The following is a 113,080-nucleotide window of genomic DNA, read 5'->3' as shown; positions in this document are numbered from 1 at the left end:
GCACCAAGCCGGCCCAGCGCTGGCTGCTGTTGGGCGTGGCGGTCGACCTGTGCATCCTCGGCTACTTCAAGTACGCCAATTTCGGCGTCGACAGCATCAACCTGATGATGAAGTCGGCGGGCCTTGAGCCTTTCATCCTGACCCATGTGCTGTTGCCGATCGGTATCTCGTTCTACATCTTCGAGTCCATCAGCTACATCATCGACGTGTACCGCGGCGACACCCCGGCCACCCGCAACCTGATCGACTTTGCGGCGTTCGTGGCGATCTTCCCGCACCTGATTGCCGGCCCCGTGTTGCGCTTTCGCGACCTGGCCGACCAGTTCAACAACCGCACCCACACCCTCGATAAATTCTCCGAGGGCTGCACGCGGTTCATGCAGGGTTTCATCAAGAAGGTGTTCATCGCCGACACCCTGGCGGTGGTCGCCGACCATTGCTTCGCCCTGCAAAACCCTACGACGGGTGACGCCTGGCTCGGCGCGCTGGCATACACCGCGCAGCTGTACTTCGACTTCTCCGGCTACAGCGACATGGCCATCGGCCTGGGCTTGATGATGGGTTTCCGCTTCATGGAAAACTTCAAGCAGCCGTACATCAGCCAGTCGATCACCGAGTTCTGGCGGCGCTGGCACATCAGCCTGTCCACCTGGCTGCGCGACTACCTCTACATCACCTTGGGCGGCAACCGTAAAGGCACGCTGACCACTTACCGCAACCTGTTCCTGACCATGCTCCTCGGTGGCCTGTGGCACGGTGCGAACATCACCTACATCGTGTGGGGTGCCTGGCACGGCATGTGGCTGGCGATTGAAAAAGCCATCGGCCTCAACACCGCACCGCGCAGTTTCAACGTCGTGCGCTGGGCCTTCACCTTCCTGCTGGTGGTGATGGGCTGGGTGATCTTCCGCTCGGAAAACCTGCACGTCGCCGGCCGCATGTACGGCGCAATGTTCAGCTTCGGCGAGTGGTCGCTGTCGGAACTCAACCGCGCCAGCCTCACCGGCCTGCAAGTGGCAACCCTGGTGGTGGCATACGCAACCCTGGCGTTTTTCGGCCTGCGGGACTTCTACAACAACCGCCCACCGGAAAAAACCAAGCCTGCGGTCAACACCCAGGCCGACGGCCCGGCCACTGCCCAACCCGGCTTGATCAAGGCCGTACCGGGCGATAACCCAGGCAGCATCCACGAGCCCGGCTACACCGTGGGCACTGAGGCCACCGTGCAACCGGCCTACTGGAGCGCCACCTGGCCACGCTACGCCATGCGCGCCGCCGTGCTGCTGTTGTTCGTGGCGTCGATTCTCAAACTTTCGGCGCAGAGCTTCTCGCCGTTCCTTTACTTCCAGTTCTGAGGGAGCCGACCATGACCCGTTCATTACGCGTCCTCTACATCGCCTTGTTCCTCGCCGTGCTGCTGGCGCTGGGCGCCTGGTCGATGCGCAGTTTCCTGGGCTTCAGCACCAACGCCGACGCTACCGTGCTCAACGGTCGCTGGACCAAGGCCGTCGAGACCCATTACGACGACCAGTTCCCGATCAAGCGCCTGGGCACCAACCTCTGGGCCGCCCTGGACTACAAGCTGTTCAATGAAGGCCGCCCTGGTGTGGTGATTGGCCGCGATCACTGGTTGTACAGCGACGAGGAATTCAACCCCATCGTCAACGAGGACCAGAACCTGCAAGGCAACTACGCCCTGGTGGAAGGCGTGCGCCAGAAGCTCAAGGCCCAAGGCATCCAATTGGTAATGGCGATCGTGCCGGCCAAAGTGCGCCTGTACCCGGAACACCTGGGTGAAGTGCAGCCGGCGAGTATCCACGCCGGTCTGTACCAGGACTTCCATGCCCGCATGGCCGCCGACAAGATCATCGCTCCCGACCTGATGGGCCCGCTGCAACAGGCCAAGCTGCATGGCCAGCAAGTGTTCCTGCGCACCGACACCCACTGGACCCCGGACGGCGCTGAAGTCGCGGCCAAAGAATTGGCCAAGACAATTGCCAACAAGACGCCCCTGAGCGGCGAGCCTCAACGCTTTGTCACCGAAGCCGAGAAGACCGAGCCACACAAGGGCGACCTGCGCCTGTTCCTGCCCCTGGACCCGCTGTTCGAAAACCTGATGCCGCCGAAGGAGCCGTTGCAAAAACGCGTGACTCACGTGGCTGAAACCAAAGGCGACGACGCCCTGTTCGCCGACAGCGAAACCCCGGTGGCCCTGGTAGGCACCAGCTACAGCGCCAACCCGAACTGGAACTTTGTCGGCGCGCTGAAGCAAGCCCTGGGCAGCGACGTCATCAACTATTCCGAAGACGGCCACGGCCCGATCCTGCCGATGCTCAGCTACCTGAAAAGCGACGACTTCAAGAACAGCCCGCCACAGGTGCTGATCTGGGAGTTTCCTGAACGTTATCTGCCTGTGAACAACGAAATCGGCGATGCCGACCCGCAGTGGGTTGCGCAGCTCAAACAAGCCGGTATGCGCCAACAGAACATGGCTATCAACACCCCCGCCGTTAAAAACATGAACTCCGAGACGCCCAACCGGGCGCAAAACTGAAAGAGAGGTAACTCACATGACTTTCACTACTACTCCGCGTCGTCTCGCAAAAACCTTTGCCCTCGTTGCAGGCATGAGCGTTATTTCGATGTCCGCCTTCGCCGGTGGCGACGCCGCCCTCTACGGTCCCGTCGCGCCAAAAGGTTCGAGCTTTGTGCGGGTGTACAACGCCAGCAACCAGGAAGTCAGTGCCACCGTCGGCAGCACCAACCTCAACGAGGTTGCCCCGCTGGCCAGCAGTGACTTCAGCTTCATGCCGGGCGGTGACTACAGCGCCAAGGTCGGCAGCCAGACCCTGCCGGTCAAGCTCGCCGCCGACCACTACTACACCCTGGTCAGCAGCGGCAGCGGCCAGCCGCAACTGATCGAAGAACCGCCGTTCAAGAACAAGCAGAAATCCCTGGTGCGCGTGCAGAACCTCAGTGACAAGTCGCTGACCCTGAAAACCGCCGACGGCAAGACCGACGTGGTCCAGGCCGTGGCTGCCAAGGGCCGTGGCGAGCGCGAAATCAACCCGGTGAAGGTCAGCCTGGCGCTGTATGAAGGCGACAAGAAAGTCGGCGACGTGAAGCCGGTAGCCCTGGAGCGTGGTGAGGCCGCAGTGCTGTACGTCACCGGCACCGGCGCCAACCTGTCGCCAGTGTGGGTCAAGCGCCCAGTGTCGACTCGCTAACTATTTACCGGACTGACCGCAACCCCTGTAGGAGCGAGCTTGCTCGCGAAGAACGCTAACGATGACGCAGCGCCCTGGTTTACTCCGGCGCTCTCTGGTTTTTCGCGAGCAAGCTCGCTCCTACAGGATTAAGCGGCCAGCCCGGACCGAGACAAAAACAAGAGTGAAACGACAGAACGCAGTAGCTCTAACCCATATTGATTCAAGGAGAAACACATGATCCCAGTAATCCTTTCCGGTGGTAGCGGCTCACGTCTTTGGCCGCTTTCGCGTAAACAGTTTCCCAAGCAGTTCCTGGCCCTGACCGGCGAGCACACCTTGTTCCAGCAAACCCTGGAGCGCCTGGTGTTCGACGGCATGGACGCGCCCATCGTGGTCTGCAACAAGGACCATCGCTTTATCGTCAACGAGCAACTGGCCGCCCGCAAACTGGAAACCCAGCGCATCCTGATGGAACCGTTCGGCCGCAACACCGCGCCGGCTGTGGCCCTGACGGCGATGATGCTGGTCAACGAAGGCCGTGACGAGCTGATGCTGGTGCTGCCGGCCGACCACGTGCTGGACGACCAGAAAGCCCTGCAACGCGCCCTGGCCCTGGCCACTGTGGCAGCCGAGCGTGGCGAGATGGTGCTGTTCGGCGTACCGGCCACCCGTCCGGAAACCGGCTATGGCTACATCAAGTCGACCAACGATTCGCTGCTGCCCGAAGGCGTCAGCCGCGTGCAACAGTTCGTTGAAAAACCTGATGAAAAACGCGCCACCGAATTCGTCAAAAGCGGTGGTTATTTCTGGAACAGCGGCATGTTCCTGTTCCGCGCCAGCCGCTTCCTCGAAGAGCTGAAAAAGCACGACCCGGACATCTACGACACCTGCCTGCTGACCCTGGAACGCAGCAACCACACCGCCGACACCATCGACATCGACGAAGCCACTTTCGCCTGCTGTCCGGACAATTCCATCGACTACGCCGTGATGGAAAAAACCCAACTGGCCTGCGTGGTGCCATTGACCGCGGGTTGGAGCGACGTGGGTTGCTGGGCATCGTTGTGGGACGTGAATGAAAAAGACGCCAACGGCAACGTCAGCAAGGGCGACGTGGTGATCCAGGACAGCAAGAACTGCATGATCCACGGCAACGGCAAGCTGGTGTCGGTGATCGGCCTGGAAAACATCGTGGTGGTGGAGACCAAGGACGCGATGATGATTGCCCACAAGGACAAGGTCCAGGGCGTCAAGCAGATGGTCAACACCCTCAATGAACAGGGCCGCAGCGAAACCCAGAACCATTGCGAGGTCTACCGTCCGTGGGGTTCGTATGACTCGGTGGACATGGGCGGCCGCTTCCAGGTCAAGCACATCTCGGTCAAGCCGGGCGCATGCCTGTCGTTGCAGATGCACCACCACCGCGCCGAGCACTGGATCGTGGTCAGCGGCACCGCCGAAGTCACCTGCGACGAGAACGTGTTCCTGCTCACCGAGAACCAGTCCACCTACATCCCGATTGCCTCGGTGCACCGCTTGCGTAACCCGGGCAAGATCCCATTGGAGATCATTGAGGTGCAGTCCGGCAGCTACCTGGGTGAAGACGATATCGAGCGTTTTGAAGATATCTACGGCCGGTCTACGCCAATCGAGCGTGGCGTGTCGGTGAAAACCATCGCGCAGTAAAAGAGCCGCACAAGAAGCCCCCTTCACACCGACTGCGTCCCCTATCCGCAGCCGGTGGGTCGGGGGCTTTTTTAGATCATTGCCCCAGCGCTTTCAAACGCGCTCAACCGAAATAGTCGGGAAACTGATTCGGCCCCAAGTACAGAAAGTTCGACTCAGTCAGCTTGATTTCCTTGTTCATCTTCAGCTCAACGAACGGGCTGCCCGCCGTAATGGACCCTAGGTCCTGCGGGACCTGGTCGCTGCTGAATATCACCATATAGTCGCCCCTGCCCACATAACGTTCGTTCCCCAGAAACAAAAGATTTTCGACGTTTTCGCCATTAAATTGCTGACCGGGGGGGTTAACGTACACGCCGCCCTTTGAACCCGCGCGCGTTTCCCCGCGCGAAAGGTCATTGATATTTTGCCCCCGAGCGATGGCTTCGGCGCCTTCCTTACTGGTGTAGTGGATATAAACGGGTTGCCCGTTGTGCGTGCCCGAATCCACTGCCGACTGCCAGTCCGGATGATTGACCAATGGCTTATTCGTTGCAGCGAGTTGGGCCGAGCTGCCTGGCCGGCCAAGGGCCTTTTGTGCCTGGGGCTGGGCCTTCTTTGAACCTGGAGTTCCTGACTTGATGCCACCCGGCAAGCGATTCAATCGCCATTCGCCCTCGCCCGCCGGCTGCAGGAATGCCACGGTTTTTTTGGTTTGCGGGTCAATGACCCGTACAGGTCCCCCCTCGACCTTGTACACCGGGCTGATTTCATAGGGTTTGCTGACGCCGGTACCGTCGGTGTAACGCACATAGAACTGCTCGCCGACTTGATAGGTGCCATCGCCCCTCATCGTGCGGTCACTGAGCAGGCTGTCAGGCACGGAATGGGCGCTGATGTCTGGCAGTGCGCGGACCGAGGCGCCCCCTGCCGGTACCGGGTGTGTCGTCAGTGCGGTCGTCAGCGGCACGACGACTCTACTCGTCGGCGCCGGGTTCAGCACCGGGCGCAGAATCGGGCTGGCCTTGCTACCCGCGGCCATGCCGCTGCCGTCGCCATACCGGGCGTAGATCATGGCAAGACGGCTGGGTTTGTTGAGTACGTTGACGATGGATTGTCCCGGTGCCCGGATGACACGCAGCCCCGCCTTGGTCAGCCTGGTTGCGGTCGAGACGCCCTTTCCGACAATGGGCAGCAGGTCCATGAACATCGTGGCGACCTCGATGCCGAACAGGGTCTTGTTGTATCTCGATTCTTTAGCCACCTCATCTGAGCTGACAGATCCGACGTCCGCCTTATCGATCAGTATTTCCGTCAATTGTTTGTACAACGCGTCCTGAACATTGCCCTGGATAGGTGTGAGGTAGGCGTTGCTGCCCAACTCATTTATCCGTCCCAGCCGCTCCACGTTTTCAACCATGCTCCCCTCGATGATTGCCCTTACACCATCCGGATTGAGCGGCGAGGTTTTGCGATGTGCGTAGGTTCGCCATCCCGGTTCTTTGAAAAGCGCACTAAGAGCCGCCTGATCGGCGACTTCCCGAAAGGAGATCCCGTCAGGCGCATCAGGGCTATACAGCACGAGCGGCCCGTCCTGCCCGTTGCCGATGGCGATCACCCCCTGAAGCGCCTGACCAAAGTGGCTGACGGTGTTGGCGACAACGGTTTTTCCATCCACTTGGGGCCGCGTGGAGGCGTCCGGAAAATCGAGCACGGCCCGGACCCATTCAGGACCCGAGGAACCCTGTGGATAAGCCTGCGGGTTCAACTGCCCCAGAAACGCCTGCTTTTGCATGACATCCGACAGGTTGGCTTTCCACGCCGCGCGCAGTTTTCCCGGCTTGCCCGTCTGGGTGTCCGGTGCCATCCGCTCCTTGAGTAGCGCGATGTAGTGGCCGCCCACATCCAGCTCATTCACCAGCGCCTTGAGTTCCTCGGTTCCCAGCACCACGGGTTTTCCATCCGCCCCGAGTACCGGCGTGCCTGAAACATCGGTCAGCTTCGCGGCGAACTTCACCTCACTATGCTGGTGGCTTTCTGCTGGGGGCCATGCCGTAGGGTTTTTCAGCGCCAGGTCGGTCAATGAGCTGTGCTGTCTGTCGACATCGCGCGGAACGTAAGCGCCTGGCCGACCGGTATGAATTCTGGATTGCGTGGTGGTGGTCACCACGATCTTGTCCGGGTCGAGATTCACCGTGGGGTATTTTTTCCTGAGTGCCGCCTTTAATTGCTGACTGGCAAAGCCCTGCAGTGAAGGGATCTCCTCCAGGAACGGCACCAGCGTCTGGAGGGATTGCTGCTCGCGTACATCCAGGTCTTTGTATTGCCCCTCGTTCATGCGCGACAGGTTTTTCAGCCACGGCGGCTGTTGTTTTTCTTCAAGCCTTTCTCCCCGGGCGAGCATTGCGTTGCTGCCGTCCAGTTGAGAAGACCAATTGGCGGCGTTGTTCATGGCCTGGGAGATTTGTGGGCCGTTCATGTCGCTGGTGTCTGAGTGCGTCAGGGCATTCAGTTCGGCTTTTTGTCGCTCCAGAAGCTGAGGAATCGCTTCAGCCATCACGTCCCCTGAGGTCGGGGCGAAACTCAGCGTCAGGTCCTCCCCGCGTAAAGGTTTGCGCAGGTTTTCCGCCGACAAGGGCAAGCTCTGTGATAGCAGTTCTGCGGGAACACCCCCTTTGTCAATTCGTTGCATCAGTGCCGCCTGCAATTGTGCAGGGGTCGCGAACTCTTCAAAGCCCTCACCGGGGGTGTAGAGCACCACAGGTCCATTGTCCTGGTTGGCAGGCATGTTTTTGTTGCCGTTGGGCCAGTGCGGTTGCGTTTGCCCGGAGCCATCGGTGGTGGTGATCATGAAGGCCCCGGCCAGGCGCGCGCCGTTCGGCGTATTGTCATCAACCGTGATCGGGTACACACCGGGCCGCGCACCGTTGGGGAAAGCGCTTTCCCGGGCCGCCAGGGTCGGATAGCGGAACGCCTTGTCGATCAGGGCTTTGCTTGCCGGGCCCAGGGTGCCGTCCTCCACCCGCAGCGCCGCCTGGGTGGAGAGCATTTGCCGGTGCAGGTTGATCAGTTGGTCTTGAGGCGGGCTCGAGTCGGTTTCGGTGGGGCGGGCAGACGTCCAGAACCGAGTGACGGCGTTGGCAAACAGATCCCCGATTTCCCCCACGGCGCCAGGCGTCGTGGCAACGTACTCCTGATATTCCTGCACAAACTGTTCGTAGGTGGGCTGCTGGCTGACCAACCGGTTGATTTTAATGTTGAGTGCATCGTGCTGAGTGAGAAACCCTTGTTGGGCAGAAGCGGGTCTGCCAAAAACATACTCGGCGACAGCGGCCGGACGAATGCCCCGAACAACCGGCAGAACGGGCGTACCGGTGACGGCGTGGCCAGAAAATATGGCCTGGCCCCCGAGTGGAGGCGCTGCCCTTTCTGAAGGTTGAGGGCGGGTTGAGTCTGAGGAGGGGGGAAGATCAGGCTGATAGTGGGTATGAGGTTGAACAATCATTAAATGGACCCTGTGATTAAGGGGGCCAGTCCATTGTTACCCTTGTAAAAGAGATATCACTCCAGTGATAAATCAGTCAGTGGTGTAAGAGGGTCAGCGGGTTCCGGTGGGGAAATTTCAGTGCATTTCGGCAAGTGAATAGGCTTAGCCCCCGGGCTCAGCTACGATGAATGCTCATGGCAAGCGAGGGTTTTATCGTGTTTATCGGCGTTCTACTGATCATCACCTGGTTGATCCTCCTCCTGCGCTATCCGGCCAAGGCGTTGCCGGTTTCCCTTGCGGCCGCCATCAGCCTGGGTTTGGTGGCGATAGGCGTAGTGTGGCTGGACAAGCGTGAGGCCCAACAATTGGCACGCCTGGAATTGCGCACCGTCTACGCGCCTCAAGAATGCCCGGCAGACCGCCCACTCAAACTCACCCTGAACAACGGCAACAACGTGCCCCTGACCGAACTGCGCTGGCGCGTCGCTGCCTACGCACCAGGCGACACCGTCAACCTGGCCGACAACGTCTACGCTGCCCCACGCTATCGCGGCCCCGGCGAACTGCAAGCCGGCGCCACCTGGGAAGACTGCCTGCCGGTACCACCACTGCGCCCCGGCTATCGCCCGCAAACCCTGGAATTTCGTGCCGAGCATTTGCAAGGCAGCTTCTCTGACTAATAACCACAAAGGACTGATCCATGCCCAACGTGCTCATCACCGGCTGTTCCAGTGGTATCGGCCGTGCCCTGGCGGACGCCTTCAAGCAAGCCGGTTTTGACGTGTGGGCCAGCGCCCGGCGCAGCGAGGATGTGGCGGCACTTCGCGCCGCCGGCTTTAACGCGGTGCAACTCGACGTCAACGACAGCGCCGCGCTCGCACAACTGGCGGGGCAGATCGGCGAGCTGGATGTGCTGATCAACAACGCCGGCTACGGCGCCATGGGCCCGCTGCTCGACGGCGGCACCCAGGCGATGCAGCAGCAATTCGAGACCAACGTATTTTCCCTGGTCGGAGTGACCCAGGCGCTGTTCCCTGCCCTGCGTCGCCGTAAAGGGTTGGTGGTGAATATCGGCAGCGTGTCCGGCGTGTTGGTCACACCGTTCGCCGGTGCGTATTGCGCCTCGAAAGCGGCGGTGCACGCCTTGAGTGATGCGTTGCGCATGGAACTCGCGCCCTTTGGCGTGCGGGTAATGGAAGTGCAGCCAGGCGCCATCGATACAAGTTTTGCAAAAAACGCCGGCACCCAGGCCGAGCTGTTGATCAATGAAAAGTCGCCCTGGTGGCCACTGCGCGAAAGCATCCGCGCCCGGGCCAAGGCCTCCCAGGATCGGCCTACCCCCGCTCGCGATTTTGCCGCGGACGTGCTCAAGGCCGTGCAACAGGGCACTCCGCCACGCCTGCTACGCTCGGGTAATGGCTGCCGGGCATTGCCATTGATGGCGGCGTTGCTGCCCAAGGGTTTGCTGGAGACCGTCTTGAAAAAACGCTTTGGCCTAAGCGGCCAGCTCTAGTGACTCCCCCGTAGCAGCTGTCGAGCCTCAGCGAGGCTGCGTCGGGCGCGCCTCGGTTCATCGCCTGGCTCGTTAATCGAGGTGCTGCCGACGCAGCCTCGCTGGGGCTCGACAGCTGCTACGGGTGAGTAAGGCGGGGCTGTTTCATGAAATCAATGAAAGCCCGCACTTTCAGCGGCAAATGCCGAGTATCCGGGTACAGCGCATACACCCCCTGTGGCGCAAATCGATGACCCGGCAGCAGGCGCACCAAACGCCCCGCCTCCAGGTCTTCCTGCACCAGCCACTGGGGCAGGATCGCCACGCCATGCCCGCGTACCGCAAACGCCTGGAGAATAGCGGCGCTGTCCGCAACCAATGAGGCCTTGCCGGGCCCCGGGCGATACAGGTGCTCGTGGCCAGCCGGATCAACCACCGCCAACTCCGTCAGCCGCCCATGACCCAGCTTGGGCAATTGCTCCAACCCATCCAGCGTGGCGACCCCGGCAAATTCCGGCGCGGCCACGGCAAAAATCTCGTAGCTCGACAGCTGCACCGCCCGGTGATTGGAGTCGAGCATCCGTCCCAATCGAATGGCCACATCGAACCGCTCGGAGATCAGGTCAGCGTGGCTGGAGGATGTGGATAACTGGACGTTCAATTCCGGGTGCAGGCCGCGAAAGGTTTCCAGTGCCGGCACCACCACCGCCAATCCGTATTCGACGGTGGTGGTGATACGCAACGTGCCTTTGAGCTGGCTGTGTTCCGAACGGGCTTCCTCGACCGCCAGGCGCGCCTCTTCCAGCATCCGCGTGCAGCGCAGGTAAAAGCGTTCACCGGCATCGGTCAGTGCCAGTTGGCGAGTACTGCGGGTCAGCAGGGTGACACCCAGTTCGGCCTCCAGGCGCTTGAGGTTGAAGCTCACCACTGCTCGCGTCTGCCCGAGAAAATCAGCGGCGGCGGTCAACGAACCGGCCTCAACCACGGCCTTGAAGGTGTCGAATCGATCCAGGCTGACCATTAAGCGCGCACTCCTTTGTCAAAATATTTTTGACAAACTAACAGTCAAACCGCTGTTTCCCAAGTGCCCGCACCCGCCTACCCTGCCGCCACCCACTGCAGGAAGCGCGCAATGACCTACCGCTCGAAAGTCACTTGGATCTTTCTATTGGGCTTTGCCCTCGACCTGGTGAACATGTTTGTCGCCACCATCGCCTACCCGGACATCGCCCGCGACTTGCACGCCTCGATCACGCAACTGGCGTGGATCGGCAACGCCTATATGCTCGGTCTGACCGTGTCATTCCCCTGAGCGTGTGGCTGGCGGCGCTGTTGGGCGAACGTCGGTTGATTGCCCTCAGCCTGTTGCTATTCGGCGTGGCCTCGGTGTTGGTGGGCCAGGCCGCATCGATTGAAGCGCTGATCGGCTGGCGGCTGCTGCAAGGCTTGGGTGGCGGCTTGTTGATCCCGGTGGGCCAAGCCTTGGCCTATCGGCATTTTGCGCCGGCAGAACGTAGCCAACTGACGGCCAAAGTCATGCTGGTGGCGCTGCTGATACCGGCGCTGTCGCCGGCGTTGGGTGGCTTGCTGGTGGACAGTGTGTCGTGGCGCTGGATCTTTTTCGCCAACCTGCCGCTGGCGCTGATCACCCTGGTGTTGACCTTGTGCTGGCTGGAGGCGGACACGCCCGCGTCGACGCGCCCGGCGCTGGAACTCGGCAAAATAGTGCGCCAGGTTCGGCGCCCGATGCTGCGGGTCGCGATGCTGGTGTATCTGTTCATTCCGGGCGTGTTTATCGGCACCAGCCTGGTGGCGATTCTTTATCTGCACGGCCTCGGGTTTAGCACCAGTCACATCGGCGCGCTGATGCTGCCTTGGGCGCTGGCGTCAGGAGCGGCCATTGCCTTGAGCAAAAAACTGTTCAATCGCTGCGGGCCTCGGCCGTTGCTGTTGACGGGCATGCTGCTGCAATCCATCGGCATCCTGTTGCTGATTGAGCCACACCCGACAGTCATCGTGCTCGCCTACCTCCTGATGGGTCTGGGCGGCAGCCTGTGCAGCAGCACTGCGCAAACCCTGGCCTTTCTCGACATTCCGGCCGAGCGCATGGGGCACGCCAGCGCCTTGTGGAATATCAATCGGCAACTGAGTTTTTGCCTCGGCGCCGCCGTGCTCAGTGCGGTGCTGGCTGCGCTGGGCTCCTTCACCGCGACCTTCGCGATTGCCGCAGCGTTGACCCTGTTTCCATTATTTGCCGTACTGTGCCTGGATGCGTCCAAGGTACGGACACTGCTTCACCCTGCCAGCGAGCCCACACGATGATTGATTACCGCGACTTTTTTGATGAAGTAATCCAGGCCCATGTCGAGATCGAGCAATGGTTTGCCGGGACAGCACCGGAGGGAACACTGCAGATTTTGCTCGGCCGTTTCTCGCCGGACTTTTCCATGATCACCCCGGCGGGCAAACAACTGGATTTTGCGCTGCTCAACCAACTGTTCAGCCAGGCCGGCGGCAAGCGGCCCGGGTTCAAGATCAGCCTCAGCGAGTTTGCCGGAATTGATCGACATGCCCGTGGCGCGACGGTGAGTTATCGCGAGCAGCAGTTGGACGACAGCGGCACCCGAACCGATCGGCGATCGACCGTGGTGTTTGAAAAGCAGGCCAGCGGCGCCCTGCTGTGGCGCCACTTGCATGAGACTTTTCTAGAGGCCTGACACGGTCAAAATGTGGGAGCGGGCTTGCTCGCGAATACGGAGTGTCAGCCACTGAATAGAGTGCCTGATCCACCGCTTTCGCGAGCAAGCCCGCTCCCCCATTCAGTTCTGTGTTTGGTTGACGATCACGGTGCAGGTGATCCCCGCCGCCAACAGCACACCCTCCGGCACTTCATCAATGTGGATCCGCACCGGCACCCGCTGGGCCAGGCGCACCCAGTTGAAGGTCGGGTTCACATCAGCGATCAACTCACGGCTCTCCGGATTGTCCCGGTCGTAGATCCCGCGCGAAATGCTTTCCACGTGGCCCTTAAGGGTTTCGCCGCTCATCAACTGCATGTCGGCCTTGTCCCCGACTTTGACGTGGGGCAGCTTGGTTTCTTCGAAGAAGCCGTACACCCAGAACGAGTTCATATCCACCACCGCCATCTTCGCCTCGCCAATACGCGCGTAGTCGCCACGGTGCACGTTGAGGTTGGTGACATAGCCGTCTACCGCCGCCACAACCTGGGTGCGCTTGAGGTTCAGCTCGGCCGCTTCCAGTTGCGCCAGCGCGTGCTGGTAATCCGCCAGGGCCGAGTCGGCGATGTTGCTGGCGTCGTCGCGGTTTTCCTTGGAGATCACCAGGGCGTCAAGGTCGGCGCGGCGGTGGGCGTTGACCTTGCGCATCTCCCAGGTGGCCTTGCGGGACGCCACCAGGGATTGCGCCTGCTTGACCGCAATCTGGTAATGCTCGGGGTCGATCTGCATCAGCAGGTCGCCCTTTTTCACCAACTGGTTGTCACGCACCGGAACGTTGACCACTTCGCCGGTAACGTCGGCAGCGACGTTGATGATGTCGGCGCGCACGCGCCCATCGCGAGTCCACGGGGTTTCCATGTACTGCACCCACAGCGTGCGGCCAATCCAGATCGCCAGGGCCAGTACCAGCAAGGTCGCGAGCAGGCTGAAAAACTTTTTCATCGGGGTATTCTCAACGGTAGACGGTCAGCGCCAGGGCGCCGAACAAGCAAGCGAACAGGCTCAGGCGCAGCAGCGCCGGGTGCCAGAAAAAACGGTACAGGTCAAAGCCGGCCAGGAACCGGTCGAGGGCCCAGGCCAGGCCCGCCGCGATCAAAAACATCAGGGTCATGGTGGGCATGTAGACGCCGTGGAAGGCGATTTCACGAGGCATGGGCGGGTCCTTCGGACTTGAGGGCAGCCAGGGGTGATTGCGGGTCCAGCAATGAGGTGCGGATAAAGTGCAGGTAGCTTTTCACCCGGCGCAGGGCCGAGGTGTCGAAGTGCGGGGCGAAGGGTTCGTCGGTGGCCTGCACTCGGCTGATGGCATGGTCCACGGCGATCAGGCTGCGTTCCAGATTACTGGCGCTGGGTTGCAGGAACAGCCGCACCAACGAGCGGCCCATCACCCGGATCGCCTGGCGCCACGGCTGGGATTCGGCATACGCCGGGTGCACCGGCAGGATTGCCTGTTCCTTGCGCAATTCGATAATCGCGTGGCCGACTTCCAGCACCACGAACATCCAGCGCAGCAGGTTGCGTTGCACCTGAGGCTGCCCGGCGGCGAAACCGTAGGCCTGGTGCAGCAGGTCGCGGGTGCGGCTTTCGAAACCTGACGCCAGGCCCTTGAGCTTGCCGCTGATGGCGAACACCACTTGCTCGCGCAAGTCCTGCTCCAGCCGGCGCCACAACCAGCGGCTGTTGGGCGGCAGGATGATCGCGCCTGCCGCCGCACACACCAGCATGCCGATGACCATCGCGATGTAGTCGTTGATGAAGGTGTAGGGGTTATAGACCGTGAGGTTGTCCGGCACCGAGCCGGTGCTGAAGAAGATCAGCAACCCGACGCCAACGCCGGCGTACTGCGGGCGCGAAGCCAGGAACGAACCGAAGATGATCACCGGGGCGAGCATCACGCACAGCAACGGGAAACCGTCGATCCAGGGAAACACGAAGAACATTTCGACAAAGCCCACCAGCGCCCCGATCAAGGTGCCGCAAGCCATTTGAAACGCCATGCGCTTGGGGTTGGGCGTGGCGGCCGACAAACCCACCGTCGCGGCGGCGATCAGGGTCATGGTGGCGCCGCTGGGCCAGGCCGTGGCCACCCAGTAGCTGCCGAGGACGATCAGGATAAACGAGGCGCGAATCCCGGAGGCCGCGCAGGCCAGCCAGTTGGTTTTCGGGGTGTAGGGCTCGTCCCAGTGTTCGCGTTCGTGGCTGTGGTCGGCCAGGGACGCGTGGGTCTGAGCGTAGTTGTGCAGGTCGTCGACGAAGCGGTACAGCAGCTCGTAGGCGGTGTGAAAATCCAGCTGCTCGGCGTCGCTGGGCGCGCTTTCCTGGAAGCTCGTGCGCAGGCTGCGCACTTTGGCGGGCAGGCCTTCCTTATAGGTATTCAACTGATTGGCCAGGCGCGCCGCATCGGGGCTGGTGAGGGCACGACCGGAAAAACCGTCGAGCAATTCCGCGAGGTCGTGCAGGCCGGGTTTGATGGCGGCCACCACGTGATCGGCCTCTTGGCTGCGCAGGCGTTCCAGCAACTGGTGCAAGGCGTTGAAGCGCGTGGTGATGCTCATGAACTCGCTGTTCAACCGCGTTAGCCGACCATTGCGCCGACGCATGTGCGGGTCTTCGAACACGGTGATGCTGCGCAGCCCTTCCAGGCCCACGGCTTCGGCGATAAAGCGCACGTTGCTGCGTTCAAACCCTTCACGCTCACTGCGACCGCGCAGGCCGTCGGTGACGAACAGCGCAAACACCCCGAAGCGCTGGTACAAGGCGTTGCGCATCGCAGCGCTGGCGGTTTGCGGCAGGATCGCGGCGCTGACCAACGTGGAGCAGACAATCCCCAACGAGATCTCCAAAACCCGCCACACCGCCGCCATGAACGCGCCGTCAGGGTGGGCCAGGGCCGGCAGACCAACCATCGCGGCGGTGTAGCCGGCCAGCACAAAACCGTAGGCGCGAAAGTTGCGATTGCGGGTAGCGCCAGCAGTACAGATGCCGACCCAGATCGCCAGCGAGCCGAGGAACAGTTCCGTGTTCTGGGCGAACAAGGCGATCAGAAACACCATCACCGCCGAGCCCGCCAGGGTGCCCAGGAAGCGGTAAAAACTCTTGGCGAACACCTGGCCACTTTGCGGCTGCATCACGATAAATACCGTGATCATTGCGGTGCGCGGTTGCGGCAATTCCAGGCGCATGGCCAACCACAGCGTCAGGAACGCCGCGATCAGCACCTTGAAGATATAGACCCAGGTCACGCCGTCACTGCGTGCCCAATCGAAGAAGCCACGGCGCCACTCAAGGGAGTGCAACCAGCGCAGCGGTGCAGGCAAGGGAGTCATTGCATCCTACTCAGTGATCAAACACGGCGAGGGCCGCCGGGGTCTTGCTCGGTAAGGTCTGGCTGTCCTGAGGCACGTCGCTGCCGGCGCCGAGGCCACCGCCCAATGCGGTCACCAGTTCGGCGTGGGCACTCAGGCGTGCGGCCTGCACCTGTTGCTGCACCTGCTGCTGGCGGAACAACAGGCTTTGGGCATTCAGCACGTTGAGGTAGTCGGTGAGGCCGCGCTGGTAGGCGATCATCGCGATGTCATAGGTCTTCTGCGCCGAAGCCACGGATTCGGCGGCGAAGGCCTGCTGCTTGTCCATGGACTCGCGGCGGATCAACTGGTCGCTGATGCTCTTGAGCGCATTCACCAGCGTCTGGTTGTAGTGCGCCACAGCAATGTCGTAGCCGGCGCTGGCCTCCCCCAACTGCGAGCGCAGGCGGCCGCCGTCGAAGATCGGCAGGCTGATGGCCGGGCCGGCGGTGTAGTTGAGCTTTTTACCCGTGAGGAAACTGAGCATCCCGCCGCCGGTGGCGACGTAGCCGAGGCTGCCCACCAGGTCGACGTTGGGGTAGAAACCGGCGTGGGCCACGTCAATGCCACGGGCCTGGGCCGCCACTTGCCAGCGGCTGGCAACCACGTCCGGGCGCTGGCCGAGCAGTTCGGCGGGCAAGGTCGACGGCAATTTCAGCGGTGCTGCGAGAGACAGGGTGGGCCGCTGCAACTGCGCGCCCTCCCCCGGCCCCTTGCCCGCCAACGCAGCCAGCTGATTGCGGCTCAGGGCAATTTCTTCATCCAGAGCATCCAGTTGCCGATGGGTTTCCGGCAGCGGCGTCTCGGCCTGGCTGACTTCGAAGTGGGTGCCGATCCCGCCATTCAGACGCTTTTGCGCCAGGTCGAGGATCTGTTGTTGCTGGGCCAGGGTGGCGGCCACGATATCGCGCTGGGCAAAGTGCAACGACAGCTGGATATAGGCACGCACCACGTTGTTCTGTAATTCGAGCTGGGCCTGACGCGCTTCGGCGGCACTCATGTGGGCCATGTCCACGGCACGCTCGGTGGCATTGCTTTCGCGGCCCCAGAGATCGAGGGCATAGCTCAAGCCCAGGGACGCGTTGTTGTCCCAGGTGGTGGCGTTGTCCAGCGCGCCCGGGCCGTAGAATTGGTCGCTGGGCCAGTTATGACGCTTGAGCGTGGCGTCGCCATTGACCTGCAACGACTCGGCCGACTCGGCGATCCCGGCCATGGCCCGGGCTTCACGCACACGTGCAGCGGCCATGGCCATGCTCGGGCTGCCTTGCACGGCGAGGTCGATCCAGTGGTTGAGTTGCGGGTCGCCGTAGGCTTGCCACCATTGCGCGGTGGGCCAGTGGGCGTCCTGGGCGGCGCTTTTGATCGCTTCGTCGGTGGCCAATGTATTGGCGACGAGTGACTGGCCTTGAGGGGCAACTCCTCCGGTTCCGATGCAGCCGCTGATTGCTAACGATAAGGCCCAAACACTGAGAGTCTTCAGCTCTCTGCTGATGCGACGCGGCACTGCTGCGAATTCCTGAGAGGGTGTTGCGGGGAAGGTGGCGCAATTCTAAGGGGCGGGCCGGATGGCGATAAGGTGGGATTCTTGTGAATCTTTGTTACCGTTCAGGCGATAATCTTTTGGTAGGTTCATTATTCGCTCTGCAAAAAAAAGAAACTTCGTGTCACAATTTGCCATCTCCCAGAGAGCACCTTAATGGACACCTTGCAAAACATGCGCGCCTTCAGTTGTGTGGCCGAAGCCGGCAGCTTCACCGCCGCCGCTGTGCAACTGGACACCACCACGGCCAACGTCTCGCGCGCGGTCTCCAACCTTGAGGCCCATCTGCAAACCCGTTTGCTCAACCGCACCACCCGCCGCATCGCCTTGACCGAGGCCGGCAAGCGCTATTTGCTGCGTTGCGAGCAGATCCTGGCGTACGTCGAGGAAGCCGAGGCCGAAGCCAGCGACGCCCACGCCCGCCCCGCCGGGCAGCTGAAAGTGCACACCATGACCGGCATCGGCCAGCACTTCGTGATCGATGCGATTGCCCGCTACCGCCGCACCCACCCGGACGTGACCTTCGACCTGACCATGGCCAACCGCGTGCCGGACCTGCTGGACGAGGGCTACGACGTGTCCATCGTGCTCGCCAGCGAACTGCCGGATTCGGGGTTTGTCTCGCAGCGCCTGGGGATAACTTACAGCATCGCCTGTGCATCGCCGGCCTACGTCAAGGCCAACGGCTGTGCACAACGGCCCAGCGACTTGCTCAACCACGCCTGCTTGCGCCTGGTCAGCCCGGTGATTCAGCTGGATAAATGGTCGTTCAATGGCCCTGAAGGCCAGGAAAGCGTGGCGATCAACAGCTCACCGTTCCTGGTGAACTCCGCGGATGCGATGAAAACCGCCATCACCAGCGGCATGGGCGTTGGCCTGTTGCCCGTGTATGCGGCGATTGAAGGCCTGCGCAACGGCACCCTGGTGCGGGTGATGCCCAACTACCGCTCCCAGGAACTCAACCTGTACGCCATCTACCCGTCGCGCCAATACCTGGATGCGAAGATCAAGACGTGGGTGGAATACCTGCGCAGCTCCCTGCCGGAAATCATGGCCGCGCATCAGGCGGAACTGGCGGCCTATGAGCTCAGTGGCAGTTTGGGCGGGGTACGGCTGAGTAACTGAGGGAGGCAGCCGCTACACCGGCAGCGTAATGCCAAAGGTGTTGCCGCCGCCCTCGCTGCGCACAAACACATCTCCGCCGTGCATCAGCGCGATCGCCTTGACGATCGCCAGCCCCAAGCCGTGATTCGCCCCGCTATTGCTGCGGGACGCATCCACCCGATAGAACCGCTCGAACAACCGGGGCAGATGCTCACTGGCAATCTCATCGCCCGGGTTGGTCACCCCGATCGCCACGTGGTCCTGCAACACGTCGATCTTCACCTCGATCACCTGCCCAGGCAGCGTGTGCTGCACTGCATTGCTCAACAGGTTGATCAACGCCCGGCGCAAATGCGCCCTCTCGATCTGCACCTGGGCATCACCGCTCACGCGTACCTGCACCTGGGCGTCTTCGAGGATAAAGTCCAGATAGTCCAGGGTGGTCGCCACTTCGTCCGCCAATGAACTGCTGATCAACTTGGTGGCCTTGCTGCCCTGGTCGGCACTGGCCAGGAACAGCATGTCATTGATGATCGAGCGCAGCCGTTCCAGCTCTTCGAGGTTCGATTGCAGCACCTCGAAGTAATGCTCGGCCGAACGCCCACGGGTCAGCGCCACCTGGGTCTGGCCAATCAGGTTGGTCAACGGTGAGCGCAGTTCATGGGCCACATCCGCGTTGAACGACTCCAGGCGCGAATAGGCCTGCTCCACCCGGTCGAGGGTCGAGTTGAAGGAATTGACGAACTGCTTCAGCTCCGGCGGCAACGGCGACAATTGCAGGCGCCCGGAGAGTTTCGGGGGCGCGAGTTTCTGCGCCTCATCCGACAGTTTGATCAGCGGCTTGAGGCCGATACGTGCGACCCAGAAGCCCAGCAGCGACGCCAACACCACGCCGACAAACGCCAGGCTGATCAGCGCCACCAGCAGTTGATGCTGGGTGGCGCGGAAGTTCTCGGTGTCGACGGCGATCATGAAGCGCAACGGCGGACGCTGGTCCTTGGCCGGGAACTGGCTGACCAGCACTTTGAACGGATGATGATGGCCCGGCAGGTGCAAATCGCGCTTGCCGGTCGGGCCTTCGGCGAAGGCGCGAATCTGCGCGTCCGGGTTGCCGTATTCGTAGGTCGGATCGCTGCTCACCACCCAGAAGCGGATGCGCTTGTCTTCCTCACCCAACAGCTTGAGCTTGGCGGTGATCTTCGCCCAGTGGTCCGGCGTACCGAAGCGGTTCACCGAAGACTCCAGCACGCTGTAACGCGCATCCAGCTCGGCACCGGGCAACAGGCCCAGGCCTTTGTCCACCTGCTGATACAGCGCGCCGCCGATCAACAGGAAGATCAGCAGCGCCACCAACGTGAACATGCCACTCAGGCGCAGGGCGATGGAGTTAGCCGACACTGCGGTTCTCCAGCACGTAACCCATGCCACGGATGGTGTGCAGCAGCTTCTGTTCGAACGGCCCGTCGAGCTTGGCCCGCAGACGTTTGATCGCCACTTCCACCACGTTGGCGTCGCTGTCGAAATTGATGTCCCAGACCATTTCCGCAATCGAGGTCTTGGACAGGATTTCACCCTGGCGCCGGGCCAACACGCTGAGCAGTGAAAACTCCTTGGCGGTCAGGTCCAGGCGAACGCCGTTGCGGCTGGCCTTGCGGCTGATCAGGTCGATCCACAGGTCGGCGATGGTCACCTGCACCGGCTCATGCCCGCCGCTGCGACGGGTCAGGGCTTGCAGGCGCGCCACCAGTTCGAGGAACGAGAAGGGCTTGCCGAGGTAATCGTCCGCCCCTTCCCGCAGACCGCGAATACGGTCTTCCACGCGCTCGCGGGCGGTGAGCATGATCACCGGCGTCTGCTTGCGTGCCCGCAGCGCGCGCAATACGCCAAAGCCATCCAGGCCGGGCAGCATCACGTCGAGCACGATCACCGCGTAATCGTTCTCCAGGGCCAGGTGCAAACCCTCGACGCCTTCACGGGCGACATCGACGGTATAGCCTTGCTCCGTCAGGCCGCGGTGCAGGTAGTCGGCGGTTTTTTCTTCGTCTTCAATAATCAGTACACGCATGAGCCTTTTGTTCCAGGACGGGGCCTCAGCCTCAGTGTGTGATTGCCAGCTGGGGAGCTGGTTTGGGTCTGTGGAAAAACTTCTCAAGGTACAAGTATATGACCGGCGTGGTGAACAGCGTCAGCGCCTGGCTCACCAGCAACCCGCCCACCACCGCGATACCCAGCGGCTGGCGCATTTCTGCACCAGGGCCGGAGCCCAGCATCAGCGGCACCGCACCCAGCAGCGCCGCGAGGGTGGTCATGATGATGGGCCGGAACCGCGTGACACAGGCTTCATAAATCGCCTCTTCAGGCGGCAAGCCGCGCACGCGCTGGGCGTCCAGGGCGAAGTCGATCATCAGGATACCGTTCTTCTTCACAATCCCGATCAGCAGCACCAGGCCGATCAGGGCCATGATCGAGAAGTCCTGGCCCATCAGGGACAGCATGATCAACGCGCCCAACCCCGCCGACGGCAAGGTGGAGATGATCGTCAGCGGGTGCACGAAGCTCTCGTACAGCACACCCAGGATAATGTAGACCGCCACCAGTGCCGCGAGGATCAGCCAGGGCTGGCTGGCCAACGAACTCTGGAACGCCTGGGCCGCGCCCTGGAAGTTGCCGATGATGGTGGTCGGCATGCCGATTTCGTTCTTCGCCTGGTTGAGCATGATCACCGCATCCCCCAACGCGACGCCCGGCGCCAGGTTGAACGACAGGTTGGCCGCCGGGAACATGCCGTCATGGCTGATGGACAATGGCCCTACGGTAGGCGGGTCGACCTTGGCCACCGCCGACAGCGGCACCATCTCGTTGGTCAGCGGCGAGCGCAGGTAGAAGTAGTTCAGGCTTTCGGCCTTGCCGCGTTGCTGGGTGTCCAGCTCCAGCACCACCTGGTACTGGTTGATCTCGGTCTGGAACTCGTTGATCTGGCGCTGGCCGAAGGCGTCGTACAGCGCCTGGTCCACATCGGTGGCGGTGAGGCCAAACCGCGCGGCGGCCTGACGGTCGATGCTGATGTGGGTGATGCTGCCACCCAGCTGCAAGTCGTTGGACAGGTCGCGAAACGCCGGGTTGGCTCGCAGTTTTTCGGTGAGGCGCTGGGTCCAGGTATTCAGGGTCGGGCCGTCATTGCTCTTGAGCACGTACTGGTACTGGGCGCGGCTGGGGCCGGAGCTCAAGTTGATGTCCTGGCCGGCCCGCAGGTACAGCACGATGCCTGGCACTTTCGCCAGTTTCGGGCGGATCCGGTCGATAAACTGGCTGGCCGACACGTCGCGATCTCCGCGATCTTTCAAGGCGATCCAGAACCGGCCGTTGGCGATGGTCTGGTTGCTGCCGGTCACGCCCACCGAATGGGAGAATGCTTCCACCGCCGGGTCATCCTTGACGATCTCGGCGATCGCCTTGTGCTTGGCGACCATGTCCGGGAAGGACACGTCAGCCGCCGCTTCGCTGGTGCCGAGGACAAAGCCGGTGTCTTGTACCGGGAAGAACCCCTTGGGGATGAACACGTAGCCGACCACGGCCAGGGCCAAGGTCACCATGAAGATTGCGGCCATGGTGCGCTGGTGGGCCAGGGCGCGGCGCAGATTGCGCGCATAGCCGGCAAGCAGGCGCTCGCTGAAGCCGGGTTTGTCGTGGGCGTGATGGGTCGGGGCACGCATGAACAACGCGGCCAGGGTGGGCGCCAGTGTCAGTGAGACCACCACCGAAATCAGGATGGTCGAGGTGGCCGTCAGCGCAAACTCCTTGAACAACCGCCCGACCACACCGCCCATGAACAGCAGCGGAATAAACGCCGCCACCAGCGAGAAGCTGATGGACACCACGGTAAAGCCGATTTCCCCCGCGCCCTTGATCGCCGCTTCGCGCTTGTCGAGGCCCGCCTCCAGATGGCGGTGAATGTTTTCCACCACCACGATGGCATCGTCCACCACAAACCCCACGGAGATCACGATCGCCACCAGGGTCAGGTTGTTCAGGCTAAAGCCCATCAGGTACATCAGCGCAAAACTGGCGACCAGCGACACACCGAGCACGCTGGACACAATCAACGTGGCCGACAACTGGCGCAGGAACAGCGCCATCACCGCCACCACCAGCAGGATCGCGATCAGCAGGGTCACTTCCACTTCATGCAGGGACGCGCGGATGGTCTTGGTACGGTCGGTCAATACGCTGACCTGCACCGAGGCCGGCAACATGGCTTGCAGGCGTGGCAGCTCGGCTTGAATGCGGTCCACGGTCTCGACGATATTCGCGCCGGGCTGGCGGGAGATCACCAGGTTGACCCCTGGCGTGTCGCCCGACCAGGCCTGCACGTAGGCGTTTTCCGAACCGTTGACGACTTTGGCGATATCCCGCAGTTGTACGGGCGCCCCGTCCTTGTAGGAGACGATCAGTTGGGCGTAATCCTCGGGATGGAACAACTGGTCGTTGGTCGACAAGGTCGACACGCTGTTCTCGCCGTAGATCGCGCCCTTGGCCAGGTTCAGGCTCGATTGCTGGATCGCCAGGCGCACGTCCGCCAGGGTCAGGCCGATGGCCGCGAGTTTATCGGCCGACGCCTGCACTCGGATGGCCGGGCGTTGCTGGCCAGTGATGTTGATTTGGCCGACGCCGTCGATCTGGCTGATCTGACGGGCCAGCAGGGTTTCCACGTAGTCGCTCAGCTCGGTGCTGGGCATGCTGTCGGAGCTGACGCTGAGGATCAGCACCGGGCTGTCCGCCGGGTTGACCTTCTTCCAGGTCGGCAGGCTCGGCATGTCGCTGGGCAGTTTGCCGGACGCGGTGTTGATTGCCGCCTGCACTTCTTGCGCGGCGGTATCGATGCTCTTGGTGAGGGTGAATTGCAGGGTCAGGAGGCTGGAGCCCAAGGCACTGCTGGAGGTCATCTGGGTCATGCCGGGGATAGCGCTGAATTGCACCTCCAGCGGCGTGGCCACGGAAGACGCCATGGTGTCAGGGCTGGCACCCGGCAGCGTGGCGCTGACCTGGATCGTCGGAAATTCCGCTTCCGGCAGTGGGGCGATGGCCAGCCGAGGGAAGGCAATCATTCCGAGCAGCACCAGGGCAAAGGTCAGCAGCAAGGTGGCGACCGGATGGTCGACGCACCAGGCCGACGGCGAACGACTGCCACTCATGGCTGCACCTTGGCATCAACGGTCTGGATCACCTGCGGCGGCTCCTTGAGCACGTCGACCTGAGCGCCGGCCTTGAGCCGTGACTGGCCATCGCTGACCAGCACGTCGCCGGCCTGCACACCCTGGAGGATGTTCATGTCGCTGTTCTGGTACAGCACCTGCACCGGCACCACCTCTACCTTGTCACCCTTGAGCCGGTACACGAAGTGCGAATCCAGCCCGCGTTGCACGACGGTGGGTGGCACCACCAGCGCGTTCTTGTGCAGAGCGGTCTGGATGCGGATTGTCACCAGTTGCCCCGGCCAGAGTTTTTGCGCGCCGTTGCTGAACTCGGCCTTGGCGCGGATGGTGCCGGTGGTGCCGCTGATCTGGTTGTCGATCAGGCTCAGGCGACCTTCGCCCAGCAGGTCGCCGGTCTGGCCGTCGGTGTCGGCGCCCATGTAGGCGTTGACGTCGGCGGGCAGTTGCGCGGCGATCAGGCGTTGCAGGGTCGGCAGCATTTGTTGCGGCAGGGAGAACTCGACGGCAATCGGGTCGATCTGGGTCACGGAGAACAAGCCCTGGGTATCGCTCATGCGCAGGAAGTTGCCTTCATCCACCGTGCGAATCCCGACGCGACCGGTGACCGGAGAGCGAATCTGGGTGTAGGAAAGCTGCACCTGAGCCGAATCAATCGCGGCCTGGTTGCCTTGGGCCGTGGCCTTGAGCTGGTTGACCAGGGCTTGTTGCTGGTCATAGGTCTGCTTGGACACGCCGTCGTCGATGCTCAGTTCCTTGTAGCGCTTGAGGTTGACCAGCGCGACTTGCAGTTGCGCCTGGCTTTCCCCGAGTTGCGCCTTGGCCTGGTCCAGGCTGGCGCGGATCGAGCGGTCATCAATGGTGGCCAGCAGGTCACCGGCCTTCACCAGTTGACCTTCCTTGACCAGTAATTTGGTGAGGATGCCGTCGATCTGCGGGCGAATCACCACACTGTGCAACGACAGCACCGAACCAATGCCGCTGACAAAACCCGGGATGTCCTGCTGTTTGACGCTGATCACACGCACTGGAATCGCTGCCGACGCAGTCAGTTTGGTCTTGGCCGGGCGGGTCACCACCCAGGCAACCACGGCCAGTACCACAAGGACGCCCACGATCAAGGCCGGTTTTCGTTGAATGTGCATGGGGTGAGGCGCCAGGGCAAAGGATCGGAAGAATGTAGGTTCTTTATAGCCCGCCAACCCGGTCAGCAAAGTGACTGCTAACTGACAGCGCCGTCAGTAAAGTCCGACCATTCGTACGAGCAGTGGTTAAAGATCCGAGGCGCGCAGGTATACTGCGCGGCGGTGTGGCCTGCAAGTCGGGCCCACGTCATTTTCAGTACTCCCCGGAGCGTCCATGAATTCCCCGACACAACCCGCTGTTGAAGCGGTCGACATCGACCAACAGGCCAATCCTGACAGCGTCGAAGGCGAAACCAAGGCCGAGATCCCGGCATTCAAGTTTCCGTTCAAGCCGGGCGAACTGGCCGGGGCAAAAAACGCCAGCCAGCCGTGGTACAAAAACGGCGCGAAGAACGGCCACACCAAGAGCCCGGGCATGGCACCGCCCGGCACCCGTCGCTCCATGGGCAAGCGCTGACCGGTAATAAATCCTTCGCAATGGAGATTTATGCCTACAACAGTTACTGACGTTTCGCCTTGTAGGCCTGCGGCCAATTCTTGAAAGCTTGCACGCACCCGCCAGCCCCGACTCTTTGTTCTGGGCTGGACGTGGTGCAGCTGGTTTTCCGGAATAGGACGTCCCTGTGGTTCTTATACGCACCTGTGTTGTGCTGGGCTTGTCGCTGATAGACGGTGTTGTCTCCATCGCGGCGGCCGGTGATCAACCACGCAGCGAAATTCGTTTTGCCGTGGCCGCGCAATTTCCGCCCTTCCAAAGCCGCAATCAACACGGCGAACTGGTCGGGCTGAACATCGAGTTGGGCAACGCCTTGTGCGTACAGCTCAACATGCGATGTACCTGGGTCGACCAGATCCTGGTGGAAAATTTCACCGCCCTTGAAGCCAGGCAATTCGACGCGATCATGGGCATCGCCCCCACGTCGAAACGGCACCGGCGAGTGAGTTTCACCGATGACCTCTATCCGATGACCACGCGCCTGGTGGCCCGCAAGACATCAGGCTTGATGCCGACCCCTCGCTCGCTGAAGGGCAAGCGCGTGGGCGTACTGGTGGGCAGCAACCGCGAGGCGTTTGCCCTGGCGAAGTGGGCGCCGAAGGGTGTGATCATCAAGGGTTTCTGGCGCAATGACGAATTGATCCACAGCCTGTTGGCCGGCGACATCGATGCGACTCTGCAAGGCACCGTGGAAATCCGTGAGGCGCTGCTCGACACCGCCGACGGCCAGATTTTCGACTTCCTCGGCCCCGCCGTCTCCACCGATCTGCTGGGTAACGGCGTGGCAATTGCCCTGCGCAAACCCGACACCGCGTTGCGCAATGACCTTAACTGCGCCCTCGAGCAACTGATGCAGAGTGGCGAATACCAGCGCATCGTCCAGCCCTACCGCCTTGACGCACCGCCCGCCAGGCCGTAATGGCCAATTAATTGCACCGAACATGAGCTGGATCAGTATTTGCCCAACCCGTGCGCTTAGAGTCGACGCCCTGCCGACTCCTCCAACAATCACGAGCGCGCGTTTCCATGAAGATCAATCTGCCGGTCACCGGTCGAAATGTGGATTTTGCCCCCGACGCCAACATCCTCTCGACCACCGACCTGACCAGCGCAATTACCTACGCCAACCAGGACTTCATTGATATCAGCGGCTATACCCGCGAGGAGTTGCTGGGTACCCCGCACAACCTGCTGCGTCACCCGGACATGCCGCCCGCTGCGTTTACGCACATGTGGCAGGCGTTGAAAAGCGGCCGCTCGTGGATGGGCATGGTGAAAAATCGTTGCAAGAATGGCGATCACTACTGGGTCAGTGCCTACGCCACGCCGGTCACCCGGGACGGCGTGACGGTGGAGTATCAGTCGGTGCGCACCAAGCCCGATGCGCGGCGGGTGCAACTGGCCGAACGAGCCTATGCGCGCCTGCGTGCCGGCACTCGGCGATTACGGCCGGTGGTGGGCATGCCCTTCAAGCTGTCGGCATGGGTCCTGGGGGCCTGCGCCGCAACCTGGGCCTTGGGCCTTGGACTGGCCACTTATCCGCTGACCTGGCAACTGCTGGCGGTCACGGCGGTGTGTGCCATGGGGGTGATGGGCGTGCATGGCTTGTTGCGGCCCCTCGCACAGTTGAACCAGCGGGCGCGGCTGATTGCTGACAACCCACTGAGCCAGGCGATCTACACCGGACGCAGGGATGAGTTCGGGCGCATCGAGTTCGCCATGCAGATGCTGGAAGCCCAGGTGGGCGCGGTGGTCGGTCGGATTGGCGATGCCTCACAACGCCTGTCCGGGCACGCCGCCGCGCTGGTGCAACAACTGGACAGCAGCCACACCAGCAGCCTCGGCCAACAGTCCCAGACGGACCAGGTCGCCGCTGCGATCAATCAAATGGCCGCCAGCGTGGCGCAAGTCGCCGAGCACGCGCTGCAGGCCTCCAAGGCCGCTGACCAGGCCGGCAGCGAGACCCGGGAAGGCCACCAACGTGTGGACGAAAGCCGCGACGCGGTGCTGCGCTTGTCCCAGGAGCTGGAGCGCGCCACCGACGTGATCCATCAACTGGAAAGCCACAGCGGCGATATTTCCGGGGTGCTGGAAGTGATCCGGGCGATTGCCGAGCAGACCAACCTCCTGGCGCTCAATGCTGCCATTGAAGCCGCACGGGCCGGAGAACAGGGACGCGGGTTTGCCGTGGTAGCCGATGAAGTGCGCGGGCTGGCCCAGCGTACGCAGCAGTCGACCAATGAAATCCAGCGCATGATCAGCACCCTGCAAGGCGGCGCCCGGGATGCGGTGCAGGCCATGGCGCAAAGCAGCCAGCATGTCGAGGCCAGCGTCGGCCAGGCCCAACGCGCTGCCGCCGCGTTGGACGGGATCAGCCAGCGGGTGACCCAGATTACCGCCATGAGCCAGCAGATTGCGGCGGCGGTGGAAGAGCAAAGCGCGGTCAGCGAGGACATCAACCGCAACATCATCGGCATTCGCAATGCCGGGGAAGTGACGGTCAACGCGGGTCAGCAGAGCCAGCTCAGCTCAGGGGATGTGGCGGGGCTGGCGGATGACCTGCGGCGGCTGGCGGAGGAGTTCTGGAGTAAGCGGCGGCAGTAGCGGCATGAGCTGTTTTTGTGGCGAGGGGGCTTGCCCCCTCGCCACAGGTTTACATTCACTCAAGCCGCCCGTAACGAAATGAACGCATAGTTGGCCGGCACCTCGGTGGCAATCCGGGCGCCGGCGTCCAGCAACTGCTCGGCAATGTCCATCCCGGACACATGAAACACCCACTCATTGGCCTGCACGGCCTCTTGCGTCGCCAACTCGATCGCCTGGGCAAACAGGCCCATATCCGGCAGGTACGCGGTAAACCCATCGCCTTTGAGCGCTGTGGTATGGATGCCCAGCAACCCACACACGGCTTCCTTGGCCTGGATGTCGTCGCGGTCAGCCTGGCGTGAGCGGCGTATCAACTCGGCCAGCTCCTTGTCCATCAACTCGCCCCCCACGATCAGCGCCGGTCCCTGCTCCCAGGATTCCGGCGGGCAGTCCTTGGCGCCCGGGTTCAACGGGATGTGCGGGTTGATCTCCATCGGGTAGATACGGCACACCAACGGCCGCCGCTCGTAAATGCGGCAGCGGTCGTCTTCGTCAAGATTCCGGCAGCGCCCGGCGTTATAGGCGGCAAAGGTGATTGCCACATACGCCTCGGTATTGCCGCTGGGCACGATGGCGGAACGGCGTTGTGCGTGTTCGCGCTGCAACTCGGGCAGCCCAAGCCCGGTGCCCAGGAACCCCTCCACCAGCACGATGACATTGCCGCCGTCAGCCGCCCAACGGCGGGCTTCTTCGAGGGTCAGCGGCACATGGTGGTCAGTGCAGCATTTGCCGCAACCAACGCAGGAAAAGTGGGTATTCATGGAAAATCTGTCACCAGGCAAGGTCAGAAGGCACTCATGAACGGCGGCGGGTTTTTGCCTCTGTTCACCGTTCTGCCTCTGTGCAAAGCAAGTTATGCGCCAGCGCTTCTATTCCTCGGGCACCAGGTCCCGAAGTACAAACACCATGCCGGCATTTTCATACAGGCGGCGGGCCCGCAGGTTGGACTCCAGCACCTTGAGGTCGACAAACGCCTCGCCGCGTTGCTTGAACACCTGGAAGGTGTGCAGCAATAACGCACGACCCAACCCCATGCCCTGGGCACACGGATGAATGGCCAGGTTCTTGATGTAGGCGCTGGTCCAGCATTGGGACACACCCAGGATACCGCTGGCGTTACTCGCCACCAGGCACAGCTTTGGATCGAACTCGGCATCGGTAACGAACTGCTGGCGCCAATGCTCAAGGGGGCCAACACGTCCGCCGCCTTGTTCCTGGGCCAGGCTCAATACCGCGTGGATCGCCGGAGCCATGGCTTCGTGGTAATGATCCAGCTGGATATCCGCCGGCCATTGCGGCGCGGGCAGGCTGCCCGTGAGATCCCGGCGCAGCAGCTGGAAGTATTCACCCACGCGTCAGAGGCCCTGCTGTGCAACGGTCTGGGCAGCTACCACCAGGCACTTGGTCAATTCGGGGGAGGAGAACTTGGTCAGCACCGCGTTGGCGCCGGCCAGTCGGGCTTTTTCGCTGTTCATCGCACTGTCCAGGGAGGTGTGCAGCAGCACGTAGAGGTCCTGGAAGTCCGGGGTTTCCCGCAGGGTACGGGTGAAGGCGTAGCCGTCCATTTCGGACATTTCGATGTCCGACACCACCACGTTGATTTGCTCGACGGTGCCTTGCAGCTCCAGCAAACGGTCAATCGCTTCCTTGGCACTGCGGGCGGTGTGGCAGGTCAGGCCGAGGTTGCGCAGGGTGTGCACCGATTGCTGCAGGGCCACCTGGCTGTCGTCCACCACCAGGATTCGGGCGTTGCCCAGCACTTCGGCTTCTTCCATGGTCAGGTCGGTGGGCGCCGCTTCGATCTGCGCCGGGGCGATGCCGTGGATGACTTTTTCGATGTCCAGCACTTGAACCAGGGCGCCTTCGACCTGGGTCACACCGGTGATAAACGAACGCGTGCCACCCGAGCCAAACGGCGGCGGGCGAATGTCGGTGGTCAGGCAGTGCACGATCTTGCTTACCGCCTGCACATGCAGGCCCTGCTTGGAACGGCTCACATCGGTGACGATCAGGCAGCCGCCGTCCGGGTCTTGCAGGGGCATTTCCCCCAGCGCCCGACTCAGGTCGATCACCGACAAGGCGGCGCCGCGCAAGGTGGCGATGCCTTTGACGTGGGGGTGCGACTCCGGCAGCTTGGTCAGCGGCGGGCAGGGAATGATTTCACTGACTTTCAACAGGTTGATCGCCATCAGCTTGCCACTGCGCAAGGTAAAGAGCAGAAGCGAGAGTGAGTCTGCGCGGGCTTTGGTGGTGGACATAAAAACCTTCTGTGGATCAGGGATGACGATCTATAGACCGTTATCGACTCGCACGCTGAAAACTGTAGGAGCGGGCTTGCCCGCGAAGAACGTCAACGATAACGCGGGCAGCCTGAATAAACACATGGCCTTCAGGTTCTTCGCGAGCAAGCTCGCTCCTACACACAACAAGCCGTGATCAGCCCTTCCACACCTGCGGGTTCACCAAATCCTGCGGACGCTTGCCCAACAACGCACTGCGCAGGTTTTCCAGGGCACGGTTGGCCATGGCTTCGCGGGTCTCGTTGGTGGCCGAGCCGATGTGCGGCAGGGTCACGGCATTGCTCAGCTGGAACAGTGGCGACTCCGACAACGGCTCCTGCTCATACACATCCAGGCCGGCCCCACGGATGGTCTGGTTTTGCAGGGCCTCGATCAGCGCCGGCTCATCCACCACCGGGCCACGGGAGATGTTCACCAGGATCGCACTGGACTTCATCAACCCCAGCTCGCGATGGCTGATCAGGTGGCGGGTTTTCTCGCTCAACGGCACCACCAGGCAGACGAAATCGGCTTCGGCCAGCAACTGGTCGAGGCTGCGAAATTGCGCGCCGAGTTCCTGTTCCAGTTCGGTCTTGCGGCTGTTACCGCTGTACAGAATCGGCATGTTGAAGCCCAGGCGACCCCGACGGGCGATGGCCGCGCCGATGTTGCCCATGCCGACGATGCCCAGGGTCTTGCCGTGTACATCACAGCCAAACAACGGCGCGCCGACGCTGGCTTTCCACTGGCCGGCCTTGGTCCAGGCGTCCAGTTCGGCGACCCGGCGGGCGCTGCTCATCAGCAGGGCAAACGCCAGGTCGGCGGTGCTTTCAGTGAGCACGTCCGGAGTGTTGGTGAGCATGATCCCGCGCTCATTGAAGTACGCCAGGTCGTAGTTGTCGTAGCCCACCGACACGCTGGAAACCACTTCCAGTTTGCTCGCGCCTTCCAGTTGGGCACGGCCCAATTTGCGGCCTACGCCGATCAGCCCGTGGGCGTGCGGCAAAGCCTCGTTGAACTGGGCATTGATGTCACCCAGCTTTGGGTTAGGCGCAATAACGTCGAAATCCTGTTGCAGGCGTTCGATCATTTCCGGGGTGACGCGGCTGAAGGCGAGGACAGTCTTTTTCATGGAAGGCGGGCTCATCGACTACGTGGGAATGGCAAGCACGCTAACATTCTTGGGTAGGGGTTGTCAGGACGCCCCACACCCGCAAAGGTAGACTGTTGCGATTTGGGCAACAGTCATTATCTTGTTACACTCTGTATCGCACCGCTCACCTGCGCTAATTTGTCGCATCGATGAGCGCAGCGGTTAAGACCGACCCGCTCTCCCCCGATTTCCCTCGACTTATTTCCAGGGCTCTACACTGGGAATCTGTCTTAAAGCCGCTGAGTTCAGCGGCTTTTTTTTGCGCTGAAAAAAGGCCAGGAACCCCAACAACACTGGCCGGTTTCGATTGACCCAAAGGAGCTCCACCGGTGAAAACCTCGCTGACGTTCACCCCGTTATTCCTCGCGATTGCTGCAACGATCGTTCCCCTTGCCCACGCGGCAGACACCCCGGCCACCGACGGTTTCGTCGAAGGTTCCAGCTTCAAGATCAACACCCGCAACTACTACATGAACCGCGACCGTCGCGACATTCACACCGATGACAGCAAGGAATGGGGCCAGGGCATCATCGGCATTTTCGAATCCGGCTACACCCCAGGCACCGTCGGCTTCGGCCTGGACGCCAACGCCATGCTCGGCCTCAAGCTCGACGGCGGTGGCGGCACCGACGGTTCCACCATCCTGCCGGTGAGCTCCGGCAACGGTAAAGCGCCTGGCTCGTTCTCCACCGCCGGCGCGACCCTGAAAATGCGTGCCTTCGACACCGAACTGAAAGCTGGCGACCTGTTCCTCAACAACCCGGTAATCGCCGGCGGCATGACCCGCATGCTGCCGCAGACCTTCCGCGGCGTGAGCCTGACCAACCACAGCCTGGACGGCTGGATGTTCGAAGGCGGCCAGGCCAGCTTCACCAAGCTCTACAACCAGAGTGGCCACCGGCGCATCGGCACCAGCTACGGCGCCTTGCCCAACGGTGAAGACAGCCAGCACCTGGACTGGGCCGGCGTGTCCTTCAGCGGCCTGCCGGGGCTGACCAGCAACCTGTACGCGTCCGAACTCAAGGACATCTGGAACCAGTACTACTACGACCTGGACTACACTTGGCAGTTGAACGAACTGGTCAGCCTCAATCCGGGCCTGCACTACTACCACACCCAGGACACCGGCAAAGCCCTGCTGGGCAACATCGACAACAACACCTACAGCCTGCATTTCACAGTCGGCGTCGGCAATCACACCGTGACCGCCGCCTACCAGCGGGTCAACGGCAACACCCCGTTCGACTACATCAGCCAGGGCGACAGCGTTTACCTGGACAACTCCCAGCAATACTCCGACTTCAACGGCCCCAACGAACGCTCGTGGAAGCTCAAGTACGCCTATGACTTCGTCGGGCTGGGCCTGCCGGGCCTGACCTCGGCGGTATCGTACATCAGCGGCAAGACCGACCTGACCACCGTCGACCCGGACAGCCGTGGCTACTCATCCTGGTACAGTGCCGACGGCAAGAACGCCAAGCACTGGGAACGGGACATCGACCTCAAGTACGTGGTGCAAGGCGGCAAGGCCAAGGACCTGGCCGTACGCCTGCAGTGGGCGACCAATCGCGGCGGCAATGGCTACGCGGCAGTGGACCGGGACGTGGATGAATACCGAGTGATCGTCGACTACCCGATCAACGTTTTTTAACCTTCAGGCATTCTTTTAGCGGCGACGACTTATTTTTCACAACATGGAACTAAACTGCCAGTATCTCGAGTGCCGAAGTCAGTCCCATGAGTCAACGCCGCACCTTCACCCCGCCTGCACGCCCGGAGCTTCTGCTGATTCTGGGCAGCGGCCTTACCGTCATCCTGATCGTGATCATCGTTGCCGTACTGCTGACTCGCGAACACACCAGCGCCCTGCTGACGGCCCAGCGCTCCACCACCAATATCACCCAGTTAATCAACGCTGATGTGTTACGCAACGTCGAACTCTACGACCTGGCCCTGAACGGCCTGATTGTCGCGACCACCCGCCACGACTTACCCCAGGTCTCGGCCGACATCCTGCACATGGTGCAGTTCGACCAGTCCACGGCCGCCCCTTTCAAAGGTGAGGTCCTGCTGCTGGACAAGGCCGGCACGGTCACCGCCGACTCCTCCACGCTGAAGCCCACGTCACGCAATTTCGCCAATCGCGACTATTTCCAGGTCCACCAGCAGAACCCGAACGCGGGCTTGTTCATCAGCCGGCCCTTCAAGATTCGTTGCGAGTGCGATCAGGTCTGGCGTATTGCGTTCAGCCGTCGGGTGCCCGGGCCCAACGGCGAGTTTGCCGGTGTGGCGGTGGCGACCATGCGCCTGGCGTATTTCGACCAGTTGTTCAATAGCCTGACCATCGGCAGCGGCAGCAGCATCAACCTGCTGAACAACGACGGCATTCTACTGGCCCAGCAGCCTCTGCTCGAAAGCGACATGATCAATAAAGACCTGAGCATGCGGCCAAACTTCAAAAGAATGCTGCGCGAAGGCAGCGGCAGTTTCAGCGGCCTCTCCTCCATCAGTGGCAAGCAACGGCTGTACACCTTCACCAGCGTCGGTGCGCTGCCGCTGATTGTGGTAGTGGCGCTGTCCAACGATGACGTGTTTGCCGCCTGGAGACGTGCCACCGTGCTGATCAGTGGCGCCACCGGTGTGCTGTGTATAGGCCTGCTGTGGCTGACCTGGATGCTGCGCCGGGAACTGCGCCGCCGCTATCGCGCCGAGAAGGTGTTGTCGGAACTGGCGGCCACCGACGCCCTCACCGGCTTGGCCAACCGCCGCACCCTCGACCAGCGCCTGCGCCTGGAATGGGAGCGCGCGCAACGCTCAGGCGAGCCACTGGCGTTGCTGATGATCGACGTCGACCACTTCAAGGCCTTCAACGACCGCCATGGCCACCAAGGCGGTGACGAGGCATTGCGCACCGTCGCCCGGGTCATCGGCAGCAATATTCGTCGCCCCGCCGACCTGGCGGCCCGTTACGGCGGCGAAGAGTTCGCGGTGATCCTGCCGGATACCGACAGCGACGGCGCGAGCACCATCGCCGAGCATATCCGCAGCGCGGTGGAGCACTTGCCACCGGCGGACGGGGATGCGTTGTCGGTCACCGTCAGCATCGGCCTCAGCACCTGGGACAAACGCAGCCGTGGCACACTCGAAGAGCTGATGTTGAACGCCGATCGAGCGCTGTATGACGCCAAGCACTCCGGGCGCAACCGCACGGTTCACAGCCAGACCACATGAGCCGGTATCAGCAACTACGCTAAAGGCATCCTCGAAGCAGAAGTACGCCCGATGAGCCCAAGCACCACCCGCCTGCCCCGTCCTACCCACCGCCCGGAACTGCTGCTGATCATCGGCAGTTGCGTCACGGTGCTGCTGATCATGCTGGTGGTCGCGGTGTTGTTGAACCGCGAACACGCCAACAGCTTGCAGGCGGCCCAGCGCAGCGCCAATAACATCACCCAACTGATCGACGCCGATGTACTGCGCAACGTCGAGCTGTATGACTTATCGATCAAGGGCCTGATCGCAGCCACCGAACGCAGTGATTTGGCGGGTGTATCGGCCAGCATCCGCCACCTGGTGCTGTTCGACCGTTCGGAAGCAGCGCCGTACAAGGGCGACATCCTGCTGTTGGACAAGAAGGGTGATGTGATCGCCGATTCCTCGCTGCTGACGCCTAAAGTGGCCAACTTCGCCGACCGTGATTACTTTCAGGCTCACCGACAGAACCCCGACCTGGGCCTGTTTATCAGCCGGCCCTTCATGGCGCGTTGCGTATGTGAGGACCAATGGCGCATCGCATTCAGCCGTCGGGTTTCCGGGCCCGACGGGCGATTCCTGGGGGTGGCCGTGGCGTCCATGCGCCTGTCGTATTTCCAGCAACTGTTCCGCAGCCTGAATATCGGCAACGACGGCACCATCAACCTGATCAACCAGCAGGGCATCCTGCTGGCCCAACAGCCGTTGCTGGAACGGGACATGATCGACAAGGACCTCAGTCAGCGCCCCAACGTCGCGCGCATCCTGCAAGAGCGCGACGGCAACTTTCGTGGTACGTCCAGTGTGGATGAGGAGGACCGCCTCTACACCTTCTCAACAGTGGGGGATTTGCCGCTTGTCGTCGTCGTGGCCCTGTCCACCAATGACATATTCGCGCCCTGGAAGCGTGCGGCACTGTTGATCAGCGGGGCCACCGGGGTTTTGTGCATTGGCCTGTTATGGCTGACCTGGATGCTCTGCATGGAGCTGCGCAAGCGCCATCGCGCCGAGCAGGTGCTGTCAGAACTGGCAGCCACCGATGCGCTCACCGGCCTGGCCAACCGCCGCACCCTGGACCAGCGCCTGCGCCTGGAATGGGACCGCGCCCAGCGTTCGGCCGAGCCGTTGACGGTGCTGATGATTGACGTGGACCACTTCAAGGCGTTCAACGACCGACATGGCCATCAAGGTGGCGACGAGGCATTGCGCACGGTGGCGCGGGTGATCGAGAGCAATATCCGCCGCCCGGCCGACCTCGCGGCCCGCTATGGCGGGGAAGAATTTGCGGTGGTGCTGCCGCACACCGACAGCCAGGGTGCACGCGTGATTGCTGAACATATGCGCAGCAGTGTCGAACACCTGCCACGGGTGGGCGGGGATACGGTGCCGATTACCGTCAGCATTGGCCTCAGTACCTGGACCAAAAACAGCCGCACCACGCTGGAAGAATTACTGCTCAACGCCGACCAGGCGCTGTATGAGGCCAAGCATACCGGGCGTAATCGCGTTGTTGATGCCTCCGTGTTAAAGCCGTGACGCGGAGCGTCACAGGAGGCGTTACCACGCAGAGCGTGGGAACGATCAAAAAAAAGGCCACCCGAAGGCAGCCTTTAAAAACAAAAGGAAAGAGAGTTGTTACTTACACCGCCGCGACGGGACGCATGTAAGAGATCGGTGCGGTGCTGGCATCTTCGAAGGTCACGACTTCCCAGGCATCTGTCTGTGCAATCAGCTTGCGCAGCAGTTGGTTGTTCAGGGCGTGGCCAGACTTGAAGCCTTTGAACTCGCCTATCAGGCTATTGCCCAGCAGGTAGAGGTCACCGATTGCATCGAGAATTTTGTGCTTCACGAATTCGTCTTCATAGCGAAGGCCGTCTTCGTTCAGTACACCATCCGCGTCGACCACAATGGCGTTTTCAACGCTGCCGCCGAGTGCGAGGTTGTGCTTGCGCAGGTACTCGATGTCACTCATGAAACCAAAGGTACGGGCGCGGCTGACTTCTTTTACAAACGAAGTGCTGGAAAAATCCACGCTTGCACTTTGTGTGCGGTCACGGAATACCGGGTGATCGAAATCGATCTCAAAGCTCACTTTAAAGCCTTCGAACGGGACGAAGGTGGCGCGCTTGTCGCCGTCTTCTACTGTCACTTCCCGCAGAATGCGAATGAACTTCTTGGCTGCGTCCTGTTCTTCCAGGCCGGCAGATTGAATCAAGAATACGAAGGGTCCGGCGCTGCCATCCATGATTGGGACTTCGGACGCGGAGAGCTCGACGTAGGCGTTATCGATGCCCAGACCGGCCATGGCCGAGAGCAAGTGCTCCACCGTGTCCACTTTGACGTCACCGTTGACCAACGTGGTCGACATCGTGGTTTCGCCAACATTTTCCGCGCGAGCAGGAATCTGCACCACAGGGTCCAGGTCGGCACGAACAAACACGATGCCGGTGTCGACAGGTGCGGGCTTGAGGGTCAGGTATACCTTCTCCCCGGAGTGCAGACCTACACCTGTGGCACGGATAATATTCTTCAGGGTGCGTTGTTTAATCATGGCTTGGACCGCTTCAGCGCAAATTGCGAACTGGTATCAACAAAGGCTGGCGATAATAGCAGACCAGACCTTTGCTGAACACCAATCACCTTCATAGCCCTGATACATTCCATTAATCGGCCTGACGACGCAGGAAAGCCGGGATGTCCAGGTAGTCCAGGTCATCTTGCGGATTCGGGCTACGGGATGCAGCAGCACCGGCCTGAGCCTGGTTGCGCATCACGGTCGGACGATCCAGGTCACGATAGTTCACAGACGGCAGTTCCTGGCGCGAAGGCGCTGGAGCGGCAGCTTGCTGGCTGGCGTGGCTGGTATGGACGGTATTGTCGATCACCTTTACAGGCTTCTCGATTTTTGCACCCAGGCCGGTAGCAACAACGGTCACGTGCAGTTCGTCGCGCATGTCTGGATCGATAACCGTACCGACCTTGACCATGGCGTGCTCGGAAGCGAAGGCTTCGATGATGCTACCCACGTCGGAGTACTCACCCAGGGACAGGTCAGGACCGGCGGTGATGTTCACCAGGATGCCGCGTGCACCTTGCAGGTTCACGTCTTCCAGCAACGGGTTGCGGATGGCCGCTTCGGTAGCTTCGCGTGCACGGTTCGGACCGCTGGCGCAGCCAGTGCCCATCATCGCCATGCCCATTTCGCTCATCACGGTACGTACGTCGGCAAAGTCGACGTTGATCATGCCCGGACGCTTGATGATGTCGGAGATACCGCGAACGGCACCGGCCAGTACATCGTCAGCCTTGGCGAAAGCCGACAGCAGGCTGGCGTCCTTACCGAGGATGGTCAGCAGCTTCTCGTTGGGAATAGTGATCAACGAGTCGACGCTTTCGGACAGCAGACGGATGCCTTCATCGGCGATCTGCATGCGCTTGCGACCTTCGAACGGGAACGGACGGGTCACGACGGCAACCGTCAGGATCCCCATTTCTTTGGCCACTTCGGCAATGATCGGCGCAGCACCGGTACCGGTACCACCGCCCATGCCCGTGGTGATGAACACCATGTTGGTGCCTTGCAGCACTTCGGCAATGCGCTCGCGGTCTTCCAGAGCGGCTTGACGGCCGACTTCCGGATTCGCGCCGGCACCCAGGCCCTTGGTCACGGCTGTGCCCAATTGCAGGATGGTGCGTGCACCGATGCTTTTGAGGGCCTGGGCGTCAGTGTTGGCGCAGATGAATTCAACGCCTTCAATGTTGCTTTTGACCATGTGGTTGACAGCGTTGCCGCCGCCACCGCCGACGCCGATCACTTTGATGACCGGGCTTGCGGGGATGTTGTCTACGAGTTCGAACATTTTCCCTCTCCTTTCATTTCTCTAGTTTTTTCGCCTACTACTTGAAACGGTGTTGCGGTAAATCTTTAGAAATTGCCTTTCACCCAAGCCTGCAACCGCTCGAACAACGGTGCTTTCGCTTCGTCGTCGCTTCTGTAGCTGTCGCGGTTGCTCGGGCCCGACAGGGAAATGCCGTCGGTCTGCTTTTGCAGCCCGTACAACAGCAAGCCCACACCGGTGGAATAAATCGGGTTACGCACCACGTCGCCCAAGCCTTTCACGCCATGGGGCACGCCCAGGCGCACCGGCATGTGGAAGATTTCCTCGGCCAGTTCGACCGCGCCTTCCATCTTCGAGGTGCCACCGGTCAGCACGATGCCGGCCGGGATCAAATCTTCGTAGCCACTGCGGCGCAGTTCAGCCTGGATCAGGGTGAACAGTTCGTCGTAGCGCGGTTCAACCACTTCGGCCAACGCTTGGCGCGACAGTTCGCGCGGTGGACGGTCGCCCACGCTCGGCACCTTGATGGTTTCACCGGCACCGGCCAGCTTGGCCAGGGCACAGGCGTAACGGATCTTGATTTCTTCGGCGTACTGGGTCGGGGTGCGCAACGCCATGGCGATGTCGTTGGTCACCTGGTCACCGGCAATCGGGATCACGGCGGTGTGACGGATCGCACCCTCGGTGAAGATCGCGATGTCCGTGGTACCGCCGCCGATGTCCACCAGGCACACGCCCAGTTCTTTTTCGTCGTCGGTCAGTACCGAGTAAGCCGAAGCCAACTGCTCGAGAATGATGTCGTCGATTTCCAGGCCGCAGCGGCGCACGCATTTTTCAATGTTCTGTGCAGCGTTGACGGCGCAGGTCACCACGTGAACCTTGGCTTCCAGACGTACGCCCGACATGCCCAGGGGCTCGCGAACGCCTTCCTGGTTGTCGATCACGTAGTCCTGCGGCAGCGTATGCAGCACGCGCTGGTCAGCCGGGATCGCCACGGCTTGCGCTGCGTCAAGTACCCGCTCCAGGTCAGCCGAGCTGACTTCACGGTCGCGAATCGCCACGATGCCGTGGGAATTCAGGCTGCGGATGTGGTTGCCGGCAACACCGACAAATGCCGAGTGAATCCGGCAACCGGCCATCAGCTGCGCTTCTTCGATGGCGCGCTGGATCGATTGCACGGTGGATTCAATATTCACCACCACGCCCTTCTTCAGGCCCCGGGACGGATGCGTGCCGATTCCGACGATTTCCAGCGTGCCGTCGTCCGCGACCTCGCCTACCAGCGCCACCACCTTGGAGGTGCCGATATCCAGACCGACGATCATTTTGCCGCTTTGCACGTTTGCCATGGGTCCTGCCTCTTCTTAATTCTTCGCGACAGCAGGTTGCGCTGCCGTGGGCGCCGCAGGGGCCCGCCAGCCGACGGCAAGGCCGTTGGCGTAACGCAGGTCGATGCTCGCAATGTTCGTAATCTGTTCTTTCAAGGTCTTTTCATAGATGGCGATAAAACGGCGCATCTTTTCCACCAGGTTGCCGCGTCCCAGCAACAACTCGATGCCCGGGCCGGAACTGCCTGCACCCGTGGTCAAAAACCAGCTGCCCCGCTCGCGCAATTCCAGTCGCGCAATCGAGAAACCCAACGGCCGCAGCATCTGGCTCAGCGCCTGGTACTGCTGCATCACTTGCTGCTGCGCCCGCTGTGGCCCGAACAACTGCGGCAGGTGCTCGTAATTTGCCACTTCGCGAGGCGCAAATGCCTGGCCCTGGTTGTTCAACAACTGTCCATCACCCCAACGGGCCACGGGCAGTTGTTCTTCCAGGCGGATCGTTACCTGATCCGGCCACACGCGACGAACTTCGGCGTGGGCAATCCATGGCATCTGTTCCAGCTCGGAACGCATGCCTGCCAGGTCGATGGTGAAGAAGCTCGACGCCACAAACGGGGCGATTCGCTGCTGCACGGCTTGCTGGCTGATGTAACTCAAGTCGCCCTGCACGCTGATCTTGGTGATCGGCCGGTCGGCATACGGCAACAGACGCTGGGCGCCTTCGTACGTACCAAACCCCAACGCCACCAGAATCACCGGCCAGAACAGCGCCTTCAGAAAACCAAAATTGGCTTTCGGCATGCGCGCCGACATCGGCTCTTTAGCCACCATTCGGCTGGCACCACGCGGCACCGGCTTGCGGCCGGGAGCGGGTTGCTGATGACGAAGCGATGCGCCGTTCATGGTCTTAGCCTCGGGGCTCAATGCTTGCGGCCAGGATCGCCAGCACCAACTGCTGGAAATCCAAACCGGCTGCACGAGCGGCCATAGGTACCAGGCTGTGATCGGTCATCCCGGGTGCGGTGTTGACTTCAAGGAACCAGAAATTCCCTTGGTCATCCTGCATCACGTCTGCCCGCGCCCAACCGGCGATACCCAGCGCCTCACAGGCTTTCGCCGTGAGGTCCATCAATTCCTGTTCCTTGGTTGCGTCGAGGCCGCACGGGATCCGGTACTGAGTATCGGAAGCCACGTACTTGGCGTCGTAGTCATAAAAGGTGTGGGGCGTGCCCAATGCGATAGGCGGCAATACCTGGCCACGCAGCGTAGCGATGGTGAACTCGGGACCTTGAATCCACTGTTCCACCAACACTTGCGAATCGTAGGTACTGGCCGCTTTCCATGCGTCAATCAATTCGGCGGCTGAGTTCACTTTAGCCATGCCGATACTGGAGCCTTCATGGGCTGGTTTGACGATCAAAGGCAGGCCCAGTTCCTTGGCTGCAGAAATACAATCGTCTTCGCTGCACAGCACGCTGTGACGCGGGGTCGGAATACCCAGGCTGTGCCACACCTGTTTGGTGCGCAACTTGTCCATGGCCAGCGCCGAAGCGAGGATGCCGCTGCCGGTGTACGGAATGCCCAGGCATTCCAGCAGGCCTTGCATGCTGCCGTCTTCACCGCCACGGCCGTGAAGAATGACGAAGGCGCGGTCGATCTTTTCGGCCTGCAGGCGCGACAGGAAGTCATCGCCCACGTCGATGCCGAACGCGTTCACACCGGCGCTTTGCAGCGCTTCCAGTACGGCGTTGCCGGACTTCAGCGACACTTCACGCTCAGCACTTTTGCCACCGAACAGCACCGCGACGCGGCCGAAGTCGGCAGGTTGGATGGTGGAGAACAGCGAGCCGTAGTCAGTGGTCATTTCGACTTCCCCTGTGCAGCGGCAAACAGCGGACTTGCCAGCAATTTAGGGGCGAGGCCGCCGATATCACCGGCACCCTGGCACAGCAGGATGTCGCCGGCGCGCAGCAGCGGCTTGACGATTGGCGCGAGGTCCACACCGCGTTCGATGTAGATCGGGTCCAGTTGGCCGCGTTGACGGATGCTGTTGCACAGCTTGCGGCTGTCGGCGCCCGGGATCGGCTCTTCACCGGCCGGGTAGACTTCCATCAGCAGCAACACGTTGGCATCCGCCAGTACATTGACGAAATCGTCGTACAGGTCGCGGGTACGGCTGTAGCGGTGCGGCTGGTACACCATCACCAGGCGGCGTTCCGGCCAGCCACCGCGTACGGCCTTGATCACCGCTGCGACTTCGGTCGGGTGGTGACCGTAGTCGTCCACCAGCATCACGTTGCCGCCGTCCACCGGCAGTTCGCCGTACACCTGGAAGCGACGACCTACGCCGGCAAAACCCGACAGGCCTTCGACGATGGCTTCATCGCTGACGCCTTCGTCGGAGGCGATGCAGATGGTCGCCAGGGAGTTGAGTACGTTGTGGTTGCCCGGCATGTTCACCGAGACATCCAGCGGCTCGCGGTCAGGACGCAGCACGGTGAAGAAGGTCTGCATGCCCTGCTGGCGCACATTGATTGCGCGCACGTCGCAGTCTTCGCTGAAGCCGTAGGTCACGGTCGGACGCTTGACCAGCGGCAGGATTTCGCGCACCACCGGATCGTCCAGGCACATCACGGCCAAACCGTAGAACGGCAGGTTGTGCAGGAACTCGACGAAGGTTTTCTTCAGTTTGTTGAAGTCACCGTCGTAGGTCGCCATGTGGTCGGCGTCGATGTTGGTCACCACGGCCACCAGCGGTTGCAGGTGCAGGAAGCTGGCATCGCTTTCATCGGCTTCAGCGATCAGGTAGCGGCTGGTACCGAGCTGTGCATTGGTGCCGGCTGCATTCAGGCGGCCACCGATCACGAACGTCGGGTCCAGGCCACCGGCGGCGAACACCGAGGCGATCAGGCTGGTGGTGGTGGTCTTGCCGTGGGTACCGGCGACGGCAATGCCGTGGCGGTAGCGCATCAGTTCGGCCAGCATCTCGGCGCGCGGCACCACGGGAATGCGGCGTTCAAGGGCAGTCGCCACTTCCGGGTTGGAGGTGTTCACGGCACTGGAGACCACCAGCACATCGGCCTCGGCGGCGTTCTCGGCGCGGTGACCGATAAAGATTTTCGCGCCAAACGATTCCAGGCGCTCGGTGACCGGCGACATTTTCAGGTCGGAGCCGGACACCTGATAACCCAGGTTCAGCAACACTTCGGCGATCCCGCACATGCCCACGCCGCCGATACCGACGAAGTGGATGCGACGGATGCGGCGCATTTCCGGCTGTGGCATGGCTTTCTGATTCTCAACCATGGGCCACCTCCAGGCAGATATCGACCACGGTGCGGGTTGCGTCAGGTTTGGCCAGGCGGCTTGCGGTGCTCGCCATGCTGTTCAGTCGTTCCGGTTGCATCAAAACCTCGGTCAGGCGTGCGGCCAAATCGGCGGCGCCAGTCGTTCTTTGCGGCAGCAGGAAGGCAGCGCCCTCCCCAGCCAAATATTCGGCGTTGCGGGTCTGGTGATCGTCGATCGCGTGGGGCAAAGGCACCAGCAAGGACGGCAGACCGGCGGCAGCCAGTTCACTGACGGTCAACGCACCTGCGCGACAGACCACCAGGTCGGCCCAGCCATAGGCTTGGGCCATGTCTTTGATGAAGGGCTGCACATTCGCCTCCACACCCGCTTCGCGATAACGCGTGGCGGTCACTTCATCGTGATTTTTGCCGGCCTGATGGAAGATCTCGGGGCGCAGTTCCTCAGGGAGTTGCGACACCGCTTCAGGCAGCAATTTGTTCAAGGGCTCCGCGCCCAGGCTTCCGCCCAGGATCAACAGGTGCGCCTTGCGACCGGCCAACGGCTGGCGGGCGATGTCCATGAACAGTTCGGTACGCACCGGGTTGCCGGTGGTGCGCAGTTTGTCCGTGGCACCAAAGGTCTTCGGGAAGGCCTCGCACACCCGGGCAGCCAACGGCACCAGCAGGCGGTTGGCGGTGCCGGCCACGGCGTTCTGCTCGTGGACGATCACCGGCACGCCAGCGAGTTTTGCCGCGACACCACCCGGGCCGGTGACGTATCCACCAAAGCCCAGCACGCACACCGGCTTCACTTCACGGATCACCTTGCGCGCCTGCCACACCGCTTTGAGCAACACGAACGGCGCCTTGAGCAGGGACAATTTGCCCTTGCCACGCAGGCCGGTGACGTTGATCAAATGCAGCGGCAAGCCGGCATTCGGTACCAGATCGTTTTCGATGCCACGGGGCGTACCGAGCCAATGCACGCTGTAGCCGCGGTTCTGGAATTCGCGGGCACAGGCCAGCGCCGGGAACACGTGGCCACCGGTGCCGCCCGCCATGATCAGCACGTTAGCGCCCATGGTTCGGCTCCTCGGCGAAGTCGCTTTCGCTGAACTCCATCTCTTCGCTGCCCAGGTGGGTCCGACTCTCCCACTCGATACGTAGCAACAACCCGAGACAGGCGCAGCAAATCACCAACGAGCTGCCGCCGTAACTGAGGAACGGCAAGGTCAGGCCCTTGGTCGGCAGCAAGCCGACGTTCACCCCGATATTGATCAGGAACTGGCCGATCCACAGGAACGACAAGCCGTACGCTACGTAAGCGGCGAAATACTGTTTGGCTTTCTCGGCCCACAGGCCGATGTACATGCCGCGTACACACACGAATACGAACAGCGCGACGGTGCACAACGAACCGACCACGCCCAGCTCTTCGGCGAGTACCGAGAACACGAAGTCAGTGTGGGCTTCCGGCAGGTAGAACTGCTTCTGCACGCTGTTGCCCAGGCCCACGCCCAGCCACTCGCCGCGACCGAAGGCGATCAACGCCTGAGTCAGCTGGTAGCCGGAACCGAATTGATCGGACCATGGGTCGGTAAAGGTAATCAGACGCGCCATCCGGTAGGGCTGCGCCTGCACCAGAATGGTCACGGCGGCCACCGCCAGCACCACCATCAAGGTGAAGCGGAACAGGCCCACGCCACCGAGGAACAGCATCGCCGCCGCCGCCCCCATCATTACGACGGTGGCACCGAAGTCCGGCTCCATCAGCAACAGGCCGGCCATGGGCAACAGCACGATGAACGGCTTGAAGAAGCCCATCCAGCTTTCGCGTACTTCTTTCTGGCGCCGCACCAGGTAACCGGCGAGGTAGATCACCACGAACACCTTGGCGATTTCCGACGGCTGCACGTTGAACGCACCGAAGCCGATCCAGCGCATCGAACCGTTCACCTCACGCCCGATGCCGGGCAGGATCACCATCACCAACAGGCCGAACGCGCCCACCAGCATTAGCCAACCCAGGCGCTGCCAGGTGGCAATCGGGATCATCATGGTGACGATGCAGGCACCGAGACCGATCACCAGGTACACCAGGTGACGGATCATCATGTACAGGGTGTTGCCCGATTGCACGGCGGCTACTTCCGAGGACGCCGAGGTAATCATTACCAGGCCCAGGCCCAGCAGCGCGAGGCAACCGGCAAGCATCGGGAAGTCCAGGTCGATACCGCGCCCGGTGATGATCGGCGACGGGTACGGCTTGATGATGTTGCGCAAATTGATACTCATGCCAAGGCCTCCACGGCGCGGGCGAACAGCTGGCCGCGCTCTTCGTAGTTCTTGAACATGTCGAAACTCGCGCAGGCAGGCGACAGCAGCACCACGTCACCCGGCTGGGCCAGGGCTTTGGATTGAGCGATGGCGTCATCCAGGGACTGCGCGCGCACCTGCGGTACGGCGTCGCCCAGGGCATCGGCGATCAAGCCGGAATCACGGCCCATCAACACCACGGCGCGGCAGTTGGCAGCGACCGGGCCTTTAAGGTCCTTGAAGTCGGCACCCTTGCCGTCGCCACCGGCGATCAGCACGACCTTGCCTTGAATGTCGGCACCCAAACCTTCGATGGCAGCAAGTGCCGCACCGACGTTGGTGGCCTTGGAATCGTTGTAATAGCCAACGCCATCCAGCTCGCGAACCCACTGGCAGCGATGCTCAAGCCCGGCAAAGCTACGCAGGGCCGAGAGCATGGCGTCGAACGGCAAGCCGACCGCGTGACCGAGTGCCAGCGCCGCCAGGGCATTGGCCTGGTTGTGGGCGCCACGGATTTTCAGTTCGCGCACCGGCATCAGGTTCTGGAATTCGAAGGCCAGGTATTTCTCGCCGTTCTCTTCCCGAAGGCCGAAAGCCTTGAAGTCGGGTTTGTTCAGGCCGAAGGTCCAGCACGGCAGACCTTCGCCGATCAGCGGACGGCTCAGGGAATCCTGACGGTTCACCACCACTTGCCGCGCGCCCCGGAAGATCCGGTGCTTGGCCAGGTGATAGGCCGGCAGGCCGCTGTAGCGGTCCATGTGGTCTTCGCTGACGTTGAGCACGGTGGCCACTTCGGCGTTGAGCTGGTCGGTGGTTTCCAGCTGGAAGCTCGACAGCTCCATCACGTACAGCTCGACGTCGTCGTTGAGCAGGTCCAGCGCCGGCGTACCGAGGTTGCCGCCCACGGCCACGCGCTTGCCGGCCGCAGCCGCCATCTCGCCCACCAGGGTGGTGACGGTGCTTTTTGCATTGGAACCACTGATAGCCACGATCGGCGCCTTCGCGTTACGCGCGAACAGCTCGATATCGCCGGACAACTTCACCCCACGGGCCGCCGCCGCTTGCAGGGCCGGGGTCGCCAGGGCCAGGCCGGGGCTCACGTAGAGCTCATCGGCACGGCACAGAAACTCGACATCCAGCTCGCCACAACGCACTTCCACGTGCGGGTAGTCACGGCGCAGCGTGACCAGCTCCGGTGGATTTTCCCGCGTATCGGCCACGGCAAACGACGTGCCCCGGTTCGCCAGGAAGCGAACCAGGGACATGCCGCTCTTGCCGAGGCCGACAACGATGCGGAAGTGGTCTGAAGCGATCAGGGACACTCGTTTCTACCTCAGTTTCAGGGTGGCAAGGCCGAACAGAACCAGAATCACGGTGATAATCCAGAAACGGACAATCACCCGCGGCTCAGGCCAGCCCTTGAGTTCAAAGTGGTGGTGAATCGGCGCCATGCGGAACACGCGGCGCCCGGTCAATTTGAAGGAGGCAACTTGGATCACCACCGACAGGGTTTCCATCACGAACACACCGCCCATGATGAACAGGACGATTTCCTGGCGGACGATCACCGCGATGGTGCCCAGGGCCGCGCCCAGCGCCAGTGCGCCGACGTCGCCCATGAAGACTTGTGCCGGATAGGTGTTGAACCACAGGAAGCCCAGGCCCGCACCGATCAACGCGCCGCAGAACACGATCAGTTCACCCGCGCCCGGTACATACGGGATCAGCAGGTATTCAGCGAATTTCACGTTACCCGACAGGTAGCAGAAGATGCCGAGCGCGCCGCCCACCATCACCGTCGGCATGATCGCCAGGCCGTCGAGGCCGTCAGTCAGGTTGACCGCGTTGCTCGAGCCGACGATCACGAAGTAAGTCAGTACCACGAAGCCGACACCCAGCGGGATGCTGGCGTCCTTGAGCATCGGGATGATCAGGGTGGTCTCGACCGCGCTTGGCGCAGTCGTATAAAGGAAGATCGCCGCCGCCAGGCCGAACACCGACTGCCAGAAATACTTCCAGCGGCTTGGCAGCCCCTTGGAGTTCTTCTCGATCACCTTGCGGTAGTCATCCACCCAGCCGATGGCGCCGAACAGCAGGGTCACCAGCAGCACGGTCCAGACGTAGCGGTTATGCAGGTCAGCCCACAGCAGCGTACTGATGCCGATGGACGACAGGATCAACGCGCCGCCCATGGTCGGAGTGCCGGACTTGGACAGGTGCGACTGCGGGCCGTCGTTGCGCACGGACTGGCCGATTTGCAAGTTTTGCAGGGTACGGATCATCCATGGCCCGAGGAACAGCGACAACGACAGCGCGGTCAGCACACCCAGAATCCCGCGCAGGGTCAGGTACTGAAAGACCGCGAAGCCTTTGTGGAACTGTTGCAGATACTCAGCCAGCAGCAGCAGCATTAATGTTTCTCCGTACTTGAGCCACACAAGGCCGCGACGACGTTTTCCATCACCGCGCTGCGCGATCCCTTGATCAAAATAGTGGTGTGTTTGTCTTGTTCAGCCGCACTCAGTGCCTGGATCAGTTCGGCCTGGCTGGCGAAATGCCTGGCGCCCGGCCCGAAGGCGTCCACGGCGTGAAGCATGTTCGGCCCAACGGCGTACAGGGCATCGACCTTGCCGGCCGCGTACGCGCCGACTTCACGGTGAGACTGTTCGGCCCACTCGCCCAACTCGGCGATATCCCCCAGTACCAGCACCTTGCGACCGGCGAAACCGGTCAGCAGGTCGATGGCGGCACAGATCGAGGACTGGTTGGCGTTGTAGGTGTCATCAATCACGCGCATGCCGTTGCTGGCCAGTTGCGCGACGGTACGGCCCTTGACCGGTTGCACCGCGCCGAGGCCAGTGGCAATGCCAAACAACGACACGCCCAGCACATGGGCAGCAGCAGCGGCGGCCAGGGCATTGGCGACGTTATGGTTACCCAGCAGGTTCAGCTGTACGTGCTCGTCACCTTGCGGGGTATGCAGGGTGAAGGATGGGCAGCCACGAGCGTCTGCTTTGATATTCGAGGCATGGAAATCGGCAGCGGCGTTGTGCACCGCGAAGCTCAAGACCTTGCGACCGGCGGCACGTACACGCCAGGTTTCGAAGGCCTTGTCGTCGAGGTTCAGCACGGCAGTGCCGGACGCGTCGAGGCCTTCGATGATTTCGCCCTTGGCTTCAACGATCTTTTCAGGGCCGCCAAACTCGCCGACGTGGGCGGTACCGGCGTTGCTGATCACCGCGACGTGAGGCTTGGTCATGGCCACGGTGTAAGCGATTTCGCCGATGCGCGAAGCACCCAGTTCGATGACGGCCGCCGTGTGTTCCGGGGCCAGTTCGAGCAGGGTCAGCGGAGCGCCGAAGTCATTGTTCAGGTTACCGCGAGTCGCCAGGACCGGCCCGCGCGTGCGCAGGATCCCGGCCAGCAATTCCTTGACCGTGGTTTTGCCGCTGGAGCCGGTGATGGCCGCGACAGGATTGGTGAAAGCGGCACGGTTCAGCGCACCCAGTTGGCCGAGGGCCAGGCGGGTGTCAGCTACCAGCAATTGCGGCAGTGTCGAGTCAGCAACTTCGCGCTGCACCAGAGCGCCGACGGCGCCTTTGGCGGCGACGTCATTCAAGTAGTCATGGCCATCAAAACTTGGGCCGGCCAAGGCGACAAACAGTTGCCCGGGCTTAATGGTACGGCTGTCGATGCTGACGCCATCAAAGCTGCAATCAGCCGATAGCACGCGGGCCGACAAGGCCTGGGTCAGTTCGCTGAATGTGAGCGCCTTAAGCATGGGCCACCTCCCACGCGGTCAAGGCATGATCGGCCTCGACGAGATCGGAGAAAGCGTGACGTTCACCGTTGATTTCCTGATAGTCCTCGTGGCCTTTACCGGCCAGCACCACCACGTCGTCAGCACTCGCGCTGGCGATCAATTGGGCGATGGCTGCACCGCGGCCGGCAACGAAGCTGACCTTGGACGCATCTTTAAAGCCGACACGAATGTCATCGAAAATCTGGCCTGGGTCTTCGCTGCGCGGGTTGTCGTCAGTGACCAGGACGCCATCGGCCAGGCGCTCGACGATTTCAGCCATCAGCGGGCGTTTGCCGCGATCGCGGTCACCGCCACAGCCGAACAGGCACAGCAACTTGCCCTTGGCGTGGGGACGCAGGGCTTGCAGGATTTTTTCCAGAGCGTCTGGCGTGTGGGCGTAATCGACCACTACCAACGGCTGGGTGCCGCCGCCAAGACGCTGCATGCGACCGGCCGGGCCTTCCAGCTTCGGCAGCACGCGCAGGATTTCGTCGAGGGCGTAATCCAGGCCAAGCAAGGCACCGACGGCGGCCAATACGTTGCTCAGGTTGAAACGCCCGAGCAAGGTGCTGCGCAAATGGTGCTCGCCCTGCGGCGTCACCAGGGTGGCGCGCACGCCTTCGTCATCAAGGGTGGCTTCACGGCAATACAGGTAGGCGCTGGAATCTTCCAGGCTGTAGCTGATCAAGCGACCGTCACCTTTGGCGGCGGCGAGTTGGCGACCGAATTCGTCGTCCAGGTTGACCACCCGGCACTTCAGGTCATTCCAGGCAAACAGCCGGGCCTTGGTGGCGGCGTATGCCTCCATGGTCCCGTGGTAATCCAGGTGATCGCGGGACAGGTTGGTCATCACCGCCACGTCGAACGCCAGGGCAGTCACGCGGCCTTGGTCCAGACCGTGGGACGAGACTTCCATGGCAACCGCCTTGGCACCGGCCTTTTTCAGGTCGGCCAGGGTCGCCTGTACGGCAATCGGGTTAGGCGTGGTGTGCAGGCCGCTTTGCAGCGCGCCGTAGAAACCGGTGCCCAGGGTGCCGACGATGCCGCAATGCTGGCCCAGCAGGTCAAGCGCCTGGGCAACCAATTGGGTCACGCTGGTCTTGCCGTTGGTGCCGGTCACGCCCACCAGGTTCAGGGTACGGCTCGGGTCGCCATAAAAGCGCCCGGCGATGTCCGACAGCTGCGCCGCCAGGCCCTTGACCGGAATCAATGGCACGTCGGTGATCGGCAGCACAGTGGCGCCTTCCACTTCATAGGCCACTGCTGCCGCACCGCGTTTCAGCGCGTCGGCAATATGGTCACGGCCATCGAACTTGCCACCCGGTACAGCCAGGAACAGGTCACCGGCACGCACGTTACGGCTGTCCAGCGTCAACTCGCGAATCAGCAGATCGCGGCCAGCGTGGGCAAAAATCTTGTTCAGGCTAAGAGACATCAGCCACGCCCTCCATTGGCTTTTACAGCTGCGACCGGCGGCCCGGCGTTCGCTTGTTGGGTAGCCGGCAGGTTGTCCGGCGTGATGTTCATCAGGCGCAACGTCCCGGACATCACCTTGCTGAACACCGGGGCCGATACCAGGCCACCGAAGTAACCGGCTTTGCTCGGCTCATCGATCACCACAACGATGGCGTAACGCGGATCGCTCATCGGGCCGAAGCCTGCGAACAGCGAGCGGTAGGAGTTTTCGGCGTAGCCCTTGGTGCCTACGGCGGTTTTACGCGCGGTACCGGACTTGCCTGCCACGTGATACGCCGGCACCTGGGCACGGAAAACGCCGCGCGGTGCTTCGATCACTTGTTGCAGCATGCCTTGCATGGTCTTGGCGACGTTTTCCGGGATGACCTGGGTCGCAGGCGGTGCCTCATCCAGGTGGATCAAGCTCAGCGGCACCATGCGGCCATTGTTGGCCAGCACCGAGAAGGCGTGGGCCAGTTGGATCGCGGTAACCGACAGGCCATAACCATAGGAAAGCGTTGCGGTCTCGGCCTTTTTCCAGTCACGGTAGTTCGGCAGGTTGCCCACACGCTCGCCCGGGAAGTCCAGGCCAGTGGGTTGGCCCAGGCCGATTTTTTGCGCGAGGTGGTAGATGGCTTCGCCGCCGATATCGAAGGCGACCTTACTCATGCCCACGTTACTGGAGTTGATCAGGATACCTGTCAGATCCAGCACCGGGCCTTCGCTACGGGATACGTCACGAATGGTGTATTTGCCCAACTGCAGGGTGCCCGGGTAGACCTCGACCTTGTCGGAGGGCTTCCAGCGCCCGGTTTCCAGGGCGGCACTCATGGAGATGGCTTTCATGGTCGAACCGGGCTCGAACACGTCGATCATGGCGCGGTTGCGCATCATCGCCGGCTGCAGGTTGCGACGGTTATTCGGGTTGTAGGTCGGCTGGTTGACCATGGCGAGAATCTCGCCGGTCTTCACGTCCATGATCACCAGGCTGCCGGCTTTCGCACCGTTCTCGATGATCGCGTTACGCAGCTCGCGGTTGGCCAGGTATTGCAGGCGCAGGTCAATCGACAACGCCAAGGGCTTACCGGCCTTGGCGTTTTTGGTGACCTGGACATCCTTGATCAGTCTGCCGCGCCGATCCTTGATGACCTGCCGCTTGCCGGGAACCCCGGCCAGCCATTCGTCGTAGGCGAGTTCCACGCCTTCGCGACCGTGATCATCAATGTCGGTGAAACCCACCATATGGGCAGTGGTTTCGCCGGCCGGGTAAAAACGCCGAAATTCCTCGATGCCGTAGACACCGGGGACTTTAAGGTCGAGCACCTGCTGGCCTTGTTCAGGGGTAAGCCCACGAACCAGGTAGATGAATTCTTTATTGGCTTGGGCTTCGAGGCGTTCGCTCAGGGCTTTCGGGTCCTGGCCCAACGCAGCAGCGAGTTCCGGCCACTTGTCCTTGGCGGTCTGCATTTCCTTGGCGTTGGCCCACAGGGTGGTCACCGGGGTACTGACGGCCAGAGGCTCGCCATTACGGTCGGTGATCAGGCCACGGTGCGCAGGAATCGGGATATGCCGCAGGCTACGGGCATCGCCCTGGCCGATCAGGAAGTCACGGTCCACCACTTGCAGGTCGATAATCCGCCAGGCAATCGCGCCCACCATCAGTGCCAACAACCCCAGCACCAAACGGAAACGCCATGGGTAGAGTGCGCCCTCAAGTTTCATCATGGCGCCACCATGCGAACTTCTGCAGCGCCAGGGATGTGCATCTTGAGCTGTTCAGTGGCCAGCACTTCGATGCGGCTGTGGGCTGTCCAGGTGCTTTGCTCCAGGATCAACCGGCCCCACTCCGCCTGCGCTTTGTCGCGCACACTCAGTTCCCCGTACAGGGTATTGAGCAGTTGACGGTTGTAGTGGGCGCTGTAGGACACCGCAATCGCGGATACCAGCACGCCAACAAACAACAGCAACATAAAGAAGCTGCCGCCCGGGAGGGGCTTGGCGAAAAGCTTGCTCACCGCAACTTCTCCGCAACGCGCATGACAGCGCTACGGGCACGTGGGTTGGCCTTGAGTTCGGCTTCGGAAGCGAACTGCGCTTTGCCATGGATTTTGATTTTCGGCACAAAGGCTTCGTACCGTACCGGCAGGTTGCGCGGCAGGTTGTCGGATTCGCCCTTGACCAGACGACGCATGAACAATTTGACGATGCGGTCTTCCAGGGAGTGGAAGCTGATCACCACCAGGCGACCGCCCACTTCCAGCGCTTCCAGAGCGGCTTCAAGGCCGGCTTCCAGATCGCCCAATTCGTTGTTGACGTGAATGCGCAGGCCCTGGAACGCACGGGTTGCCGGGTTCTTGCCCTTTTCCCAGGCAGGGTTGGCGACTTTCAGCACTTCAGCCAAGTCAGCGGTGCGTTCGAACGGCTGGATTTCACGGCGTTCAACCACGGCACGCGCCATGCGGCCGGCGAAGCGCTCTTCGCCGTATTCCTTGAATACGCGGGTGATTTCTTCATGAGGCGCGGTGGCGATGAACTGCGCGGCGCTGATGCCACGGCTTGGGTCCATGCGCATGTCCAGCGGGCCGTCGTTCATGAAACTGAAGCCCCGCTCAGGGTCGTCCAGCTGTGGCGAAGACACGCCCAGGTCCAGCAGAACCCCGGCCACCTTGCCCGCCATGCCACGTTCGGCCACTTCTGCGCCGAGCTCGGCAAAGCTACGCTGCACAACGACAAAGCGGCCGTCTTCGGCCGCTAGCGCTTGCCCGGTGGCAATCGCTTGAGGGTCTTTGTCGAACCCGAGGAGCTTACCGTCCGGACCAAGCTGGCTGAGAATCAGCCGACTGTGCCCGCCCCTGCCGAAAGTGCCATCCAAATAGCAGCCATCCGCGCGTACGGCGAGAGCCTCAACGGCTTCGTCAAGCAGTACGGTGATGTGGTTAAAGCCGCTATCAATAGTCACAGGATCAAATCACGCAGTTCATCAGGCATGGCGCCCGGTTGTTGAATAGCAGCCAGGTCAGCTGCAGAAACAGCATCCCAGGCATCTTCGTCCCACAATTGGAACTTGTTCAGTTGGCCTACCAGCATCGCGCGCTTGTCCAACTTGGCGTATTCGCGCAGACGCGGTGGAACCAGGAAACGACCACTGCCATCGAGTTCGAGGTCGACGGCATTACCAATCAGCAAGCGTTGCAGGCGGCGGTTCTCTTCACGCAGTGAAGGCAGCGCACGCAACTTGGTTTCAATCAGCTCCCACTCATCGAGCGGGTAAACACATAAACAAGGGTCAACAGCATCGATGGTGATGATTAATTGCCCGGAACTTCGCGAAATGAGCTCGTCACGATACCGGCTCGGCATGGCGAGACGGCCTTTTGCATCGAGACTGATAGCGTTAGCTCCGCGAAACACAGATGCGTTTCTCCAAATTTTAGCGTTTTACGTTCAAAAAACCCACTTTGTGCCACTTTCCGCCACTTGCGCACACTATAGGAATGCGCCCACCACACCGTCAAGGCGCGGATTCAAGGAAAAGCCTTACAGAACGGAGATTTAGGAGGGTAAAAGGAGGAGAAACGAGAGTTTGACGGCGATTTTGACTCAACAACGCCAAATAGCTCAAAGAGCTAGGGCTTAAAGTTAAAGTAATTTATTAAGAGTAAGATTTTTTCGGTATTACGAAGACGCATCTGCTGATGATTCAGCAGGGAGGGATTCTCACGTTACTACCAGGTTCCTGCCCGAGATTCGGACAGAAGGAAAAAAGGTGGAGAGTCGATCTATAAGCCGGGTTCTGTCTTGAACAGTCATTCGTCTACGATGGCCATCACTGGACATCTTTAGCAACCTACCCGGTCCCAGCGCGGGCCACGCCTTGGGACCCTATTTGGTCTTGCTCCAAGTGGGGTTTACCTAGCCACGAACTGTTGCCAGTCGTGCGGTGCGCTCTTACCGCACCTTTTCACCCTTACCGGTACCGAAGTACTTAGGCGGTTATTTTCTGTGGCACTTTCCGTAGGCTCACGCCTCCCAGGCATTACCTGGCACTTCGCCCTATGGAGCCCGGACTTTCCTCCCCCCTCTAATTTTCATAGAAGGCAGCGACTGTCCAATCGACTCTCCGCCGCGAAGGTTAACGGCACGACGGCGTTAGAACAAGTATTAAAAGACACGAATGCCATCATGTTCAGACGGAGTGCAGGCTTGAACCCGGAACTATTCGCCCTTTTGTTTATCGAGCGCGACTTGATACAACACGTTCTTGCGCACACCGGTGATTTCCGCAGCCAGGGCCGCCGCACGCTTCAATGGCATCTCCTTGAGCAGCAGATCCAGAATGCGCATTGCTTCACTGCCCACCGCATCTTCGCTTTCCGGCGCCGACCACCCCGCCACCAACACCACGCACTCGCCGCGCTGCTGATTGCTGTCGCCTTCGACAAATTCGCGCAGCTCTTGCAGCGGCAGGCCCTTGAGGGTTTCGAAGGTCTTGGTGATTTCCCGCGCCAGCAAGGCCAGGCGATCGCCGCCGAATACCAGCTCCATGTCCTGCAGGCATTCAAGGATGCGGTGCGGGGCTTCGTAGAAGATCAGCGTGCGTGGCTCTTCTTTCACCAATTCCAGGCGCGCCCGACGACCAACCGCCTTGGCCGGCAGGAAGCCTTCAAAGATAAACCGGTCCGACGGCAAGCCGGCTGCAGACAATGCAGCAATCAGCGCGCACGCTCCCGGAACAGGCACTACATTGATACCAGCGGCCCGCGCCTGGCGAACCAGGTGGTAGCCGGGGTCGGAAATCAGCGGCGTACCCGCATCCGAGATCAGCGCCACGTCATCACCCGCCAACAAACGGGTGATAAAACGACTGCCTTCTTCACGCTCGTTATGTTCATGGCACGCAGCCAAGGGTGTTGGAATGCCAAAATGCTGCATCAATCGCTGGGAGTGCCGAGTGTCTTCGGCAGCGATCAGCTTCACGTCACGCAGCACTTTCAGTGCGCGCGCACTGATGTCGTCCAGGTTGCCAATGGGCGTCGCCACGACAAAAAGCGAGCCAGCAGTGGAATTCAAAGGACCTGGAGCAGTCAAAGCGCACACCTCGATGATTGGCAAAAACCGCATTGTAGCGCGTAGACGCCTTGAATATATGCCCTCGGGGCAAGCTCCATTTCAGCCATCTGTAGGCTCTTGCAACATTTACACGACCTAAATAGACGGTTTCACGCCAGTAACATCGCGCCCCGGCCAGTGCTTGGGTACAATTCCACGCTAATTTGATCGGTATCAGGAACACTTACATGATCGCTTGCCTGCGGCTGTTCTCTGCCCTCTGCCTCGCTGCCCTGTTGGCGGCTTGCGCCAGCTCGCCCTCGTCCAGCCTTGGCGACCTCCCCCGGACCCCGGATGCCAGCATCGAGCAACTGCTCGAACAGGCGAGTTCGGCCAAGACTCCGGAAATAGCCGCGCTGTTGCGCTTGAGTGCGGCTGACCTGGCGTTCCACCAAAACAATCCGGGACGCTCGGCGCAGATTCTTGCCCAGGTGCCACTGGACGTCCTGAAACCGGCGGCGCAGGTATTTGCCAGCACCCTGTCGGCTGAACTGGCGATGGCCCGCAACCAGCCCAAGGCAGCGTTGACGGCGTTGAACCACCCGAGCCTGCAAAACCTGAAGGAACTGCCGCCTGAACAGCAGATCCGTACCGGTACCGTGCATGCTCGTGCTTATGAAGCCGACGGCCAGACCCTGGCCGCCGCTCGCGAGCGTGTCGCCATGGCTCCGCTGCTGACCGGCGACGCCTACAACAGCAACCACGAAGCCATCTGGGTATTGATTGCAGCCTTGCCTGCCGATCAACTGCAAGCCAGCGGCAACCCGACGCTGGACGGCTGGATCAGCCTGGCCCAGGCGGTCAAGAGCGCCGGCACCCTGGAACAACAGCAAGCGGCCATCGACACCTGGCGCGCCCGGAACCCAGGCCACCCGGCGGCCTCGCAATTGCCGCAGCCGCTGACCAAGCTCAAGGAGCTGGCCAGCCAGCCGCTGAACAAGATCGCCCTGCTGCTCCCGCAGGAAGGCCCGCTGGCCGGCGTTGCCAAGGCGCTGCGCGAAGGCTTCATGGCCGCGCACTACCAGGCTGAACAAGCCGGGCAGAAGCCGCCTGTGATCGAGTTCTACGACAGTTCGCGCCTGACCTCCATCGATGACTTCTACGCCAAGGCCCAGGCCGCCGGTGTGCAACTGGTGGTCGGTCCGCTGGAGAAACCGCTGGTCAAGCAACTCAGCGCGCGCCCGCAATTGCCAATCACCACCCTCGCCCTGAACTACAGCGAAGCCGACCAGAACCCGGCGCAACTGTTCCAGTTCGGCCTGGCCGCTGAAGACGAAGCCCGTGAAGTGTCCCGTCGCGCTCGCGCCGATGGCCTGCACCGCGCCGCCGCCATGGTGCCGAGAGGCGAATGGGGCGAACGCGTCTACAAAGCCTTCCGTCAGGATTGGGAAGCCAATGGCGGCACCGTGATAGGCGTCGAGTACGTTGACCAGCCGGTAGCCCTGGCCCAGCAGATTGCCGACCTGTTCCAGCTGCGCAAAAGTGAAGGCCGCGCCAAGAGCCTGCAAAGCACTGTAGGCTCGGATGTCTCCGCCCAGCCGTCGCGGCGCCAGGACATCGAGTTCATCTTCCTGGCCGTGACCCCGCAACTGGCCCAGCAGATCAAGCCGACCCTGAACTTCCAATACGCCGGCGACGTACCGGTGTATGCAACGTCCCACGTGTTCAGCGCCAGTGGCGACAAGAACCAGTACCTGGACATGACCAACGTGATGTTCTGCGAAACCCCTTGGCTCCTGAACACCACCGACCCGCTGCGCAACCAGGTTGCCGCCCAATGGCCACAAGCCAACGGCAGCCTCGGTCGCCTGTACGCGATGGGTGTGGATGCCTACCGCCTGGCGCCGCGCCTGGGGCAACTCAAGGCACTGCCGGACACTCGTGTTGATGGCCTGTCGGGCAACCTGGGCGTCAGCGCCAACCAGCGTGTCGACCGCCAGATGCCATGGGCCAAGTTCGTCGGTGGCGAGATCCAGCGCCTGCCTGATACCCCGCGCTGATGCCCGAGCGGTCAAGCGCACAAAGCGGCAAGGACGCCGAACTTCAAGCCCTCGAATACCTGCAGCAACAAGGTCTGCGCCTTCTGGCGCAGAACTGGTTATGCAAGCGCGGCGAGCTTGATCTGGTCATGCTTGACGGCGATACAGTAGTATTTGTCGAAGTCCGCTACAGAAAACACGCACAATGGGGGGGCGCGCTCGCCAGTATCGACGGGCGCAAGCGCCAGAAGCTGATACTCGCCGCGCAGTTTTTCCTGCTCAAAGAGCATCGCTGGGCCGATCATCCCTGCCGTTTCGATGTGGTTGCCATAGAAAGCACTCCCCAGGGAACAGCCGATCTGAACTGGCTGCAAGATGCCTTTGACAGCTGATTCGCCGGACATCTACACCGCACACTTTTGCTCTTTGCTTTGCGGGCTGCACATTCCTGTGCCAAACAGCCGCGCTAATTAAGGTCACACAGATGGACATGCAATCCCGAATTCGCCAGCTTTTCCAGGCCAGTATCGATACCAAGCAACAGGCGATGGACGTACTTGCACCGCACATCGAGCAAGCCAGTCAGGTCATGGTCAACGCCTTGCTCAACGAAGGCAAAATGCTTTCGTGCGGCAACGGCGGTTCGGCCGGCGATGCCCAGCATTTCTCCTCGGAGCTGCTCAACCGCTTCGAGCGCGAGCGTCCGAGCCTGCCGGCCATCGCCCTGACCACCGACACCTCGACGATCACCTCGATCGCCAACGACTACAGCTACAACGAAATCTTCTCCAAACAGATTCGCGCCCTTGGCCAGCCGGGTGACGTATTGCTGGCAATCTCCACCAGCGGTAACTCGGCGAACATTATTCAAGCGATCCAGGCCGCACATGATCGTGAAATGATTGTCGTAGCATTGACCGGACGCGACGGCGGCGGCATGGCTTCGCTGCTGCTGCCCGAAGACGTGGAAATTCGCGTCCCGGCCAATGTCACCGCACGTATTCAGGAAGTCCACCTGCTGGCGATCCACTGCCTGTGCGATCTGATCGACAGCCAACTGTTCGGGAGTGAAGAATGACCGTTAAACGCCTTAGCCTATTGGCAATCACGCTGTGCCTAGGCATCAGCGGCTGCAGTTCGGTAATCGAAGCAAGCCGCGACACGCCCATCCAGGACGATAAAGGCACCCGCACTTTCGGCAGCAAAATCGATGACTCGCTGATCGAAACCAAAGTATCCGTCAACGTTTCCAAGGCCGCTCCGGACCTGGGCAACGGTGCGTCGCGCATCGTGGTCGTCAGCTTCAACGGCGTGGTACTGCTCACCGGGCAAACCCCGCGTGCCGACCTGAAGGCCCAGGCTGAACAAGCCGCCTCCGCCGTACAACGGGTCAAGAAAGTCCACAATGAATTGCAGGTGATGGAGCCGATCACACTGCTGGCGATCAGCAACGATGCGCTGCTGACCACCAAGATCAAGACCCAGATGCTGACCGACAGCTCGATTCCCGGCTCACGGATCAAGATCGTCACTGATAACGGTATCGTCTACATGATGGGCCTGCTGACCCAGGCAGAAGCCACCCGCTCTGCCAACCTGGTACAAGGTGTGTCGGGCGTACAGAAGATTGTGAAGGTGTTCGAATACATCGACTGATGTCATCGACGACCACAAAAAAGGGCGCCGTGCATTGATTGCACGGCGCCCTTTTTATTGGCTGGCGGTTACTGGTACTGCTGGTACGGGTTGCCTTGGAACTGGTTGTTCTGTTGCGGCGCCTGTTGCTGCTGGGCGCCCGGCTGACCGTATTGCTGGCCAGGAATCGGCCCCAGGTTAACCTCTACGCGACGGTTCTGGGCACGGCCATTGACGTCGGCGTTGCTGGCAATCGGGTTATCAGGCCCGGCACCGCGGGCACTCAGGTTGGTCGCGCTGACACCTTGGGACGTCAGGTAATTAGCCACGCTCTGCGCACGACGCTGGGACAGGTCCATGTTGAGCTGGCGGCTGCCGGTGCTGTCGGTGTAGCCAACGATCTGGATGGTGTTCTGGTTGAACTGCTTGAGGGAGTTCGCCAGGTTGTTCAGCGGCGTATAGAAGCTGCTGGAGATCGCGTCCGAGTTGGTAGCGAAGGTGATGTTTCCCGGCATGATCAGCTTGATCTGATCGCCCTGGCGCTGCACTTCAACCCCGGTATTGGCCATGCTTTCGCGCAGTTTCTTTTCCTGCTGGTCCGCGTAGTAGCCATAGCCGGCAGCGCCGAGGCCGGCGATAGCGCCACCGATCAGCGCACCCTTGCCGCGGTTGTTGTGGTCGATGGCGGCACCTGCCAGCGCACCGGCCAGGGCCCCCAGGCCACCGTACTTGGCGGTTTTGCTGATGCCGCCCTCTGAACCATTATTCGCCTGTCCCTGGCTGCCGTCATAAGGATTAGGTGAAGCGCAGCCGGACAACAAGGCTACGGCGGTAGCGACAACAAGCAGACGACGAGAAGTGAACATGAAGGAAGCTCCTACTTTTGCATTCTGTGATGCAGAGGACATTGGCAATGGACCTGTGCCGAGCTTGGAACACGACAAACGGCAAAAATTCCATGTCCGGTCACCGGTGTGCACAGTCAAACCCTAGCAGAGACTTGCTGAACGGTAATTGTCATTTTTTCTATAAGTTTCGTCCGATAGTTGCCATTTGGTATCCGAAAAACTACCCCGGTTTCCCTTCACGCCCGCACGAATGGATTCTCACGCATTTCATCTCCCAGGCGTGTATCCGGACCATGCCCCGCCACCACAACCGCCGTCTCATCCAGGGTGTAGAGCCGTTGCTTGATCGAACGCACGATGGTCGCCTGGTCTCCGCCCCACAAATCCGTACGCCCGACGCCACGCCGAAACAGGGTGTCGCCGGCAATCAGCAACTTCGCATCCGCAAACCAGAAACTCATCGAGCCCGGTGTGTGTCCAGGTGTGTGCAAGGCGACCCCACAACCGCAGGCCAGCTCCTCTTCATCCTCCAGCCAGCGATCCGGCGGCGGCACAGGTGTGTACGGTACGCGGAACATCTGGCACTGCATTTCCAGGTTGTCCCACAGAAACTGGTCTTCCTTGTGCAGGTGCAACGTGGCGCCGGTCTTTTCCTTCAACTGACCCGAGGCAAGGAAGTGATCGAGGTGGGCGTGGGTGTGAATGATGCTGACCACTTTCAAGCCCAGCGCATCGAGGCGCGCCAGGATCAACTCATGATTGCCACCCGGATCGACCACGATGGCTTTCCTGGTAACAGGGTCGCCGATAATTGTGCAGTTGCACTGCAATGGGCCGACGGGGAAGGTTTCGCGGATCAGCGCGGGGGTCTGAATATTCATTGGTGTTCCTGCAAATTCAAAGGCACATCCTGATGCACAGTATGTTCGACCATGCGCCCGCTCTGAAAGCACTCGCAAGCACACGGCTGTCAAACCACGTAGCTGCTAAGCTACTCTGGCGCAAGTCTGCAACGCGCAACCTATAGCGCTTGGAGTGGGACTCGTGGCAACCCTCAGCCCATTGATCATCTGCGAACACTGCGATTGCGTGTACGAAAAAGTCACGCTCGCCAAACATCAGAAAACCCTCTGCACCCGATGCGCTGGCGTACTCCAGCGCTATAACGGGCTGTCGGTGGAACAACGCCTGGCGCTGACCCTGACTGCCGCCATGCTGTGGGTTTTCGCCAATTTCTACCCGGTAATGAGCATCAGCCTGCAAGGCTTGAAAAGCAGCGCCACCTTATGGGACTCCGTGGTTGCACTGGCCCAGGGCCCGATTACCTTTATCGCACTGGTGGCGGCCATTTCCATCATCATCGCGCCGGTGTTCCAGTTGCTGTTGCTTATGTGGGTGCTGGGCTTTGCGATGAAGGGCAGGCGTTCACCGGCGTTCAAGGTCTGCATGCGCTGGCTCGAAGCGCTTCGGCCCTGGAGCATGCTGGAAGTCTGCCTGCTGGGCGCGATGGTGGCGGTGTTCAAGCTCGCCGGGATGCTGGATGTATTGCCCGGCACCGGCCTGTTTGCCCTGGCGGCGCTCAGCCTGTTGCTGATCCGCATTGCCGGGCGCGATATTCGCGACCTGTGGGACACCTTATGAACCGGCCACCGACCGCCAGCGAGCTGAACCTGTGCCTGTGCCACAGCTGCGGCCAGGCCTGTGACACCAGCGCCAACCCCGACGAGTGCGAACGCTGTGATGCGCCCTTGCACCGGCGCAAGGTGCACTCATTGACCCGCACCTGGGCCTACATGCTGACGGCACTGGCGTTTTACGTGCCCGCCAACCTACTGCCGGTGATGAACACCTCGATGCTCGGCTCCGGCGCCGACAGCACCATCATGAGTGGCGTGCTGGAGTTCTGGCAGCACGGCGCCTGGGACATTGCCCTGATCATTTTCATCGCCAGCATCGCAGTGCCGGGCATCAAGTTCGTCGCGCTGACCCTGCTGCTGGTCACCGTGCAACGCAATAACCAGTGGGCACGCAAGGAGCGCTCGAAGCTGTTTCGCTTCGTCGAGGTGATTGGCTACTGGTCGATGCTGGATGTCATCGTAGTGGCGTTGGTGGCGGCCCTGGTGCGGTTTCAGGCCCTGGGTACCATCGAGCCGCGCCTGGGTATTCTGTTCTTTGGCCTGGTGGTGGTGTTTACCATGCTCTCGGCAATGAGTTTCGACACCCGCCTGATCTGGGAAAACCCCCACAACGAGGAGATGCCGGATGGCGTCGCAAACCACTGACAGACCGATGCCCCCCGGCCAACCCGCAATCAAGACGCGGCGCTTCAGCGTTTCGCTGGTGTGGATCGTGCCGATTGTCGCGGTGCTGGTGGGCATTTCGCTGGTGGTGCACAGCATCCTTCAGCAAGGGCCGAGCATTACCATTACCTTCAAGACCGGCAGCGGCCTGACCGCCAACAAGACCGACGTCAAATACCGCAATGTGGTGATCGGCCAGGTGACTGACGTGGAGTTGAGCGACGACCAGAAAAACGTCAACGCCACGATCAAACTCTCCAAGCAGGCTGAAAGTTTCACCCGGGAAGACTCGCAATTCTGGGTGGTGCGCCCGCGTATTGGCGCGGGCGGCGTTTCCGGCATCGACACGCTGCTCTCCGGGGATTACATCGGCGCCGATATCGGCCAGTCCGATACCCGCGCCAACCGGTTCACAGGCCTGGAAAACCCACCGCCCATCACTTATGGCGAGCCTGGTAAACGCTTCACCTTGCACACCCAGGATTTGGGCTCGCTGGACATCGGCTCCCCGGTCTATTACCGCAAAATCCCCGTCGGCCAGGTAGTGGCCTATGCCTTGGACGCCGACGGCAAAGGCGTGAACATCGACGTGTTCGTGCATGCACCCAATGACGCCTACGTCACCGAGAACACCCGGTTCTGGAACGCCAGCGGGATTGACGTGAGTGTCGGCGCCAACGGGTTTGCGCTGAAGACCGAATCCTTGTCCTCCATGCTGGTGGGCGGCATCGCCTTCCTGGCTCCGCCCTACAGCCCCGACGACAAGCCGGCCAGCGAGGAGCATTCCTATGAACTGTTCGCCGACCAGCAAACCGCGCTGGCCCCGCCCAATGGCAAGGGGCAATACCTGAACCTGCGTTTCGATCAGGCCTTGCGCGGGCTCACCGTCGGTGCGCCGGTGGAATTCCTGGGTATCGAGTTTGGCAAAGTGGTATCGATCAACCTGGATTTCGACGAGAAAAAACGTAGCTTCCCGGTGAACGTCGGCATCGTGATTTACCCGCAACGCCTCGGCGAAGCCAACACCAAAATGCTCACGGTCCTGAAACATGACCCTAACGATGAGGCCGGCGGCGTGCGCCTGATTGGCAGCTTCATTGAACACGGCCTGCGGGCCCAGGCTCGCAGCGGCAACCTGCTCACCGGCCAGCTGTACATCGCCCTGGACTTCTTCCCCAAGGCCGACAAAGTCGTGTTCGACCCGAACGCGCGCCCCGTCAGTATTCCGACCATCCCCGGCAACCTGGAACAATTGCAGGAAAAACTCGAAGGCATCGTCAACAAGATCAACCAACTGCCGATCGAGCGGATTGCCGGCAACCTCGACGGGAGCCTGGTCGAATTGCGCAAAGGTCTCGGCCAGTTCAACGCCAAGACACTCCCAAGCGTGCAGAACACCCTGGCCGACGTGAGTAAAACCTTGCAGTCAGCCAGTTCGACCCTGGCCGAGGATTCGCCGCAAAGGGAGCAGTTGACCCAGACGCTGGATGAACTGAGCCGCATGTCGCGCTCCCTGCGAGAGCTTTCGGATTACCTGGCACGCCATCCCGAATCCCTGATTCGTGGTCGCCCCGACAACGCTGCGCCATCGGACCTGCAAGGGCCTCCGCGCAAATGACCACAGGAGCAACCACCATGGCCTTCCCGCTGAAGATCACCCTGCTCACCGGGTTGCTGCTGCTTGCGGCGTGCCGCAGTGAGCCGATTCAATTTCACACCCTGACGCCGGTGCATCGCAGCAATGCGTCACTGGCCGCCGGTGGTGAAATCCGCATTGAAAGCATCACAGTCCCGCCGCAGGTCGACCGGCCGCAGATTGTCATCCGCCAGGGCGACAGCGGCGTGGCGATTCTTGAGACGCAATGGTGGGCCGCCAGTCTGGTGGATGAGCTGCGCAGCGCGCTGGTGGATCAACTCGCCAGCAACCGGAAAAACCTGGCGGTGCGCATTGAAGTACAGCGTTTTGACTCGATCCCCGGGCAGTACGCCCTGCTCGACGTCAAATGGCGACTTCGCCAGACGGGCACGGACGAACGCACGCCGCTGACCTGTCGCACGGTGGTGCAGTCGCCGTCCGGCCCAACCATTGATGACCTGGTGATCGCTCAGCAAAACAACGTCAAACGGTTTGCCGCACTGCTCAGCCAGGCCGCCGACAAGTCACCGAGTGAATGCCCGCCCGCGAAACTACCCTAACAACCCCATCTCCTGAGCGCGCGCCACCGCCTGGGTGCGTCGCTCCACTCCCAACTTGCTGTTGATATGGCTGGCGTGGGTTTTCACGGTATGCAGGGAGATAAACAGCTGATTGCTGATTTCCTGGTTCGAGCACCCTTGGGCGATCAAGTGCAGCACTGCCAGTTCGCGGGTGCTCAGGGTTTCAAGGACGTGTGGGGTTTCAACCACCGCAACAGTCGGCAAGCGTGCCAGCAGGCTCTGGTTCAGTTGGCCATGGGGGTCCCGCGAAAGCTGCTCCCGCGTCCAGTCGGGATAGCGCTCCAGCAAGCGCTGAAAGGGTTGCATCGCGCCACCGGCAGCCGCTGCAAGCGCGCGGGCGAACACCGGGCGGGCCAGCGCTTCCTGACCACCGTCCAACAGTAACTGCGCCTGCTGGGTCAGTGCCATCAGGCTGATCATCTGCCGGCCGCTGTTATGGGCCTGGTGCGCCAGCTCGTCGAGCCGTTGCAGTGAGGCCGCCGGCTGATGCCGGATGGCGTCGAGCGCTGTCTGTTGCAGCTCGATATGTTGCGGCAGGTGCGGGTGAAACTCCGGCGCGGCCGCGGCCTGTTCACCGTTGTAGGTTTGCCCCAACCGCGTCAGCCAGGCATCGGCCAGGTCGGTCCGCCCTTGGGCCAGCCATAGCTCGCATTTGACCAGGGTAATCATCGCCAGATAGAAAATCGGCGGCACGTCCCAGATGTGCATCAAGCGCTCGGCCTCGGCCAGTTCGGCGAAGGCCGTGGGGAAGTCGCCGCGGCGACCTTCAAAGCTAGCGATCACGCAATGGCCGATCAGCACGCTGATATCCCGGCAGGCTCGCGCCTCGGCCAGACCGGCACGCAGGCGAGCCAGCCCGGCTTCAGGCTGGCAACGCACCAGCAGCAGGTAGCCTTCATACAGCGCCAAGCGGGCACGCACCGCATACAGGCGTTGCGGCGCGAGGCCCTGCAAGCGTTGCAGGCCCTGACGCACTTCATCCAGGGAACGCAGGATTTCGCCACGGGCTTGTAGCACCCGCGCCCGGTCGTAATGGGCCAGCGCTTCAAATAATGGGTTGCCGACGCGCTGCGCCAGCTCCAGAGACTCTCGGTTCAAGCCACGGGCGCGCCACAGGTCGGCGTCGACGATGGCCAGGTTGGACAGCGTCGACAGGCACATCAACCGCTGGCCATAGCGTTTGTGCGGCAGGCTTTCCAGGGCCTCGCTGCAGTACAACTGGGTCAACTCGCGATCACCACGCCCCCGGGCAATAATCCCGCTGAGGGCCAGCCATTGGGCCAACATCGACTTTTGCGCGGTGGCTGACGGCGCCGGCAGAAAGCGGCTGAGATGGCTGGCCAACTCTTGCGCCGCATCCAGCTGGCAGGCCAATCCCAACGCCCAGCTGTAGAGCACGATCAGACGTGGCGTGCTCATCAACAGACTGTCGGGCAAGTCCATTTTCCAGCGCAGCAACATGCCGACGTTTTGCTCCGCCAGCAGTTGCTCTTCGGAGAGGTTCTGCACCAGGTTTGCCGCCACATCCAGGTGACCGGCCCGCAGCGCCTGCTCCACCGCCTCATCGATCAAGCCCTGGGCATTGAACCAGCGACAGGCCCGCAGGTGCAGGCTGGCAGCCGGCAACACGGCATTACTCGCGCGCCGGGTGCGCAGCAGGTCGGAAAACAGATGGTGATAACGGTACCAGTGGCCCTGTTCGTCCAGCGGCACCAGGAATACCTGGTGGGCTTGCAGGTAGCGCAGGATTTCGCTGCTGTCGTGGGCTTCGCGCACGGCGTCGCACAGTTCGCTGCAAAAGCGCTCCTGGGACGCGGTGTCGTAGAGAAACGCCTGGACTTCGGCTGGCAGGCAGTCGATGACTTCTTCGAGCAGGTAATCGCGGATCAGCCCTTCCCCGCCGTGCAGGCCTTGGGGCAAGGCGCCTTCGCTGCCGGCTTCGGAGGCCGCCAGCAGCCAGAAACGCAGGCCGGCCACCCAGCCTTCACTGCGTCGGATCAGGTTATCCAGAGCTTCGCCGCGCAATGAGCTGCTGTGGCGATCCAGCAGGGCCAGGGATTCGGCGTGAGTCAGGCGCAGGTCCTGCTCGTGCAGTTCCAGCAAATGCCGGGACAGGCGCAGGCGCGCCAGGTGCCAGTCGGGGCGTTGACGGCTGGTGACCAGTACCAACAGGCCGTCTGGCAGATGGTTGAGGAAAAATTGCAGGCAACGGTCGAGTACCGGGCCCTGTGCCAGATGGTAGTCATCCAGCACCAGCAACAGCGGCGTCTGGGTCGACAGGTGCACCGTCAGTTCATCCAGCAGGCCGTCGAGCCACTCTTCAAACGCAAAGGGTTGATGACGCTGGCGCATTTTCAGCAAGCCCAGGGACTGGGCGCCCAACTGCGGGAAGTATTGCTGCAGGCCGTCGAGCAGGCGTTCAAGGAAACGTCCCGGGTCGTTATCCCGGGGGCTGAGCCCCAACCACAGGCTTTGCCAGTGGGCCGGCAGGCTCTGGCAGAACTCCACCGCCAGCGAACTTTTGCCGAAGCCGGCCGGTGCGCTGACCAGCAACAGACGCCCGGCCAAACCTTCACTCAGCCGTTCGCACAGGCGCGGTCGCAACACGTAGCCGTCAGGCAGTGGGGGTCGATAGAAGCGCCCTTCCAGGGTCGGAATGACCGCGCTGGCAGGCCCTTGAATTCGGGACAGATCAGTCATCGCCGGGCTCTTGTAGAAGGCTGTTGTCGGCATTGCAGATGTCCGCAGACTAGCGGTAAAAGCAGCAGCTTTGTAGATCTTTGCAACAATTGTCTTAAAAAGACTACAACAAAAAATATCCGGACTTCTTCTGGAACGACCGACACTCTGTGGCGAGGGAGCTTGCTCCCGCTGGAGTGCGCAGCGCTCCCGTTTTTGGGGCTGCTACGCAGCCCGGCGGGAGCAAGCTCCCTCGCCACAGTGATCCCGCAAAAAAAAGCCCCGAACCAGTCGGGGCGTTTTTCGAGGATGCGGCCTCTGTTACAGCGAGTTAGCGAACACCATCCTGGCGCAGGGCCGCCGGGGTGAAGTCGCTGGTGGTGGCGGTGAAACCGAAGTCATAGGCCTGTTTCTCTTCGTTCTTCATGCCCAGTGCCAGGTAGCGGCCGGACTGCAGGTCGTAGAGGGTTTCGAGGGCATACCACGGCACTTGCTTGTCGTAGTAGTTCTCGGCATGGGCTTCCGCCACGCGCCACAGTTGGCCACGACCGTCGTAGTGGTCGATCACCGCAGCTTGCCAGGTGTCTTCGTCGATGAAGAAGTCACGCTTGGCGTAGATGTGGCGCTGGCCTTCCTTCAGGGTTGCAACCACATGCCACACACGGCGCAGCTCGTAGCGCGCCAGGTCCTGGTTGATGTGGCCGGCCTTGATGATGTCCACATACTTAAGCTTCGGATCGTCGAGCTTGTAGCTGTTTTCGGCGATGTAGAGCTCTTTCTTGCCTTCCAGTTTCCAGTCGTAGCGGTCTGGCGCGCCGTTGAACATGTCGAGGTTGTCGGAGGTACGCAGGCCGTCGGCGGCGGTACCCGGGCCGTCATACGACACTTGCGGTGCCCGGCGCACACGGCGCTGACCGGCGTTGTAGACCCACGCCGAACGCGGTTCTTTCACTTGGTCGAGGGTTTCGTGCACCAGCAGCACACCACCGGCCAGACGTGCCGGCGCGGTCACTTGCTGCTTGAAGTAGAACAGGATGTTGCCCGGGTTTTTCGGGTCGTAGTCCTTCATCTTGTCGCGGAACACGAACTGGTCGCGGAAGTACACCAGGCTGAACGAGCCGTTGGTTTGCGGCGTGGCCTGGGTCACCAGGCGGGTCACGCTGCCGCCGCGATAGCGGGTGATGTGGTTCCAGATGACTTCCACGCCGCTTTTCGGAATCGGGAACGGTACGGCGGTTTCGAAGTTTTCCAGGCCGTTGCCGCCAGACACCAGGTTGGTACTGGTGGCGTTTTTCTTGATGGCGGCGAACACATCAGCCGGCACCGTGGCGCCGCGATGGGTCGGGTAGACCGGCATCTTGAAGGTGTCCGGGTAGCGCTTGAACATCGCGTACTGCCCCGGCGCCAGCTTGTCCTTGTACTGCTCGACGTTCTGCGCGGTGATGGTGAATTGCGGTTGTTCGCTGGCGTACGGGTTGGCCAGGAAACCACGGGCATCCACGGCGCCGGCGTTGGTGGGCAGTGGCGACCATTTAGGGATGGTGCCGGCCGCGTTGCCGGCCATTTCAGCGCCCATCGGGGTCAGGGTCGTGCCGAGCTTGGCGGCTTCGTCGGCCGAGACAGCGGCCATGACGCTACCCGCCATGATCGACAGCCCCAGCACACCCACCTGCAACAGATTTTTAGTTATTTTCATGTTCTGGTTCTTCCTGAAAACATACTGCTTAAAGAGAGTGTGCTTAGAAGTTCACGCCAGCGCTCAAGGCGATGAAGTCACGGTCATCCACCGTGGTGAATTTGCCGCCAAAGAAGTTGGTGTAGTTGAGGCTGACGGTGTAGGTGTTCTGGTACTCGGCATCGACACCCAGGCTGACGGCCTTGCGACCCTCTTCGAAGTTGCCGCCAGGACCTGGCGAGTAGCCTTTGACGTCATGGGACCACGCCACGTTGGGCTTGAGGTTTACACCGGCGAAGACGTCCGGGTATTCCCAGATGGCACGAGCGCGATAGCCCCAGGAGGTGGCCGTGGTGTAGCCGTCGTTGTTGCAGTTGGTGTTCAGGCCAGCGGCATTCGGCAGACCGGCGCCGTTGGCCGTCGAGTTGTTAAGGGCGTTACAGAACCCGCCTGGCAGCGTGCCAGGACCGAACACCGGATCACGGCCATAACGCGCCTCGGATTTGCTTTCCAGGCCGCCGACGTGGGTCACGCCAATTTCACCGACCGTGGTCAAACGGCTGGCGCCCATGACCTGATCAAAGAAGTGCGTAAAGGTGGTCTGGAACTGCGTAACTTCCTTGCGGTTATAGCCATGCAAGTCCTGGCCGGGGCTGCCCTTGAGCACCGAGGCATTCCCGAAGCCCGGGATCGGCGTAACACCCGCATAGAGAATGTCGGTGGTGCTGAGCTGGACTGGCGCGTTTGGCCGATAGCTCAACTCACCGCTCCAGGCGGTACCGGTAGGCAGCGTGGTGGAGAAGCTCAAGCCGTACAGGCGGATGTCTTCAGGGTACTCAATGAAGTAGTTGGAACTGCCCGCAACAATCAGCGGCCGCAGCGCACCCAGCGGCCCCAGAGGCCGGGTATAGGCCGATGCTGGCGCACCTTGGGCGCTGAAGATCGGCGCACGGCTGTGGTAGTTCATGAAGTAGGCGCCGAATTCGGTATCCAGCGGCTCGAAGTTGTAGTGCATCGCCACGCCGAACTGGCCGCTGTCGCGGGCGTCACGGTCCGGCCCACGGCGCACCAGCACACCTTCGTTGTTCACATCCACGCCCAGGGCGTTGAGGGTAGGCAGCGCAGCGCCTGGAATGGTCGAGCGCTTGTTCAGCACCCGCAGGTTGTTGCTGCAGCCGTCGGAAACCACATCCGGCTGCGAGAAGAACGTGCCGCAGTTGTCGGTTACCGTCTGGTCCCATTCCAACTGATAGAACGCTTCTGCCGACAAGTTATCGGTCAGGGTCTGCGACACATAGAACATGTTGACCGGGATCAGGCCTTCCTTGATCTCGGCCCCGGGACGACGGAATGCGGACACGTCGATCGGGTTGATGGAGTTGATGCCCCCACCGATGAAGGTACTTTCACCCCAGCTCACCACCTGCTTGCCGAACCGCACGTTACCTGGCAGATCGGCAATGGTGTAGTTGTGATAGACGAATGCATCGAGAATCTGCCCGCCAGAAGACTTGGCGCCCTCTTTACGGTTGTTGTTGCTGACATTCTTGAAGTCCAGGTCTTCGTTTTGCAGCGCGAAGTCATACCAGTACTTGCCCCGGACAAACACGCCGGTGTCGCCGTATTTCAACTCAAGGTCATGGATACCCTTGAAGATCTTCGAGAAGGAATCACCTTTGTCGAAGTTCAGGTGACCGTCATCCGAGGTTTGCGACAACCCCCTGCCGCCGTTGTTGGCGCCGATCAGGTCTTTGTTGCGACCCGCCGTCGACCAACTGGCCCCGACCGACAGGGACGAATCAAAGCTGCCTTCGATTTCACCGATGTTGAAACTGACGCCGAATGCAGGCCCGGCGAGCGTAGAGGCGAGGCTGACGGCCAAAGGCAGTTTTGCCCGGCGCCAGAACTGGTTTGCTGAGATCATCGACGCTACTCCATGTGCATTATTGTTATGGCAGTGAGTCGTTTCCAAGGGCTTGTAACGGCCGGAATACAACGATTCCAATGCCGGGCGAACACATGAACCCGCCGGGCTCACAGCACCGCACCTTGAAAAACTCTGGGATGAACTATAGCCAGCAGGGGGTACCGCTTGATCCCTCTAAAGTGTGATTTGCATCACCAACCCGTCTGCCACAGTCCTTTTCGCCATGCTGACGAAGGTCAGCGACGGAAGGATGGCTGAAAATTGGCAAATCACAAGTGAAGGCTCGGAATAGAGCGCCGCCGTGCCCGCGAGGGCACGGCAAGCAGTGTCAGAGGGTAGAGAGGAAGGTACTGTTGTTGGCTTGCCATTCGATGATGTCGATACGGATACGTTTTTTGTCGAGCTTGCCGACGCTGGTCTTGGGAATTTCCGTAACAACGGCGATCTGGCTTGGAATCGCCCACTTGCTCAAGTGGCCCAATTCCACGAATGGCTTGAGATGTTCCTTGAGCTCCTTGGCCCCTATCACATGGCCATCACGCACCACCAGCAACGCAAACGGGCGCTCGCCCCACTGCGGGTCGGCAATCCCCACCACCGCTACTTCGCGTACCGCCGGGTGACGGCTGACCAGGTCTTCCAGCGCCAGGGACGAGATCCACTCGCCGCCGGTCTTGATCACATCCTTGATGCGGTCGCGAATATCGATCACGCCAAACGCGTCGAGGGTGGCCACATCGCCGGTGTGCATCCAGCCGCCGGCCCAGAGCTCCGCGCCCTTTTCCGGCTCGTTGAAGTAGCCTTCGCTGAGCCACGGCGCGCGCAATACCAATTCGCCTTGGGATTCGCCATCGGCGGGCAGGAAGTTGCCGTCGCCATCGATGATCGCCGCTTCCACCAAAGGCCCGGGCACGCCGGCCTTGATGCGATAGGTGGTGCGCTCGTCTTCGGTGCCGGCCATCAATTCTTCATTGAGGTGGGCGCAGGACACCAGCGGCCCGGTCTCGGACATGCCATACGCTGCCGTCAGCTGAATTCCACGGGCCTTGGACGCTTCATACAGCGAACGATTGAGCGCGCTGCCGCCGATGACGATTTTCCAGCCGCTGAAATCCACGCCCTGGCCAGCCTTGGCGTTGAGCACCATTTGCAGGATGGTCGGCACGCAATGGGAGAACGTGACCTTCTCTTTGCGCCACAGCTCCACCAGGTATTCGGGGTCGTAGCGGCCGGGATAAACCTGCTTCAGGCCGAGCATGGTCGCCACATAGGGCAAGCCCCAGGCGTGCACATGGAACATCGGGGTGATCGGCATGTAGACGTCGTTGGTGCCCAGCAAGCGCACGCTGTCGACGCTGCCCATGATGGTCGCCACGCCCATGGTGTGCAGCACCAGTTGGCGATGGGTGAAATACACGCCTTTGGGATTGCCCGTAGTGCCGGTGGTGTAGAAGGTGGTGGCGACGGAGTTTTCGTCGAAATCCTGGAAGTCGTAGCGAGGGCTTGCTGCTGCCAACAACGTTTCGTACTCACCCACGAGGTTGGGCAACTCGGCGGTTTTATCCGCGCCGTCGGTGAGCAGCAGGGTTTTGTCGACGGTGGTGAGGTGGCCGGCGATGGCCTGGTAGAGCCCCACGAACTCGCTGTTGACCAGCACAAAGCGGTCCTCGGCATGGTTCATGGTGTACAGAATCTGTTCCGGCGACAGGCGCACGTTGATGGTGTGGATGACTGCGCCAATCATCGGAATGGCAAACATGCATTCCAGGTAGCGGTGGCTGTCCCAGTCCATCACGGCCACGGTGTCACCGGCCTTGACCCCGGCCTCGGTCAGCACATTGGCCAGGCGGGCGACGCGCTCGATCAGGGTCGGATAGGTATAACGCAACTGGTCGCGGTAGACGATTTCCCGGGTCTTCTCGTAGCGTGTCCCGGACATCAACAGGCGTTTGATCAACAGCGGGTATTGGTAGGCGCCTTCGGCGGGCGGGATAACACGAGTCTGCAACATACGAATCCCTTATCTGACTGCACGGTCTTGGCTGAAACATCTGCACTGTAGAGCGCTTATGTTTCAGCCAAATCACCCAAAGGAATGATTTGCAGAACCCAATGAATGCTAGCTTTGCGCCAGCATCCGGCTTATTTCATGCTGGTAAACGCCAGCTTCACGCCGATGGCAATCAGCACCGCGCCCATGGTGCGGTCGAACCAGTGGCCCATGCGTGCAAAACCGGCACGTACGCGTTGCTGGCTGAACAGCATGGCCACCAGGCAAAACCAGATCGCGGTCGCCACGGCCAGGTACAGCCCGTAACCGGCCTGGATCGCCAGCGGTGTGTGGGGATTGATCACCACGGTGAACAGCGACAGGAAGAACAGCGTGGCCTTGGGGTTCAGGCCGTTGGTAACAAAACCCGAGGTGAACGCGCCACGGGCGGTGCGCTCGCCCTCTTCAAGGTGCAGGTCTTCTTCACTGGCAGGCTTGGCCGGCTGAGCGCGCAGGGCCTTGAAGCCGATGTACAGCAGGTAGGCCGCGGCCGCCCATTTCAATGCGTTGAACAGCACGATGGACTGGGACACGATCAAGCCGATGCCCAGCAGTGAATACCCCACGTGCAGGAAAATCGCCGAGCCGACGCCCAACGCCGTCCAGGTGCCGGCGCGCCGGCCATGGGTCACGCTTTCACGTACCACCACGGCGAAGTCCGGGCCAGGGCTGGCCACCGCCAACAGGTGAATCAGTGCCACGGTCAAGAACTCGGTGAGGTACATGCACACTCCAGGAAGTAACTGATTATTTCATCTGATAGGCTCGGCAGATTACGCCTTCGAACCTCGTCGCAAAAGGTACAGTTGATAATGAACAATCGCCGCGCCGTCTTCCTTGATCACCCTTCCCTGGACCTCGGGGACCTGGACCTCAGCGGGTTGCGGGCACTCTTCAGCGAGCTGAGCCTGCACCAGCAGACCACACCCGAAAACATTATCGAACGCCTGCAAAGCGCGCAGGTGGCCATCAGCAACAAGATCGCGCTGAATGCCGAGACCCTGGCGGCCTGCCCCGAGCTGAAGCTGATCCTGGTGACCGCCACCGGCACCAACAACGTCGACCTGGTCGCCGCCCGCGCCCACGGCGTTACCGTAAGCAATTGCCAGGGTTACGGCACGCCGTCGGTGGCGCAGCATACGATCATGCTGCTGCTCAATCTTGTGACGCGCCTGAACGACTATCAGCGGGACGTGCAGGCGGGGCTTTGGCAACAAGCCAAGCAGTTCTGCCTGCTGGACCATCCGATCGTCGAGCTGGAAGGCAAAACCCTCGGCCTGCTGGGCCATGGTGAGTTGGGCGGCGCCGTTGCGCGCCTGGCTGAAGCCTTCGGCATGCGCGTGATCCTGGGTGCCATTCCAGGCCGTCCGGCTCGTGCCGATCGCGTGCCGCTGGACGAACTGCTGGCGCAGGTCGACGCGCTGACCCTGCACTGCCCGCTCAACGAGCACACCCGTGACTTTATCGGTGCCCGCGAACTCGCCTTGCTCAAGCCTGGCGCCTTCATCGTCAACACCGCCCGCGGTGGCCTGATCAATGAACAAGCCTTGGCCGATGCCCTGCGCAGCGGTCATCTGGGCGGCGCGGCGACCGACGTGTTGAGTGTCGAACCCCCGGTCAACGGCAATCCGCTGCTGGCCGGCGACATCCCGCGCTTGATCGTCACCCCGCACAACGCCTGGGGCAGCCGCGAAGCCCGGCAGCGAATCGTCGGCCAATTGATCGAAAACACTCAGGGCTTTTTCAGCGGCGCCCCGCTGCGCGTCGTCAGTTGATAAACTGCGCCCCTTTTCAAGGAGCAGACCATGGATCCGCGCAGTGAAGTACTGCTTCGCCAGGCCGAACTTTTTCAAGGCGACGTGCTGCTGGTGGGCTTGCCCGCCGACGACCTGCTGGGCCGCCTGCCCAATGGCCACGGCTGGAGCTGGCATGCCGGCGACCAGGCCGCACTGGACGCGCGTTTTGCCGAGCGCAGCCAGTTCGGCGTGAACGTGCCCGAGCGTTCGTTCGACACGGCGGTGGTGTTCCTGCCCAAGTCCAAGGACCTCACCGATTACCTGCTCAATGCCGTGGCGGCGCGTTTGCCCGGCAAAGAGTTGTACCTGGTCGGGGAAAAGAAAGGCGGTATCGAAAGTGCGGCCAAGCAACTGAACCCGTTCGGCAAACCGCGCAAGCTCGACAATGCGCGGCACTGCCAGTTGTGGCTGGTCACGGTGGCCAACGCCCCCGAGCCGGTTGAGCTGGAAAGCCTGGCGCAGGTGTTCGAGGTGCCGCTGGCTGAAGGGCCGCTCAAGGTGGTGAGCCTGCCGGGCGTGTTCAGCCATGGTCGCCTGGATCGCGGTACCGCATTGCTGCTGGAGCACCTGGACAAGTTGCCAAGCGGGCACTTGCTGGATTTCGGTTGTGGGGCTGGCGTGCTGGGAGCGGCGGTCAAACGTCGATACCCGCATAACACGGTGACGATGCTCGACGTGGATGCCTTCGCCGCCGCCAGCAGTCGTCTGACCCTGGCGGCCAACGGCCTGGAAGCCGAGGTGTTGACCGGTGATGGCATCGACGCAGCACCGATGAATCTGAACGCGATTTTGAGCAACCCGCCGTTCCATGTCGGGGTGCACACCGATTATTTCGCCACCGAGAACTTGCTGAGAAAAGCAGCCAAACATCTGGCAAAAGGCGGCGAACTGCGCTTGGTAGCGAATAGCTTCCTGAAGTATCAGCCGCTGATCGAAGAGCATCTTGGGGTGTGCGCAATCAAGGCAGAAGGCCAGGGTTTTCGCATTTACCGTGCCAAGCGCGGCTGAAATCTTTTTCCAAAAGAAGGCTTGCCGAATGGATTTTGCCTAGGCAGAATCCGCTCCGTCCTAGGGGAGTAGTCTCCCACGAGCGCCACGCTCGTCCGGCATACGTCAACATACTTGGTCAACAGGCCATGGCGTATGCGACCCAGGAGTCCGCACAGACGGACCGGGGTTTGACAAGACCTATGACACGAACACCTTACCCGGGGCGGGAAGGCTGTACGTGTCATAGCCGTGTCGACCCGCCCCTGGAACTTACCTGATGCTGGATTCTCTGCTCGTCCCTACCGCAATCGTTGCCTTGGCCGAAATTGGCGACAAGACGCAACTGCTCGCGCTCATTCTCGCTGCACGCTTTCGCAAACCCTGGCCGATCATCGCCGGCATCGTCGCCGCGACCCTGGCCAACCATGCGGCCGCCGGTGCCGTGGGGGCCTGGTTCGGGAGTTTCTTCTCAGATGCGGTGTTGCACTGGATCCTCGCGGCGAGCTTCTGTGCCACCGCGCTCTGGACTCTGGTGCCCGACAAGCTCGACGATGACGAAGCCAGTACATCCCGCAAGTTCGGGCCATTCCTGACCACGCTGATCGCGTTCTTCCTCGCGGAAATCGGCGACAAGACCCAGATCGCTACCGTGATGCTCGCGGCGCAATACCCGGAACTGTGGCTGGTGATTATCGGCACGACCCTAGGCATGTTGATTGCCAACGTACCGGTGGTGCTGGCGGGGAATTTCGCGGCGGACAAATTGCCGCTGACGCTGATTCGTCGACTGGCGGCTACGGCGTTTTTCATCCTGGCCATTGTTGCGGTGTACAAGGCCATGCAGAGCAGTGGCTGGATCTAAACGCAACCCCATATGGGAGCTGGGCTTTTGTGGGAGCTGGCTTGCCTGCGATAGCATCACCTCGGTGCAACTGACACACCGAGGTGCCCGCATCGCGGGCAAGCCCGACTCCCACACAAGCCGGGCCCCCATATTCAGATTTGCATTTCAGCCTTATAAATCAGGATTTTTTCGCCTGCTGATACAACGGCATCACCTTCGGAATCGCCGCTTGCAACGAGGCGATCCGGCTGTCGGAGGCCGGGTGAGTGCTCATGAACTCAGGTGGCGAACCTTCCGAGGCCTTGGCCATTTTGTTCCACAGCGTAATCGCCGCGTTCGGGTTGTAACCGGCACGCGCCGACAACTCCAGGCCAATCAGGTCCGCTTCGTTTTCGTTGCTGCGGCTGTTGGGCAAGGTCATGCCGTAGTTGGCCACGGTATCGGCCAGCGCCAGGCTGTCCTGACCCAGGCCGAACAAGGCACCGGCCCCCTGCTTCGCCATTTCGATACCGTAGGCCTTGGACATGGCTTCGCGGCCGTGCTCACGCAAGGCGTGGGCAATTTCATGGCCCATCACGGCGGCGAGTTCGTCGTCGGTCAGTTTGAGATTGTCGATCAACGCGCTGTAGACAAAGATCTTGCCGCCAGGCCCGCAGTTGGCGTTCATCTCGTCACTTTTGATCAGGTTCACTTCCCACTTCCACTGCGCCGCATCCGGGCGGAAGGTGGGCGCCTGGGCGATCAAGCGGTTGGCAATGGCCTGTACGCGCTTGGCGTTGGCACTGGTCTTGTCCACCAGCCCTTTGCCACTGGCTTCACCCAGGGTCTGCTGGTACGACTGCGCATACATCTGGTCGACTTCCTGGCTCGACAACATGCTGAACATGTACTGCTTGCGCTCGACGCCCACGGCGCCGCCGCTGGTGGTGTTGACTGACTGACAACCGGCGAGCATAACCGCCGCGCCCAACGCACATACCGCTACTGTCTTTTTCATCAACCTGCTCCCTGGAAACATGGCGCGTATCGTAGTCGGCCAATTGTATCGACGCCAGATACAACAGACGTGTAGCTGCCTGATTTCAGACATATCCCACACCGCCGCAAAAAATTCACAAAACACTGGCGACCATTCCATTTGCGACATTCGCCGATCCGGCACAGTCATTTTGAGGGGATCCCCCTCATGTCTCCCCCGCTCGTGGCCGATATAAACAAGCAGCCAATCTCCCCAGCGCTCGGAGCCGTCATGAAGTTCAAGTCGATTCAATTTTCTGTTGCGGCACTGGCCGGGGCCATCGTGCTGAGCGTGGTAGCGGTGCTGGTGCTGTACGCCTTGTTCGCCGGCGCGCGCACCCAGGAGATGGTGCAGGAACGCACCCAAGGGCAATTCGAACAGATTATCGAACAGCGCCTGACCGCGCTGGCGCGAACCCAGGCGACGCTGATCCAGCGTGAACTGGAAGCGCCATTGGTGACGGCCAAAGGCCTGGCCACCACCAACGCCCTGATGGGCATGAAGGACGCCAGCGGCAACCCACAACTGGCCATCTCCCGCGAACAACTGATCAACCTGATCCACGAAACCGTGGTGCGCAACCCTAAGATCCTCGGCGCCTATATTGGCTGGGAAGCCAACGCCATCGACCACAACGACGCCGCCTACGTGAACAGCCCGGTGGTCGGCATCGAAACCAACGGTCGCTTCCTGCCCTGGTGGTTCCGCAATGAGGACGGCAGCCTGGGCCTGGATAAACTCGCCGACGTGGCCGATCAGAAAATCCTCTCCACCGGCGTGCGCGCCAGTGAGTACTACCTGTGCTCCAAGGAAAGCAAAAAGCCCTGCGCCATCGACCCGGCCCCTTATAAAGTGGGCAACGCGATGGTGATGCTCGCCTCGTTTATCGAACCGATCATGATCGACGGCACCTTTCAGGGCATCGTCGGCGCCGACCTGTCGGTGAACTTCATCCAGGACATGCTCACCAAGGCTGATCAGAATTTGTACAACGGTGCCGGTGAACTGGCGCTGATTTCCAGCAACGGTCGTCTGGTGGCCTACACCCAGGACGCCAGCAAACTCGGCGAAAAAGCCAGCGACGTGCTCGACAGCAATGAACTGGCGAACCTGAGCCAGCTGAAAATCGGCGAAGTGCGTTACGACGTCGACAAGCAACACGGGCATATCGAGTTGTTCCTGCCGTTCAACATCGGCCAGACCGATGCCCGCTGGACTTTGATGCTGCAACTGCCTCTGAGCGCGGTGATGGCCGACTTGCAGGCCATGCAACATGACCTCGACGCCCAGCGCAAAACCGATATTTTCGGCATGGCCATGGCCGGGCTGCTGATCGCCGGCATCGGCTTGCTGGTGATCTGGCTGGTGGGCCACGGCATTGCCCGGCCGCTCAAGCAAATGGTGGCGATGCTCAATGACATCGCCCAGGGCGAAGGCGACCTGACCCGGCGCCTGACCAGTGATCGCGCCGACGAACTGGGGGCGATTGCCAGCGGCTTCAATACATTCCTGGCCAAGTTGCAGGGAATGATTACCCAAGTGGTGAGCTCGGTGCAGAAGGTCAGCGACTCGTCGGAGCACACTGCCGACATCGCGATTCGCACCAACCAGGGCGTGCACAAGCAAATGGTCGAGATCGACCAGGTGGCCACCGCCGTACACGAGATGACCGCGACGGCCCAGGACGTGGCCCGCAACGCCACCCAGGCCGCACAAGCCGCCAGCCACGCAGACCAGGCGGCGAGCCAGGGCATGCAGATTGTGCGCGACACCTCCACCTCCATCGGCGCCCTCGCCGAGGAAATCGGCAAGGCTGTCGGTGTGGTGCAGGCATTGGCCAAGGACAGCGAAAACATCAACGCCATCCTTACGGCGATTCGCGGGATTGCCGAGCAGACCAACCTGCTGGCGCTCAACGCGGCAATCGAAGCAGCACGGGCCGGTGAGCAAGGTCGCGGGTTTGCGGTGGTGGCCGACGAGGTGCGCAACCTGGCGCAGAAGACCCAGAAGGCTACCGAAGAAATTCAGACCATGATCCAGCAACTGCAACAAGGCACCCGCGACGTGGTGCGGGTGATGGAAGACAGCCAGAACCGTACCGATGAAAGCGTGCAACACGCGGCCAAGGCGGCTCAGGCGCTGGAGACCATTACCCAGGCGGTGTCGGTGATCAACGACATGAACACCCAGATCGCCAGCGCCGCCGAGGAACAGAGCGCGGTGGCCGAAGACATTAACCGTAATGTGATCAATATCGGGCAGGTGGCCAATGAAGTGGCGGGTGGGGCGGATGAATCGAGTGCAGCCAGTGCGGACCTGACCAAGCTGGCGGAGCAGCAGCGGCGGTTGATCAATCAGTTCAAGGTTTAAGTCAAGCGGCGCCCTTTCGGGCGCCTTCGCGAGCAAGCCCGCTCCCACATTCGACCGCATTCCTTCAGTTGGAATGCAATCAAATGTGGGAGCGGGCTTGCTCGCGAAGAGGCCAGCTAATTCAACCTATGACTCAACCCGGAGTCAGGCACTCCGGTCCATTCAGCTTCGGATCGTTGACCATGTTGGCCAGTACCCGCTCGCGCAACGCAGTGGGTTCACTGGCCAACAAAGCCTGCAAGGTGTGCAACGGCGTCTCGGGGTTCAACCAGGCTGCCTGCCCCGCCGCATCCAGAATGAGCGGCCGGCGCTGACTCTGCGCAGCCTGGGTCACCACCGCGGTACTCAGCCACACCTGCTCCTGCACCGGATACGCTTCCCAGATCGCCGCAAAGAACAGCGTGCTGCCCTCCCCCGGCGTCAGCCAGTACGGGCGCTTGCGCTGGGTGCCGCGCCATTCGTAGAAGCCATTGGCCGGCAACAGGCAGCGGCGCTGGCGAAAGGCTTCGCGAAACATCGGTTGCTCTGCCAGGGTTTCCGCGCGGGCATGGGCAGGCGTGCGCGAGAGATCGGTCAGCCAGGGCGGCGTCAGGCCCCAGCGCGCCCGAGCCAGGGTGTGCTGGCCGTCGCTGAGGCGCTGGATCAGCACCGAATCATTGGGGGAGATGTTCCACTGGGCCTGCTGGTCGGCCGGAAAGCCCGGCAAGGCAGCAAACGCAGGGTTCCAGCGAAACAGGGCATAACGTCCACACATGGGGCAACACGACTCTTGGAGAAACTGGCCGACAGCCTAACAGACCAACACGTCGGGAAAGCTGTCGGGTTCATCACCGGGCACCGGTTGCGCGCCGTTGTAGGCAGTGATCAGCTCACGGGCGTAGGCCGCCTGTTCATTCTCCACTGCCAGGGCCAGCAGGCCATAGATCGGTAATTCGCCGGTGCCACCGAGCAAATCGCGCCCCACCAGGTGCGCGGTGATGCCCTCGCTTTCGAGCATGCCTTGCAGCAGCTCGCCTTCCATCAGGTTTTCCGGTTCGTAGATTCGCTGCATGGGCGTACCTTTATTCGTTCTCGCTGCGCACGTTGAGCATCCATTCGTCGCCGTGAACCTGCAATTCGAAAACGATGGGCCGGCAGCACACCGGGCAATCTTCTATATATTCCTGATCGCCTGCCGACAGATCCAGTAACGCCGTGACTACCTCGCCACAATAAGGACATTCGTACGACTCCTCTTCCATCGCGGTCTCCAAGGTGACTTGTGCGTATAATCGCCGGTCTATTTACAGGGCTATTTTTCGTCCCGGTCAATTGCCCGGACCACGCCCTGATATTTATTGTTCCAAACCTTTACTTACCCTAGCCGTTTCTAACAAGAGAGCATGATGGGCGAATTCGATACCATCCGACCTTACAACGACAGCGAAGTCCCGGCAGTGCTGGCCCGACTGTTCAGTGACAAGGCCTTTCTGGACATCCTGACCCACTTTCGCTTTCCGCGCTTTGCTGGCGCCTTCGGCTGGCTGCTCAAGCCGATGATCGCCCATAAACTGCGCCGTGAGTTTGCCGGCGTCACCACCGTGGCCACGCTACAGGACAAAGTCGAGTTTTACGTCGACCACACCATCGAGCGCGCGACCGACGGGGTGACTTATACCGGCGTCGAGCAGTTCAAGTCCGGCAGCGCCTACCTGTTCCTGGCCAACCACCGCGACATCGTGATGGACCCGGCCTTCGTCAACTACGCTGTGTACCACGCCGGCCTGCCCACGCCACGCATCGCCATCGGTGACAACCTGCTGCAAAAGCCGTTTGTCAGCGACCTGATGCGCCTGAACAAGAGTTTCATCGTGCACCGCTCGATCACCGGGCGCAAAGAGAAGATGGCGGCTTATCAGCTGCTGTCGGCGTACATCAACCATTCGATTCGCAATGACTGCCAGTCGATCTGGATCGCCCAGGCCGAAGGCCGCGCCAAGGATGGGGATGATCGCACCGAGTCGGCGATCCTCAAGATGTTCCACATGAGCCGCAAGGACGAGCCGTTCGCCGAAGTCATTCAGTCACTCAACCTGACGCCTGTGTCCATCAGCTACGAATACGACCCGTGTGACGCAGCCAAGGCCCGCGAGCTGTACATCCGCGCCACTACTGGCACCTACAGCAAGGCGCCGGGGGAGGATGACGTGAGCATTGCCCTGGGCATCACCGGTTACAAGGGCCGGGTGCACGTCAACTTCGCGCCGCCGATCACCGAGGCGTTCGAAGACACCAAACTGCTGGCAATCGAGATGGACCGGCAGATTCTGGGCGGTTATCGGTTGTTCCCGGTGCATTACCTGGCGTACGCCCAATGGAGCGATGCCGACCCGCAATTGCAGGTGCCGACCGCAGCCGAGGTGTTCCCTGCGGATGAGTTGGCCAAGGCGAAAGCCGAGTGGGAGCGGCGCTTGAATGCGTGCCCGGCCGAGCATCGGCCATATCTGGTGCTGCAATACGCGACGCCGGTGAGGAATCAGTATCGGGTCAAGGCCGGGATTGCCCTGTAACCCGGTACCAGCAACCGCGCAAACCTAATGTGGGAGCGGGCTTGCTCGCGAATGCAGAGTGTCAGTCAATACATCTGGTGACTGATACACCGCATTCGCGAGCAAGCCCGCTCCCACATTTGTTTTCAGGGTGTTCTTACAATCGGGTACTGAACAAGGACACCAGCAACGCCAGCCCGAGCCAGACAAAACCCAGCCGGTAGAACAGGCGATGGGTACGCTGCGTCAGCACATCAAGAAACAGCATCGGTTGATCAATGGCCCGCAGTTCGCTTTGCGCGGCAAGCCTGGCCATCGCGCGCTGTTCGCGCAGGCGTGTGACAAACAACAACCAGGCCGCCGGGCAGGCCAGCAACAGGGCAAGGGAATTGAGCAGTAGTGCGGTCAGCGACATCGCAAACCTCGATGTATCAGTGTCTTGGTATCAATCCAGATACAAACCTGAATGATATGCGCCGCCTGCGCGTCATTACTCCTTCCCCATTGACGGCTAATGTATCCAGTAATTTACAGCGTCACCTGAACGTCACCTTAACAAGCCACTCTGTTGCCCTTCGAACGCCCGGGAGCTTGTCATGTTGCACGCGCAGAACCAGGATCGGCTGTATCTGATTGCCCCAAGTGATGAGCAAGAGGCGCTGGTGGGCGGCCTCGCGTTCAATGTGCAGGACCGCCACTGGCTGGTTTACTGCGCCCTCGGCGGGCACCAGCACGCCGACCTGCCGGAGCTGGATTTGCTGACTGGAGTGAGTGTGCTGGACTTTTATGTCGAAACGGCTGCATGAAAACTGCAGGCGTAAAAAAACCGGGCTCATCGCTGAGCCCGGTTTTTTTATGCACGGTTATTGCGAGCTGAGCAGCGAACCGATGCTCGGGTCCTTGAACAGACGCGTCAGGGCGTCGCTCAACACGTCGCTGACCAGCTTGGTGTTGGTCTCCTGGTTCGGCGCCATACCGAAGCGCTGGTCCAGGGATGCGCCGTAGCGGCCGCTGTAGCGACGGGTGCCGGCAGTCACGTCGGACTTGAAGGTCGCGCCGATGGTGGCTTCAGTTACGTACAGGCCTTCCTTGGGCGACTGATACTTCAGCTCGGCCAGGGTGATGGTCAGTTGTGGAGCACCGGGCGAGTTGGACGGGGTGAAGCCCAGCAGGCGCACAGCCGCTTCGGCCTGGGCTTGCAGCTTGGGCAGCACGTCGGCACCGGTCACCGTGATAGCACTGGTTTCCGGGTACAGGCCGCCACGAGTGCCCAGGGTCGGCGACGGGCGCCCATCAACCACACGCACCGACACCGGCTGGCCATGGCCCACAGGCGCCAGTTGGGTGGTGATTTTCGGTTGCGGGCTGAGTTGTTGCGGGCTGTGGGCGCAGCCAACCAGGGTCAAACTGGTCACAGTGATCAAACCGAACAACAGGCGTTGCAACATACTCATTTCTCCAGGACTAGATGCAAACAGGGCGCCAGTATAACGGTGAGCGCTCGCCACTCACCAGAAATCCTGAACGGAGCCTGAACTGTCGGCGAAATTACAATTTTCACACAGAACCGTCACCCCACTGTCATGCCAGACTGCCAACCTTTGCAGCATGTAACGAACCAGGTACACAGCCATGCGCCTTCTCAAATCACTGTTCTTTTCCCATACCAGCCATCGTCACTTTGCCCTGCTCGATGCCCAAGGCTGCTGCCAGGCCTTCAAGCAGTGCAGCCTGCCGCCCGTCGGTGAAGGTTGGGTCGAAGTCGAAGAGACTCGCCTGAGCTGGATGCACCGCCCGCTGCCGGCCAGCGCCCGGATCAACCCGCGGGTTTCGCAGCCACAGCAACGGCATGTGTTGGTCTCCTGACCAGACTGCTAATAAAAGTCATTAAACACGCCCATTTGCGCGCATTTCTTCGCTACAATCTCCCCCCGATTATAAGGACGTCTCCTGATCGGGCCTCGCAGCATCGCTAATGCTCCTGTATTAGCTCCCCGCACCGCCCACAGAGAGCCGCCCACACAGATCGAGTGAAGCTGGCGAGCTTGCTGTTTTCTTTGCAAACCATCGTCTTTACCCGAATCTGCCAGAGCTGCCATGCGCTCGGCCACTTGAGTTGTTTGCCCGTTTTGCCGCTTGCCGGCAGTGATTTCGGGCCAGGTGCCAGGCTGGGGCAGCCCTTTTTTGAGGTTCACGTCTTCAAAAGAGCGTGAAAAAAACGGGTTTTCACAACTTCACAAGAGTGTGGCGAGCAAATGAATAGTTTTGCGTTTGTACAAGCACCATCAGCGTCTGGAACAGCCCCACCACACAGGACCGAGTACTCCTCAAGAACCGGAGCTTGAAGCCTGTCCGCTACGGATTTGGTTGCACGATCGGACGAGCTTGACCATAAGTCGAATTGCCACAGGTGCCCTTAAATGCGTTCATACGCAGATCAGGCCCGGTCGGCAGCGTCCGCTTGCGATAAATTGCGAAGAATCGGACATGGCGATCCTGGCCATGGGTAACCTGGGGCATCACGTGAACCGCCCCGTCACTCCTGGCAGCCATGCCGTCAATTTGGTGCTGCAGATTTTGGAGACGCGTTAAATGGCGCATAACGAAGCAGTCGACGTAGTACTGGTAGGTGCGGGCATCATGAGTGCCACCCTCGCCGTACTGCTCAAAGAGCTCGACCCCAGCCTCAAGCTGGAAGTCGTTGAGCTGATGGATTCGGGTGCCGCGGAAAGTTCCAACCCGTGGAACAACGCCGGTACCGGCCACGCCGGGCTGTGTGAGCTGAACTACACACCGCAGGCCGCTGACGGCTCCATCGACATCAAGAAAGCCGTGCACATCAACACCCAATTCGAGGTGTCGAAGCAATTCTGGGCTTACTTGACCAAGAAAGGCACCTTCGGCTCGTCCAAGTCCTTTATCAGCCCCGTGCCGCACCTGAGCTTCGTGCAGGGCGAGAAAGGCGTGTCGTTCCTCAAAAAGCGTTTTGAAACCCTCAGCCAGCACCACGCGTTCTCGGACATGCATTACACCGAAGACCGCAGCGAGATGGCCGAGTGGATGCCGCTGATGATGCCCGGTCGCCCGCTGGACGAAAAAATCGCTGCCACCCGCGTGATGAACGGCACCGACGTCAACTTCGGCGCCCTGACCAACCAGTTGCTCTCGCACCTGACCAGCGCACCGGATGCCCAGGTCAAGTACAGCAAGCGCGTCACCGGCCTCAAGCGCAACGGCGCCGGCTGGACCGTGAGCATCAAGGACGTCAACAGCGGCAACTCCCGTGATGTCGACGCCAAGTTCGTGTTCCTCGGCGCCGGTGGCGCGGCCCTGCCGCTGCTGCAGGCTTCGGGTATCGAAGAAAGCAAAGGTTTCGGCGGCTTCCCGGTCAGCGGCCAGTGGCTGCGTTGCGACAACCCGGAGGTGGTCAAGCACCACCAGGCCAAGGTCTACAGCCAGGCGGCCGTGGGTTCGCCACCGATGTCGGTGCCGCACCTCGACACCCGCGTGGTGGATGGCAAGAAATCCCTGCTGTTCGGGCCATACGCCGGCTTCACCACCAAGTTCCTCAAACACGGTTCATTCCTTGACCTGCCGATGTCGATTCGTGCCGGCAACATCGGCCCGATGCTGGCCGTGGCACGGGACAACATGGACCTGACCAAGTACCTGGTCAGCGAAGTGCGCCAGTCCATGGAGCAGCGCCTGGAATCCCTGCGTCGCTTCTACCCTGAGGCAAAAGCCGAAGACTGGCGCCTGGAAGTGGCCGGCCAACGGGTGCAGATCATCAAGAAAGACCCGAAGAAAGGCGGCGTGCTGCAATTCGGTACCGAACTGGTTGCGGCCAAGGACGGTTCATTGGCTGCCCTGCTGGGCGCTTCCCCGGGCGCTTCGGTGACGGTGTCGATCATGCTGGAACTGATCGAACGCTGCTTCCCGACCAAAGCGGCCGGTGAATGGGCGGCCAAGCTGCACGAGATCTTCCCGGCGCGGGAGAAGGTCTTGGAGACTGATGCGCAGCTGTATCGCAAGATCAACACGCAGAACAACATCAGCCTGGAACTGGTTGAGCAGAGCAGCGAGACCGAAAGCTACGCTTGAGTGTCGTGACGTCAGTTGATGCATTCCCACGTAGAGCGTGGGAATGAAAAAACGCCCCGAATGGGGCGTTTTTTTTCGTCCGCAACAATCAGCCGCGGGCTTGTTCGATCAACTCGATGTACTCGGCGGCGTTGCGCTGGTCCTTGATCATTTCAACGAAGGTCTGGCCATGCTCGTCCTTGCCGTCGAGGTCCAGGCCGGCCTCCTTGAAAAACACCAGGAAGCGCTCGAAGTCGTCGATACGCAGGCCACGGTAGGCCTTGATCAGTTTGTGCAGGGACGGCGAAGTGGCGTCTACCGGCTCGAAATCCAGGAACAGCTTGATTTGCTCGTCGCCGATTTCATCACCAATCAGCTGTTTCTTATCTTTACGCATTACCGACTCCAGCCTGCAGACATTTACACGGGGTTTGAAGTCTACCTGCGAGGCCCTTTCTTCGAAAGCGCCGTTACACGCCTGCCCCCCGTAGCAGCTGTCGAGCGCCAGCGAGGCTGCGTGGGCCGCGCTGACAGGCTTGGACCGTGTCGCGCCTGACGCAGCCTCGCTGGCGCTCGACAGCTGCTACGGGGGCCCACGTGTTACTTGGAACGAACGGCGCCGGTGTGCAAGTCGGCCCAGATATGGCCGTTGGCGTAACTGAGGAACTGCACATACACCGTGTCGTTGCGCAGCAAATCGACGATGACCCGGTACTGGGTCATCGGGTACGACAAGGTCAGGGTTTTGCTTTTATCGTCGAACACCGGCTTTTTCAGGCTTTTGCTTTCGGCATCAAAGTTGAGGATCACCTGGGCGATGGTCGCGCCCTTGTTCAGGGACTTGCCCTTGAGGCGGATCATCAACGGTGAGGTCACCGGGATCGGCTGCTGGGTGGATTGGCGCTGGTTACCCACCACCACCGAATACTCGGTGACCTGCAGCAATTGCTGTTGGTCCGGAGCTTCGGCGCGCAGGGTCAGGTCGTCGGGCGGCAGGAATTGGCTATGCAGCGGCGCCGGAGCGGCCGCCAGGGGCAAACTGAAAGTCAGCGCCAGGGCGGCGCAACTGCGGATCAAAAAGCGCATGGGCCGCTCCGTGGAAGATGACCCAGCACTTTAGCTCAATCGAACTGGGCAAGCATCCAGCGCTGATACTCGGCTACTTCAGCATCGCCTTCACGGGGAGCCCAACTCGCCAGCTCACCCTCGCCCACTGGTCGATACGGTCCGGCTTTGCACTCGAACATCAAGGTATCGGGCTCCAGCACCACCAGGCCGTGAAACACACCGGGCGGCAAATCGACGCCCTGGCACTCACCGCCCGCCTGCATCACGCGCTTGGCCAGCACCTCGCCGGTCTCGCTGAAAATCAACAAGCCGAGACGACCCTTCAGCACCAGCAAGGTTTCCGCCTTATCGGCACTCAAATGACGATGAGGCGGCACATAGGTATTGGGCTGCATCGCGACGACCATGCGATGGCATGGCTCTTCCATCTGATGAAAGTTGTGGTGATGCCGGCCACGAGGACTGTCAGCCGCTTTCTCGGCCAACTCCGCAAACAGCGTTTGATCAAGAAAACTGGCCATTGATTACATCCCCTTAACGGCGTAGATCCCATTGGCATTACGCCAGTAGCCTTTGTAGTCCATACCGTAACCGAAAATGTAGCGGTCGATGCACGGCAGGCCCACGTAATCGGCTTTCAGGTCCGGACGGGCCTTGCGGTCATGGTCCTTGTCGATCAGCACGGCGGTGTGCACCTTGCGCGCGCCGGCGTGTTTGCAGAAGTCGATGATCGCGCCCAGGGTGTGCCCTTCGTCGAGGATGTCGTCGATGATCAGCACATCGCGGTCGATGAACGAGACTTCCGGCTTGGCTTTCCAAAACAGGTCGCCGCCGCTGGTTTCGTTGCGATAGCGGGTGGCGTGCAGGTAGGACGCTTCCAGCGGGAATTGCAGATGGGTGAGCAATTTACCGGCGAAAATCAGGCCACCGTTCATCACGCAAAAGACCACCGGGTTGGTGTCGGCCATTTCGCGGGAGATGTGCGCGCCGACCTTGGCGATGGCCTCTTCGACTTGCGCTTCGGTGTACAGGCAGTCAGCCTCGCGCATGATTTGACGGATATGCTCGAGATCAGCGGACATGGCGCTCTCCAAGGGGGTGCTGTGGCAAGAAAAGCGGGCAAAGGTACGCATGTGAGGCGCAACGTTCAAGCCTTAATGGACTAACGTACTAGATGTCTATAGGACAACACCCTCGGATAGATTAATCTAGGCCGGTTTTTTTGCCCGCCGCCGGAGCCTTTCCCCATGCCCATCCGTGAGATCCGCCACCCGCTGATCCGACATAAACTCGGCCTTATGCGCCGCGCCGACATTAGCACGAAGAACTTCCGTGAGCTTGCTCAGGAAGTTGGAGCGCTGCTCACCTACGAGGCGACCAAAGACCTGCCCCTGGAAAACTACGAGATCGCCGGTTGGTGTGGTCCCGTCCAGGTCGAGAAAATCGCCGGCAAGAAGATTACCGTGGTGCCGATCCTGCGCGCCGGTATCGGCATGCTTGAAGGCGTGCTCAGCCTGATCCCGGGCGCCAAGGTCAGCGCCGTGGGCGTGGCCCGCAATGAAGAAACATTGCAGGCCCACACCTACCTGGAAAAACTGGTACCGGAAATCGACGAGCGCCTGGCGATGATCATCGACCCGATGCTCGCCACCGGCAGCTCCATGGTTGCCACCATCGACCTGCTGAAAAAAGCCGGCTGCAAGGACATCCGCGCCATGGTGCTGGTAGCCGCTCCCGAAGGTATCGCCGCCGTCGAGAAAGCCCACCCGGACGTGTTGATCTACACCGCGTCCATCGATGAACGCCTGAACGAACACGGCTACATCATCCCGGGCCTGGGCGATGCCGGCGACAAGATCTTCGGTACCAAGCAGAAGGACGCGTGACCATGCAGGATGAATTCAACGACCCGCTTTGGCGCCAGATTCTGTCTGGCGCACAGATGCTCTTCGTAGCATTTGGCGCGCTGGTGTTGATGCCGCTGATCACCGGTCTCGATCCAAACGTCGCCCTGTTTACCGCAGGCTTGGGCACTTTGTTGTTCCAGGTGGTCACCGGGCGCCAAGTGCCGGTGTTCCTGGCGTCGAGCTTTGCGTTTATCACCCCGATCATTCTCGCCAAGGGCCAATTCGGCCTCGCGGCGACCATGGGCGGCGTGATGGCGGCAGGTTTCGTTTACACCTTCCTGGGGCTGGCGGTGAAGATCAAGGGCACCGGTTTCATCGACCGGCTGCTGCCGCCGGTGGTGATCGGGCCGGTGATTATCTCCATCGGCCTGGCCATGGCGCCGATTGCCGCCAACATGGCGATGGGCAAGGCGGGTGACGGTAGCGAGTTGATCCATTACCAAACCGCCATGCTGATCTCGATGCCGGCGCTGCTGACCACGTTGATCGTGGCGGTATTCGGCAAAGGCATTTTCCGCCTGGTGCCGATCATCTCCGGCGTGCTGGTGGGTTTCGCCATGTCGTTCTACTTCGGTGTAGTGGACACGGCGAAGATCGCTGCCGCACCGTGGTTCGCCCTGCCCCACTTCACCGCGCCGGAATTCAACTGGCAGGCGATCCTGTTTATCGTCCCGGTAGCCCTGGCCCCGGCCATCGAACACATCGGTGGTGTGATTGCCGTGGGCAGCGTGACCGGTCGCGACTACCTGAAGAAGCCCGGCCTGCACCGCACGCTATTGGGTGATGGCATCGCCACCACCGCTGCCGGCCTGTTCGGCGGCCCGCCCAACACGACCTACGCGGAAGTGACGGGCGCCGTGATGCTGACCAAGAACTACAACCCGAAAATCATGACCTGGGCGGCGGTGTTTGCCATCAGCCTGGCGTTTATCGGCAAGTTCGGCGCGTTGCTGCAAAGCATTCCAGTCCCGGTAATGGGCGGGATTCTATGCCTGCTGTTCGGCTCGATTGCCGCGGTGGGGATGAACACCCTGATCCGCCACAAGATCGACCTCGGCGAAGCACGCAACCTGGTGATTGTGTCGGTGACCCTGGTGTTCGGGATTGGCGGTGTGCTGGTAGGTACCGGCACCGGCCCGGATGACTTTGGCCTGAAGGGCATCGCCCTGTGTGCGGTGGTAGCGATTGCGTTGAATCTGCTGCTGCCGGGCAATGACGGCTGGAAGAACAAGAAGCCGGATGAGCCGCTGATCTAACTGCCAACGCAAAACCAATGTGGGAGCGGGCTTGCTCGCGAATGCAGTGTGTCATTCAGCACATCAGTGACTGAACCACCGCATTCGCGAGCAAGCCCGCTCCCACATTTTTTTGAGCTTCAGTGTGGCTTAGAGCTCGCCCAACGCTTCAATCAGCGCCTGGTTCTGCTCCGGCGTGCCAATGCTGATCCGCAGGAACTGGGCAATCCGCTCCTGCTTGAAGTGCCGCACAATCACCCCTTGTTCCCGCACTTTGGCTGCCAGTCCGGCGGCGTCGTGCCGTGGGTGCCGGGCAAAGATGAAGTTGGCCGCAGACGGCAACACTTCAAACCCTTTGGCCTGCAGCTGCGCCACCAGTTTTTCACGGCTGTCGATCACCAACTTGCAGGTGTTCTGGAAGTATTCGCGGTCTTCAAAAGCGGCGGCCGCACCGACAATCGCCAGGCGATCCAGCGGGTAGGAGTTGAAGCTGTTCTTGACCCGCTCCAGCGCCTCGATCAGATCCGGGTGGCCCACGGCCAGGCCCACCCGCAAACCGGCCAGGGAGCGCGACTTGGAGAGGGTTTGGGTGACCAGCAGGTTCGGGTAACGGTCCACCAGACTGATAGCAGTTTCGCCGCCGAAGTCGATATAGGCTTCATCCACTACCACCACCGAGTCCGGGCTGGCCTTGAGGATTTGCTCCACGGCGTCCAGCGCCATCACGCAGCCGGTCGGCGCGTTCGGGTTGGGGAAGATGATCCCGCCGTTGGGCCTGGCGTAGTCCGACACGCGGATCTGGAACTCCTCATCCAGCGGCACGGCGTCGAAGGCAATGCGGTAAAGGCCGCAGTACACCGGGTAGAAGCTGTAGCTGATGTCCGGGAACAGCAGCGGCAAGTCGTGCTGGAACAAACCGTGGAAGATGTGCGCCAGGACTTCATCGGAACCGTTGCCGAGGAACACCTTGCCCGCGTCGATCCCGTAATACTTCGCTACCGCCTGCTTAAGCAGGTCGCTGTTGGGGTCCGGGTACAAACGCAGGTTGTCGTTCAGCTCGGCCTGCATGGCTGCCAACGCTTTGGGCGATGGGCCGTAGGGGTTTTCATTGGTGTTGAGTTTCACCAGCTTGGTCAGCTTCGGTTGCTCACCGGGCACGTAAGGCACGAGATCCTTGACGAGCGGGCTCCAGAATTTGCTCATGTTTCAGTTCCCCTGCTTATCGTCAACGATACGGTATTCGGCACTGCGGGCGTGGGCGGTCAGCGACTCGCCACGGGCCAGCACGGAAGCGGTCTTGCCCAACTCCGACGCGCCCTGTGGCGAGCAGAAGATGATCGACGAGCGCTTCTGGAAGTCATACACACCCAACGGCGAGGAGAAACGCGCGGTGCCCGAGGTCGGCAACACGTGGTTGGGGCCGGCGCAGTAGTCGCCCAGGGCTTCGCTGGTGTGGCGGCCCATGAAGATCGCGCCGGCGTGACGAATCAGCGGCAGCCAGGCTTGTGGGTCGGCGACAGACAACTCCAGGTGCTCCGGTGCGATGCGGTTGGCCACTTCGATGGCTTGTTCCATGTCGCGCACCTGGATCAGGGCGCCACGGCCATTGATCGACTTCTCGATGATCTCGGCGCGCTCCATGGTCGGCAGCAGTTTGGCGATGCTGGCAGCGACCTTGTCCAGGAATTCGGCGTCCGGGCTGACCAGGATCGCCTGGGCGTCTTCGTCGTGCTCGGCCTGGGAGAACAGGTCCATGGCGATCCAGTCCGGGTCGGTCTGGCCGTCACACACCACGAGGATTTCCGAAGGACCGGCGATCATGTCGATGCCGACCTGGCCAAATACATGGCGCTTGGCCGTGGCCACGTAGATGTTGCCCGGGCCAACCACCTTGTCGACCTTCGGCACGCTTTCGGTGCCATAAGCCAAGGCCGCCACGGCTTGGGCGCCACCGATGGTGAACACGCGATCAACGCCCGCGATGCAGGCCGCTGCCAGCACCAGTTCGTTGATTTCGCCGCGCGGCGTAGGCACCACCATGACCACTTCGGTCACGCCGGCCACCTTGGCCGGAATCGCGTTCATCAGTACCGAGGACGGGTACGACGCTTTGCCGCCCGGCACGTACAGGCCGGCACGGTCCAGCGGCGTGACCTTCTGGCCCAGTACGGTGCCGTCGGCCTCGGTGTAGCTCCAGGAATCCTGTTTCTGTTTCTCGTGGTAGCTGCGCACCCGCGCGGCCGCCACTTCCAGGGCTTCGCGCTGGGGCGCGGTGATGCGGGTCAAGGCCAGTTCCAGGCGTTCGCGGGGCAGGATCAGGTCGGCCATGGAGGCAACGTCCAGGCCATCGAACTGCCGGGTGAAATCCACCAGCGCCGCGTCACCGCGCTCGCGCACGGCCTTGATGATGTCGAGCACCCGCTGGTTGACCGTATCGTCGGACACGCTTTCCCAGCTCAGCAGATGATCCAGATGATGGGCGAAATCCGGGTCGGCAGCGTTGAGTCGGGCAATTGCAGTGGACGTGGTCATAGCGAGGGCCTCAATAGAATTGGCAAAAACTCAGGCGCCCTAAATTAGCAGTCGTTTCCGCTTGGGCACCTGAGAATTCTGGCTATGAGGCGGATAGACGGGCGCGGCTTAGGGCCGCGCGGGTGAGTCAACCGCGGTGTCGAGACTCCACTGCCTTGCGCAGGGTGTCGATCAACGCCTGGATACGGGCGTGCTGCATTTTCATCGACGCTTTGTTGACGATCAGACGGGAGCTGATGTCGGCGATAAAGTCCTGGGGTTCCAGGCCGTTGGCGCGCAGGGTGTTGCCGGTGTCGACCACGTCGATGATCTTGTCGGCCAGGCCGATCAGCGGTGCCAGCTCCATCGAGCCGTAAAGCTTGATGATGTCGACCTGGCGGCCTTGCTCGGCGTAGTAACGCTTGGCAACGTTGACGAACTTGGTCGCCACCCGCAGGCGGCCTTTAGGCTCGACGTCACCGACACGGCCGGCGGTCATCAGCTTGCACAGGGCAATACGCAGGTCCAATGGCTCGTACAGGCCCTGGCCGCCGTATTCCATCAACACGTCTTTGCCCGCGACGCCGAGGTCGGCCGCGCCATGCTCAACGTAGGTTGGCACGTCGGTGGCACGCACGATCAGCAGGCGAACGTCGTCCTGGGTCGTGGGGATGATCAGCTTGCGGCTCTTGTCCGGATTCTCGGTTGGCACGATGCCCGCTTCAGCCAGAAGCGGCAAAGTGTCGTCAAGGATGCGGCCCTTGGACAGTGCGATGGTCAACATGGGAAACGTCAGTCCTTCATCAGGCTATTGCTGTCCGGTCGCAATCGGCGCCAGACACAGATCGAGGCCATTACAGCCTCGATTTGAAACAAATCAGTTAACAGCATACATCGTCCTGTGGCGAGGGAGCTTGCTACCGCTGGGGCGCGAAGCGGCCCTGGTCTTTGTTTAAAAGACTGTGACTGCTGCGCAGTCCAGCGGGAGCAAGCTCCCTCGCCACAATAACCGTGTTTGCAGTTCCTGGAACTAGCCCGGTACGCGGCGGATTTTCGCGCCGAGCATCTGCAGCTTCTCTTCGATGCACTCATAACCACGGTCTATGTGGTAGATGCGGTCGATCAGGGTGTCGCCGTCAGCGCACAGCGCCGAGATCACCAGGCTGGCCGAGGCACGCAGGTCGGTAGCCATCACTGGCGCGCCCTTGAGCTTCTCGATGCCGGTCACGATGGCAGTGTTGCCTTCGACCTGGATCTTGGCGCCCATGCGGTGCAGCTCGTACACGTGCATGAAGCGGTTTTCGAAGATGGTCTCGATCACAGCGCCGGTACCTTCGGCAATCGCGTTCAGGGAAATGAACTGCGCTTGCATGTCGGTCGGGAACGCCGGGTACGGAGCGGTACGCACGTTAACGGCTTTTGGCCGCTTGCCGTGCATGTTCAGCTCGATCCAGTCTTCGCCGGTGGTGATCTCGGCGCCGGCTTCCTTGAGTTTTTCCAGGACGGCTTCAAGGATGGTCGGATCAGTGTCCTTGACCTTGACGCGGCCACCGGTCACGGCAGCAGCCACCAGGTAGGTACCGGTCTCGATGCGGTCGGGCATCACTTTGTAGGTGGCCGAATGCAGGCGTTTCACACCTTCGATGGTGATCGTGTCGGTGCCGGCGCCGGTAATGTTGGCACCCATGGCGATCAGGAAGTTCGCCAGGTCGACCACTTCCGGCTCGCGCGCGGCGTTTTGCAGAACGCTGCGGCCGTTGGCCAGGGCTGCGGCCATCATGATGTTCTCGGTACCGGTCACACTGACGGTATCAAAGAAGAAGTTCGCGCCACGCAGGCCGCCTTCCGGCGCCTTGGCCTTGATATAGCCGCCTTCGACGTCAATGGTTGCACCCATGGCTTCGAGGCCACGGATGTGCAGGTCCACCGGACGCGAACCGATGGCGCAACCGCCAGGCAGTGCGACTTCGGCTTCGCCGAAACGGGCAACCATCGGGCCCAGTACCAGGATCGAGGCGCGCATGGTTTTCACCAGCTCGTACGGTGCGATCAGGGTCTTGATGGTGCGCGGGTCGATTTCGACGCTGAGTTTCTCGTCGATCACCGGCTCGATGCCCATGCGACCGAACAGCTCGATCATGGTGGTGATGTCGTGCAGGTGCGGCAGGTTGGCCACGGTAACCGGGCCATCGCACAGCAAGGTCGCTGCCAGGATCGGCAGGGCGGAGTTCTTCGCCCCTGAAATACGGATCTCGCCATCAAGACGAGCACCGCCGGTAATAATCAATTTATCCATAAGAATCTCGACGCCTTGGGGGCTCAGGTGCGCTCGGCCCAGGCCGCGCGGCTGAAAAATTTCATAGTGACCGCATGGATGCTGCCATCGGTGATCCACGGGTTCAAATGGGCATAGATCTGCTGTTGACGCTTGACCGGGCTCAATGCCGCCAGTTCATCGCTAATCACGTTCAGCTGGAAGTTGCAGCCTTCGCCCTCAACTTCAACATTAGTTTGGGGCAGCTTTCCTTCAAGGAAGCTTTTAACTTCTAGGGCCTGCATGATCAACCTCTATGGGCGCCCAGTGCGCGCGGGTCGCACATCATACAAAAAAGCCCCGCGCCTGCGAACCCCGCATAGCAGGACTCTGACGGGGGGCTTCTTTAATAATGTGTATTAAGGATGCGCCAACAGCTCGGTCAGACCGGAAACCTCAGCGATTTCACGCATGTCTTCGGGCAACGCACGGATGCTCACCGGCTTTTTGACGGCCTGTGCATCACGCATGAAACACAGCAGCAGCGACAAGCCGACACTGCTGGACTTCACCACCGCCGAGCAATCCAGCACCAGCGCGGACGCAGTGCTGGCATTGATCAGCGCTTGGCCCTGCTTGCGCAGGGCTGGCCCGGTGCTGTAATCCAGCACGCCGCTGAGCAGCAACTCACCGGACTCGCCAAGGCGAATGGCCGACTCGGTCATTGGGCAGGCTTCCCGGCAGCTTTGTCGGTTTCTTCCTTGGCCTTGGCCACTTCACCGGCCCAACCATTGATGGTTTTGTCCAGGTCGTTGCCATTGCGCTGCATGGCGTCCGCGAACTGGTCACGGAACAGCTTGCCAATGTTGATACCGTTGATCACGACGTTACGCAGTTTCCACTCGCCATTGATCTTCGTCAGGGTGTAGGACACCGGATATACCGCGCCATTGGTGCCCTTCACGGTCATGCCGACTTCGGCACGGTCACCGGTTTCGGACTTCGGTGCATCAACCGTAATGCCCTGGTTGTTGTACTCGAGCAATGCGTTGCCATAGAACTGGAACAGGCCGCGCTTGAAGTTCTCCTGGAAGCGGGTCATCTGCTCCGGGGTCGCCTTGCGCGAGTACTTGACGGTCATGATGCTTTTGGAAATGCCTTCAGCATCCACCACAGGCCCGACAATCGTGTTCAGCGCGTTATAAAACTGACTCGGGTCTTGCTTGTACTTTTCCTTGTTGGCGCTCAGGTCAGCCAACATCTTGTTGGTGGTGTCCTGCACCAGGTCATGTGCAGAGCCGCCGGCAGCGGCGTTAGCCATCAACGGCAGTGCCGCGAGCAGTACCAACAGGCCACGTCGCAAAGTAGAGATCATCAACACATTCCTCATTTGGCGTCTTTATTGACGGTATTGAGCAGGAATTTACCGATCAAGTCCTCCAGCACCAACGACGACTGTGTGTCATGAATGGTCGAACCATCCTTGAGCAGAGCTGTTTCCCCGCCCACGCTGATGCCGATGTACTTCTCGCCCAGCAAGCCAGCGGTGAGGATAGACGCGGTGGAGTCAGTCGGCAGGTTATCCACCTTCTTGTCCACTTGCATCGTCACTCGGCCGGTGAAGCTGTCGCGGTCCAGATCGATCGCCGTGACCTTGCCGATGGTTACACCCGCCATGGTCACTTTAGCTCTGACAGTCAAACCGGCGATATTGTCGAAGTAGGCGTAAAGTTTATAAGTATCGGCGGTGGGGCTGGCCGATAGGCCGCTGACTCGCAGGGCGAGCAACAGTAAAGCCAGGATGCCAGCCAGCAAGAAAAGGCCGACACCGATTTCCACAGTGCGGTTTTGCATCAGAAATCTCCAAACATCAAGGCGGTCAAAATGAAGTCAAGGCCCAGTACCGCCAGCGAGGCGTACACAACGGTCTTGGTGGTGGCGCGACTGATCCCTTCTGAGGTGGGCTCACAGTCATAGCCTTGGAATACGGCGATCCAGGTCACTACAAAGGCGAAGACGATGCTTTTAATGATGCCATTTAGCACGTCGCCGCTGAAGGTCACGCTGTTTTGCATGTTGCCCCAGTAGGAACCGTCGTAGACGCCCAACCAGTCAACGGCCACCCATGAACCGCCCCAGATCCCGACCACGCTGAATACCATCGCCAGCAGTGGCAGGGAGATGAAGCCGGCCCACAGGCGCGGGGCAACAATGTACTTGAGTGGATCGACGCCGATCATTTCCAGGCTGGACAGCTGCTCGGTGGCCTTCATGTTGCCGATTTCGGCCGTCAGCGCAGAACCTGCGCGCCCGGCAAACAGCAGCGCTGTCACCACCGGGCCCAACTCACGCAACAGCGTCAGCGCAACCATCTGCCCTACCGCTTGTTCGGAACCGTAGCTGGAAAGGATATTGAAGCCTTGCAGCGCCAGCACCATGCCGATGAATACCCCGGAGACCACAATGATCACCAGGGACATCACACCCACGGAGTGCAGTTGCTTGATCAGCAGGCCAAAACCGCCGCCAATACCGCCGCGGCCAAGCAACGCATGAAACAGGAAAATCGTCGAACGGCCCAGCACACCGATGATATCGATGCCGGAGCGTCCGAAAAGGCGAACCTTTTCGAGTAAGGATGTCTTGCGCATCAGCGCTTCCCCAGAAGATCTGAGCGGTAGTCCGCTGCCGGAAAGTGAAAAGGCACCGGGCCATCGGGATCGCCGGTCATGAATTGGCGAATGCGCGGGTTATCAGCGTTCATCAGCTCTTCAGGCGTGCCCTGCCCCAACACCTGGCCATCGCCCACGACATAAAGGTAGTCGGCAATGCTCGCGGTCTCGGCTAGGTCGTGGGAGACCACGATACTGGTGATGCCCAGTGCGTCGTTGAGCAGGCGGATCAGGCGCACCAGGACACCCATGGCGATCGGGTCCTGACCAACGAAAGGCTCGTCGTACATGAGAATTTGCGGGTCGAGGGCAATGGCACGCGCCAGGGCAACACGACGCTTCATGCCACCAGACAACTCGTCGGGCATCAAATCGATGGCACCGCGCAGCCCGACGGCCTGCAATTTCAGCAACACAATGTCACGAATCATCTCATCGGACAGCTGCGTATGCACCCGCAGCGGGAAGGCTACGTTCTCGAAAACGTCGAGATCGGTAAACAACGCACCGCTCTGGAACAACACGCCCATGTGCTTGCGCGCATCGAACAGGTCGCTGCGCGAGAGCGTTGGCAGATTCTGGCCATTGACCCAGACTTCACCGGCGGACGGGCGCAATTGCATGCCCATCAGGCGCAACAGCGTCGTCTTGCCGCAACCGGAAGGCCCCATGATGCCCGTGACTTTGCCGCGGGGAATGCGAATATCCACATTATTGAAGATGCTGCGCGTACCGCGCTTGAAGGAAAGACCCTTCAGCTCGACCGCGTAGGCGTTATCGGCACTCATCTAAACTCCTTGGGATGCAGCCTTTCACTCAGACACCTTGTTTTCGACAAATGCTTGCGCCGAATAGACAAAAAGGCTGCGCGGACCGAACTGGCGGCGAACTATATCACTGCTGGTACAGCGCCCCCAAGGCCGGAACAGAGCTTGTTCAGAAACAGGACAGCTAAAAAAACCTTGCTGAGGTTCAATCTCAACCACGGGTGTAATGAATAAAGCCTGACGAACTTGCGTGAGGGAATTGATCATTACCGCTATAATCGCCGACTTTTCGTCAGGCTATACGATTTCAGACATGAGCCAATCCAGCGACCTTATCCAATCCGCACAACGCACCATCCGCCTTGAGCTCGAAGCCGTAGAAGGCTTGCTGGCCCATATCGACGCGGATTTCGTACGCGCATGCGAGATGATTCTGGCCAGCAAAGGCCGCGTTGTCGTGGTCGGCATGGGCAAATCCGGGCATGTTGGCAACAAGATCGCCGCCACCCTGGCGAGCACCGGGACCACCGCTTTTTTCGTACACCCCGCCGAAGCCAGCCATGGCGACATGGGCATGATCACCCGGGACGACATCATCCTGGCACTGTCCAACTCCGGCACCACCAACGAAATCGTGACCCTGCTGCCGCTGATCAAGCGCCTGGGCATCCAGCTGATCAGCGTGACCGGCAACCCGGATTCAACGCTGGCCAAAGCCGCCGAAGTGAATTTGAACGTGCACGTTGCCCACGAGGCCTGCCCACTGAACCTGGCGCCGACCTCCTCCACCACCGCTGCTCTGGTGATGGGCGACGCGCTGGCCGTGGCCCTGCTGGAAGCCCGCGGGTTTACCGCCGAAGACTTCGCATTTTCCCACCCGGGTGGCGCCCTGGGCCGTCGACTGCTGCTTAAAGTGGAAAACGTGATGCACGCCGGCGACGAGCTGCCACAAGTCGCGCGCGGCACCCTGCTTAAAGATGCCTTGATGGAAATGACCCTCAAGCGCCTGGGCATGACCGTGATCCTGGAGTCCGACGGGCGCCTGGCCGGGGTTTTCACCGACGGTGACCTGCGCCGCACCCTGGACCGCAACCTCGACATCCAGACCGCCACCATCGACGAAGTCATGACGCCCCACGGCAAGACCGCACGCCCTGACATGCTCGCGGCCGAAGCGCTGAAGATCATGGAAGACCATAAAATTCTGGCGCTGGTGGTGGTCGATAGCGACGACCGCCCGGTAGGCGCCCTGAACATGCACGATTTGCTGCGTGCAGGAGTGATGTAAATGACCACCGACCTGTTGCAACGGGGCAAGCACATCAAGCTGGCGATTTTCGACGTCGACGGTGTGCTGACGGATGGCCGCCTGTACTTCCTGGAAGACGGCAGCGAATTCAAGACGTTCAACACCCTCGACGGCCAGGGCATCAAGATGCTGATGGCGGCCGGCGTGCAAACCGGCATCATCAGCGGTCGCAAGACGCCAGTTGTGGAACGCCGCGCACAAAACCTGGGGATTCCTCACCTGTATCAGGGCCGCGAGGATAAACTGGTGGTTCTGGACGAGCTTCTTGGCCAACTCAACCTAAGCTATGAGCAGGTTGCGTACCTGGGTGACGATTTACCCGACCTGCCGGTGATTCGCCGGGTCGGCCTGGGCATGGCCGTGGCCAATGCCGCGGCGTTCGTTCGCGAACACGCCCATGGTGTAACCAGCGCCCGTGGCGGCGAAGGCGCCGCCCGTGAGTTCTGCGAACTGATTCTGCGCGCCCAAGGCAGCCTTGAAGCGGCCCACGCCGCCTACCTATAGAGCGTTTTATGCTGAGTAAAAAGATTCGCAATTTCCTGATACTTGCAGTCATCGCCGCGGTTTTTCTCGCGGTCGGCTATTGGAATATCAGCCCGGAGCGCTTTCTCGACAAGCCGGTTGCACAGGTTGACGAGAGCGCTATCGACTATTACGCCATCAACGCCCACAGCATTCAGTACCTGCCGGATGGCAAGGTTCAGTATGAAATGACCTCCGATAAGGTCGAACACCTGAAGGCATCCGAGGTCACCTTATTGACCAAGCCGGACATGAACCTGTATCGCGGTGCTGAATTTCCGTGGCACGTCACCAGCGAGCGTGGCGAAGTCAACCCGGACGGCACCCAAGTGGAATTGATTGACTCGGTTCGCGTAGCCCGTACCGACGCCAAGGACCGCGAGACCATTATTACCAGCAGTCGCATGACCGTATTCCCACAGAAGCAATATGCGCAGACCGAGCAAGACGTTAGAATTGACGGCGCTGGCGGTGTATCGACTGGCAAGGGAATGAAAGCGTATTTGAAAGAAAGCAGGATACACCTGCTATCGAACGTAAGAGGACAGTATGAGGCTCGTTAAAACCCTCCCTATTTTGCTCGGCCTGGGCGCAGCACTGGGAAGCGTGAGCGCCTGGGCTCTGCCGAACGATAGCCAGCAACCGATCCACATTCAGGCTGACGATGCGCAGCTGGATGACAAGCAAGGTATCGCGACCTACACCGGCAGCGTGATCATTACCCAAGGCTCGATGAAGGTGACGGGTAATACCGTGACACTGACTCGCACCCCGGCAGGCGATATCGACGTGGTCACTTCGGTCGGCAACCTGGCGTACTTCGAACAACTGCAGAAAGTCGGCGACCCTACACCGGTCAAAGGCTACGGCAAGACGATCCAGTACCACGCCCAGCAAAACCGTATCGTGCTGATCGACCAGGCCCGCGTCATCAATGACGGCAACACCACCGACGGCGAAAAAATCGTCTATGACACGGTGAAGCAGATTGCCCAGGCCGGTCGTGCCACCGGTTCGAAAATCAGCACGCCGAAGCCGCGTATCGACATGGTTATCCAGCCGAAGCAGAAACCGGGCGCAGCCCAGCCGGCGCCGAAACCCGACGCGAAGAAGGCGAATTAATGGCAACCCTGAAAGCCCAGCATCTGGCCAAGGCCTATAAAAGCCGTCAGGTCGTGCGCGACGTCAGCCTGTCGATCGACAGCGGGCAGATCGTCGGCTTGCTCGGCCCCAACGGTGCCGGCAAGACCACCTGCTTCTACATGATCGTCGGCCTGGTACAGGCCGATCAAGGCCGCGTCCTGATCGACGACCTGGACGTGAGCCACCAGCCTATGCACGGTCGTGCGCAGGCAGGTATCGGCTATCTTCCCCAGGAAGCATCGATCTTCCGCAAGCTGTCGGTGTCCGACAACATCATGGCCATCCTCGAGACCCGCAAGGAACTCGACCGCGCCGGGCGCAAGAAAGAGCTGGAAAGCCTGCTGCAGGAATTCCACATCAACCACATTCGCGACAACCTCGGCATGAGCCTTTCCGGCGGCGAGCGTCGTCGTGTGGAAATCGCCCGCGCCCTGGCCACTGCGCCGAAGTTCATCCTGCTGGACGAACCCTTCGCCGGTGTCGACCCGATCTCGGTCGGTGACATCAAGCAGATCATCCATCACCTCAAGGCCAAGGGCATCGGTGTATTGATCACCGACCACAACGTCCGCGAGACCCTCGATATCTGCGAAACCGCCTATATCGTGAACGATGGACAGCTGATTGCCGAAGGTGACTCCGCCACTATCCTGGCCAACGAACTGGTTAAGGAAGTGTATCTGGGTCACGAGTTCCGCCTGTAAACACGGTGGTATCAGGCCATTCGCCATGGAGCGCGGTAGTCAATAAAAACCTCAGTATTTTTATTGTTACCGCGCTCTAGGCAAAGCCCCCGATATCAGGCATATAATTTGCTTATGTTTGGCGCTCACGCGCCCTGTCGTGGATGGCGCATTGCGCCGGCGAATAAGGTGTTAAGCCCCTGCCATGAAACCATCGCTAGTCCTGAGAATGGGCCAGCAGCTGACGATGACACCGCAGCTGCAACAGGCCATCCGCCTGCTCCAATTGTCGACCCTGGACCTGCAACAGGAAATCCAGGAGGCCCTGGAGTCCAATCCGATGCTCGAACGCCAGGAAGAAGGCGACGACTTCGATAATGCAGACCCGCTGGCCGACAACATCGAGCAAAAGCCCAACCCCGACGTACAGGAACCCTCCTACCAGGAAACCGCCCCTACGGTGGATAACCTTGAGGAAGGCGAATGGAACGAACGCATTCCCAACGAGCTTCCCGTGGACACCGCCTGGGAAGACGTCTACCAGACCAGCGCCAGCAGCCTGCCGAGCAATGATGATGACGAGTGGGATTTCACCACCCGCACGTCCGCCGGCGAGAGCCTGCAGAGCCATTTGCTCTGGCAACTGAACCTGGCCCCGATGTCCGACACCGATCGCCTGATCGCCGTGACCCTGATCGATTGCATCAACAACCAGGGCTACCTGGACGAGACCCTTGAGGAGATCCTTGAGGCCTTCGATCCGGAACTGGACATCGAACTGGACGAAATCGAAGCCGTCCTGCACCGCATCCAGCAATTCGAGCCCGCCGGCATCGGCGCACGCACCCTCAGCGAGTGCCTGTTGCTGCAACTGCGCCAATTGCCGGCCAAGACTCCTTGGCTCGCCGAAGCTCAGCGCCTGGTTACCGACTACATCGACCTGCTGGGCAGCCGCGACTACAGCCAGCTGATGCGCCGCATGAAGCTCAAGGAAGATGACCTGCGCCAGATCATCGAGCTGGTGCAGAGCCTCAACCCACGCCCGGGCTCGCAGATCGAGTCCAGCGAAGCCGAATACGTCGTGCCCGACGTCATCGTGCGCAAGGACAATGAGCGGTGGCTGGTGGAGCTGAACCAGGAATCGGTGCCACGCCTGCGGGTCAATCCGCAATACGCAGGTTTTGTGCGCCGCGCCGACACCAGCGCCGATAACACCTTCATGCGTAACCAACTGCAGGAAGCCCGCTGGTTCATCAAGAGCCTGCAAAGCCGCAACGAAACCCTGATGAAAGTCGCCACCCAGATCGTCGAGCACCAGCGCGGCTTCCTGGAATACGGCGACGAAGCGATGAAGCCGCTGGTACTGCACGACATCGCCGAAGCGGTGGGCATGCACGAATCAACGATTTCCCGGGTGACCACGCAAAAATTCATGCATACCCCACGGGGTATATATGAGCTGAAATACTTTTTCTCCAGCCACGTCAGCACCTCCGAAGGCGGCGAATGCTCGTCCACGGCGATCCGCGCGATCATCAAAAAACTGGTTGCCGCGGAAAATCAGAAAAAGCCGTTGAGTGACAGCAAGATCGCTGGTTTACTGGAGGCACAAGGCATTCAGGTCGCCCGTCGAACCGTCGCCAAGTACCGCGAGTCCCTTGGGATCGCGCCTTCCAGCGAGCGTAAGCGTTTGATGTGACGGGCGGGCCATAGCGTTCCAGTGGCGGGTATTCCTACCCGCCGCTTTATGCACTGGCAACGAAGGAGAAGCTGTATGCAAGTCAACATCAGTGGACACCATGTAGAAGTCACCCCTCCATTGCGCGAATACGTCGAGCTGAAGCTGAAGAAGCTTGAGGGCCATTTCGACAAGATCACCAACGTGCAGGTCATCATGAAGGTCGACAAGCTTCAGCAGAAAATCGAAGCGACACTTCAGATACCTGGTGGCGAAGTGGTCGCCAATGCCGAACATGAAGACATGTATGCATCAATCGACTTGCTCACAGACAAGCTTGACCGCCAACTTAAAAAGCATAAGGAAAAGCAGCAGAGCCTTCTTCAAGGCACTGGCCGCTAACACTCCCCACCCATGATCCGACTTGAAACCATCCTGACCCCCGGCCGTTCCCTCGTGAACGTGCCGGGCGGCAGTAAAAAGCGCGCCCTCGAACAAATTGCCAACCTGATCGGCCGCGAAGTGCCCGAAATGGATACGCAAGCTGTGTACGAGGCCCTGATTGCCCGTGAAAAGCTCGGCTCGACCGGCTTTGGCAACGGCATCGCCATTCCTCACTGCCGCCTGCAAGGCTGTGAGTCTCCAGTCAGCGCCCTGCTGCACCTGGACGCCCCTATCGATTTCGACGCCATCGACGGCGCCCCGGTTGACCTGCTGTTTGTACTGCTGGTCCCCCAAGCCGCCACCGATGCGCACCTGGAACTGCTTCGGCAGATCGCCAGCATGCTCGACCGCAAAGAAGTTCGCGACAAACTGCGCAGCGCCCCCAGCAATGAGGCGCTGTACCAGGTCGTCCTGGATGAACAAAACGGGCAGTAATCATGCGTTTGATCATCGTCAGCGGCCGTTCCGGCTCAGGTAAAAGCACCGCTCTCAATGTTCTTGAGGACAACGGCTTCTATTGCATCGACAACCTGCCCGCTGGCCTGCTGCCTGAACTGGCGGAACGCGCACTGATTCATACCGAGTTGGCTCAACCGCTGGTCGCCGTTTCGATCGACGCCCGCAACCTGCCCAGCCACCTCACCCGCTTCCCGGAACTGCTCGAAGAAGTACGGGCCAAGCACATCCATTGCGATGTGCTGTACCTGGACGCCGATGAAGAGACGCTGCTCAAGCGCTTCTCCGAAACCCGTCGCCGCCACCCGCTGAGCAGCCCGCATCGTTCCCTGGCCGAAGCCATCGAGGACGAGACCAAACTGCTGGGGCCGATCATTGACCTGGCCGACCTCAAGATCAACACCACCAACCTGAACCTGTATCAACTGCGGGATGCGATCAAGCTGCGCCTGCTGAATCAGCCGGAGCCGGGCACCGCTTTTCTGGTGGAGTCGTTTGGCTTCAAGCGCGGCATGCCGGTGGATGCCGACCTGGTGTTTGATGTGCGCTGCCTGCCCAACCCGTACTGGAAGCCGGAACTGCGCGATCAGTCGGGGCTGGACAAACCTGTGGCCGATTACCTGGCGGCGCAGCCGGATGTTGAGGAAATGTTCCAGGACATCTCCAGCTACCTGCTCAAGTGGCTGCCGCGTTTTGCGGCCAGCAATCGGGCTTACGTCACCATCGCCATTGGCTGCACCGGCGGCCACCACCGTTCCGTCTACCTGACCGAACGCCTGGGCCAGGTGCTGCAACAAACCCTCAAGAACGTCCAGGTTCGCCACCGCGACCTCAGCTGAAAGGAACACCTCCGCGATGCCCGCTCTGGAAATTGAAATCATCAACAAGCTGGGCCTGCACGCCCGGGCCTCGGCCAAGTTCGTCGGCGTCGCCGGGCAGTTCCCTTGCCAGATTCGCGCCGGGCGCACTCCCGAAACCATGGTCGACGGCAAAAGCATCATGGCCATGATGATGCTCGCTGCGGGCAAGGGCACGAAGATTCATCTGAAGACCGAAGGCGAGCAAGAGCAGGAAGCGATGGATGCGCTGGTGAAGTTGATCAATAACTACTTCGACGAAGGCGAGTAAACCCGCCTTCCTGTGACCGAGTGAAGCCGGATGCGGCTTCACCCCAATGCCGTATCCATCACCATCATCAAACAGAACCCGATACACAGCCCCAAGCTGGCGAGCTTGTCATGGCCATTGCGCCGCGACTCGGGAATGACTTCGTGAGTCACCACCAACAGCATTGCCCCGGCCGCCAGTGCCAGCCCCAACGGCAACAGCACCTCCGCCAGGCTTACCAGCCAGGCACACAGCACCGCAAACACCGGTTCCACCAGGCCTGACGCCGCACCGATCAGGAACGCCTTGACCCGCGACATCCCTGCCCCGGCCAATACCAACGCAATCACCAGACCTTCCGGCACATCCTGCAAGGCAATGCCCATGGCCAGGCTGTCAGCATCAGGCATGCCGCCGCCCGCCGAGACCCCCACCGCCATGCCTTCGGGAATGTTATGGGCAATGATGGCGAACACAAAGAGCCAGATGCGCGGTGGTATCACCGGATGTTCCGGACTGCCCACCAGCATTTCCGGGCTGGCGCCGGAGACCTTGCGATCTACCAGATACAGCCCGAATGCGCCCAGCATGATGCCGAAGCTGATCAAGCCGCTGGCGGCCCAAGCCGTCAGGCCGAGGCTTTCAGCCGCCGCGATACCCGGCACGATGAGCGAAAACGCCGTCGCTGCCAGCATCACCCCGGCACCGAAGCCAAGCAGCGTGTCGCTCACCGCCAACGGCATCCGGCGGATCACCAGTACCGGCACGGCGCCCAAGGCGGTGCCAAGCGCGCAAATCGCACCACCTTGCAAGGCCCGCAGGATGCGGGGTTCCAGGTCAAGCCAGGCCAGCCCTTGGGCCACCAGCAATGCAGTTCCTGCCAATAGCAGCAGCGAGCCAAACGCATAACGAAACATCCGCACGCTGCTGATCGCCAGTGTTTCAGTGCCCATAGTCGGCCTTAGATCTTGTTATGGAGGAGTTTCAGCCCAGCGCCGCCTGGTAGCGTCCGGCAACTTCCGGCCAATTGATGACGCTGTAGAACGCATTGATGTATTCCGGACGACGGTTCTGGTACAGCAGGTAGTAAGCGTGTTCCCAGACGTCCAGGCCGAGGATTGGCGTATTGCCGTTCATCAGCGGGCTGTCCTGGTTGCCGCTGCTTTCCACCACCAGGGTCTTTTGCGGGGTCACGCTCAACCACGCCCAGCCACTGCCAAAACGGGTCAAGGCAGCTTTGGTGAACGCTTCTTTGAACGCATCGAAACCGCCCAACTGTTCATCGATGGCTTTGCCCAGCGCACCATCCGGTTTGCCGCCGCCTTTGGGCGACATCACTGCCCAGAACAACGAGTGGTTAGCGTGACCGCCGCCCTGGTTGATCACCGCCGCCCGCAGCTTTTCCGGCAGTTGCTGGACGCTGGACACCAGCTTCTCCACCGGCCAACCGGCAAACTCGGTGCCTTCGACAGCCGCGTTTAGGTTATTGATGTAGGTCTGGTGGTGCTTGGTGTAGTGGATCTCCATGGTTTGCGCATCGATATGCGGTTCAAGGGCATCGTAGGCGTAAGGCAGGGCCGGCAAGGTGTAGGACATATCAATGAGCTCCATAAAAAGGGCTGTTGCGGGTCGACGCATCCGATGGCGCCACGTTGCTGCCCAGCAGGCGGTGGGTACGTGGGTACTCACCGTGATCGCTGATGAAATTCAGCAGTTCGACGTAGGTCTTGCTGCTCTGGCGCAGGGCCGCCTCCCGCAATTGCGGGTTCAGGCGTGTGTCCTGCATGGTCTGCAACAAGCGCTGGTGAATGGCGCAGAGGTATTCCGCGCTTTCTTCCGGCTGGTTCAGGCGCAGATGCAGGTCGGCCAGGTTGTGATGAGAAATGACGCAAGCCGCCACCGCTTCGTCGGCATCCGCCCAGCGCTCAAACAACACTTGAGCCAGGGCCAGGGCTTGCAGATAGGCCTCGCGGGCATCTACCAGCTCGCCCGCCATAAAGCAGCGATTGGCCCGTTCGATCGTGCGTTTCCAGTGCTCCATGGTGAGCCTCCAAAGCAGGGTCGGTGATTACACGCCGCCGGCCGTGAGCTTTTCCGGATCCAGCAGGATTTCCAGTTGGCTGCGGGGCAGGTCGGTGTGTTCGAGCGCCACGTCAATCACCGGGCGGCCTTGTTGATAGGCCTTCTTGGCGATTTCGGCGGCCTTTTGGTAACCGATGATCGGGTTGAGTGCGGTCACCAGGATCGGGTTGCGTGACAGCGCTTCCTTGAGCTTGGCTTCGTTGACCTTGAAGCTGGCGATGGCCTTGTCGGCCAGCAGGCGGCTGGAGTTGGCCAGCAATTCCAGGCTGCTGAGCAGGTTCTGGGCAATGATCGGCAGCATCACGTTGAGTTCGAAGTTGCCGGACTGGCCGGCGATGGTGATCACCGTGTCATTGCCGATGACTTGTGCGGCAACCATGGCGGTAGCTTCCGGGATCACCGGATTGACCTTGCCCGGCATGATCGAGGAGCCCGGTTGCAGGCCTTCCAGCTCGATCTCACCGAGGCCGGCCAACGGGCCGGAGTTCATCCAGCGCAGATCATTGGCGATTTTCATCAAGGACACGGCGGTGGTCTTGAGCTGCCCCGAGACTGCGACGGCGGTGTCCTGGGAGCCGATCAGGGCAAACAGGTTCTTGCCCGGAGTGAACTGGACGTGGGTCAGATTGCTCAGTTGCTGGCTGAAACGCGCCGCAAACTCCGGATGCGCATTGATCCCGGTGCCGACGGCAGTGCCGCCCTGGGCCAGCGCCTGCAAACTTGGCAGCAGGTCTTGCAGGTGGCCGATATTGGCCTTGAGCTGCTGCGCCCAGCCATTGAGTACCTGGCTCATGCGCACCGGCATCGCGTCCATCAGGTGAGTGCGCCCGGTCTTGACGAAGCGGTGCACCTCTTCGGCCTTGTGCTCGATCACCTGTACCAGGTGCAGCAGCGCCGGCAGGGTTTGCTCATGCAACACCAGCGCTGCGCTGACGTGAATGGTGGTCGGGATGATGTCGTTGCTGCTTTGGCCGCAGTTGACGTGATCGTTGGGGTTGACCGGCTCCCCCAGCAAGCGGCTGGCCAGGGTCGCAATCACTTCGTTGGCATTCATGTTGGAGCTGGTGCCGGAGCCGGTCTGGAAGATATCCACCGGGAAGTGCTGCATGAAGTCGCCTTCCAGCAAGCCTTGGGCGGCATCAACGATGGCCTTGCCCTGGGCTTCGCTCAGTTGTTTCAGCTCGACGTTAGCCTTGGCCGCCGCAGCCTTGGCCAGGATCAGCGCACGAATGAACTGCGCCGGCATGCGCTGGTGGCTGATGGGAAAGTTGTTCACCGCACGCTGGGTTTGCGCGCCATACAGGGCCTCGGCGGGCACTTGCAGTTCGCCCATGCTGTCGCGTTCGATACGGGTGTTACTCATCGGAAGATCCTTGCACCAAGTCGGAGTGAGAAATGGATGGAAGCAATTCGCAGGTCGCCAATTGCCAGGCAAAGGTCTGCCAGCGCTTGAGGCGGCAGGCACAGTGGGACAGTTTTTCCAGGTCGCGCAACGGGCGCCAGGCCTGGTCCAGGCACATGGACCGCCAGTGCCAGGGCAAGGCGATGTCGGAGGCGGTGTCGAGCAGCAAGCGGAATGAGGTTTCGCCGATAGTCCACGGGTGGGTCGCGGTGCAACAGGCGAGGTACCGGCCTTCGGCCAGGTAATGTTCGATCAGGCGGGGCTCGTCGGGATCAAGGCCGCAGCGAATCTGACGACTCATCCAACGCCAGCTTTCCAGGTAGGGATCCTCATGCAGGACAGAACTCATGATCCACACTCATTCGGTAATGATATTTATTATTAAATGATATTGAGAATCAAAACAAGAGCCTGAGGAAATCACTCGGAATTCCAGACACAAAAAAAAGCGCGCTATCCAGTGGATGGCGCGCCTTTTTTTACAGCGTCTTTCGGCGGGTTAGCTGCCGGCGACGGTCATCTTCTCGATTAACACCGAACCGGTGCGGATGTTGCTGCGCAGTTCCAGGTCATTCCCCACTGCGACAATCTGCTTGAACATGTCGCGCATATTGCCGGCGATGGTCACTTCCTGCACGGCGAACTGGATTTCACCGTTCTCCACCCAGAAACCCGCCGCGCCACGGGAGTAATCACCCGTGACCATATTCAGCCCATGCCCCATCAACTCGGTGACCAGCAAGCCACGCCCCATGCGCCGCAACAGCGCCGCCTGGTCTTCATCCCCATGGGTGATGAACAGGTTGTGCACGCCGCCGGAGTTGGCGGTGCTTGGCAGGCCGAGCTTGCGACCGGCGTAAGTACCCAGCACGTAGGACACCAACTCACCGTTCTCGACGAACGGCTTGGCATAAGTCGCCAAGCCATCACCGTCAAATGAAGAGCTGCCCATGGCGCGCATCAGGTGCGGGCGCTCATCGATGGTCAGCCATTCCGGGAACAGCTTCTGGCCAATCGCGCCCTCGAGGAACGACGACTTGCGGTACAGGTTGCCGCCGGAAATCGCCCCAAGGAAGCTGCCGAACAGACCACCGGCCAGTTCCGCCGAAAACAGCACCGGCACTTCGCAAGTCGGCACCGGGCGTGCGCCCAGGCGGCTGGCCGCACGTTGTGCGGCACGTTGGCCAATGAGCACCGGGTCCATCAGCAATTCGCCCTGGCGGTTCACGTCGTACCAGTAATCACGCTGCATCTGGCCGTTGGCTTCGGCGATCATCACGCAGCTCAGGCTGTGACGAGTCGAGGCATAACCGCCGATAAAGCCATGGCTGTTGCCATACACGCGGCAACCCTGATGAGTGCTCAAGGTAGTGCCATCAGCGTTCTTGATCCGGCTGTCGGCATCAAATGCCGCCGCTTCACAGGTCAGTGCCTGTTCAATCGCCTGCTCAGGGGTGATGTCCCAGGCATGAAACAGGTCAAAATCCTTCAAGTCCCGAGCCATCAGGGCTGCATCGGCCAAGCCGGAGCTTTCATCTTCAGACGTGTGCTTGGCAATCGCCAGTGCCGCCGCGACGGTTTCGCGAATCGCTTCCGGGCCGCTGGCGGAGGTGCTGGCCGAGCCTTTGCGCTGACCCACGTACAAGGTGATGCCAAACCCCTGGTCGCGGTTGAACTCAACCGTTTCCACTTCCCGCTGGCGTACCGATGTCGACAACCCCTGCTCCAGGGACACCGCCACTTCACAGGCACTGGCCCCCTGGCGCTTGGCCTCGGCAATGATCTGCTCGACTTGTTCCTGCAGTGCCGGTAACGCTTGCGGACCGACGCTTTGGGTTGCACTCATGGTTTTCTCCACTCAAATTCTGCTTTCGGTTAAGGCCTTCTAGCGACCGGGCCGGACAAGCGGCCCCCGACTGGTTATCATGGCGGCGTTTCTTTGCGGACTGCCACCATGGTTGATTCTTACGACGACTCCCTCGATGGGGAGAAAAGCAAATCTCAGGTCAAACGCGAGCTGCATGCTCTGGTTGACCTCGGCGAGCGCCTTACAACACTCAAGCCTGACTTGTGTGCAAAACTGCCATTGACCGACGCCCTGCGCCGGGCCCTGAACGATGCGCCCAAGCACACCGCGAATATCGCGCGTAAACGGCACCTCATGTTTATCGGCAAACTGATGCGCGACCAGGACACTGACGCCATTCTGACGTTGCTCGATCAACTCGATGCCTCCACTCGCCAGTACAACGAGCGTTTCCATAACCTGGAACGCTGGCGTGATCGCTTGATCGCCGGCGATGACGCGGTACTGGAGAAGTTCGTCATCGAGTACCCGGATGCCGATCGCCAACAATTGCGCTCCCTGATCCGTCAGGCCCAGCACGAACTGGCGCAAAGCAAGCCACCGGCCTCCAGCCGAAAAATCTTCAAATACATCCGTGAGCTGGACGATAGTCAACGCGGCCTGCGCTGACCCTCTTCCCCGGGTGGCGACTTTCGCCACCCGAAGCTCCCGTTCTTACGACCCCGTGCCACCCACGGTGATCGCATCAATTTTCAAGGTTGGCTGGCCAACACCCACCGGCACCGACTGACCATCCTTCCCGCATGTCCCCACACCGCTGTCCAGCGACAGGTCGTTACCGACCATCGAGACCTTGCTCATGGCTTCCGGGCCGTTGCCAATCAACGTTGCACCCTTGACCGGCGCGGTGATCTTGCCGTCTTCGATCAAATACGCCTCGCTGGTGGAGAACACGAACTTGCCGCTGGTGATGTCCACCTGCCCACCACCCAGGTTGGCGCAGTAGATACCGCGTTTCACCGAGGCGATGATTTCGGCCGGGTCGCTTTCGCCACCGAGCATGTAGGTGTTGGTCATGCGCGGCATCGGCAGGTGCGCGTAGGACTCGCGACGACCGTTACCGGTGCGGGCCACGCCCATCAGGCGGGCGTTGAGCTTGTCTTGCATGTAGCCCTTGAGCACGCCGTTTTCGATCAGTGT

At 60.9% G+C, this 113,080-nt stretch carries 110 protein-coding genes, 1 other RNA gene, 3 pseudogenes and 1 riboswitch (2 of these 115 running past the window's edge); of the genes and pseudogenes, 46 read left to right on the top strand and 68 right to left on the bottom strand.

From position 1 onward, the window contains the following. The 4 genes from ACUN0G_RS18620 to ACUN0G_RS18605 form a co-directional block, all read left to right on the top strand. Window positions 1-1,355 carry the 3' portion of an MBOAT family O-acyltransferase gene (locus ACUN0G_RS18620; protein WP_177080108.1) on the top strand. It extends 211 nt beyond the left edge of the window, so 1,355 of the gene's 1,566 nt are visible here — the last part of the coding sequence; its start codon lies off the left edge, out of view; its stop codon occupies window positions 1,353-1,355. Window positions 1,356-1,366: 11 nt separating this feature from the next. Continuing rightward, window positions 1,367-2,554: an alginate O-acetyltransferase gene (locus ACUN0G_RS18615; RefSeq protein WP_445573979.1), complete on the top strand. Its 1,188-nt coding sequence runs from the start codon at window positions 1,367-1,369 to the stop codon at window positions 2,552-2,554. 16 nt (window positions 2,555-2,570) lie between these two features. Further along, entirely contained in the window at window positions 2,571-3,227 is a 657-nt protein-coding gene (locus ACUN0G_RS18610) for an alginate O-acetyltransferase AlgF (protein WP_026077992.1), read from the top strand. A gap of 216 nt (window positions 3,228-3,443) precedes the next feature. Further along, window positions 3,444-4,895 carry a mannose-1-phosphate guanylyltransferase/mannose-6-phosphate isomerase gene (locus tag ACUN0G_RS18605; protein ID WP_177044403.1) on the top strand — a complete coding sequence of 484 codons (1,452 nt, stop codon included), beginning with the start codon at window positions 3,444-3,446 and terminating at the stop codon, window positions 4,893-4,895. Window positions 4,896-4,998: 103 nt separating this feature from the next. On the opposite strand, the gene ACUN0G_RS18600 is transcribed toward ACUN0G_RS18605, so the two are convergent. Next, entirely contained in the window at window positions 4,999-8,379 is a 3,381-nt protein-coding gene (locus tag ACUN0G_RS18600) for a dermonecrotic toxin domain-containing protein (RefSeq protein ID WP_445573978.1), read from the bottom strand. Window positions 8,380-8,576: 197 nt separating this feature from the next. Between ACUN0G_RS18600 and ACUN0G_RS18595 the strand changes: the two genes are divergently transcribed. Both ACUN0G_RS18595 and ACUN0G_RS18590 read left to right on the top strand, forming a co-directional pair. Continuing rightward, on the top strand, window positions 8,577-9,041 hold the full coding sequence (locus ACUN0G_RS18595; protein ID WP_445575567.1) for a multidrug transporter: 465 nt from the start codon (window positions 8,577-8,579) through the stop codon (window positions 9,039-9,041). A 20-nt stretch (window positions 9,042-9,061) separates the two neighbouring features. Then, window positions 9,062-9,874, top strand: coding sequence for an SDR family oxidoreductase (locus ACUN0G_RS18590; protein WP_445573977.1), 813 nt, complete (start codon window positions 9,062-9,064; stop codon window positions 9,872-9,874). Between the two features lie 118 nt (window positions 9,875-9,992). Here ACUN0G_RS18590 and ACUN0G_RS18585 read toward each other — a convergent pair whose 3' ends face one another. Beyond that, window positions 9,993-10,874 (bottom strand): LysR family transcriptional regulator, encoded by an 882-nt coding sequence (locus ACUN0G_RS18585; RefSeq protein ID WP_445573976.1) that lies wholly within the window; start codon window positions 10,872-10,874, stop codon window positions 9,993-9,995. 111 nt (window positions 10,875-10,985) lie between these two features. Between ACUN0G_RS18585 and ACUN0G_RS18580 the strand changes: the two are divergent. Together ACUN0G_RS18580 and ACUN0G_RS18575 are read left to right on the top strand one after the other, a co-directional pair. Next, window positions 10,986-12,175: pseudogene (locus ACUN0G_RS18580) on the top strand (MFS transporter). Further along, a complete protein-coding gene (locus ACUN0G_RS18575; protein WP_445573975.1) occupies window positions 12,172-12,570 on the top strand; it encodes a DUF4440 domain-containing protein in 399 nt (132 codons plus the stop codon). The pseudogene ACUN0G_RS18580 and the gene ACUN0G_RS18575 overlap by 4 nt, the downstream one beginning before the upstream one ends. A gap of 102 nt (window positions 12,571-12,672) precedes the next feature. On the opposite strand, the gene ACUN0G_RS18570 is transcribed toward ACUN0G_RS18575, so the two are convergent. From ACUN0G_RS18570 to ACUN0G_RS18555, 4 genes are read right to left on the bottom strand one after another with little or no spacing between them, the layout of a single operon-like run. Next, window positions 12,673-13,533 (bottom strand): efflux RND transporter periplasmic adaptor subunit, encoded by an 861-nt coding sequence (locus ACUN0G_RS18570; protein WP_010170446.1) that lies wholly within the window; start codon window positions 13,531-13,533, stop codon window positions 12,673-12,675. A gap of 10 nt (window positions 13,534-13,543) precedes the next feature. Further along, window positions 13,544-13,744: a DUF1656 domain-containing protein gene (locus ACUN0G_RS18565; protein ID WP_003216262.1), complete on the bottom strand. Its 201-nt coding sequence runs from the start codon at window positions 13,742-13,744 to the stop codon at window positions 13,544-13,546. Then, on the bottom strand, window positions 13,734-15,917 hold the full coding sequence (locus ACUN0G_RS18560) for an FUSC family protein (protein WP_421552017.1): 2,184 nt from the start codon (window positions 15,915-15,917) through the stop codon (window positions 13,734-13,736). The genes ACUN0G_RS18565 and ACUN0G_RS18560 overlap by 11 nt, the downstream gene beginning before the upstream one ends. Window positions 15,918-15,927: 10 nt before the next feature. Then, window positions 15,928-17,439 (bottom strand): efflux transporter outer membrane subunit, encoded by a 1,512-nt coding sequence (locus ACUN0G_RS18555; protein ID WP_445573974.1) that lies wholly within the window; start codon window positions 17,437-17,439, stop codon window positions 15,928-15,930. Window positions 17,440-17,631: 192 nt separating this feature from the next. On the opposite strand from ACUN0G_RS18555, the gene ACUN0G_RS18550 reads away from it, so the two are divergent. Beyond that, window positions 17,632-18,600, top strand: a complete 969-nt coding sequence (locus ACUN0G_RS18550) for a LysR family transcriptional regulator (RefSeq protein ID WP_003216257.1) — start codon at window positions 17,632-17,634, stop codon at window positions 18,598-18,600. Between the two features lie 12 nt (window positions 18,601-18,612). On the opposite strand, the gene ACUN0G_RS18545 is transcribed toward ACUN0G_RS18550, so the two are convergent. From ACUN0G_RS18545 to ACUN0G_RS18530, 4 genes are read right to left on the bottom strand one after another with little or no spacing between them, the layout of a single operon-like run. Continuing rightward, on the bottom strand, window positions 18,613-19,977 hold the full coding sequence (locus ACUN0G_RS18545; RefSeq protein WP_258347820.1) for a heavy metal sensor histidine kinase: 1,365 nt from the start codon (window positions 19,975-19,977) through the stop codon (window positions 18,613-18,615). Continuing rightward, entirely contained in the window at window positions 19,967-20,644 is a 678-nt protein-coding gene (locus ACUN0G_RS18540; protein WP_003216255.1) for a heavy metal response regulator transcription factor, read from the bottom strand. The genes ACUN0G_RS18545 and ACUN0G_RS18540 overlap by 11 nt, the downstream gene beginning before the upstream one ends. Before the next feature lie 31 nt (window positions 20,645-20,675). Continuing rightward, complete coding sequence (locus tag ACUN0G_RS18535; protein ID WP_445573973.1) at window positions 20,676-23,771, bottom strand: multidrug efflux RND transporter permease subunit; 3,096 nt, start codon at window positions 23,769-23,771, stop codon at window positions 20,676-20,678. Next, the gene (locus tag ACUN0G_RS18530; protein WP_226476465.1) at window positions 23,768-24,934 is read right to left on the bottom strand and encodes an efflux RND transporter periplasmic adaptor subunit; all 1,167 of its coding nucleotides are present in this window, start codon (window positions 24,932-24,934) and stop codon (window positions 23,768-23,770) included. The genes ACUN0G_RS18535 and ACUN0G_RS18530 overlap by 4 nt, the downstream gene beginning before the upstream one ends. Window positions 24,935-25,148: 214 nt before the next feature. Between ACUN0G_RS18530 and ACUN0G_RS18525 the strand changes: the two genes are divergently transcribed. From ACUN0G_RS18525 to ACUN0G_RS18510, 4 genes and pseudogenes are all read left to right on the top strand, one after another. Continuing rightward, a complete protein-coding gene (locus ACUN0G_RS18525; RefSeq protein ID WP_003216247.1) occupies window positions 25,149-25,391 on the top strand; it encodes a hypothetical protein in 243 nt (80 codons plus the stop codon). Between the two features lie 166 nt (window positions 25,392-25,557). Further along, a complete protein-coding gene (locus ACUN0G_RS18520; protein WP_445573972.1) occupies window positions 25,558-26,349 on the top strand; it encodes a transporter substrate-binding domain-containing protein in 792 nt (263 codons plus the stop codon). 107 nt (window positions 26,350-26,456) lie between these two features. Continuing rightward, window positions 26,457-26,738 (top strand): annotated as a pseudogene (locus ACUN0G_RS18515) (PAS domain-containing protein); the annotation flags it as partial. A gap of 234 nt (window positions 26,739-26,972) precedes the next feature. Further along, window positions 26,973-28,034 (top strand): methyl-accepting chemotaxis protein, encoded by a 1,062-nt coding sequence (locus ACUN0G_RS18510; protein WP_445575566.1) that lies wholly within the window; start codon window positions 26,973-26,975, stop codon window positions 28,032-28,034. Window positions 28,035-28,093: 59 nt separating this feature from the next. Here the strand turns inward: ACUN0G_RS18510 and ACUN0G_RS18505 are convergent, their stop codons facing one another. The 4 genes from ACUN0G_RS18505 to ACUN0G_RS18490 all read right to left on the bottom strand — a co-directional run bounded on the left by ACUN0G_RS18505 (window position 28,094) and on the right by ACUN0G_RS18490 (window position 31,487). After that, complete coding sequence (locus tag ACUN0G_RS18505) at window positions 28,094-28,837, bottom strand: YkgJ family cysteine cluster protein (RefSeq protein WP_445573971.1); 744 nt, start codon at window positions 28,835-28,837, stop codon at window positions 28,094-28,096. A gap of 108 nt (window positions 28,838-28,945) precedes the next feature. Continuing rightward, complete coding sequence (locus ACUN0G_RS18500) at window positions 28,946-29,428, bottom strand: GNAT family N-acetyltransferase (protein WP_258347832.1); 483 nt, start codon at window positions 29,426-29,428, stop codon at window positions 28,946-28,948. A gap of 3 nt (window positions 29,429-29,431) precedes the next feature. Beyond that, complete coding sequence (locus ACUN0G_RS18495; RefSeq protein WP_063027220.1) at window positions 29,432-30,334, bottom strand: chemotaxis protein CheV; 903 nt, start codon at window positions 30,332-30,334, stop codon at window positions 29,432-29,434. 178 nt (window positions 30,335-30,512) lie between these two features. Continuing rightward, window positions 30,513-31,487, bottom strand: coding sequence for a 2-hydroxyacid dehydrogenase (locus ACUN0G_RS18490; protein WP_445573970.1), 975 nt, complete (start codon window positions 31,485-31,487; stop codon window positions 30,513-30,515). A gap of 350 nt (window positions 31,488-31,837) precedes the next feature. Between ACUN0G_RS18490 and ACUN0G_RS18485 the strand changes: the two genes are divergently transcribed. The 3 genes from ACUN0G_RS18485 (at window position 31,838) to ACUN0G_RS18475 (ending at window position 36,297) form a co-directional block, all read left to right on the top strand. Then, the gene (locus ACUN0G_RS18485) at window positions 31,838-33,160 is read left to right on the top strand and encodes an OprD family porin (RefSeq protein WP_445573969.1); all 1,323 of its coding nucleotides are present in this window, start codon (window positions 31,838-31,840) and stop codon (window positions 33,158-33,160) included. A gap of 86 nt (window positions 33,161-33,246) precedes the next feature. Continuing rightward, window positions 33,247-34,740, top strand: a complete 1,494-nt coding sequence (locus ACUN0G_RS18480) for a sensor domain-containing diguanylate cyclase (protein ID WP_445573968.1) — start codon at window positions 33,247-33,249, stop codon at window positions 34,738-34,740. 51 nt (window positions 34,741-34,791) lie between these two features. After that, window positions 34,792-36,297: a diguanylate cyclase gene (locus ACUN0G_RS18475; protein ID WP_445573967.1), complete on the top strand. Its 1,506-nt coding sequence runs from the start codon at window positions 34,792-34,794 to the stop codon at window positions 36,295-36,297. A gap of 103 nt (window positions 36,298-36,400) precedes the next feature. Here ACUN0G_RS18475 and lpxC read toward each other — a convergent pair whose 3' ends face one another. From lpxC to rsmI, 18 genes are all read right to left on the bottom strand, one after another. Then, window positions 36,401-37,312 carry a UDP-3-O-acyl-N-acetylglucosamine deacetylase gene (gene lpxC, locus ACUN0G_RS18470; protein WP_003216227.1) on the bottom strand — a complete coding sequence of 304 codons (912 nt, stop codon included), beginning with the start codon at window positions 37,310-37,312 and terminating at the stop codon, window positions 36,401-36,403. 112 nt (window positions 37,313-37,424) lie between these two features. Continuing rightward, a complete protein-coding gene (ftsZ, locus tag ACUN0G_RS18465; RefSeq protein ID WP_003216225.1) occupies window positions 37,425-38,621 on the bottom strand; it encodes a cell division protein FtsZ in 1,197 nt (398 codons plus the stop codon). A gap of 65 nt (window positions 38,622-38,686) precedes the next feature. Then, complete coding sequence (gene ftsA, locus ACUN0G_RS18460) at window positions 38,687-39,949, bottom strand: cell division protein FtsA (protein WP_003216224.1); 1,263 nt, start codon at window positions 39,947-39,949, stop codon at window positions 38,687-38,689. Between the two features lie 15 nt (window positions 39,950-39,964). Beyond that, entirely contained in the window at window positions 39,965-40,831 is an 867-nt protein-coding gene (locus ACUN0G_RS18455; RefSeq protein WP_029615882.1) for a cell division protein FtsQ/DivIB, read from the bottom strand. 4 nt (window positions 40,832-40,835) lie between these two features. Then, window positions 40,836-41,792, bottom strand: coding sequence for a D-alanine--D-alanine ligase (locus ACUN0G_RS18450; protein ID WP_076014383.1), 957 nt, complete (start codon window positions 41,790-41,792; stop codon window positions 40,836-40,838). Continuing rightward, on the bottom strand, window positions 41,789-43,234 hold the full coding sequence (gene murC, locus ACUN0G_RS18445; RefSeq protein WP_258347876.1) for a UDP-N-acetylmuramate--L-alanine ligase: 1,446 nt from the start codon (window positions 43,232-43,234) through the stop codon (window positions 41,789-41,791). The genes ACUN0G_RS18450 and murC overlap by 4 nt, the downstream gene beginning before the upstream one ends. Beyond that, a complete protein-coding gene (gene murG / locus ACUN0G_RS18440; RefSeq protein ID WP_421523728.1) occupies window positions 43,227-44,297 on the bottom strand; it encodes an undecaprenyldiphospho-muramoylpentapeptide beta-N-acetylglucosaminyltransferase in 1,071 nt (356 codons plus the stop codon). Before murG ends, murC begins: the two co-directional genes overlap by 8 nt. Further along, a complete protein-coding gene (gene ftsW / locus ACUN0G_RS18435; protein WP_010170479.1) occupies window positions 44,287-45,510 on the bottom strand; it encodes a putative lipid II flippase FtsW in 1,224 nt (407 codons plus the stop codon). The genes murG and ftsW overlap by 11 nt, the downstream gene beginning before the upstream one ends. Further along, complete coding sequence (gene murD / locus ACUN0G_RS18430) at window positions 45,507-46,853, bottom strand: UDP-N-acetylmuramoyl-L-alanine--D-glutamate ligase (RefSeq protein ID WP_445573966.1); 1,347 nt, start codon at window positions 46,851-46,853, stop codon at window positions 45,507-45,509. Before murD ends, ftsW begins: the two co-directional genes overlap by 4 nt. 6 nt (window positions 46,854-46,859) lie before the next feature. Further along, window positions 46,860-47,942 carry a phospho-N-acetylmuramoyl-pentapeptide-transferase gene (gene mraY, locus ACUN0G_RS18425; protein WP_017477688.1) on the bottom strand — a complete coding sequence of 361 codons (1,083 nt, stop codon included), beginning with the start codon at window positions 47,940-47,942 and terminating at the stop codon, window positions 46,860-46,862. After that, window positions 47,942-49,312, bottom strand: coding sequence for a UDP-N-acetylmuramoyl-tripeptide--D-alanyl-D-alanine ligase (locus ACUN0G_RS18420; protein ID WP_445573965.1), 1,371 nt, complete (start codon window positions 49,310-49,312; stop codon window positions 47,942-47,944). Before ACUN0G_RS18420 ends, mraY begins: the two co-directional genes overlap by 1 nt. Continuing rightward, complete coding sequence (locus ACUN0G_RS18415) at window positions 49,305-50,768, bottom strand: UDP-N-acetylmuramoyl-L-alanyl-D-glutamate--2,6-diaminopimelate ligase (protein WP_445573964.1); 1,464 nt, start codon at window positions 50,766-50,768, stop codon at window positions 49,305-49,307. Before ACUN0G_RS18415 ends, ACUN0G_RS18420 begins: the two co-directional genes overlap by 8 nt. After that, window positions 50,768-52,510 (bottom strand): peptidoglycan D,D-transpeptidase FtsI family protein, encoded by a 1,743-nt coding sequence (locus tag ACUN0G_RS18410; protein ID WP_258348627.1) that lies wholly within the window; start codon window positions 52,508-52,510, stop codon window positions 50,768-50,770. The genes ACUN0G_RS18415 and ACUN0G_RS18410 overlap by 1 nt, the downstream gene beginning before the upstream one ends. After that, entirely contained in the window at window positions 52,510-52,803 is a 294-nt protein-coding gene (gene ftsL, locus ACUN0G_RS18405; protein ID WP_003216203.1) for a cell division protein FtsL, read from the bottom strand. Before ftsL ends, ACUN0G_RS18410 begins: the two co-directional genes overlap by 1 nt. Beyond that, a complete protein-coding gene (gene rsmH, locus ACUN0G_RS18400) occupies window positions 52,800-53,747 on the bottom strand; it encodes a 16S rRNA (cytosine(1402)-N(4))-methyltransferase RsmH (protein ID WP_003216201.1) in 948 nt (315 codons plus the stop codon). Before rsmH ends, ftsL begins: the two co-directional genes overlap by 4 nt. Next, entirely contained in the window at window positions 53,744-54,199 is a 456-nt protein-coding gene (gene mraZ, locus ACUN0G_RS18395) for a division/cell wall cluster transcriptional repressor MraZ (protein ID WP_003171868.1), read from the bottom strand. Before mraZ ends, rsmH begins: the two co-directional genes overlap by 4 nt. A 355-nt stretch (window positions 54,200-54,554) precedes the next feature. After that, window positions 54,555-54,908: RNase P RNA component class A (gene rnpB / locus ACUN0G_RS18390), an RNA gene on the bottom strand. Window positions 54,909-55,003: 95 nt separating this feature from the next. Continuing rightward, window positions 55,004-55,909 (bottom strand): 16S rRNA (cytidine(1402)-2'-O)-methyltransferase, encoded by a 906-nt coding sequence (gene rsmI / locus ACUN0G_RS18385; RefSeq protein ID WP_445573963.1) that lies wholly within the window; start codon window positions 55,907-55,909, stop codon window positions 55,004-55,006. 176 nt (window positions 55,910-56,085) lie between these two features. Here rsmI and ACUN0G_RS18380 point away from each other — a divergent pair, with 176 nt between their 5' ends. From ACUN0G_RS18380 to ACUN0G_RS18365, 4 genes are all read left to right on the top strand, one after another. Then, on the top strand, window positions 56,086-57,897 hold the full coding sequence (locus ACUN0G_RS18380; RefSeq protein WP_445573962.1) for a penicillin-binding protein activator: 1,812 nt from the start codon (window positions 56,086-56,088) through the stop codon (window positions 57,895-57,897). Further along, window positions 57,897-58,268, top strand: a complete 372-nt coding sequence (locus tag ACUN0G_RS18375; protein WP_445573961.1) for a YraN family protein — start codon at window positions 57,897-57,899, stop codon at window positions 58,266-58,268. The genes ACUN0G_RS18380 and ACUN0G_RS18375 overlap by 1 nt, the downstream gene beginning before the upstream one ends. A 92-nt stretch (window positions 58,269-58,360) precedes the next feature. After that, complete coding sequence (locus ACUN0G_RS18370) at window positions 58,361-58,954, top strand: phosphoheptose isomerase (protein WP_003216190.1); 594 nt, start codon at window positions 58,361-58,363, stop codon at window positions 58,952-58,954. Next, entirely contained in the window at window positions 58,951-59,532 is a 582-nt protein-coding gene (locus ACUN0G_RS18365) for a BON domain-containing protein (RefSeq protein WP_258347910.1), read from the top strand. The genes ACUN0G_RS18370 and ACUN0G_RS18365 overlap by 4 nt, the downstream gene beginning before the upstream one ends. A gap of 68 nt (window positions 59,533-59,600) precedes the next feature. Here ACUN0G_RS18365 and ACUN0G_RS18360 read toward each other — a convergent pair whose 3' ends face one another. Continuing rightward, a complete protein-coding gene (locus ACUN0G_RS18360) occupies window positions 59,601-60,377 on the bottom strand; it encodes an OmpA family protein (protein ID WP_258347912.1) in 777 nt (258 codons plus the stop codon). Window positions 60,378-60,595: 218 nt separating this feature from the next. Continuing rightward, a complete protein-coding gene (locus ACUN0G_RS18355) occupies window positions 60,596-61,240 on the bottom strand; it encodes an MBL fold metallo-hydrolase (protein WP_445573960.1) in 645 nt (214 codons plus the stop codon). Between the two features lie 163 nt (window positions 61,241-61,403). Here ACUN0G_RS18355 and ACUN0G_RS18350 point away from each other — a divergent pair, with 163 nt between their 5' ends. Genes ACUN0G_RS18350 through ACUN0G_RS18335 form a run of 4 tightly spaced genes read left to right on the top strand, consistent with a single transcriptional unit; the run spans window position 61,404 to window position 64,855 of the window. Further along, entirely contained in the window at window positions 61,404-62,000 is a 597-nt protein-coding gene (locus ACUN0G_RS18350; protein ID WP_258347915.1) for a paraquat-inducible protein A, read from the top strand. Beyond that, window positions 61,997-62,641: a paraquat-inducible protein A gene (locus tag ACUN0G_RS18345; RefSeq protein ID WP_445573959.1), complete on the top strand. Its 645-nt coding sequence runs from the start codon at window positions 61,997-61,999 to the stop codon at window positions 62,639-62,641. Before ACUN0G_RS18350 ends, ACUN0G_RS18345 begins: the two co-directional genes overlap by 4 nt. After that, window positions 62,622-64,277, top strand: a complete 1,656-nt coding sequence (locus ACUN0G_RS18340; protein WP_445573958.1) for a PqiB family protein — start codon at window positions 62,622-62,624, stop codon at window positions 64,275-64,277. Before ACUN0G_RS18345 ends, ACUN0G_RS18340 begins: the two co-directional genes overlap by 20 nt. A 17-nt stretch (window positions 64,278-64,294) precedes the next feature. Beyond that, on the top strand, window positions 64,295-64,855 hold the full coding sequence (locus ACUN0G_RS18335) for a PqiC family protein (protein ID WP_421523739.1): 561 nt from the start codon (window positions 64,295-64,297) through the stop codon (window positions 64,853-64,855). On the opposite strand, the gene ACUN0G_RS18330 is transcribed toward ACUN0G_RS18335, so the two are convergent. The 5 genes from ACUN0G_RS18330 to ACUN0G_RS18310 all read right to left on the bottom strand — a co-directional run bounded on the left by ACUN0G_RS18330 (window position 64,847) and on the right by ACUN0G_RS18310 (window position 73,932). Beyond that, window positions 64,847-67,576 carry a LuxR C-terminal-related transcriptional regulator gene (locus ACUN0G_RS18330; RefSeq protein WP_445573957.1) on the bottom strand — a complete coding sequence of 910 codons (2,730 nt, stop codon included), beginning with the start codon at window positions 67,574-67,576 and terminating at the stop codon, window positions 64,847-64,849. The genes ACUN0G_RS18335 and ACUN0G_RS18330 overlap by 9 nt on opposite strands. Before the next feature lie 310 nt (window positions 67,577-67,886). Beyond that, window positions 67,887-69,251, bottom strand: coding sequence for a DUF1329 domain-containing protein (locus tag ACUN0G_RS18325; RefSeq protein ID WP_008434250.1), 1,365 nt, complete (start codon window positions 69,249-69,251; stop codon window positions 67,887-67,889). Between the two features lie 43 nt (window positions 69,252-69,294). Then, window positions 69,295-71,154 (bottom strand): DUF1302 domain-containing protein, encoded by a 1,860-nt coding sequence (locus ACUN0G_RS18320; protein WP_258347925.1) that lies wholly within the window; start codon window positions 71,152-71,154, stop codon window positions 69,295-69,297. A 331-nt stretch (window positions 71,155-71,485) separates the two neighbouring features. After that, window positions 71,486-73,168, bottom strand: coding sequence for a fatty acid--CoA ligase (locus tag ACUN0G_RS18315; protein WP_167662891.1), 1,683 nt, complete (start codon window positions 73,166-73,168; stop codon window positions 71,486-71,488). A 131-nt stretch (window positions 73,169-73,299) separates the two neighbouring features. Further along, window positions 73,300-73,932 (bottom strand): LysE family translocator, encoded by a 633-nt coding sequence (locus ACUN0G_RS18310; RefSeq protein WP_445573956.1) that lies wholly within the window; start codon window positions 73,930-73,932, stop codon window positions 73,300-73,302. An 84-nt stretch (window positions 73,933-74,016) separates the two neighbouring features. Between ACUN0G_RS18310 and ACUN0G_RS18305 the strand changes: the two genes are divergently transcribed. The 3 genes from ACUN0G_RS18305 (at window position 74,017) to ACUN0G_RS18295 (ending at window position 76,855) form a co-directional block, all read left to right on the top strand. After that, window positions 74,017-74,982 carry a 2-hydroxyacid dehydrogenase gene (locus ACUN0G_RS18305; RefSeq protein WP_445575565.1) on the top strand — a complete coding sequence of 322 codons (966 nt, stop codon included), beginning with the start codon at window positions 74,017-74,019 and terminating at the stop codon, window positions 74,980-74,982. A 30-nt stretch (window positions 74,983-75,012) separates the two neighbouring features. Further along, a complete protein-coding gene (locus ACUN0G_RS18300) occupies window positions 75,013-76,011 on the top strand; it encodes a methyltransferase (RefSeq protein WP_445573955.1) in 999 nt (332 codons plus the stop codon). A gap of 50 nt (window positions 76,012-76,061) precedes the next feature. After that, a riboswitch (yybP-ykoY riboswitch) is annotated at window positions 76,062-76,183 on the top strand. 87 nt (window positions 76,184-76,270) lie between these two features. Next, complete coding sequence (locus tag ACUN0G_RS18295) at window positions 76,271-76,855, top strand: TMEM165/GDT1 family protein (protein ID WP_003216166.1); 585 nt, start codon at window positions 76,271-76,273, stop codon at window positions 76,853-76,855. Between the two features lie 160 nt (window positions 76,856-77,015). Here the strand turns inward: ACUN0G_RS18295 and ACUN0G_RS18290 are convergent, their stop codons facing one another. Continuing rightward, window positions 77,016-77,834: a M48 family metallopeptidase gene (locus tag ACUN0G_RS18290; protein ID WP_258347932.1), complete on the bottom strand. Its 819-nt coding sequence runs from the start codon at window positions 77,832-77,834 to the stop codon at window positions 77,016-77,018. A gap of 189 nt (window positions 77,835-78,023) precedes the next feature. Here ACUN0G_RS18290 and ACUN0G_RS18285 point away from each other — a divergent pair. Both ACUN0G_RS18285 and ACUN0G_RS18280 read left to right on the top strand, forming a co-directional pair. Then, window positions 78,024-79,367: pseudogene (locus ACUN0G_RS18285) on the top strand (HAMP domain-containing protein); the annotation flags it as partial. Between the two features lie 15 nt (window positions 79,368-79,382). After that, window positions 79,383-80,225 carry a methyl-accepting chemotaxis protein gene (locus tag ACUN0G_RS18280; protein WP_404608822.1) on the top strand — a complete coding sequence of 281 codons (843 nt, stop codon included), beginning with the start codon at window positions 79,383-79,385 and terminating at the stop codon, window positions 80,223-80,225. Between the two features lie 133 nt (window positions 80,226-80,358). On the opposite strand, the gene ACUN0G_RS18275 is transcribed toward ACUN0G_RS18280, so the two are convergent. From ACUN0G_RS18275 to ACUN0G_RS18265, 3 genes are read right to left on the bottom strand one after another with little or no spacing between them, the layout of a single operon-like run. Next, complete coding sequence (locus tag ACUN0G_RS18275) at window positions 80,359-80,979, bottom strand: SOS response-associated peptidase (RefSeq protein WP_003216163.1); 621 nt, start codon at window positions 80,977-80,979, stop codon at window positions 80,359-80,361. A 36-nt stretch (window positions 80,980-81,015) separates the two neighbouring features. Then, window positions 81,016-81,276 (bottom strand): DUF2007 domain-containing protein, encoded by a 261-nt coding sequence (locus ACUN0G_RS18270; protein WP_258347936.1) that lies wholly within the window; start codon window positions 81,274-81,276, stop codon window positions 81,016-81,018. A 10-nt stretch (window positions 81,277-81,286) separates the two neighbouring features. Beyond that, on the bottom strand, window positions 81,287-81,466 hold the full coding sequence (locus ACUN0G_RS18265; protein ID WP_017477711.1) for a CPXCG motif-containing cysteine-rich protein: 180 nt from the start codon (window positions 81,464-81,466) through the stop codon (window positions 81,287-81,289). A gap of 144 nt (window positions 81,467-81,610) precedes the next feature. Here ACUN0G_RS18265 and ACUN0G_RS18260 point away from each other — a divergent pair, with 144 nt between their 5' ends. Beyond that, the gene (locus ACUN0G_RS18260) at window positions 81,611-82,774 is read left to right on the top strand and encodes a 1-acyl-sn-glycerol-3-phosphate acyltransferase (protein ID WP_029615884.1); all 1,164 of its coding nucleotides are present in this window, start codon (window positions 81,611-81,613) and stop codon (window positions 82,772-82,774) included. Between the two features lie 136 nt (window positions 82,775-82,910). Here the strand turns inward: ACUN0G_RS18260 and ACUN0G_RS18255 are convergent, their stop codons facing one another. Next, window positions 82,911-83,168: a hypothetical protein gene (locus tag ACUN0G_RS18255; RefSeq protein ID WP_258347940.1), complete on the bottom strand. Its 258-nt coding sequence runs from the start codon at window positions 83,166-83,168 to the stop codon at window positions 82,911-82,913. Between the two features lie 181 nt (window positions 83,169-83,349). Between ACUN0G_RS18255 and ACUN0G_RS18250 the strand changes: the two genes are divergently transcribed. Further along, window positions 83,350-83,559, top strand: coding sequence for a hypothetical protein (locus ACUN0G_RS18250; protein ID WP_008434269.1), 210 nt, complete (start codon window positions 83,350-83,352; stop codon window positions 83,557-83,559). A gap of 57 nt (window positions 83,560-83,616) precedes the next feature. Here ACUN0G_RS18250 and ACUN0G_RS18245 read toward each other — a convergent pair whose 3' ends face one another. After that, on the bottom strand, window positions 83,617-84,201 hold the full coding sequence (locus ACUN0G_RS18245) for a YajG family lipoprotein (protein WP_003216157.1): 585 nt from the start codon (window positions 84,199-84,201) through the stop codon (window positions 83,617-83,619). A 184-nt stretch (window positions 84,202-84,385) separates the two neighbouring features. Between ACUN0G_RS18245 and ACUN0G_RS18240 the strand changes: the two genes are divergently transcribed. Beyond that, window positions 84,386-84,619: a hypothetical protein gene (locus tag ACUN0G_RS18240; RefSeq protein WP_445573954.1), complete on the top strand. Its 234-nt coding sequence runs from the start codon at window positions 84,386-84,388 to the stop codon at window positions 84,617-84,619. Window positions 84,620-84,627: 8 nt separating this feature from the next. Here ACUN0G_RS18240 and ACUN0G_RS18235 read toward each other — a convergent pair whose 3' ends face one another. Further along, window positions 84,628-84,948: a hypothetical protein gene (locus tag ACUN0G_RS18235; protein ID WP_143503552.1), complete on the bottom strand. Its 321-nt coding sequence runs from the start codon at window positions 84,946-84,948 to the stop codon at window positions 84,628-84,630. 397 nt (window positions 84,949-85,345) lie between these two features. Between ACUN0G_RS18235 and mqo the strand changes: the two genes are divergently transcribed. Beyond that, complete coding sequence (gene mqo, locus ACUN0G_RS18230) at window positions 85,346-86,854, top strand: malate dehydrogenase (quinone) (RefSeq protein WP_445573953.1); 1,509 nt, start codon at window positions 85,346-85,348, stop codon at window positions 86,852-86,854. A gap of 88 nt (window positions 86,855-86,942) precedes the next feature. On the opposite strand, the gene ACUN0G_RS18225 is transcribed toward mqo, so the two are convergent. From ACUN0G_RS18225 to ACUN0G_RS18210, 4 genes are all read right to left on the bottom strand, one after another. After that, window positions 86,943-87,230, bottom strand: coding sequence for a PA4642 family protein (locus ACUN0G_RS18225; RefSeq protein WP_258347950.1), 288 nt, complete (start codon window positions 87,228-87,230; stop codon window positions 86,943-86,945). A gap of 203 nt (window positions 87,231-87,433) precedes the next feature. After that, a complete protein-coding gene (locus tag ACUN0G_RS18220; protein ID WP_445573952.1) occupies window positions 87,434-87,919 on the bottom strand; it encodes a hypothetical protein in 486 nt (161 codons plus the stop codon). 35 nt (window positions 87,920-87,954) lie between these two features. Next, window positions 87,955-88,422: a WbuC family cupin fold metalloprotein gene (locus tag ACUN0G_RS18215; RefSeq protein WP_445573951.1), complete on the bottom strand. Its 468-nt coding sequence runs from the start codon at window positions 88,420-88,422 to the stop codon at window positions 87,955-87,957. A gap of 3 nt (window positions 88,423-88,425) precedes the next feature. Next, the gene (locus tag ACUN0G_RS18210) at window positions 88,426-88,983 is read right to left on the bottom strand and encodes a hypoxanthine-guanine phosphoribosyltransferase (RefSeq protein WP_003216150.1); all 558 of its coding nucleotides are present in this window, start codon (window positions 88,981-88,983) and stop codon (window positions 88,426-88,428) included. Between the two features lie 165 nt (window positions 88,984-89,148). Between ACUN0G_RS18210 and upp the strand changes: the two genes are divergently transcribed. Continuing rightward, the gene (upp, locus tag ACUN0G_RS18205; protein WP_003216149.1) at window positions 89,149-89,787 is read left to right on the top strand and encodes a uracil phosphoribosyltransferase; all 639 of its coding nucleotides are present in this window, start codon (window positions 89,149-89,151) and stop codon (window positions 89,785-89,787) included. Window positions 89,788-89,789: 2 nt separating this feature from the next. Next, window positions 89,790-91,064 (top strand): uracil-xanthine permease family protein, encoded by a 1,275-nt coding sequence (locus ACUN0G_RS18200; protein ID WP_003216147.1) that lies wholly within the window; start codon window positions 89,790-89,792, stop codon window positions 91,062-91,064. Window positions 91,065-91,193: 129 nt separating this feature from the next. Here ACUN0G_RS18200 and hisC read toward each other — a convergent pair whose 3' ends face one another. The 11 genes from hisC to ACUN0G_RS18145 all read right to left on the bottom strand — a co-directional run bounded on the left by hisC (window position 91,194) and on the right by ACUN0G_RS18145 (window position 99,514). Next, complete coding sequence (gene hisC / locus ACUN0G_RS18195) at window positions 91,194-92,246, bottom strand: histidinol-phosphate transaminase (protein ID WP_445573950.1); 1,053 nt, start codon at window positions 92,244-92,246, stop codon at window positions 91,194-91,196. A gap of 3 nt (window positions 92,247-92,249) precedes the next feature. Continuing rightward, window positions 92,250-93,575 carry a histidinol dehydrogenase gene (gene hisD, locus ACUN0G_RS18190; RefSeq protein WP_017477720.1) on the bottom strand — a complete coding sequence of 442 codons (1,326 nt, stop codon included), beginning with the start codon at window positions 93,573-93,575 and terminating at the stop codon, window positions 92,250-92,252. A 127-nt stretch (window positions 93,576-93,702) separates the two neighbouring features. After that, the gene (gene hisG, locus ACUN0G_RS18185) at window positions 93,703-94,338 is read right to left on the bottom strand and encodes an ATP phosphoribosyltransferase (protein WP_003188599.1); all 636 of its coding nucleotides are present in this window, start codon (window positions 94,336-94,338) and stop codon (window positions 93,703-93,705) included. Between the two features lie 246 nt (window positions 94,339-94,584). Continuing rightward, window positions 94,585-95,850: a UDP-N-acetylglucosamine 1-carboxyvinyltransferase gene (gene murA / locus ACUN0G_RS18180; protein WP_010170568.1), complete on the bottom strand. Its 1,266-nt coding sequence runs from the start codon at window positions 95,848-95,850 to the stop codon at window positions 94,585-94,587. Window positions 95,851-95,873: 23 nt separating this feature from the next. Continuing rightward, on the bottom strand, window positions 95,874-96,113 hold the full coding sequence (locus ACUN0G_RS18175) for a BolA family protein (protein ID WP_010170570.1): 240 nt from the start codon (window positions 96,111-96,113) through the stop codon (window positions 95,874-95,876). Window positions 96,114-96,227: 114 nt separating this feature from the next. Continuing rightward, entirely contained in the window at window positions 96,228-96,533 is a 306-nt protein-coding gene (locus ACUN0G_RS18170) for an STAS domain-containing protein (RefSeq protein ID WP_010170571.1), read from the bottom strand. Then, window positions 96,530-97,183, bottom strand: a complete 654-nt coding sequence (locus tag ACUN0G_RS18165) for an MlaC/ttg2D family ABC transporter substrate-binding protein (protein WP_017477723.1) — start codon at window positions 97,181-97,183, stop codon at window positions 96,530-96,532. The genes ACUN0G_RS18170 and ACUN0G_RS18165 overlap by 4 nt, the downstream gene beginning before the upstream one ends. An 11-nt stretch (window positions 97,184-97,194) precedes the next feature. After that, window positions 97,195-97,662, bottom strand: coding sequence for an outer membrane lipid asymmetry maintenance protein MlaD (gene mlaD, locus ACUN0G_RS18160; RefSeq protein ID WP_010170575.1), 468 nt, complete (start codon window positions 97,660-97,662; stop codon window positions 97,195-97,197). Next, window positions 97,662-98,459, bottom strand: a complete 798-nt coding sequence (gene mlaE, locus ACUN0G_RS18155; RefSeq protein ID WP_003216131.1) for a lipid asymmetry maintenance ABC transporter permease subunit MlaE — start codon at window positions 98,457-98,459, stop codon at window positions 97,662-97,664. Before mlaE ends, mlaD begins: the two co-directional genes overlap by 1 nt. Beyond that, window positions 98,459-99,268, bottom strand: a complete 810-nt coding sequence (locus ACUN0G_RS18150; protein WP_003216128.1) for an ATP-binding cassette domain-containing protein — start codon at window positions 99,266-99,268, stop codon at window positions 98,459-98,461. The genes mlaE and ACUN0G_RS18150 overlap by 1 nt, the downstream gene beginning before the upstream one ends. Window positions 99,269-99,292: 24 nt before the next feature. After that, window positions 99,293-99,514, bottom strand: coding sequence for a hypothetical protein (locus tag ACUN0G_RS18145; protein ID WP_445573949.1), 222 nt, complete (start codon window positions 99,512-99,514; stop codon window positions 99,293-99,295). A 46-nt stretch (window positions 99,515-99,560) separates the two neighbouring features. Here ACUN0G_RS18145 and ACUN0G_RS18140 point away from each other — a divergent pair, with 46 nt between their 5' ends. From ACUN0G_RS18140 to ACUN0G_RS18095, 10 genes are all read left to right on the top strand, one after another. Then, complete coding sequence (locus ACUN0G_RS18140) at window positions 99,561-100,535, top strand: KpsF/GutQ family sugar-phosphate isomerase (RefSeq protein ID WP_076014424.1); 975 nt, start codon at window positions 99,561-99,563, stop codon at window positions 100,533-100,535. Then, a complete protein-coding gene (locus ACUN0G_RS18135; RefSeq protein ID WP_445573948.1) occupies window positions 100,536-101,060 on the top strand; it encodes a KdsC family phosphatase in 525 nt (174 codons plus the stop codon). It abuts the gene before it with no gap. Between the two features lie 8 nt (window positions 101,061-101,068). Next, window positions 101,069-101,641 carry an LPS export ABC transporter periplasmic protein LptC gene (gene lptC / locus ACUN0G_RS18130; protein WP_063027162.1) on the top strand — a complete coding sequence of 191 codons (573 nt, stop codon included), beginning with the start codon at window positions 101,069-101,071 and terminating at the stop codon, window positions 101,639-101,641. Next, the gene (gene lptA, locus ACUN0G_RS18125) at window positions 101,628-102,200 is read left to right on the top strand and encodes a lipopolysaccharide transport periplasmic protein LptA (protein ID WP_023659193.1); all 573 of its coding nucleotides are present in this window, start codon (window positions 101,628-101,630) and stop codon (window positions 102,198-102,200) included. The genes lptC and lptA overlap by 14 nt, the downstream gene beginning before the upstream one ends. Further along, the gene (gene lptB, locus ACUN0G_RS18120; protein WP_003216119.1) at window positions 102,200-102,925 is read left to right on the top strand and encodes an LPS export ABC transporter ATP-binding protein; all 726 of its coding nucleotides are present in this window, start codon (window positions 102,200-102,202) and stop codon (window positions 102,923-102,925) included. Before lptA ends, lptB begins: the two co-directional genes overlap by 1 nt. A gap of 184 nt (window positions 102,926-103,109) precedes the next feature. Continuing rightward, a complete protein-coding gene (locus tag ACUN0G_RS18115; protein ID WP_026078000.1) occupies window positions 103,110-104,603 on the top strand; it encodes an RNA polymerase factor sigma-54 in 1,494 nt (497 codons plus the stop codon). A 75-nt stretch (window positions 104,604-104,678) separates the two neighbouring features. Beyond that, window positions 104,679-104,984, top strand: a complete 306-nt coding sequence (gene hpf / locus ACUN0G_RS18110; RefSeq protein WP_003216115.1) for a ribosome hibernation-promoting factor, HPF/YfiA family — start codon at window positions 104,679-104,681, stop codon at window positions 104,982-104,984. 12 nt (window positions 104,985-104,996) lie between these two features. Next, window positions 104,997-105,461, top strand: a complete 465-nt coding sequence (gene ptsN / locus ACUN0G_RS18105; protein WP_017477730.1) for a PTS IIA-like nitrogen regulatory protein PtsN — start codon at window positions 104,997-104,999, stop codon at window positions 105,459-105,461. 2 nt (window positions 105,462-105,463) lie between these two features. Continuing rightward, window positions 105,464-106,321 (top strand): RNase adapter RapZ, encoded by an 858-nt coding sequence (rapZ, locus tag ACUN0G_RS18100; protein WP_258348003.1) that lies wholly within the window; start codon window positions 105,464-105,466, stop codon window positions 106,319-106,321. A gap of 16 nt (window positions 106,322-106,337) precedes the next feature. Then, entirely contained in the window at window positions 106,338-106,610 is a 273-nt protein-coding gene (locus ACUN0G_RS18095; RefSeq protein ID WP_258348005.1) for an HPr family phosphocarrier protein, read from the top strand. A 38-nt stretch (window positions 106,611-106,648) separates the two neighbouring features. On the opposite strand, the gene ACUN0G_RS18090 is transcribed toward ACUN0G_RS18095, so the two are convergent. The 6 genes from ACUN0G_RS18090 to pmbA form a co-directional block, all read right to left on the bottom strand. After that, on the bottom strand, window positions 106,649-107,542 hold the full coding sequence (locus ACUN0G_RS18090; protein WP_445573947.1) for a ZIP family metal transporter: 894 nt from the start codon (window positions 107,540-107,542) through the stop codon (window positions 106,649-106,651). A gap of 31 nt (window positions 107,543-107,573) precedes the next feature. Then, on the bottom strand, window positions 107,574-108,185 hold the full coding sequence (locus ACUN0G_RS18085; protein ID WP_076014428.1) for a superoxide dismutase: 612 nt from the start codon (window positions 108,183-108,185) through the stop codon (window positions 107,574-107,576). 1 nt (window position 108,186) lies between these two features. Further along, window positions 108,187-108,630, bottom strand: coding sequence for a hypothetical protein (locus tag ACUN0G_RS18080; RefSeq protein ID WP_063027153.1), 444 nt, complete (start codon window positions 108,628-108,630; stop codon window positions 108,187-108,189). 27 nt (window positions 108,631-108,657) lie between these two features. Further along, window positions 108,658-110,034, bottom strand: coding sequence for a class II fumarate hydratase (locus ACUN0G_RS18075; protein ID WP_076014429.1), 1,377 nt, complete (start codon window positions 110,032-110,034; stop codon window positions 108,658-108,660). After that, window positions 110,027-110,422: a hypothetical protein gene (locus tag ACUN0G_RS18070; RefSeq protein ID WP_010170602.1), complete on the bottom strand. Its 396-nt coding sequence runs from the start codon at window positions 110,420-110,422 to the stop codon at window positions 110,027-110,029. Before ACUN0G_RS18070 ends, ACUN0G_RS18075 begins: the two co-directional genes overlap by 8 nt. A 150-nt stretch (window positions 110,423-110,572) precedes the next feature. Further along, window positions 110,573-111,919 carry a metalloprotease PmbA gene (gene pmbA / locus ACUN0G_RS18065; RefSeq protein WP_063027149.1) on the bottom strand — a complete coding sequence of 449 codons (1,347 nt, stop codon included), beginning with the start codon at window positions 111,917-111,919 and terminating at the stop codon, window positions 110,573-110,575. A gap of 108 nt (window positions 111,920-112,027) precedes the next feature. On the opposite strand from pmbA, the gene yjgA reads away from it, so the two are divergent. Beyond that, a complete protein-coding gene (yjgA, locus tag ACUN0G_RS18060) occupies window positions 112,028-112,549 on the top strand; it encodes a ribosome biogenesis factor YjgA (RefSeq protein WP_003216092.1) in 522 nt (173 codons plus the stop codon). 45 nt (window positions 112,550-112,594) lie between these two features. Here the strand turns inward: yjgA and tldD are convergent, their stop codons facing one another. Further along, window positions 112,595-113,080, bottom strand: partial view of a metalloprotease TldD gene (tldD, locus tag ACUN0G_RS18055; RefSeq protein ID WP_010170608.1) — the final stretch only. 957 nt of this gene lie beyond the right edge of the window; only the last 486 of its 1,443 coding nucleotides appear in the window; its start codon lies beyond the right edge, outside the window; it ends in the stop codon at window positions 112,595-112,597.

It is taken from the genome of Pseudomonas sp. 32A, assembly GCF_052682255.1.
Note: the sequence above shows the minus strand (reverse complement) of the source record. Positions and strands in the feature narration are given on the sequence as shown.

Coding starts and splice junctions, on each gene's coding strand:
- ACUN0G_RS18280 (WP_404608822.1), top strand. CDS start 79,383: ATGATTACCCAAGTGGTGAGCTCGGTGCAGAAGGTCAGCGACTCGTCG.
- murG (WP_421523728.1), bottom strand. CDS start 44,297: ATGGGCGCTAACGTGCTGATCATGGCGGGCGGCACCGGTGGCCACGTG.
- ACUN0G_RS18380 (WP_445573962.1), top strand. CDS start 56,086: ATGATCGCTTGCCTGCGGCTGTTCTCTGCCCTCTGCCTCGCTGCCCTG.
- ACUN0G_RS18560 (WP_421552017.1), bottom strand. CDS start 15,917: ATGACTCCCTTGCCTGCACCGCTGCGCTGGTTGCACTCCCTTGAGTGG.
- ACUN0G_RS18455 (WP_029615882.1), bottom strand. CDS start 40,831: ATGAACGGCGCATCGCTTCGTCATCAGCAACCCGCTCCCGGCCGCAAG.
- ACUN0G_RS18255 (WP_258347940.1), bottom strand. CDS start 83,168: ATGTCGCTGACCGCACTACTGCTCAATTCCCTTGCCCTGTTGCTGGCC.
- ACUN0G_RS18330 (WP_445573957.1), bottom strand. CDS start 67,576: ATGACTGATCTGTCCCGAATTCAAGGGCCTGCCAGCGCGGTCATTCCG.
- ACUN0G_RS18270 (WP_258347936.1), bottom strand. CDS start 81,276: ATGCAGCGAATCTACGAACCGGAAAACCTGATGGAAGGCGAGCTGCTG.
- rsmI (WP_445573963.1), bottom strand. CDS start 55,909: ATGCGGTTTTTGCCAATCATCGAGGTGTGCGCTTTGACTGCTCCAGGT.
- mlaD (WP_010170575.1), bottom strand. CDS start 97,662: ATGCAAAACCGCACTGTGGAAATCGGTGTCGGCCTTTTCTTGCTGGCT.
- ACUN0G_RS18565 (WP_003216262.1), bottom strand. CDS start 13,744: ATGCCTCGTGAAATCGCCTTCCACGGCGTCTACATGCCCACCATGACC.
- ACUN0G_RS18480 (WP_445573968.1), top strand. CDS start 33,247: ATGAGTCAACGCCGCACCTTCACCCCGCCTGCACGCCCGGAGCTTCTG.
- ACUN0G_RS18355 (WP_445573960.1), bottom strand. CDS start 61,240: ATGAATATTCAGACCCCCGCGCTGATCCGCGAAACCTTCCCCGTCGGC.
- lpxC (WP_003216227.1), bottom strand. CDS start 37,312: ATGATTAAACAACGCACCCTGAAGAATATTATCCGTGCCACAGGTGTA.
- ACUN0G_RS18525 (WP_003216247.1), top strand. CDS start 25,149: ATGAATTCCCCGACACAACCCGCTGTTGAAGCGGTCGACATCGACCAA.
- ACUN0G_RS18570 (WP_010170446.1), bottom strand. CDS start 13,533: ATGAAAAAGTTTTTCAGCCTGCTCGCGACCTTGCTGGTACTGGCCCTG.
- ACUN0G_RS18345 (WP_445573959.1), top strand. CDS start 61,997: ATGAACCGGCCACCGACCGCCAGCGAGCTGAACCTGTGCCTGTGCCAC.
- ACUN0G_RS18365 (WP_258347910.1), top strand. CDS start 58,951: ATGACCGTTAAACGCCTTAGCCTATTGGCAATCACGCTGTGCCTAGGC.
- ACUN0G_RS18215 (WP_445573951.1), bottom strand. CDS start 88,422: ATGGCCAGTTTTCTTGATCAAACGCTGTTTGCGGAGTTGGCCGAGAAA.
- ACUN0G_RS18240 (WP_445573954.1), top strand. CDS start 84,386: ATGCGCCTTCTCAAATCACTGTTCTTTTCCCATACCAGCCATCGTCAC.
- ACUN0G_RS18260 (WP_029615884.1), top strand. CDS start 81,611: ATGGGCGAATTCGATACCATCCGACCTTACAACGACAGCGAAGTCCCG.
- ACUN0G_RS18475 (WP_445573967.1), top strand. CDS start 34,792: ATGAGCCCAAGCACCACCCGCCTGCCCCGTCCTACCCACCGCCCGGAA.
- lptA (WP_023659193.1), top strand. CDS start 101,628: ATGAGGCTCGTTAAAACCCTCCCTATTTTGCTCGGCCTGGGCGCAGCA.
- ACUN0G_RS18095 (WP_258348005.1), top strand. CDS start 106,338: ATGCCCGCTCTGGAAATTGAAATCATCAACAAGCTGGGCCTGCACGCC.
- ACUN0G_RS18225 (WP_258347950.1), bottom strand. CDS start 87,230: ATGCGTAAAGATAAGAAACAGCTGATTGGTGATGAAATCGGCGACGAG.
- ACUN0G_RS18080 (WP_063027153.1), bottom strand. CDS start 108,630: ATGGAGCACTGGAAACGCACGATCGAACGGGCCAATCGCTGCTTTATG.
- ACUN0G_RS18070 (WP_010170602.1), bottom strand. CDS start 110,422: ATGAGTTCTGTCCTGCATGAGGATCCCTACCTGGAAAGCTGGCGTTGG.
- ACUN0G_RS18535 (WP_445573973.1), bottom strand. CDS start 23,771: ATGAGTGGCAGTCGTTCGCCGTCGGCCTGGTGCGTCGACCATCCGGTC.
- ACUN0G_RS18290 (WP_258347932.1), bottom strand. CDS start 77,834: ATGAAAAAGACAGTAGCGGTATGTGCGTTGGGCGCGGCGGTTATGCTC.
- ACUN0G_RS18275 (WP_003216163.1), bottom strand. CDS start 80,979: ATGTGTGGACGTTATGCCCTGTTTCGCTGGAACCCTGCGTTTGCTGCC.
- ACUN0G_RS18140 (WP_076014424.1), top strand. CDS start 99,561: ATGAGCCAATCCAGCGACCTTATCCAATCCGCACAACGCACCATCCGC.
- ACUN0G_RS18610 (WP_026077992.1), top strand. CDS start 2,571: ATGACTTTCACTACTACTCCGCGTCGTCTCGCAAAAACCTTTGCCCTC.
- ACUN0G_RS18605 (WP_177044403.1), top strand. CDS start 3,444: ATGATCCCAGTAATCCTTTCCGGTGGTAGCGGCTCACGTCTTTGGCCG.
- ACUN0G_RS18115 (WP_026078000.1), top strand. CDS start 103,110: ATGAAACCATCGCTAGTCCTGAGAATGGGCCAGCAGCTGACGATGACA.
- ACUN0G_RS18505 (WP_445573971.1), bottom strand. CDS start 28,837: ATGAATACCCACTTTTCCTGCGTTGGTTGCGGCAAATGCTGCACTGAC.
- ACUN0G_RS18420 (WP_445573965.1), bottom strand. CDS start 49,312: ATGCTTAAGGCGCTCACATTCAGCGAACTGACCCAGGCCTTGTCGGCC.
- ACUN0G_RS18210 (WP_003216150.1), bottom strand. CDS start 88,983: ATGTCCGCTGATCTCGAGCATATCCGTCAAATCATGCGCGAGGCTGAC.
- ACUN0G_RS18585 (WP_445573976.1), bottom strand. CDS start 10,874: ATGGTCAGCCTGGATCGATTCGACACCTTCAAGGCCGTGGTTGAGGCC.
- hisG (WP_003188599.1), bottom strand. CDS start 94,338: ATGTTGACCATCGCACTGTCCAAGGGCCGCATCCTTGACGACACTTTG.
- pmbA (WP_063027149.1), bottom strand. CDS start 111,919: ATGAGTGCAACCCAAAGCGTCGGTCCGCAAGCGTTACCGGCACTGCAG.
- ACUN0G_RS18325 (WP_008434250.1), bottom strand. CDS start 69,251: ATGAAAATAACTAAAAATCTGTTGCAGGTGGGTGTGCTGGGGCTGTCG.
- hisC (WP_445573950.1), bottom strand. CDS start 92,246: ATGAGCAAATTCTGGAGCCCGCTCGTCAAGGATCTCGTGCCTTACGTG.
- ACUN0G_RS18085 (WP_076014428.1), bottom strand. CDS start 108,185: ATGTCCTACACCTTGCCGGCCCTGCCTTACGCCTACGATGCCCTTGAA.
- ACUN0G_RS18550 (WP_003216257.1), top strand. CDS start 17,632: ATGGACACCTTGCAAAACATGCGCGCCTTCAGTTGTGTGGCCGAAGCC.
- ACUN0G_RS18495 (WP_063027220.1), bottom strand. CDS start 30,334: ATGTCCACCACCAAAGCCCGCGCAGACTCACTCTCGCTTCTGCTCTTT.
- ptsN (WP_017477730.1), top strand. CDS start 104,997: ATGATCCGACTTGAAACCATCCTGACCCCCGGCCGTTCCCTCGTGAAC.
- ftsZ (WP_003216225.1), bottom strand. CDS start 38,621: ATGTTCGAACTCGTAGACAACATCCCCGCAAGCCCGGTCATCAAAGTG.
- ACUN0G_RS18245 (WP_003216157.1), bottom strand. CDS start 84,201: ATGTTGCAACGCCTGTTGTTCGGTTTGATCACTGTGACCAGTTTGACC.
- ACUN0G_RS18250 (WP_008434269.1), top strand. CDS start 83,350: ATGTTGCACGCGCAGAACCAGGATCGGCTGTATCTGATTGCCCCAAGT.
- ACUN0G_RS18335 (WP_421523739.1), top strand. CDS start 64,295: ATGGCCTTCCCGCTGAAGATCACCCTGCTCACCGGGTTGCTGCTGCTT.
- ACUN0G_RS18540 (WP_003216255.1), bottom strand. CDS start 20,644: ATGCGTGTACTGATTATTGAAGACGAAGAAAAAACCGCCGACTACCTG.
- ACUN0G_RS18530 (WP_226476465.1), bottom strand. CDS start 24,934: ATGCACATTCAACGAAAACCGGCCTTGATCGTGGGCGTCCTTGTGGTA.
- ACUN0G_RS18220 (WP_445573952.1), bottom strand. CDS start 87,919: ATGCGCTTTTTGATCCGCAGTTGCGCCGCCCTGGCGCTGACTTTCAGT.
- ACUN0G_RS18295 (WP_003216166.1), top strand. CDS start 76,271: ATGCTGGATTCTCTGCTCGTCCCTACCGCAATCGTTGCCTTGGCCGAA.
- lptB (WP_003216119.1), top strand. CDS start 102,200: ATGGCAACCCTGAAAGCCCAGCATCTGGCCAAGGCCTATAAAAGCCGT.
- ACUN0G_RS18360 (WP_258347912.1), bottom strand. CDS start 60,377: ATGTTCACTTCTCGTCGTCTGCTTGTTGTCGCTACCGCCGTAGCCTTG.
- ACUN0G_RS18145 (WP_445573949.1), bottom strand. CDS start 99,514: ATGATCAATTCCCTCACGCAAGTTCGTCAGGCTTTATTCATTACACCC.
- mlaE (WP_003216131.1), bottom strand. CDS start 98,459: ATGCGCAAGACATCCTTACTCGAAAAGGTTCGCCTTTTCGGACGCTCC.
- ACUN0G_RS18300 (WP_445573955.1), top strand. CDS start 75,013: ATGGATCCGCGCAGTGAAGTACTGCTTCGCCAGGCCGAACTTTTTCAA.
- hpf (WP_003216115.1), top strand. CDS start 104,679: ATGCAAGTCAACATCAGTGGACACCATGTAGAAGTCACCCCTCCATTG.
- ACUN0G_RS18410 (WP_258348627.1), bottom strand. CDS start 52,510: ATGAAACTTGAGGGCGCACTCTACCCATGGCGTTTCCGTTTGGTGCTG.
- ACUN0G_RS18265 (WP_017477711.1), bottom strand. CDS start 81,466: ATGGAAGAGGAGTCGTACGAATGTCCTTATTGTGGCGAGGTAGTCACG.
- lptC (WP_063027162.1), top strand. CDS start 101,069: ATGCTGAGTAAAAAGATTCGCAATTTCCTGATACTTGCAGTCATCGCC.
- ftsA (WP_003216224.1), bottom strand. CDS start 39,949: ATGGCAAACGTGCAAAGCGGCAAAATGATCGTCGGTCTGGATATCGGC.
- ftsW (WP_010170479.1), bottom strand. CDS start 45,510: ATGAGTATCAATTTGCGCAACATCATCAAGCCGTACCCGTCGCCGATC.
- upp (WP_003216149.1), top strand. CDS start 89,149: ATGCCCATCCGTGAGATCCGCCACCCGCTGATCCGACATAAACTCGGC.
- hisD (WP_017477720.1), bottom strand. CDS start 93,575: ATGACCACGTCCACTGCAATTGCCCGACTCAACGCTGCCGACCCGGAT.
- rapZ (WP_258348003.1), top strand. CDS start 105,464: ATGCGTTTGATCATCGTCAGCGGCCGTTCCGGCTCAGGTAAAAGCACC.
- ACUN0G_RS18415 (WP_445573964.1), bottom strand. CDS start 50,768: ATGTCTCTTAGCCTGAACAAGATTTTTGCCCACGCTGGCCGCGATCTG.
- yjgA (WP_003216092.1), top strand. CDS start 112,028: ATGGTTGATTCTTACGACGACTCCCTCGATGGGGAGAAAAGCAAATCT.
- ACUN0G_RS18170 (WP_010170571.1), bottom strand. CDS start 96,533: ATGACCGAGTCGGCCATTCGCCTTGGCGAGTCCGGTGAGTTGCTGCTC.
- ACUN0G_RS18150 (WP_003216128.1), bottom strand. CDS start 99,268: ATGAGTGCCGATAACGCCTACGCGGTCGAGCTGAAGGGTCTTTCCTTC.
- ACUN0G_RS18200 (WP_003216147.1), top strand. CDS start 89,790: ATGCAGGATGAATTCAACGACCCGCTTTGGCGCCAGATTCTGTCTGGC.
- ACUN0G_RS18320 (WP_258347925.1), bottom strand. CDS start 71,154: ATGATCTCAGCAAACCAGTTCTGGCGCCGGGCAAAACTGCCTTTGGCC.
- ACUN0G_RS18175 (WP_010170570.1), bottom strand. CDS start 96,113: ATGCAGGCCCTAGAAGTTAAAAGCTTCCTTGAAGGAAAGCTGCCCCAA.
- ACUN0G_RS18090 (WP_445573947.1), bottom strand. CDS start 107,542: ATGGGCACTGAAACACTGGCGATCAGCAGCGTGCGGATGTTTCGTTAT.
- ACUN0G_RS18600 (WP_445573978.1), bottom strand. CDS start 8,379: ATGATTGTTCAACCTCATACCCACTATCAGCCTGATCTTCCCCCCTCC.
- ACUN0G_RS18165 (WP_017477723.1), bottom strand. CDS start 97,183: ATGATCTCTACTTTGCGACGTGGCCTGTTGGTACTGCTCGCGGCACTG.
- ACUN0G_RS18370 (WP_003216190.1), top strand. CDS start 58,361: ATGGACATGCAATCCCGAATTCGCCAGCTTTTCCAGGCCAGTATCGAT.
- ACUN0G_RS18340 (WP_445573958.1), top strand. CDS start 62,622: ATGGCGTCGCAAACCACTGACAGACCGATGCCCCCCGGCCAACCCGCA.
- ACUN0G_RS18375 (WP_445573961.1), top strand. CDS start 57,897: ATGCCCGAGCGGTCAAGCGCACAAAGCGGCAAGGACGCCGAACTTCAA.
- mqo (WP_445573953.1), top strand. CDS start 85,346: ATGGCGCATAACGAAGCAGTCGACGTAGTACTGGTAGGTGCGGGCATC.
- murC (WP_258347876.1), bottom strand. CDS start 43,234: ATGGTTGAGAATCAGAAAGCCATGCCACAGCCGGAAATGCGCCGCATC.
- mraY (WP_017477688.1), bottom strand. CDS start 47,942: ATGCTGCTGCTGCTGGCTGAGTATCTGCAACAGTTCCACAAAGGCTTC.
- murA (WP_010170568.1), bottom strand. CDS start 95,850: ATGGATAAATTGATTATTACCGGCGGTGCTCGTCTTGATGGCGAGATC.
- ACUN0G_RS18075 (WP_076014429.1), bottom strand. CDS start 110,034: ATGAGTAACACCCGTATCGAACGCGACAGCATGGGCGAACTGCAAGTG.
- ACUN0G_RS18575 (WP_445573975.1), top strand. CDS start 12,172: ATGATTGATTACCGCGACTTTTTTGATGAAGTAATCCAGGCCCATGTC.
- ACUN0G_RS18615 (WP_445573979.1), top strand. CDS start 1,367: ATGACCCGTTCATTACGCGTCCTCTACATCGCCTTGTTCCTCGCCGTG.
- ACUN0G_RS18135 (WP_445573948.1), top strand. CDS start 100,536: ATGACCACCGACCTGTTGCAACGGGGCAAGCACATCAAGCTGGCGATT.
- ACUN0G_RS18310 (WP_445573956.1), bottom strand. CDS start 73,932: ATGTACCTCACCGAGTTCTTGACCGTGGCACTGATTCACCTGTTGGCG.
- ACUN0G_RS18590 (WP_445573977.1), top strand. CDS start 9,062: ATGCCCAACGTGCTCATCACCGGCTGTTCCAGTGGTATCGGCCGTGCC.
- ACUN0G_RS18450 (WP_076014383.1), bottom strand. CDS start 41,792: ATGACCACTGACTACGGCTCGCTGTTCTCCACCATCCAACCTGCCGAC.
- ACUN0G_RS18490 (WP_445573970.1), bottom strand. CDS start 31,487: ATGAAAAAGACTGTCCTCGCCTTCAGCCGCGTCACCCCGGAAATGATC.
- ACUN0G_RS18315 (WP_167662891.1), bottom strand. CDS start 73,168: ATGTTGCAGACTCGTGTTATCCCGCCCGCCGAAGGCGCCTACCAATAC.